Here is a 114,755-nt window from a genome sequence, read left to right on the forward strand (position 1 = left end):
CTGCTGCCAACATCTCGGCCGTACCGGAACCAGGCACCTACGCCATGCTGCTGGCCGGCCTGGGCGTCTTGTTCCTGCGCCGCCGCAAACCGGCAAGCACGATGCTGCAAGCCGCTTAAGTCTCCCTCCATAAAAAAACACCGGGCCAGCCTACGCTGCCCCGGTGTTTTTTTATGTTGAATCTTATTGCGCGGCTAGTCCCAGATCCGTGGCCACCTGTTTGCGCAGCAGGTATTTCTGGATCTTACCCGTCACCGTCATCGGGAATTCCTCGACGAAACGCACGTAGCGGGGAATCTTGTAATGGGCGATCTGGCCCTGGCAGAATTCCCGCACTTCTTCCTGCGTAGCCTGCGTACCGGGACGCAAGATAATGCAGGCGCACAGTTCCTCGCCATACTTGGCGTCCGGCACGCCCACGCACTGCACGTCCAGCACCTTAGGATGGCGGTATAAAAATTCCTCCACTTCGCGCGGATAAATGTTTTCGCCGCCGCGGATGACCATATCCTTAGAGCGACCCACGATGCTGCAAAAACCGTTGTCATCGATCACGGCCAGGTCGCCCGTGTGCATCCAGCGGGCTGCATCGATGGCTTCGGCCGTCTTTTCGGGATCGCCCCAATAGCCCTGCATCACGGAATAGCCGCGCGTCAGCAGTTCTCCCTTTTCACCGCGCGGCACGATACGCCCTTCCACATCGATGATCTTTACTTCCAGGTGCGGATGGACGCGGCCGATCGAAGCCACGCGCATTTCGCGCGGGTCATCGATGGAAGTCTGGAAACTGACGGGTGACGTTTCCGTCATGCCATAGGCGATCGTGATTTCCTCCATGTGCATCAATTCGATCACCCGCGTCATGACTTCCATCGGGCACGGCGAACCGGCCATGATGCCGGTGCGCAAGCTCGACAGATCGTAGTGCTGGAAATCGGGATGGTCGAGGATGGCGATGAACATGGTCGGCACGCCATGCAAGCCCGTGCAGCGCTCGGCCTGCACCGTTTCGAGCACGGCTTTGGGATCGAAGCCTTCGCCCGGATACACCATGGCCGCGCCATGCGTGACGCAAGCCAGGTTACCCAGCACCATGCCGAAGCAGTGGTATAGCGGTACGGGGATGCATAGCCGGTCTTGCTGCGTCAACCGCATGGCCTCGCCGATAAAAAAGCCGTTGTTCAGGATATTGTGGTGCGTCAAGGTAGCGCCCTTGGGCGCGCCGGTGGTGCCGGAAGTGAACTGAATGTTGACGGCGTCGTCAAACTGCACGCCGGCGCTGACCTCTTCCAGGTGAGCCAAGTCGGCGCTGGTAATGCCTTCTAGCAAATTATCAAAGTTGTGCATGCCCGGCGTGGCCGCCGCCCCCAGGCGGATAATATGGCGCAACTGCGGCAAACGCGTCGATTGCAGGGCGCCGGCGCGGCTGCTGGCGATTTCCGGCACGACATCTTGCACGATGACCAGGTAATCGCTGAACTTGAAGCTGGGCGACAAAATCAGGGCGCTACACTGCACCTTGTCGAGCACATATTCGAGTTCCGAGCGGCGGTAAGCGGGGTTGATATTGACCATGATCAAGCCGGCCTTGGCCGTGGCAAACTGGGTCAGCACCCATTCGGCACAATTTTGCGACCAGATGCCGACACGCTCACCAGGCTGCAAGCCCAGCTTCAGCAAGCCAGCCGCCAGGCGGTGTACGCGCTGCTGAAATTCGCTGTAAGTCCAGCGTATATTCTGATGCGCGACGACCAGGGCGTCATGCTGGCCGTGGCGGGCGGCGACGCCATCCAGATAAGCGCCGATGGTCTCGCCGATCAAGGGCGTCTCGTGGGCGCCGTGTACATAACTCAGTGCTTGCATGCTGTCTCCAGGTGATGGCGCTGTGCGCTCTTGTATGGCTGATCGACAATGGATCGATTACAAAAATTATAGCCGCATCCGCTCCCACACTGGGGCGCCTTGCTGTAATGTGCAGTCCGGCGCCACGATATCCATGGCTACTTACGGCACAACATCAACATGACAGGCAACGACAATACGCGGCATCGACCGGAACAGGGGTTTATCCTGACCCGCCACTGGCGCGACACCAGCGCCGGTACGGAAGTCGATTTCTGGCTAGCAACGGAGGCCGGCCCCCGCCATGTATGCCTGCCGCTGCAAACTTCGGTGGCGTTCATACCGATGGAACAGCGCGAACAGGCCGAACAACTGCTGCGCGGCGAACGCCATGCCGAACTGCGGCCCTTGTCGCTGTCCGACTTTCACCACCGGCCCGTACTGGGCCTGTATTGCAAGCAATACCGGCACTTGCTGAAGCTGGAAAAACAGTTGCGCGCGCAGGGCGTGGACGTGTACGAAGCCGATATCCGCCCGCCCGAGCGTTATCTGATGGAACGTTTTATCACGGCGCCCGTCAGCTTCAGCGATGGAGCATCAGAGGGGCAATTAAAACCCGCCCCCGGTTACCGGCCCACCTTGAAACTGGTGTCGCTCGATATCGAAACCACGGCCCATGGCGAGCTGTATTCGATTGCGCTGGAAGGCTGCGGCCAGCGCCAGGTGTATATGCTGGGGCCACAAAACGGCGGTGACGAAGTTCTCGACTTCGATCTGGAATACTGCGACAGTCGGCCCGCCATCCTGGAACGCCTGAATAGCTGGATGGTCGAGCACGATCCGGACGCCATCATCGGCTGGAACCTGGTGCAGTTCGACTTGCGCGTGCTGCGCGAACATGCCGAGCGCTATCAGGTGCCGCTCAAGCTGGGACGCGGCGGCGCCGTGATGGAATGGCGCGAGCATGGCGGCAAGCAGGAACATTACTTTGCCGCTGCGGCAGGGCGATTGATTATCGACGGCATCGAAGCCTTGCGCTCGGCCACCTGGAACTTTCCCTCGTTCAGCCTGGAAAACGTGGCGCAAACCCTGCTGGGCGAAGGCAAGTCGATCGACAACCCGTATCAGCGCATGGCCGAAATCGACCGCCGCTTCCGCGAAGACAAGCCGGCCCTGGCCCGCTACAACCTCAAGGATTGCGAGCTGGTCACGCGCATCTTCGCCAAGACGGAACTGCTGACCTTTTTGCTGGAACGGGCCAGCGTGACGGGGCTGGCGGCCGACCGCAGCGGCGGTTCGGTGGCCGCGTTCGAACACCTGTATTTGCCGCTGATGCACCGGCAAGGCTATGTGGCGCCCAACCTGGGCGATATCTCGGGCGAAAACAGCCCGGGCGGCTTTGTGATGGATTCGCAGTCGGGGCTGTACGACTCGGTGCTGGTGCTCGACTATAAAAGCCTGTACCCGTCCATCATCCGCACCTTTTTGATCGACCCGGTCGGCCTGGTGGTGGGCACCAGCGGCGATGAAGCCGACACGGTGCCCGGCTACCGGGGCGCGCAGTTTTCGCGCCTGAAACACTGTTTGCCGGCCATCGTGCAACAGGTCTGGCAAGGCCGAGAAGCAGCCAAGCGCGAACGCAACGCGCCCCTGTCGCAAGCATTAAAAATCATCATGAATGCGTTTTATGGCGTGCTCGGTTCCAGCGGCTGCCGCTTTTTCGACCCGCGCCTGGCCTCGTCGATCACCTTGCGCGGCCACGACATCATGCACCGCACGCGCGAGCTGATCACGCAGCAGGGTTACCAGGTGATTTATGGCGATACGGATTCCACCTTCGTGTGGCTGAAAACGGCGCATAGCGATGAGGAAGCGGGCAAGATCGGCCGCGCCCTGGTGGCTCACGTGAACCAGTGGTGGGACCGGCATCTGCGCGAAGAATTTGGTCTCGACAATGCGCTGGAGCTGGAATTCGAAACGCATTACCGGCGCTTCCTGATGCCGACTATCCGCGGCTCGGAAGAAGGCAGCAAGAAACGCTACGCGGGCCTGATAGGTAAAGCCGACGGCAGCGAAGAAATGGTCTACAAGGGCCTGGAAACGGTGCGCAGCGACTGGACGCCGCTGGCGCAGCAATTCCAGCAAGAGCTGTACCGGCGCATCTTCCAGCGCGCCGCCTACCAGGATTATCTGCGCGACTATGTGGCGCGTACCGTGCGCGGCGAGTTCGACGCGCTGCTGGTGTACCGCAAGCGCTTGCGCCGTCCGCTGGAAGATTACCAGCGCAATGTGCCGCCCCATGTGCGCGCGGCGCGCACGGCCGATGCCTACAACCTGGCGCAAGGGCGTCCGCTGCAATACCAGAATGGCGGCTGGATCAGCTATGTGATCACGGTGGCCGGGCCGGAACCGCTGGAAACCCAGCGCTCGCCCATCGATTACAACCATTACCTGACGCGCCAGCTGCAGCCGGTAGCCGACGCCATCCTGCCCTTCCTCGGTGATGATTTTTCGCGGCTGGTTTCAGGACAACTCGATCTGTTTTGACTCGATAATGCTTATCAGCGCAGCCAAGCTGAGGTAATATCGGCGCCTGCCCAAGCCTGTCTGCAAGCGGCCTGCGGCAGGTCCATGCGGCGGCAGCGTAAAATACGCCATGGCGAAAGAATAAGCGCAGTACCGAAGAAGATGCCACTCAAGACGAGAATCATTCTCAAGAAGATTTTACGTCCTGAAATGGCGCATACTATATCCATGTTGAACCAGCAATCAATGCGGCCCGCACCTGCCGCTTGCTTGTTAATTTTTGAATGAATTGAAACCATGACCGAGATCACGTCCTTAAGAGACATCCCGCAAAAAAATATCTTCCGCAAAGGCGATACCTTTGTCCTGTTTGGCGAGCTGTTCGGCCGGGGCTATGTCAATGGCTTGCTGGACGAAGCGCGCAAGGCGGGCATGAACATCATCGGCATGACGGTGGGCCGCCGCGATGAAAACCTGGCGCTGCGCCCATTGAACGCAGAAGAGCTGGCCGAAGCGGAAGCCAATCTGGGCGGCCGCATCATCAACGTGCCGCTGATGGCCGGTTTCGACCTGGACGCACCGGCCGGCGAACCGACGCCAACCGCCCTGCTGGGTGGCCTGACCCTGAAAAGCTGGCAGGAAGACAAACTGGACTGGGCTCAGATCGAACGCTGCCGCGAAGCCGGCATCGCCCGCTTCAGCGCTTCCGTGGCCAAAGCCATGGCTGAACTCGACAGCCTGATCCCTGACGGCAGCAATGTGTATTTCGCCCACACCATGGCCGGCGGCATTCCAAAAGTCAAAGTCTTCCTGGCGATTGCCAACCGCATCTACAAAGGCCGCGGCGAGCGTTTCATGTCTTCGCGCGCCCTGCTCGACAGCGACCTGGGCAAGCTGATCCTGATGAACTTCGACGAAGTCACGGCCAACACCCTGCAACACCTGATCGACGGCAGCGCCGCCATCCGCGCCCGCATCGAAAAAACAGGCGGCCAGGTGCGCTACAGCGCCTACGGCTACCATGGCACCGAGATCTTGATCGACGGCAAATACCAGTGGCAAACCTATAGCAACTACACCCAAGGCCTGGCCAAGAAGCGCCTGGAAGACGTGGCCAAGGCCGCGTGGGAAAAAGGCATCAAGGCGACCGTGTTCAACTGCCCGGAAATCCGCACCAATTCCTCGGACATCTTCGTCGGCGTAGAACTGTCGCTGTTCCCGCTGCTGGACGCGCTGAAAAAAGAAAGCGGCGCGACCTGGGCGCAAGCGCAATGGGATGCATGCCAGGCGCTACTGGAAGACGGCACCTCGCTGCAAGACTTGCTGGACCGCATCGCCGCCTACAACGGCGACAGCACCAGCGTGCACTTCCGCAACTTCGAAGCCTGGCCGATGGACAACACGCCAGAACTGGCGGAAGTCATGATCGGCACTTCCGACGACATCACCAAGCTGCACAAGGACCGCAAGGAACTGATCACCGACCACCTGAGCTCGCTGGTACTGGAAGGCACGGGCCCGCTGATGTTCCACGAAATGTCGGAACCGAAAGCGCCGGTGATCTGGCTGAACCACGACATCATCGCGCGCCAGCTGAACACCGTGCATAACGCTGCCTGAAGCTAGTTCATCCTTACCATCCACGGCCCGGCTCACCCCGGGCCGTGTGCGTTTACAGCGCACTTTTCCTCGCTGTCCGGCTCACGCCAGTAATGAAATAAACTATTCCGGCAAAAAACTTGCCGGATTGTGACAGATCAGTGATAATACGTCTCGCGTTGCCGGGATGGCGGAATAGGTAGACGCACGGGACTCAAAATCCCGCGCTGGAGACAGCGTGCCGGTTCGATTCCGGCTCCCGGCACCACCAAACATTGTAGTAGTAAAAGAAAGCCACTAAATTCAGAATTTAGTGGCTTTTTTTACGTCCATTAATTCTTTCACTCAACTTGTCGAAAGAAAGACACTGTCACTTTCATACCTAGTGACCAGCACGAAGAAATCTTATCGCCTAGCAAATAGGAAAAGAAAAGAATTATAAATTGTCAAATAAATTAATTTAACAATAATAATGTGTGGTTGTAAATTAAATTGTCTTCAAATCAATCTTTAATTTACATTTTTATGATGCATACTGATGTATATTAGTAATAATTTCATCTTCTTTCCTTTCCAGCAAGCATATAAGCGGCGCGATGTCACGCATGAGGCATGGCAGCAGCACACTTATTAATCAGTCTATATCACACCCGGTGTTTATGAATTCCATATCTGAACTGTCTTCTTCCACGAGCCAAGGCAATTTCGCCTATTTCCGCGAACTGAATGCGCGCTTGGGCACCCTCAAGGCGGCTAATTACGATATTGTTTCGAAATGCAATTTGCGCTGTGAAGGCTGTTTGTTCTTTGAGGGCGAGGAAAACGAAGGACATGAGGATTGCCGTTCGCTCGCGGAATGGGATGCGCTGTTCGCCGCCGATGCTGCACGCGGCGTTACGCTCGCCTATCTGGCCGGTGCAGAGCCTAGCCTGGTGCCGGAGCGGATACGCGCGGCCCAACGCAGCATCCCCCACGGGATAGTATTTACCAACGGTACGATACGCTTACCCGACGATATTTTTTACCGTATCCATATTTCCTCGTGGGGTGTCGATGAAATCGGCAGCTCCTTGCGCGCCGGCGATGTGCTGACCAAGGCATTGAATAATTATCGCGATGATCCACGCGCTGTGTGCGTCTTCACCATCACGTCCCTGAATATCGGTCAGATCATGATCATGGCTGAGCTTGCCAATAGTCATGGCCTACCGCTCACCTTCAGTTATTTCAGCCCCACTACCCGTTATCTCGACAAATTGGAAAACAAGGTAGATAACGATAAAGCCTATTTCCGCATCAGCAGTGCCACGCAAAGCCTGGCCTTGACGCAAACCGACTTCGCCAAGGCCCGCGCAGAAATTGTGTGCGCCATGCAAGCTTATCCAGAAACGGTGCAATACTCCCTCAGTTATGACGACTGGGTCACGGGGAAGGAACTTTACGATATCGACCCTGTCACCAAGATCGCGAAAAATTGCGGCTTTCGCATCACAAAGCAAGTGCACGTCCATGTCGACCATCAGCCTGGCAAGGGTAAATGCTGCAGTTCGAATATCGATTGCAGCAACTGCCGCGCTTACGCGATGGGGCAATCGACCTACTTGTCGCGCATTCGCGACGCCGTCAGAAAACCGGAAGAGCTGGCGAAATGGATCGAAGTAAGAGAAATCTGGGCCAAACTGTTCCTGAACACCGATAAATCGACTGCCGCCAGCCTGTAATGTAATGAGCTTTACCTCGTACTGGTTTACCCTGGCCTTCTTGCCATTATCGGTGTATGTCTTCCACCGCCTGATCTCAAAAAGCCAGCTCCATCTGCTGCTTCCGCTGCTCACTTCATTATTATTTTATTATTTAAATGATGCGCACAACCTGTTCTTGTTTTGCGCATCAATCGGCGTCAACTGGCTGATGGCCCGCGCCATTGCCAACAGCAATGAGAAAAAAATCTATCTGGCGCTGGCCATCGCTGGGAATTTATGTTTTCTCGCCTTCTACAAGTACGCCAAAGTCTTCATGGTATCCGGGACGGCGATTCCAGCATTGCCCCTTGGTATCTCGTATTTCACGTTTACCCAAATAGCCTTCCTGGTCGATACGGCACGGGGACAAGCCAGAAGCACCAATCCACTGGAATATGCCTTATTTGTCGCCTGGTTCCCCCATCTCCCGGCCGGCCCTCTGCTGTCGCACAAGGATATGCTGCCACAATTCATGGCAGCGCCGGAAAAACTATCCGCCCTGCGTCCGGCGCCGCGTGATTACGCCGTCGGTATCACCCTGTTTGCGATCGGTCTATTTAAAAAGGCTTGTATTTCCCCCATTTTCCAGAATGCGCAAGGCGATGTCTTCCTGCGCGCAGGCCAAGGTGATCCCATCGGACTGGTCGAGACCTGGATAGCATGCCTGGGATTTTTGTTTGAAACCTATTATGACTTTTGCGGCTATTCGGAAATGGCGATGGGCATTAGCAGGATGTTCGGCATCCATCTGCCGGTCAATTTCCATGCACCTTTCAAATCTTCCAGTCCGGTGGAATTCTGGACCCGCTGGCATATCACGCTGGGCGCCTTCATGCGCGACTACCTGTATCGTCCCCTGACCAGAAAACGCCAGGTATGGCGCCATTATGCGGCCCTGTTCATAGTGATGATGGCCGTCGCAATCTGGCATGGCGCTACCATTCCACTGCTGATCTTTGGCGTCTATCAAGGACTGCTGGTCACGGGTAACCACGCTCTGCGGCGCCTGAATATCATTTCGCGCCAGGGAGGTAACTTACAGCATTGGGCTGGCCGTGTCTTTACGCTGGCGGCCATCGCCTTTTCCGTCAGCCTATGGGCGACACCGAATTGGGACGAGGCCTGGCACGTCATCCTTGGTTTGCTGGGTGCGGGACAAGGTTCAGTATGGCCCTATAACCTCACCGGCATTATTGCCATTCCCGGTGCGATTGCCTTCAACTGGCTTGCTCCGTCGCTGATCGACTTAATGTCCAGGGAACTGCCTGCATGGAGCGTACAACTGAAAAAGGCAACTACCAGCAAGTGGATCTGGAAACCTAACCTGGCCTGGGCGGCAGCCGTTGCAGTCGCGCTCTGCCTGGCGCTCATTAATCTATCCGGCCTCAAAGAGTTCAAATATGCAGGTTTTTAAAAATAACTTGTCCATCGGCCGCTTTTTCGTCTCCATTTTTCTCATTGCCGCCGGATTGACATTCCTGATTGCCGGACTGATCTTTGTCGTAGACCCCTATGCCATCTGGCGCCATCAAGCAATCCAGCGGATCAATGAAATCAAGCTGGAAACCACTTCTGCAAGCCAGGTGGGCACGGCTGTCTTGCGCAGTGCGGTGCATCCCCCCGATGTCCTGATTCTCGGTTCTTCGCGAGTGCGGCGCGGTTTCAACGAAACGTTTGCATCCCAGCTTTACAGGAGCAGCGTCCAGGTGGCGGGAATCAATGCCCTGCAGCTATCGAATATCAAGGATCTATTTTCCACCTTCAGGCAACGTGCGCAGATCAAAAAACTGTATTTGGAAGTCAATTACTTCACTTCCAATGCCTGTACATTGAAAAATGAAGCTCTGGCAAATAAAAGTGATCTTGCTGATCCGCTGCATTATTTTTCACCGCAAGATGCTATCGTTCACAGTTTACGGACATTAAAAATAAATCTGTTCCCTCTGCGCTCTTTCGATAACTATTTCGATGTGCAAGGACGTTACCATGACGACCCAAGCGAAGGGATGTCCCGCACAGGCGGTATGGAAACATATGAATCGCGCTACAACCGACTTTTTCAGAGCATGACAAGCCGCTGCCAACGCCAGGCAAGTAATGCTGCCGATACCAAAGATTTATCGGACATCATCAGACTGGCGCAAGCCAGACAGACAGAGATCATCTTGCTGATTTTACCGGTCAGCGCAAGGTGGCAAACACGCATCCAACAGGGGGGGCTTTCACCACAAGTTACACAATGGAAGAAAAATATTATCTTGGTCGCATCACAATTTCACGTGCCGGTGCTCGATTATGAAGAGCATAGCGATGTGAATGCCCTCGCTGAAAATAGCAATCATGCAATGCCCATGTTTTGGGATGAAACTCATTTTTCCAACCGTTTGGGAGACTACATATTGCGCGACATGCAATACGCCAGCCATGTGGCCACGATACACAATAATCGCCAGGGCAGCCTAACGCCCCAGCCTTAGTTCCAGCCCCGCCTTCACCGCTTCCCACTCCGTATCGATCATGCTGAAACGCACCGAGTTGCGCTTGCGGCCATCGGGCATGATGCGCTCGTGGCGCACGATGCCTTCCTGGACGGCGCCCAGGCGCAGGATGGCGGCGCGCGATTTTTGGTTCAGTTCGTCGGTGGTGAATTGCACGCGCACGGCGTGCATGACTTCAAACGCATACGTCAGTAGCAATAACTTCGCTTCCGTGTTCACGCTGGAACGCTGCACCGAAGCGCTAAGCCAGGTGTGGCCGATTTCCATCTTGCGGTTAATCCTGTCGATCTTCCAGAAACGCGTACTGCCGACAATGGTTCCCGTGGCCAGTTGCACGATGACGAAAGGCATGACAGTGCCCGCGCGCTGGCCTTCCAGCGCGGTGGCGATGTAGCGGTCCATGGTGCCGGGACCGGGCACCACCGTCACGGTCATATTCCACAGTTCGCCATCGGCGGCCGCTTGCAATAGTTGCGGTCCATGTTCAAGCGACATGGGGATCAGGGCGACCGTGTTGCCGGTCAAGGTGGGTTGTTGGAGCATGGTTTTCCAGTCAACGATCAATCCAGATCAGCGTTCTTCGCGATAATACTCGCAGCCTTCGAAGGTGGTGCGCAGCGCCTGCTGCAACTGGGCAAACCGTTCTGGCGTGAAAATAAAACGCACGTCGATCTGGCCATCGTCATCCATTTGCATGGCCGCTTCCGCATCGAGCTGCACCGATAGCCGGTTAGGATGCAGTATCACCGCGTGCATATGGCCATACCAGGCAAATTCCTGGCCGCCGAATTCGATATACGGCTCGTCCATGCCCAGCTCGGCATCCTGCTCGTCGTCAGTTTCTGCGCGCTGGAACATCAGGTAGATCGGCTCGCTGCCAGCCGTGTTTGCTGCCAGGGTGGTGATCAGGGCCTCGTCTTCATTCAGGATGGATAGTTCGGTGGCGGTAAATCCTGCGGACATGGCGTGCTTTCATTTTGGGATCAATGACGCCACCATAACGCAACGGTAGCTGTCTTGCCAGCCTTCGCCGCTATAATCGGTCCAACCAACCATGGAGACCGTCTTGTCCAACGATTACACCACCTTGCTGGAAACACCGAACATCGCCACCTACCAGCACCTGCGCGTGGCTGCTGGCCTCAGCCCCAAATCGATGGAGGCGGCGGCCCGTGGCTTGCCCAATTCCCTGTTCGCCGTGCAAATCCTGCACGGCAAGGAGGTGGTCGGCATGGGACGCGTGATTGGCGATGATGGCTGTTTTTACCAGGTGGTCGATATCGCCGTGCTGCCCGCCCATCAGGGCAAGGGACTGGGCAAGCGCATCATGCAAGAGATCCACCGCTACATCGATACCAGCGTGCCGAAAAGCGCGTATATCAGCCTGATCGCCGATGGCCAGGCGCAAGACTTGTACGCGCAGTTCGGTTTTACGCACACGGCGCCCGCCTCGGTCGGCATGTCCCTGAAGCGTTAAGCCATGCCAGCCTGGCTGCCGTCACGCCGCCGCTGGGTGTGGCTCTCGGCCATGGCCGTCTGGCTTGTGCTGTCATTGGTGCTATTGCCTGCCCCGTCTGCGCAATGGAAACTGGGCTGGGCCGTGTTGACGGTGGGAATGCTGTTGACTTTGGCTCTGCGTAGCGTGCAGCTGATGCTGCACCGACGGCGCTGGCAAAAAAGCATGTTGCTGGGTACACCCGTGTACTTGAGCGCCTTTCTCGGTCCCTGCGTGGCGGGCTTGCTGCGGCACTGCATCGTGATGCCGGTTTGGCTGAGCATCATTCCAGCACAGGAACAAGCCTTGCTGCTGGCGCATGCACAGTGCCGGCTCGCCGCGCGCGACCCGCAATTGCTGGCCGCAGCCTATGCCTTGATCGTCTTGATGCCGTGGAATCTGCCGCTGTGGTGGATGCTGCACAAGCTGCGCTTTGCCATCGAGCTCGATGGCGATGCGCGCATGCTGGCGCAGGGCCATACGTTGAAAGAGTATGCTGCCGTGCTGCGGCGGCATGGCCAGTATTATTCCGGCTTGACGGGCACCTCCCCTTTTGCTCAGGACGATCCGCAGGCACTGCGCCGTCGCCGCCGCATCATGGCCAGGCATGTCCAATCCCGTACAGCAGCGGCTAACTTGCTATAGTAGCGGCGGCAACGCCAATTGCCGGTTCGCCATCGGCTCATTCCACCCAGAAATCAGAGAGATACCATGCTTTACCTGCTCGCCTTCGCGATCGTTTTCGGTCTGTTGTATTACGTTTTCAGCGGCCGCACGCCCGTCAAACCGCTGGAGCGGGCACTGATCTCGGTGCGCCAGTATGTGCCGGAAATTCCAGCTGGCACACCGGCCCATCACTGGAGCGATAACGGGCGCTATGCCTCGGAAGTGGAAAACGATTCGATCTACCAGAGCGCCATCGCCAGGCTGGCAGGCAACCATGGTCCGGGCAACGCCGATGAAAAGTGCCTGGCGCTGCTCGTTTGCGACGACGCCAACCCTTTCCAGGACAAGGCCATCGCCGTGTTTATCGACGGCCAGCTGGTGGGCTACCTCGCGCACAACGATGCGCTGCGCCTGCGCCGCAACCTGGGCCGCCAGGACCTGGTGGGCCAGCTGACCTCGTGCGACGCCGTGATCCGCGGCGGTGGCTTGTGGAATGGCAAGCGTCTGGCTTACGCCGTGTGGCTGGACTTGCAGCCTTACAATTAGCAACTGCTGCAAGGAAAATGGCATCATGAATATAATTTATGCAACTACACGCCGCACGATATAGTTACAATTAATATATTTATTTCTAAAATCTGCTAAGGTTGGCCTATCGCCAGCGCCTCATTGCGGCTGCTCCCGGCATGAGAGCAGCCCGCATTCCATCAGCATCCCGTATTCCTGACGATCCGGCCCGGCACCAGCTCGGCCAGCCTGGCCAGCACTATCTGCTGGCATTCTGCTGAGATCATTGATATGGAGTCCTCATGCGTTTGCATCGCTACCCACAAGTGAAAATCAAGCCAGTGATACTGGCCGTCGATGACGAACCGTCCAATCTGCAGCTGCTGCGGCAGATATTGCAGGACGATTACACCTTGCTATTCGCCAAGCATGGCGAAAGCGCGCTGGCACTGGCGCGCGAGGAACGTCCCGCGCTGATCCTGCTCGACGTGATGATGCCAGGCATGAATGGCCACGCCGTTTGCCGCCGCCTGAAGGCCGAACCGCTGACAGCGGCCATTCCCGTCATCTTCGTGACGGCGCAGGGAGAGTTGGACGACGAATTGAGCGGCTTTGAAGCGGGCGCGGTCGACTACATTACCAAACCGCTCAGCCCGGCCATCGTGCGCGCCCGCGTGTCCAACCACCTGTCGCTGGTGCGCATCGAGGAATTAAAGCAAACGCGGCTGCAAATCGTCCAGCGCCTGGGGCTGGCGGCCGAATACAAGGATAATGAAACAGGGCTGCACGTGATACGCATGAGCCACTATGCGCGCCTGCTGGGCGTAGCCGCCGGCATGCACGAGGACGAGGCGGACGACCTGCTGCACGCTGCCCCCATGCACGACGTGGGCAAGATCGGCATTCCCGATCGCATCCTGCAAAAACAGGGCAAGCTCGATGACGATGAATGGCACACCATGCGCGCCCACGCAGTGATCGGCGGCGACATCATCGGGATACACCCGGCCGGCGGCATGCTGGCGCTGGCCCGCGAAATCGCCCTGACCCACCATGAAAAATGGGATGGCAGCGGCTATCCGCGCGGCTTGGCCGGTGACAATATTCCGCTGGCGGGCCGCATCGTCGCCATCGCCGACGTCTTCGACGCACTGACCTCCAGGCGCCCGTACAAGCGGGCCTGGCCGATGGCGGATGCGCTTGCTTATTTGCAGGAACAGAAGGGCAGCCACTTCGATGCAGAACTGGTCGATCTGTTCATGAGTGAGCGGCATGCGATCGATGCGATCAGGACACGCTGGGCGGAAGGGGAAACGGCGTTGGAAGGGCCGCAATGAAGTGAACTCCCACCGCTGTCCATGTTGTTGCGTCACACAAAGGAGAGTCAACACTGGGGTTGACGCCGATGAAGACCACGGGCAGAGCAAGGAGTTCCCGACTAGCTTAGCGCCTAAGGGGGAGAATAAATTTGATCGATATCAAATTGTGCTCAATCAACCATCCACTCCATGTAAAAAAAGCCGCCCTCCTTCCGGATGGGGCGGCTTTTATCGTTCAGCGGCCGCAGCCGCTGCTCTACGATTACATTTTACACTTTACGTTGAGCAACAGCGTCCACCACGCACAGCGCGGTCATGTTGACGATACGGCGCACGGTAGCCGATGGGGTCAGGATGTGAACCGGCTTGGCGCAGCCCAGCAGGATCGGGCCCACGGCGATGCCGTTGCCAGCCGCCGTCTTCAACAGGTTGTAAGCGATGTTGGCGGACTCGATATTCGGCATGACCAGCAGGTTGGCATCGTTTTTCAATGACGAGTTCGGCATCATTTTTTGACGCAGCTTGCTGTCCAGGGCAGTATCGCCATGCATTTCGCCGTCGATTTCCAGCTCCGGTGCGCGTTCCTTGACGATAGCCAGGGTAGCGCGCATCTTTTGCGCCGAGGCGCTGTCGCTGGAACCGAAGTTCGAGTGCGACAGCAGGGCGGCGCGTGGCGACAGGCCGAAACGGGTCATTTCCTCGGCAGCCATGATGGTGATCTCGGCCAATTGATCGGCGTCCGGATTTTCATTGACGTGCGTGTCGACCATCACCAGTTGGCGCTCAGGCAAGACCAGCACGTTCATGGCGGCGTAGACATTGCTGCCGGCGCGCTTGCCCAGCACCTGGTCGATGTATTTCAGGTGCAGCTGGGTGGTGCCGAAGGTGCCGCAGATCATGCCGTCGGCGTCGCCCTTGTGGATCATCATCGAACCGATCAGGGTGTGGCGGCGGCGCATTTCCAGCTTCGCGTATTCTTCGGTGACGCCCTTGCGGCTGGTCATGTCGTAATACGTGTGCCAGTAATCGCGATAGCGCTCGTCGGAATCCGGATTGATGACGTCGAAATCGACGCCATGTTTCAGGCGCAGGCCGAATTTGGCGATGCGTGCTTCCAGCACGGCAGGACGGCCCACCAGGATAGGACGCGCCAGTTTCTCATCGACCACCACTTGCACGGCGCGCAGCACGCGCTCTTCTTCGCCTTCGGCGTAGACGATGCGCTTCAGGTCGGCCGGCGTGGATTTTGCCATCAGGAACAATGGCTTCATGAAGGTGCCGCTGCGGTAGACGAATTGCTGCAGGCTGTCTGCATAGGCTTGCAGATCCTTGATCGGACGCGTTGCCACGCCGGAATCTTCCGCTGCCTTGGCGACCGCTGGTGCGATCTTGATCAGCAAACGCGGATCGAACGGCATCGGGATCAGGTATTCAGGGCCGAACGACAGGTTGCTGATGCCGTAGGTGGTGGCTACGATGTCCGACTGCTCGGCGTGCGCCAGGTCGGCGATCGCGTGCACCACGGCGATTTCCATTTCGCGCGTGATCGTTGTCGCGCCGCAATCGAGGGCGCCGCGGAAGATGTAAGGGAAGCACAGCACGTTGTTGACCTGGTTCGGATAATCCGAACGACCGGTGGCGATGATGGCGTCGCTACGCACGGCCTTGACTTCTTCCGGCAGGATTTCCGGATTCGGATTGGCCAGCGCCAGGATCAATGGATTGGGCGCCATCTTGCGCACCATATCTTGCTTCAGCACGCCGCCGGCGGAGACGCCCAGGAAAATGTCGGCGTCCGGGATGATCTCGGCCAGGGTACGCAGTGGCGTATCTTGTGCGAAACGTTCCTTGTCCGGATCCATCAATTCCGTGCGGCCCTTGTAAACTACGCCAGCCAGGTCGGTGACGTAGATGTTTCTCAAAGGGAAGCCCAAGTCAACGATCAGGTCCAGGCAAGCCAGCGCTGCGGCGCCCGCGCCCGAGACCACCAGTTTGCAGTCCTCGATTTTCTTGCCGACAGCTTTCAAGCCGTTCAGGATGGCCGCGCCCACGATAATGGCGGTACCGTGCTGGTCGTCATGGAAGACAGGAATCTTCATGCGGTCGCGCAGCTGGCGTTCGATATAGAAGCACTCGGGGGCCTTGATGTCTTCCAGGTTCACGCCGCCGAAGGTCGGTTCCAGCGCGGCGATGATGTCGACCAGCTTGTCCGGATCCGATTCATTGATTTCGATGTCGAACACATCGATGCCGGCGAACTTCTTGAACAGTACGCCCTTGCCTTCCATGACCGGCTTGGCGGCCAGCGGGCCAATGTTGCCCAAACCCAACACTGCAGTACCGTTGGTGATCACCGCCACCAGGTTGCCGCGCGCCGTATATTTATAGGCATTGGCTGGATCGATAACGATTTCTTCGCATGGCGCAGCCACGCCTGGCGAGTACGCCAGCGCCAGATCGCGCTGGTTGGTCAGTTGCTTGGTGGGCGTCACGCTGATCTTGCCGGGGCGCGGGCACTCGTGATATTCGAGTGCGGCCTGGCGCAATTGTTGACGCAATTCTTCTTTTTGGTCAGATGACGAATCCATGCTGTGCTGCCTTCCTGTTTGGTCGATCGGGTAGTCTTCGATTTTATCAGACCGATTCTTTCAATTAGCTAGGTATTTTCCGCTAGCCACAGTCTGATATCACGAAAACGTATAACCCCACATTGTAAGCCTCCCTGTGGACGCCAACGAACAAGGCATTAAAAACTATCAAATTTAAATATTCGATTAATTTAAACAATCATCACTATGCCGCAAGACGGACGCCAGGCCGGAAGCGCAAGGCGATCAGCAACAGGATCAGCACGCCACCTGCCATCACCATCCACGCCTGCGCCAGGCTGGACGAATGCTGGCGGATCAAGCCGGCGATAAACGGCATGGCGCTGGCGATGATGTAACCACCGCCCTGCACGAAACCGAGCAGGGCGCCGGCGCTGGCCGGGTCAACCACATGGTCCATGCTGACGATCAGCGACAGCGGGAACAGCGCGCCGATGCCGATGCCAAGCAAGACCATCGCAGGGATCGCCAGCTGTGCGGGCGCCAGGATCAAACAAGCCAGCCCGCCCAGCACCGACAACAGCACCGTCAGCAGCAGGATGCGGCGGTCGGGAAAACGGTTGATGATGCTCGACACGACCAGGCCTGCCAGCACTTCCATCAGGGTCAGGCCGCCCAGCAGCAAGCCGCTTTCAGCCGCGCTCCAGCCCAGTTCCGTATAAAACGGTGGCAACCAGGCCAGCACCAGGGTGTAAGCGCCCGTGCCGATACCGAAAAACACCATCAGCAGCCAGGCGCGCGGCGCCTTCACGGGCAAGCTGGCGCCCGTGCCAGTCGACACATCGCGCCGCGAGGCGCTGGCACGGCGCCACAGCAGTGCAGCGGCTGCGGCCGGCAGCGCCCACAAGGCCAGCAGCACTTGCCAGCCCAGCGCTTGCGCCAGCGGCGAGGCGCTGGCGGCCGCAATCGCTGCGCCGCCCATGATGCCGGTAGTATAAAACCCCATCAGTTGGCCGGCCCGCCCGGGGAAATGGCGCTTGATAAAGGCAGGCAGCAAGGCTTGCACCAGGGCGATACCCAAGCCACCCAAAGCCGCCGTGGCGATCAGGCCGGCACTGCCATGCAGCGGCCAGCGCAGCACGCAAGCGACGGCGATGATGGTAACGCCCAGGCCGATGCCGCGCACCACGCCCAGGCGTTTTTGCAATTGGGCGCCCAGCAGCGCACAAATCCCCATGGCAAACACGGGCACGGTGGTCAGCAAGCCTGCGTCGGCGCTGCTGATGCCGGTCGCCGCTTGTATGCTGTCGAGCAAGGGGCCGATGGCGGCCAAAATGGGGCGCAGGTTCAGGCCCAGCAAGATGATGGCAGTCACCAGCAGCGCTGTCGACGTGGTATGTGTTGACGCAGCAACCGTTGTAGATGAGGAATTAGTGCTCATGGATAGTCCTTGCCTCGCCTGGAGGCGCATGGTTTAATGCTTTACGCGAAATTAACTCGATAGAAAGTATCTTAACACAGAGATTAAAATCTCTCTTGACGTGAAGATAAATGCAAAAATGACAGATACGCCTCTGCAGCACAACCGCGCCCGCTACGCCGCCGAACAATGGCAGCGCGAATTGCCGGACATGGATACGGGCGCCATGCAGCTGGTGGGCCAGCTGGGCACAGTGGCGCACCTGATGGCGCGCGACTGGCTCAATCCCCTGTTTGCGGAGCATGGCTTGCAGCCGGGAGAGTTCGATGTGCTGGCCACCCTTCGCCGCTCGGGCGCACCGTATGCCTTGATGCCGACGGCCCTGTACGAAGCGGCCATGCTGTCTTCGGGCGGCATGACCAACCGCATCGACCGCCTGGAAACGGCTGGCCTGATCGAGCGGCAAAAACATCCGAGCGACCGGCGCGGCGTGCTGGTGGCCTTGACGGCCAAGGGACTGGAACTGATAGAAAAACTGGTGCGCCTGCACGTGGACAACGAACGCACCATGCTGGCGTGCTTGAGCGCGGACGAGCAGCGCCAGCTCGACCAGTTGCTGGCCAAACTACTGCAGGGAATGGCGCAGGCGAAGCGTTAGGAAAGCAGGCGCGCCAGCTCACGCAGCGCCGCATGGCCGCGCCGCGCCCGCGTTGTCAAGGCATCCGGCGCATGACTGCCATACAGCGCCTGCACATGGCCGGCGCTGGCCGCGCGCAAATCGATGCCGCTCCCGGCAGGATCGGGCAGATGCCCCTCGACCAGTGTGAGGAAATAGTGGCGGGGCGCGCCGCGCAAGTTGGCGGCAAACTGCAGCACCAGGGCATTCTCGAACACCAGCGCGCCGCTGCGCGCGCCCGGCTCCAGCAGCAATCGATACGGCGGCAACGGGCGCCGCGCGGCGCGCAGGAACGATGCCAGGCGGAGTTGATAGCCCAGTTCCAGTCCATTCGCCAGCAGTCGTCCCTGTTGCAGATACACCTTGAACGACGCCTGCACGCTGTGGCGGCCATCATGGAACAGGCATGCATCCTCGTACAGGCACAGCTGCCCGCCGTCGCACAGCTCATCAAAGCCGCACGCCAGCAGTGCCGGCGCGCCGAACGAATCCAGGCCGACGGTCTGCGGGTCGCGCAGCCAGCCATCGTCAAGATACGCTTGCAGTACGGCATAGAGATCGCGGGTGGACATATTAAAATCAGCAACGGTGGCAAAGGCGCCCATTGTAGGCCAGCCTATAATAGCCGGGCCACACCCCACCCAACCAACACACTCGCCATGGCCCCTCAAGACGCGCTTTCCGAATTCGACCTGATCAAACAATATTTTGTGCGCCAGCGGCCTGGCCGCGCCACCCTCGGCATCGGCGACGATTGTGCGCTGCTCACGCCCACGACGGGCAGGCAGATCGCCATTTCGTCGGACATGCTGGTCGAAGACCGGCATTTTTTTGCCGGCGCCGATGCGCGCATGCTCGGACATAAAAGCCTGGCCGTCAATTTATCGGACCTGGCCGCCATGGGCGCGCGCCCGGTCGCTTTTACCCTGGCCTTGTCGCTACCGCAGGCCGACCGCCACTGGCTGGCCGGTTTTGCCGAAGGCTTGTTCGCACTGGCCGACGAACACGGCTGCGAATTGATCGGTGGCGACACCACCAAGGGACCGTTAAATATCTGCATCACCGTGTTTGGCGAACTGGCGCCTGGCCAGGCATTGCGCCGCAGCGCGGCCCGAGCGGGTGACGATATCTGGATCAGCGGCACCCTGGGCGATGCGCGCCTGGCGCTGGCCGGCTACCGCATGGAGCAGAACTTGCCGCCAGCCGACCTGCTGACAGCGGCGGCGCGTATGCATACGCCCACGCCGCGCGTGGCCCTGGGCTGCGCGCTGGCCGAAGCGGGCATCGTCCACGCCGCCATCGATATCTCCGATGGCCTGGTGGGAGATTTAGGCCACATCCTGAAAGCCTCGCAAGTGGGCGCCACGCTCGATGTCGACGCACTGCCGGCCGGCCCCGTGCTGGCCCGGCAAGACAAGGCGCTGCGCCGCCGCTACACGGCCGCCGGCGGCGACGATTACGAACTGTGCTTCACCGCCCCCGCTGCCTCGCGCGACGCCATCGCCGCGCTGGCGATCAGCTGCGGCACGACCGTCACGCGCGTGGGCCGCATCGACACAGAAGCAGGCTTGCGCCTGGTCGATGCAGCCGGCTTGCCGCTCGATTTGCAGCTCGCCTCTTTCGACCATTTCAGTGGATAGACTGGACTAGCGCACCCGCGCCAGCCCGGGCGGGTTGACCATCCAGTAATGCTGGAAGGCCAGGCGGATGTTGTCGCGCAGTTCGGTGTCGTCCCAGGGTTTGGTATAAAAACGGTAGATGGCGCCCCGGTTGATCGAATCGAGTACCGCTTCGAGGCCCGTATAGCCGGACAGGATGATGCGGATGGTTTCCGGGTACAGCTCCTTGACCTTGCTGAGAAACTCGGTGCCGCTCATGCTGGGCATGCGCTGGTCGCAGACGATCACGTGCACGCGGTGCAGCGCCAGCATTTCAAAACCTTCCGATGGCGTGCTCGCAGTCAGGATCTGGTAGCCGTCGGGTCGGAACAGCCGGTGCAAAGATGACAGCACGTTGACGTCGTCATCGACGATCAGCAAGGTTTGCGCCGCTTGTGCGGCCGGATCATGGCCGAGCGCCAGGCCAGCGCCGGCGGCGATCATCTGCCCCAGTTCCAGCGCGGGCAGGGCGCGGCTGAAATAAAAACCCTGGATTTCATCGCAGCGGTTGCGCCGCAGGTATTCCAGTTGCGGGCGTGACTCCACACCCTCGGCCACCACGCTCAGTTTCAGGCTGTGCGCCATGCTGATGATGGCCAGCGCGATGGCCGCATCGTTCGGATTATTGGTGATATTGCGCACGAAGGCGATGTCGATCTTCAGCTTGTCGATCGGGAAGCGCTGCAGATAGGCCAGACTGGAATAGCCGGTGCCGAAATCGTCGATGGTCACCTTCACGCCGATTTTTTTCAGTTTGCCCAGCACGACGATGGTGCGCTCGGCATTCGACATCAGCGCCGTTTCCGTCAATTCGAGTTCCAGCAGCTCGGCCGGCACCTGGTGCAGCGCCAGCGCGCGCGTCACCTCGCCTTCCAGGTCGCCTTCGGCAAACTGGCGGCTCGACACATTCACCGCCACGTGCACAGGGCCCACCTCGCTATCGCGCCATTGCGCTATCTGGCGGCAGGCCGCCTGGATCACCCAGGCGCCCACGCGCACGATCAGGCCGGTGTCTTCCAGCACCGGCACGAATTCAGCGGGCGCGACCAGGCCATAACCGGGGCGCCGCCAGCGCAGCAGCGCTTCCACACCGCTGATGCGGCCCGTGCGCAAGTCCACCTTGGGCTGGTAGTACAGGATGAATTGCTGGTGTTCCAGTGCATGGCGCAAAGCCAGTTCCAGGTCCAGCCGCGCCAGCACCTGCACATTCATGCCGGCCGTGAAGAAGCGGTAGCCATCGCGCCCCGCCTGCTTGGCGCCGCCCATCGCCGTATTGGCGTACTTGATCAGCGTTTCCGGGTCAGTGGCGTCGTCGGGATATATGGCGATGCCGATACTGGCCGTCAAAGTAGCCGGGTGGCCGTGCAAGTCAAATGGCGCGCGCAATGCTTCGCGCACCTGGTTGGCTACCATTACCGCTTCCTGCTGGTTGCGGCTCATCGTCAGGATCAGCGCAAACTCGTCATTACCCAGCCGCCCCACCGTATCGCGCAGGCGCACGCATCCGACCAGGCGGTTGCTGAACTGACGCAGCAATTCGTCGCCAAGCGCCGCGCCCAGGGTGTCGTTGATGCTCTTGAAGCGGTCAAGCGCGATGAACAGTACCACGATGCGCCAGGCTTTTTCCTGCGCCAGCTCGAGCGCCTGGCGCAAGGTCTGGTAAAACAGGCCCCGGTTCGGCAGCCCCGTCAGGCTGTCGTAGTGCGCCAGTTGCTTGAGCCGTTCCTGCGTTTGCCGCCGCTCGCTGATATCGCGCGCCACGGCGATCAGCAGCAGGCTGCGCGGACCGTCGAAACCCGCCTCCACCGGTGCCTGCGCATGCCAGTGCCAGCCCAGCTCCACGGGCACCATGCTCAGGTCACGCCGTAGCAATTCGCACTCGATCAGCTCGGGCGCCAGGTGCAACAGGCCATCAAGCGGCGCCGGCGGCGGTCTGGGCAGCAGCTCGCCTGGCGACAGCGACAACAGCTCGGCGCGCGTATGGCCCAGCAGGCGGCAAGCGCCATCGTTGACGTCGACCAGCGCCATGCCCATCACATCGATCAGGAAGATGGCGTCGCTGGTGGCGTCCATGGCGCCGCGGAAGCGCTGCAACTGCGCCGTACGCTGGGCCACGGTGCGTTCGAGCAGCCCGTTGTAATGGCGCGCGCTGCGGTGCAGCAGCCGCACTTCGAGCATATTGCGGATGCGCGTAAGCACTTCCACGGCATCAAAGGGCTTGCTGAGAAAATCGCGCGCACCGGCCTCCAGCGCGGCCAGCTTGGCGTCGGGATCGGCGGCGATCACCAGCACTGGCAGATAGCCTTCCCGCTCGAACGGGCGCAGCGCATCCATGACTTCGTAGCCGCTCATGCCCGGCATCACCAGGTCGAGGATGATCAAGTCATACTGATGGTGCTGGTGCAGCCCGGCCACGGCGCGCGGGTCCAGCGTGCTGGTGACCGAGGTATAGCCGCCGCTTTCGAGCAAGTGTTCGAGCAGGCGCAGGTTCACTTCCTGGTCGTCGACGACGAGGATTTTTGCGCCATAGAGGTCGGCCTGGCTGATCATGGCGCACGCCCGCCTTTCTGCTGGCGCTGGCGGGCCACATAAGCGAGCGCGCTATTGATCGTCTCGCTGAATTCCTCCAGATTGATCGGCTTGGTCAGGTAGCGGTAAAAGCCCAGCGCCATGCTGCGTTCCACTTCGCCGGGCATGGCGTTGGCCGTCAGCGCAATCACCGGAATATGCGCCGTACGGTCATCGTCGCGCAGCAGCTGCAGCGCCTCGGTGCCGCTCACATCGGGCAGGTTGATATCCATAAGTATCAGTTGCGGCATATGCGTGCGCGCCATTTCCACACCCTGGCGTCCGTCTCGCGCCGTCAGCAGCCGCAGGCGCGGACAATAGCCGATGATTTCCTCGATCAGTGCCAGGTTGGCGGGATTGTCTTCCACGTACAGCACCGTCACAGGACCGCTGTTGTCAAACAGCGCGCCAGCCAGGTCCGGCGGCACGCTCGATGACGACGGCCCGGGCAGGGCATCGACGGCGCGCAGTTCGATCCAGAAGGTGCTGCCCTCGCCCGGCTCGCTCGTCACGCCGATGCTGCCATCCATCAAATCCACCAGCCGCTTGGTCACTACCAGGCCGATGCCGCTACCCTCTTCCGTGCCGCCCTCCTGGCCCAGGCGGTTAAATGGCTGGAACAGCTGCGCCAATTGCTCGTCAGTGAGGCCGCTGCCCGTATCGTGCACGCTGATGCGCACCCGTCCACCGGCCTGCCCCTCGCCATCCCATTCACAATCGACGGACACGCGGCCATGCTCGCGGTTGTACTTGAGTGCATTCGACAGCAGGTTCAGCAATATCTGCTTGAGTCGCGTGCGGTCGGCCAGCACCGTCAGCGGACTCGCATCGGGAAACGTCATGGCGATGCCGCGCTGGCTAGCCAGCGGCGCGATCATGTCGCGGCATTCATCGAGGATGGCATGCAGGGCTACCGGTTCCAGCGACAGGGTGACGGTACCCGATTCCACCTTGGCCAGATCGAGGATTTCATTGATCAGGGTCAGCAGATGGCGGCCAGACTTGAGGATATGCCCGGCGAATTCCTTCTTTTGCGCCAGGGTCGAAGGCAGGCGGTCGGAACTGAGGATTTGCGCAAAGCCGAGGATAGCGTTGAGCGGCGTGCGCAATTCATGGCTCATCGATGAAAGGAAAGCCGACTTGGCATAATTGGCGCTGCGCGCCTCCTCCATCGCCATCGCCAGCTCGCCATTGGTCAGTTCGAGCTGCATCGTGCGCTCATGCACGCGCACTTCCAGCTGCTGGTTCAGGCGCATGATTTCCTGCTGCGCCTGGGCGCGTTGCCCAGCTTCGCGCGCCAGTTCCACGTTCGAACTTTCCAGCGCATGCGTGCGCAGTTCGATTTCGGCCAGCATTTTATTGAATGAATCGACCAATTGCGCCACCTCGTCCGAACTGAGCTTGCGCGCGCGGCGCGAATAGTCGCGCGTCTCGATCACTTCCCGGGCCACGTCGGCGATATCGAGGATGGGCTGGGTAATCATGTAATCGAGGCGGCGCAGCAGCAGCAAGGCCACCAGCAGCGCCAGCACCGTCACGCCCAGCGCGATGGCCAGGTAGTCGGCCGTGCGGCCGGCCAGTTCGTAATCGGCGCGCAGGTAAACAGTACCCAGCAATTCGCCATTGTCGACGATAGACCTGAACAGTTCGACCGAATTGGCATCGATCCGTTCCCCTTCGATGCCGGCCCGTGCCGGCAACGCTGCAGTGCGGTTATTGGCCTGGTAGCTGGCAAACAGGCTGCCGTCGGCACGGTACAGGGCGCCGGCTGTCACGCGTGGACGAATGCGCATCAGGTTCAGGTTCTCCAGCGCCAGGCGCTGGTCGTCGAAGGCCAGCGCGGCCGAACTCATATGCCCCAGCAGTTCGGCCTGGGTGCTGATGTCGGCCAGCAAGTTGCGGTGGTAGGCGCGCAAATCGAAGATGACGATGGTGCCCAGCGATATGACGAGCGCCACCAGGGTGGTCAGCAAGACCACCGACATCAGCTTGTGGCGGATGGAGCGCAGGCGCAGCATGCTCAGGCGCCCCCCGTCTGTACGCGGTAGGCGGTCAGCAGCATGCGCGCGCTGATGCGGATATGCGCCTGCCCCACCGGTTTCAGGGCCACGTCGAAGCGTACCCGGTCGTCCGTCACCACAAAATTGATCATGCTGCCCATCGCATGGACCTCATCCGAATCGGACACCGTCAACAGCGCCAGGCCGCGGCTGGCGGCCAGCATCTCTTGTGCCAGCGCCTTGTCCAGCCCTCCCAGGTACAGCACATGCAGACCCGTCAGCGGCTCGCCGCGGCGGACTTTTTTTACTTGTACTACACGCCCGTTCACGCTATGCCCGGCCACGCTGGTTTCCAGCTGCTCGGCCAGCGCGGTGTCGCCGGCCACGCCGATCAGCAGCGGACTGTCGGGCCGCGCGAAACTGCCATCGGGCCACTCGACAAAACTGGCAAACTTGTACAGATAGTCAGCCTTGACCTGGCGCTCCTGCAGCGACGGCGCCTGTGCCCGCGCCACGGCACACGCCATGACCAGCAGAAAAAATAAGCAGCACAGCCGCATGGGTATGCAGATGTGCAGGCGCACCCTGCCTTTCATATGATCAGACAATTGCCGGCAGGTGCAGTTCAGAAGTGCCATGACAAACGCATCAAATCCTACGTTAGAGGCCCAGGGCAAGCCAGCGAACGGCCAGATGGGGCGATGCCGGCCAGCTTGCGACACCACAGCCGGCCGGTCAGGGTTTACTGTCAAATGCATAAAAGAGTGTACGCATTTTCGCTGTTAGCGGGGAAAGTTTCTTGTACCGCGCGCAAGCAGGGTGGGAGAGCCGTGATACAGTCTTGCTCCATCTTTCCCCGCTTCAGGAGCAACGCATGCACAACGATATCTTCAGCCTGTCCAGCCAGGTGGGACTGGCCTTGCAGGCAAAAGGATGGCTGCTGGCAACAGCTGAATCGTGCACGGGCGGCGGCGTGGCGCAAGCCGTCACGGACATCGCCGGCTCGTCCGCCTGGTTCGAACGCGGCTTCGTTACCTATAGCAATGCCGCCAAGACAGACTTGCTGAATGTGCCGGCCGCCCTGATCGCCGAGGTGGGCGCCGTCAGCGAAGAGGTCGCCGCCGCCATGGCCGAAGGCGCGCTGGCCAATAGCGACACCCAGGTGGCCGTGTCCACCACCGGTATCGCCGGCCCCGGTGGCGCCGTACCGGGCAAGCCGGTCGGCACCGTATGTTTCGGCTGGGCCCATGGCGCCATCGTCCATACGGAGCGGCTGGTGTTTGCCGGCGACCGCCAGGCCGTGCGCGAACAGGCTATCGCCCATGCGCTGCAAGGTTTGCTACGGTTTATCAAGTAGGTTTATTGCGCGGCCAGTGCCCGGTCGCGGCCGGCCAGCTTGGCCGCATACAGGGCGCTGTCGGCGCGCGTCAGCAAGGCATGGCGGTCAAAGCCGTGGCGCGGATATTCGGCAATGCCCGCTGAAAAGGTACAGCCAGACAGACTGTGCGGCGCCTGCCGTATCTGCAGCCGGCGGTACAGCGCGGCGATCGCATCGACCTTGTGCGAGGCGATCACGCTGTCGGCGTCGCGCAGCAGCAAGCAGAACTCTTCACCGCCATAGCGGCACAGCATGTCGCTGCCGCGCAACTGGCTTTCCACCAGGCGCGCAAACTGGATCAGCACTTCATCGCCGAAGTTATGTCCATAGGTATCGTTGACGCGCTTGAAGAAATCGAGGTCGATCAGCACGATGGCCAGCGGCACCTGTGCCCCCGCCTCCTGCAGGATAGCGTTCAGGCTGTTTTCAAAGTAGCGGCGGTTGTACAAGCCCGTCAGGTGATCGCGCATGGCCTGTTCCTTCAGGCTGTCTTGCAGCGCACTGACATGCAGGATCTGGTGCGCCAGCTCGCGGTTCAGATGTTCCAGCTTGGCATTTTCCGATTCGCGCGCAGCCTGCAGTTCCAGCGCCGTGTCGCGCTCGGCCTTCAGGCTGGACATTTCCTTTTCCAGATTGCGCATCAATATGCGCGAAGCGCGCGCCGACTTGCTGCTGGCCTCGTACGCGGCCTGGTATTGCTGCAGAAAACCATATGCCAGCTGCCACTGCCCCAGGCGGGCATTGATATCGGCCAGTCCCCGCAAGATCTGCTGCTGGTGAAACGGGTTGCGCGTCCAGCTCAGCAAGTCGTGCGCCTGCGTCAGCGAAACGATCGCGCGCGCCGGCTCGCCGCCCTGCAGGTCGAGCTTGCCGCGCACCAGCCAGGCATGCATCTGCTCTTCCAGGTCCTGGCCCTGGCGCGCATAGTCTTCGGCGCGCAGCAGCAATTGCTGGGCCTGTTCTGGCCGCTGCAGCAGGATGGTGGCATGGGCCGCGATGCAAAATAGAAAAGCGCGGATGGCCAGGTCTTCTTCGGGCCACTCATAAAACGGTTCGACCAGCGCCAGCGCTTCGGCCGGCTTGCCGGTGGTGAGCAGGCACATGGCCAGGTTGGCCGAGACGATGGTTTGCTGGTATTTCAGCTTTTGCGTGCCGATGATGTCGAGCGCTTCAACCAGCAGGGGAATGGCGTCTTCATCATTGCCCAGGTCATGCTGCGACGAGGCCAGGTTCGACAGGCTGTTGACGCGGTGGGCGGATGTGCCAAAGCGTTCGGCAATATCGAGCGCCAGCAGGAAGTTGCGCGGCCCTTCCTGCGTATCGCCACGGTTCAGCGCATCGACACCAAGCCGGCCATACAGCATGAATTTATGCAGGGAATCGGGAATCTGCGCGGCCAGCTCGCGCGCCAGCAGGAAATGCTGTTCGGCGATGGCAAACTCGCCGCGCCGGCTGGCATACGCGCCTTGCAAGGTGGCCACACCCATGGCGCCTTCCAGGTCGCCGCACTGCAAAAAATGCGTTTGCGCCATATCGCACGGCGGCTCTGCTTCGCCTGCGTAGTACGCCAGCCAGCAGCGGTTGAGTTCGGCGTAAGCGCTGCCGCGCGCATACTGCCGCTGGCGCGCGGCAGCCAGCGCCATCTGCACCAGCCGCCGCGCCTGGCGGCGATTACCGACCAGGCAAGACAATCCCTGCAAATTCAAGCGGTCTATATCGGCTTTATCGAGACTGGATATCGGCACTGCATCCCCGTTCACATGCTGGTCACGCAAAAAATTGCCCTGCAACAATGGTATCCTCACTAACATCATAACCAGATTCACTGGCATCCATGGCAACTTTGCAAATCATTGTGGTAAAAATGCACGTCACAGCGAACACAAGTGGTAGTGCAGCCATCATCGCTGCGGTTGCCTAACAGATAAAAAAGACTTATTCTCAACAATCGCCAGCCGCCCGCCTGTCCCTATTCATGTCCCCTCGCTTTTTCTCTTCACCTTGCCTGCCAGCATTACGTCTGATGCGGCCAGCCGTGTGCGGACATGACAGGGACGGCACTGCTGGCACGTAAATTTGACGCAACAACTTGGAGTAGTCGCAATGCAAAACACGGTACATTTCATCCTGCAGGGCAAAGGCGGCATCGGCAAGACGCTGGTCTCGACGCTGCTGGCGCAATGGATAGGCGGCAAGGATGGCGCGCCCCTGCGCTGCTACGACACCGACCAGGAGAACGCCACCTTTTCGCGCTACAAGGCAATGAACGTCAAGCATGTGCCGGTGATGACCGATACGCGCAATATCGACCCGAAACGTTTTGACGCGCTGATGATCGATATCCTGGAAGAAGACGGCAACTGCGTGGTCGACAATGGCGCCAATACCTTTTCACCGCTGATGGGCTACCTGCTGGAAAACGATTGCTTTTCGCTGCTGGAAGAATCGGGCCGCAAGGTGTATATCCACACCATCGTGGGCGGCGGCGACACCCTGCACGACACGGCCACCGGCTTTGTCGCCACGGCCCGCTCCACCAATGTGCCGCTGGTGCTATGGCAAAACGAACACTTCGGCCTGCTGCAATCGGCGTCGGGCAAGCAATTCATGGAATCGCAGTCGTATGCCGACAACCGCGCGCGCGTCAAAGGCAGTATTACCTTGAGTCAGCGCAATCCCGACACCTTCGGCGCCGATGTGAAAAAAATGAATACGGCGCGCCTGACGATGCAGGAAGTGCTGTCGAATGAGAAATTCAACATCATGGAAAAACAGCGCATCAAGGTCGTTTACCGCGACATCTTTGAACAACTCGACAAGGTGCAATGGTAGTGGACCAGCATAAACTGCGCAGCCATGTGTTCGACAAGACGGGCATCAAGATCGACGTTGACGACCCGATATTTGCGCTGGTAGCGCTGAACGAAGCCGTGCTGGCCGAAACCGTCACACGCCAGCTGGCCCAGCTTGATGCGGCCACGCAAGCGCTGGCGGCGCAGGCGCGCGCGGCGGGCGGCTTGCCGCCGCTGATAGACGGACCAGCGCCAGCCGCCACGCCCACGTCAACGTCCACGGCCTGGTTCACGCCGCGCGAATGGCGCTTGCTGGGTGCAGCGGCCATCGTTGCCATCAGCTGCTCGCTGCTGGTGCTGTGCGGCGCAGCTATGCTGTACCAGCCTTCCCCCGCATCGCCGGCAACACAAGTAAAAAATACCTCCTCCTAACCCCACCTGGAAGCACGCATGAAATCGATGAAACTGCTGGCCATTCCCGCCCTGATCCTGTCGCTGTACGGCGCCCCGCTCTCGCTCAGCTACGCCGCCGACGCGGCAGCATCCGCCACCGTGGTGCCGAATATTGCTTACGAAAAATACAACCTGCCCAATGGCCTGGAAGTGATCCTGGTGCAAGACCACAAGTTGCCGGTGACCGCCGTCAATATCTGGTACCACGTGGGACCGGCCAATGAAGCGCCTGGCCTGACCGGTTTTGCCCATTTGTTCGAACACATGATGTTTGCCGCTACCAAGCACGTGCCGCGCGGCCTGGCCGACCAGTTGCTCGAAGGCGCGGGCGCCACCGATTCGAATGGCAGCACCGATTTCGACCGCACCAATTATTTCGACACGGTGCCGTCTAACCAGCTGGAACTGGCCCTGTGGGCCCATTCCGACCGCATGGGCTACCTGCTCGACGTGCTCGACCAGACGGCGCTGACCAACCAGCAAGACGTGGTGCGCAACGAACGCCGCCAGAGCGTGGAAAACCGCCCTTACGGCATCGTCGAAGAAGCCTTGTACCACCAGCTGTTTCCCAAGACCCACCCGTATTACGCCAGCGTGATCGGCTCGCACGCCGATATCCAGAACGCCAAACTGGCCGATATCCGCGAATTCTTCACCAAATACTATGGCCCCAACAATGCCAGCCTGGTGATCGCCGGCGACATCGACAAGGCGAAAACCAAGGAACTGGTCAACAAATACTTTGGCAGCTTCAAGAGCGGCCCGCCAGTGGCAAAACCGAATGTGGTGACGCCGCCCATCACGCAGGAACGCCGCATCGTGGTGCAAGACCATGTGGAATTGCCACGCGTCTTCATGGCCTGGCTGACGCCATCGGCCTACCAGCCTGACGATGCAGAGTTGACGATTGCCGCGCAAATCCTGGCCGGCGGCAAGTCCAGCCGCCTGTACAAATCGCTGGTGTACGACAAGCAGATCGCCCAGGACGTGAATGCCAACCAGAGTTCGAATGCCCTGACTTCCGTGTTTTCGGTCGACGTGACGGCCCGCCCCGGCCACAAGCCGGAAGAAATCGAACAAGCGATGAATGCCGAGCTGGAGCAATTGCGGACCAGCGGCCCTACCGAGAAAGAAATCGAGCGGGCCCGCAACGGCATCGAAACGGGCATGCTGGGCCAGGTAGAAAAAGTCGGCAGCAATGCCAATATGATGAACCAGTACAACCAATACACGGGCGACCCTGGCTACCTGGCGAAAGATATCGAGCGCTACCGCAAGGTGACGGCCGCCGGCGTACAGCGCGCCGTCGACACCTACCTGAAAAACCAGGCGCGCGTGGTGGTGTATGGCGTACCCGGCACGCCGGACCTGGGACCGGAAGTGCCAACGCCGGCGCCAGGCAAGGTCAAGTCTGCACCGGGCACGGCGATCAATGCCGATGAAGCCTGGCGCAACAAGGTGCCGGCAGCCGGCCCCGCACCGGCCATCCATTTGCCGCAAGGCAAGTCGTTCACCCTGGCCAATGGCTTGACCGTGATCTACAACAGCAATCCGGGCGTGCCGCTGGTATCGACCCAGTTGGTGATCAAGAGCGGCTCGGGCGCCAATCCGCTGGCCCAGCCGGGCTTGTCCAGCTTCACGGCGCAGTTGCTGCAGGAAGGCACGGCCACGCGCACTGCGCCGCAGATCGCCGATGAAGTGGCGCAACTGGGTGCCTTCCTGGGCACCGGTTCCGGCGTGGATGCCTCGTTCGCCCAGCTGACCTCCTTGAAAGCGACCTTCCCGCAAGCGCTGGACCTGCTGGCCGACGTGGTGCAGCACCCGCAATTCCCGCAAGCCGAAGTCGAACGCCAGCGCGCCAGCCGCATCGGCGAACTGGCGCAGCAGCGCGAAAACGCCGGCGCCGTGGCCGCCCGCGTGGAAGCGGCCGCCCTGTATGGTCCGAAACATCCGTACGGCAATATCCAGCTGGGCACGGAAGCGGCGCTGAAAGCCACCACCCGCGCCGACCTGCAAGCGTTCTGGCAACAGCACTATGTGCCGAACAATGCGGCGCTGATCGTCTCGGGCGATATCAGCGAGGCGGAACTGAAGGCGCTGGCGGAAGCGAAATTTGGCGCCTGGGAAGCCGGTACGGTGGCGCCCTCGGTGCACGCCACGCCGGAAACCACCAAGGCCAGGCTGATTCTGGTCGACAAGCCGGGCGCGCCGCAAACGGCCGTGCGCCTGTCGACGATTGCGGTCGACCGCAAGACGCCTGACTATGCTCCGCTGCAAGTGATGAACGCGGCGCTGGGCGGCTTGTTTACCAGCCGCCTGAGCAACAACTTGCGCGAAGAAAAGGGCTATACCTACGGCGTGCGCTCGCAATTCCAGTACCGCAGCCAGCCAGGTCCATTCTCGATCGCGGCCGGCGTGCGTACCGACGTGACGGGCCCGGCCGTATCGGAAACGTTCAAGGAAATCCGCGCCATGATCGCCAAACCGTTGACGGCCAAGGAGTTGTCGAATGCGCGCAATTCGCAAGTACTGTCCCTGCCGGGCCAGTTCGAAACGAATGCCAGCATCAGCGCCAGCATGGCCAACACCTATATCTACGGCCTGGGCCTGGACTACTACAGCAGCTTGCCGCAGCGCTTTTCCAGCGTGACGGGCAAGCAGGTGCAAGAGGTGGTCAAGAAATATCTGCAGCCTGAAAAGCTGATCGTCATCGGCGTGGGCGACAAGGCGAAAATCGAACCGCAACTGTCCAAGCTGAAACTGGCGCCGGTGGAAGTGCGCGATACGGAAGGTAACGTGAAGTAAATGCTGGGGTCAGACCCGGCGGGTCTGACCCCACTGCTAGCGGCGCGTGAATAAAAGCAGCTTATCAACCAGCGCCGCGATCGCTATACCTACGGTGTAGGCGATCAGGTCAAGCCAGCCGAAGAAAGAACCGAGTACCAGATGCCCCAGGGTGTGCGCGCGGATCGCATTGATCCACGGCGCCTGGTACAACTGGCTGAACTCGACGGCAAAGCAGATCAGCAGCGCCCAGGCTGCCAGCTTCCACGTCAGCAAGCGCGTGGCAACCATGCCCAGCGCAAAGAAGATCATCATGGCCCACAGGGCGTCGCCCGGATATTTGCCCAGCACCTCAGGCACGAAAGAGGGATAAGCACGCGAGGCCAGGCCCAGCGCAATCACGGCCACGGTCGCGCCCACCTGCAGCAGGCGGCGGCGTTCAGGTTTTACCAGGAACATAGTTTCACTTAAAGAGACGTGCCGAACGATTGCGGCGCGTTCCCCTATTGTACTGCGCCTGCCGGGCTTGCCTGGCCTGCCCCGGCTGACTCCCCGGGTGCGTCAAAAGCCACCTGCTCGGCCAGGAAATCAAGCAAGGCACGCACGCGCAGCGGCACTTGTCCGCCCGGCCCCACGAAGACGGCATGGACTTCTTCCTGGTCGCCGGGGTTGTACGCTTCCAGCACGGCTTGCAAGCGGCCCGCCGCGATATCGTCGCGGACCTGGAACTCGGCCAGCCGGGCCAGGCCCAGGCCAGCGAGCACCAGGCGCCGCAAGGCTTCACCATCGCTGGCCTGGACATTGCCCGTCACGGGCACGGTGATGTGCGTGCCGTCGGCCTGCCGCAGCGGCCAGCCCGTTTGGGCCCGCACATAGTTGGCGCCCAGCCGGTTGTGCCGTTCCAGCCCGGCCGGATCGAGCGGCGTGCCGTGGCGCGCCAGGTAGGACGGCGCGGCCACCAGCAGCATGCGCGTCTGGCCCAGCTTGCGCGCCACCAGGCTTGAGCTTTTCAAAGGCCCCGCCCGCACCGCCACATCGGTGCGCTGCTCGAGGATATCGACCACCTCATCGGTCAGCACGATGTCCAGTGTCATTTCGGGATAGCGTTCGAGGAAAGCCGGCACCAGCGGCAACAAAAAATGGTGGCCGAACGGCACGTTGGCATTCACCCTCAAGCGCCCGCGCGGGATACCCTGGATGCCGGCGCAACGCTCCGCCTCGTCGAGGGCGGCCAGCACGCGCACGCCCCGCTCATACAACTCGCAGCCTTCCGGCGTCAGTTTCAGCTGGCGCGTGGAACGGTTCAGCAAACGCGCTCCCAGGCGCTGCTCGAGCCGCGCCACCAGCTTGCTGACAGCCGATGGCGTCATGCCGCAGGCGCGCGCAGCGGCTGAAAATCCACCCAGTTCGATCACCCGCACGAAGATTTCCAGCTCGCCGGAACGGTTCACTTCCAGTCTGGCCATTGTGAATTCAGCTCATAAATGTTCTTAGATGAGACAGTCTAGTACATAAACGGTTTTAAATTCATCATGCGGCATTCTCCACGATGAAGTTGATGCCATGAAACGATTACCCACCCTCGCTGCCAGCGCCCTGCTGGCCTTTACCCTGAGCGGCGCAGCCCACGCCGATCCGGCATCAGGCTGGATTTCCAGCTGGACAGCGAGCCCGCAAGCTGTCTGGGGACAGGATTTCCTGTTTCCCAGCAATGTGCCGGCCACGCTGGATGAACAAACCGTGCGCCAGGTGGCGCGTATCAGCCTGGGCGGCAAGCGCGTGCGCATCGTGCTGTCGAATGCCTATGGCCGCACGCCGTTGACCATCAAGAGCGCAACCGTGGCACTGGCCGGCGAGGCGTCGGCGATAGACCAGGACAGCCTGCGCGCCATCACCTTTGGCGGGCAGGCATCGGCCACCATCGCAGCGGGCGCGCCGCTGGTCAGCGACCCCATCGCCTTGAGCGTGCCCGACCTGGCGCGGCTGACGGTCAGCCTGCACCTGCCGCGACACAGCGAGGTGAGCACCTTTCACTGGGATGGCCGCGCCACGGCCTGGATCGCGCCAGGCGATCAGACCCGCGCTACCCACATCGACGCAGAACAAGCTGGCGTGCATACCACCACCGCACGCCTGGTCCTGAGCGCTATCGAAGTGGAATCCCCGGTAGCGGCACCGGCGGCGGCGCCCGTGGTGGCAGTGATCGGCGATTCGATCACCGATGGCGCCAGCGCCAGCCTGGATACGGATACCCGCTGGCCCGACGTGCTGGCCGCCCGCCTGGCGCCGCATGGGGTGGCCGTCATCAACGCCGGCATTTCCGGCGGCCGGCTGCTGGCTAATGGCATGGGAGACAATGCGCTGGCGCGCTTCGAGCGCGACGTGCTGGCGCAGCCGGGCGTGCGCACCGTCGTCGTATTGATAGGCATCAACGATATCAGCTGGCCCGGCACGGCATTCGAAGCGCACGCCTTGCGCCCCACGCTGGCGGAGTTAATCGCGGGCTACACGCAACTGATTGCGCGGGCGCATAGCCGTGGAGTGCGCGTGATCGGCGCCACCCTGACGCCGTTCGAAGGAGCGCTGCCCGGCACGCCGCTGAGCGACTATTACCAGCCGGGCAAGGATGCGCTGCGCCAGCAACTCAATGCCTGGATACGCGGCAGCGGCAGCTACGATGCGGTGCTGGACTTCGACGCCTGGGCGCGCGATCCGGCGCACCCGCTGCGCCTGCAGGCGACCTATGATTCGGGCGACCATCTGCATCCGGGCGATGCCGGCAACCGGGCGCTGGCCGAGAAAATCGACCTGTCGCTGCTGTTGCCGGCGCTGGCGCTGGCGAAACCTTAATCGCCCAGGCCGGCGTACAGGGCCGTGCTCAGGTAGCGCTCGCCGAACGAAGGGATGATGGTGACGATGGTCTTGCCGGCGTTTTCAGGACGGCGCGCCACTTGCACGGCGGCCCACAGGGCGGCACCCGAGGAAATGCCGACCAGCAAGCCTTCGCTGCTGGCGGCCAGGCGCGCCGTGGCAAACGCGTCGTCATTCTTGACGCAGATCACTTCATCGTAGACCGCCGTGTTCAGAATTTGCGGCACGAAACCGGCGCCGATGCCCTGGATCGGGTGCGGCCCCTTGGTCCCTTTCGACAGCATGGGCGAAGCGTCCGGCTCCACGGCAATCACTTGCAGTCCGGGCTTGCGTTCCTTCAACACTTCGCCCACACCGGTGATGGTGCCGCCCGTGCCCACGCCGGCCACGATGATGTCTACTTGCCCATCCGTGTCGCGCCAGATTTCCTCGGCCGTCGTCTGGCGGTGGATGGCAGGATTGGCGGGGTTGTTGAATTGCTGCAGCATCAAATAGCGCGGGTCGGTGGCCGCCAGTTCCTCCGCCTTGCGGATGGCGCCCAGCATGCCTTCGCTGCCTGGCGTCAATATCAGCTCGGCGCCATAGGCGCGCAGCAAGATGCGCCGTTCGCGGCTCATGGTGTCGGGCATGACCAGGGTGCAGCGGTAGCCGCGCGCCGCGCAGACCATCGCCAGCGCAATGCCGGTGTTGCCGCTGGTCGGTTCCACGATGATGGTGTCGGGATGAATCTTGCCTGCGCTTTCGGCGGCCGCAATCATGGACAGGCCGATGCGGTCTTTGACGCTGTGGGCGGGATTATGGAATTCGAGCTTGGCCAGGATGGTGGCCACACTGCCGTCGGCGATGCGGTTGATGCGCACCAGGGGGGTGTTACCGATCAGTTCAGTAACGTTGTTCGCGATTTTCATGAGGGGTCTCCACTGCAATGCCAGAAGACCCCAGTCTACCCTTTTTGGCGGCTGCGCAACAATACGCCTCCGCCCAATGGTCAATTACTTCACATCAAGCAATTCGACATCGAAAATCAATGCCGAGTTTGGCGGAATATCGCCATTGCCAGCGCCGCGTGGACCGTAAGCGAGTTCGCCAGGAATGATCAGGGTGCGCTTGCCACCCACTTTCATGCCAGCCACGCCTTGATCCCAGCCCTTGATGACCATGCCCTTGCCCAGCGGGAAATCAAACGGGCCACGGCCGACAGAGCTGTCGAACTGCTTGCCGCGCGAGTTTTTCGCCAGCGGACGGTACAGCCAGCCCGTGTAGTGCACGGTCACGTTATTACCGGCAGCGGCTTCCTTGCCCGTACCGACCTTGTTGTCGATGATGATCAACTTATCGGCAGCAGGGCCAGGGCTCAGCGAGACTGCCGAAGCAGGTACGGGAGCCGGTACAGCGACCTGCGCCTGCGCCAGCGACGCGGCGACGGAGCAGATCAGGGCAAACAAAACGGAGCTACGCGTCATGATGTATTCTTTCTATGAGTTTCGATAAGTGCCTGCCATGCCAAGCGGGCAGGCAATCCACGAATAATAGCAAACCGCCGCGACGATAGGCTTAAGAACGCCTATCAAAACCTACTGCGCTGCAGGCTGGCGTAAGGTTTTCAGCACGTGGGATGCGGCCACCATGCCGAAGCTGGCCGTGACCACCACACTGGAACCAAAACCGGCGCAGTTCAGGCCCGTCACGCCGGCGCCCGCACTATTGATGCTGCCATCGATGTCGCAGGCGTCAAGGTTCTCTGGTGTCGTCAGTGGTTCCATGGAAAACACGGCGTCGACATTGAACTTGTTTTTCACGCCGCGAGGGAAACCATATTCCGTGCGCAACAGCTTGCGCACACGCTTGAGCAAGGGTTCCTGTTCCGTCTTCGACAGGTCGCGCACGGCGATCAGGGTCGGGTCCGTCTGCCCGCCAGCACTGCCGATGCTCAGCATGGGCAGATTGCGTGCACGGCAATACGCGATCAGTGCCGCCTTGGCCTTGGCATTATCGATGGCGTCGACCACGTAATCGAAGTCGCGGCCACCCAGCAGTTGCTCCAGGTTATCAGGTGCGATGAAATCCTCGACCTCGGTCACCTGACAAAACGGATTGATCAGCGCGATGCGTTCGGCCAGCGCCGTGATCTTGGCCTGGCCGATGGTGTCGCTCATGGCCTGGATCTGGCGGTTGATATTCGATTCGGCAACATTATCCAGGTCGATCAGGGTCAGCCGGCCCACGGCGCTGCGCGCCAGCGCTTCGACGATCCACGAGCCGACGCCACCGACGCCGATCACGCACACATGCGCCGCGCGGAAACGGGCCAGCGCCGGTGGACCATACAGGCGCGCGATGCCGCCAAAACGGCGGTCAAAATCGATCTCGGTCAAGTCCGGGGAAATAAGTTCATTGGTAGAAGTATGCATACCGCCATTTTAACGGACACGGCGATGGCAAGTATTCTAAAATAGGCCCAGCATCTGGCGACTTGCCTGCATTGTCGCCGCGCCCCAACACTGCCCACCAAGAGAACCTACGCCATGACCGCGCCCCTGTTCGACACCGTTCCCGGCTTTGACCAGCCAATTGCCGTCCTCAAGCATTGCCACGACAAGATCCGAAAGCAGCTGAGCACCTTGCAAAACCTGCTCGTCCATTTATTGCAACAAGGCAATACGACCGAAGCGCAGCAGGCAGCCAAGGCCGTGTTGCAATATTTCGATAAAGCCGCCCATTTGCATCACGATGATGAAGAACAAGACTTGATGCCGATGCTGCAAGCGACGGCGATTGGCGACGACGCCGCCTTGCTGCAAACCCTGGTGCCGGAAATCCTGGCCGACCACCAGCGCATGGATGCTGCCTGGGCCACCTTGCGCCCGGAACTGGACACCATTGCCGCAGGTACCGGCAAGCAATTATCGGCCCATGGCGTGCGCGACTACGTAGCCGCTTACCAGGCCCATATGGCCAAGGAAGAAAGCCAGCTGGCGCCGATGGCCAAGCGTTTGTTCAGCGCGCAGCAGATGGCGCAATTGGGCACGGCCATGCAGCGCCGCCGCGGCATCGCGCCCGAGGTAGCCGAAGCACCCGACGCCGCCGCCTTGCTCGCTGCCATGCGCACCGATTACGCGCATTCCAGCCTCAGCGAGTCCGATGTGCTGGCCGATCCCATCGCCCAGTTCCAGAAGTGGTTCGGCGAAGCCGTCAATGCGCAAGTGGGCGAACCAAACGCCATGAGCCTGGCCACCGTCACGCCTGACGGCAAGCCCAGCTCGCGCATCGTGCTAATCAAGCAATTCGATGAGCGCGGTTTCACCTGGTACACGAATTACGATAGTGACAAGGGCCAGCAACTGGCGCATAACCCGCATGCGGCCCTGCTGTTCTTTTGGCGCGAACTGGAGCGCCAGGTACGCATCGAAGGCACGGTGGTAAAAACCACGGCCGCCGAGAGCGACGAGTATTTCAATGTGCGCCCCCTGCTCAGCCGCCTGTCAGCAATTGCCTCGCAGCAAAGCGCGCCGATCAGCGACCGCGCCACGCTGGAAGCCAATTACGCAGCAGTGGCGGCTGCCGTCGGCGAGGAAGCCCACCCGCCACGCCCTGAGCACTGGGGCGGCTACCGTTTGCAGCCAGAACGCATTGAATTCTGGCAAGGCCGGCGCTCGCGCTTCCACGACCGTATCGTGTTTACACGTGATGCCGAGGGGCAATGGAATATGCAACGTTTGCAACCTTAGCAGAAACGATACACGGGGCGCGCAGCAAGCAAGGCAATATAGGTGTAGGCTATCACGGTAGAGTGTTAATAACATGTTGCTCAATTTGCGGCCGTTACGACGGCCGCGGCATTGGAGGCCATTTTGTTTGTACAAAACCAACTCAAGTCCTGGATTGCCGGCATGCGCAGCAAGACTGCCTTGCCACTGCGTATAGAACTGTGGAACGGTCAGCACATCGACCTGTCCAGCGAAGCGCCCCGCGTCACCATCCGCCTGCCGACGGTGGCATCGGCCCGCTACCTGCTCAATCCCTCGCTGGCCAACCTGGGCTCGGCTTATGTGGAGGGCAATATCGAAGTCAAGGGCTCGGCCAGCGACATGATTTCGATCGGCAATGCGCTGGCCCGCAATACCCTCAAGCAGGAAGGCAAGCTGGCGCGCATCGTGCGCAGCTTTACCCACGACAAGCGCAAGGATGCCGAGGCCATCCGCTATCACTACGATGTGTCCAACGCGTTCTACCAGCAATTCCTCGATCCCGCCCTCGTGTATTCCTGCGCCTACTTTGAAAACGGCGATGAAACCCTGGAACAGGCGCAAGTCAAGAAGATCGACCATATCCTGCGCAAGATCCAGTTGCAGCAGGGCCAGACCTTGCTCGATATCGGCTGCGGCTGGGGCGCGCTGGTGATCCGGGCAGCGCAGCAATATGGCGCCCGCTGCGTGGGTGTGACCCTGTCGGAAAACCAGTTTGCACTGGCACGCGAAAGAGTCGCGGCAGCCGGCCTGGAACACCTGATTGAAATCCGCCTGCAAGACTACCGCGACGTGACGGGCCAGTTCGACCGCATCACCAGCGTAGGCATGTTTGAACACGTGGGCCTGAAACATTTACCTGACTATTTCGGCATCATCAACAAACTGCTGGCGCCGGACGGCATGGCGATGAACCACGGCATCACCTCGACTGATCCCGACAATGGCGAAACGCCATACGGCGGCGGTGAATTCATCGAAAAATATGTGTTTCCGCACGGTGAACTGGCGCATATCGGCAATGTGCTGAAAACCATGCAGCAAGGGGGGCTGGAGGTGCTGGACGTGGAAAACCTGCGCCGCCACTACGCGCGCACCTGCCAATTGTGGACGGAGAACTTCGAAGCCAACGCCGAGCAGATCCGTCCGCTGGCCGGCGAACGGCGCTTCCGTATCTGGCATGTGTACCTGGCCGGTTGCAGCTACGCGTTTGAACAGGATCTGATCAGCCTGTATCAAATCGTCTGCGTGAAGGCCGGGCGGCGCTCTTCCAGCCTGCCATGGTCGCGCAACTATATGTACCCGGACAAGCCGGCACAGGCAATGCCGGCGCTGGCTAATTGAAGCGTATGGATGCCTGATGCACGCGTCGGGTATCCAATTTATTTCAGCCGGTTCGCATGCATGGCGTAAAACTTTTCCAGCTTGGCCGCCACCACGCAGGCGCAATAGCTCTGCAAGGGATGGCGCTCGAAATAACGCTGATGCTCCTCCTCGGCCTTGAAGTAAGGCTGGGCGGGCGATAACTCGGTAACGATGGGGGCATCCCACACATTGGCCATCTCGGCGATCACCTTGTGCGCCACTTTTTCCTGCTCGGCTGACTGGAAATAAATCACGGAACGGTATTGTGTCCCCACATCGTTGCCCTGGCGGTTCAGGGTGGTGGGATCGTGGATGGTAAAAAACATTTCCAGCAAGTCGTGGTAGCTGATGATAGCTGGATCGAATTCCAGGCGCACTACTTCCGCGTGCCCCGTGTCGCCGGCGCGCACTTGCGCATAGGTGGGAGCGGCCACCGTGCCGCCCGTGTAACCGGACTCGACATGCGTGACGCCGCGTACTTCCAGGAACACCGCTTCCAGGCACCAGAAGCAGCCACCGCCCAGTAGCGCGACTTCCGTCCGTGCATTCATGATGCTCTCCCGCAAATTTACGTCGAAGCAAAACAATGAGGGCAATGTAGTGCAATCACCCTGGCTGTTACACCACTGTAACGCAAAGCGGCATACGCTGCATTGCCGCTTGAAACGGAGCGCCTGAGGCACCATTTACAGGGCCTGCCAGCCATGATTGCGCTGGCCGTGCCGATTTTTGGCATAATGTCAGCAAACAGACAGGTCACCCATGAACACACGCTCTCCCCGCGCACCAGCGCAAACATTCGATACGACGCATTTCCGCCAAGCATTGTCGCAGTTTGCCACCGGCGTCACGGTGATCACCACGCGCCTGGCCGATGGCAGTTTCCGCGGCCTCACGGCCAGCTCCTTCAATTCCGTCTCGCTATCGCCGCCGCTGGTGCTGTGGAGCCTGGGTTCGGTCGCCAACAGCATGCCCATCTTCAGCGGCAATTCCCATTATGTGATCAATGTACTGGGCGCCGACCAGGCAGAGCTGGCGCAGCGTTTCGCCCGCCGCACGCCGAACCCGTTCGACGGTGTCGAGTACGAGCTGTCGCGCACGGGCCAGCCCATCCTGAAAGGCGCATCGGCCTGGTTCGAATGCCACAACCGCAGCCGCTACCCGGAAGGCGACCATGTGATTTTCGTGGGCGAAGTGGAAGAATGTGCCTCTAACCCGCAAGCGCCGCTGATCTTCCACAACGGCCAGTTCAATACGCCGCCAGCCTGATCCTGCCGGGACAAAAAAAAATCCGCCAAGGCGGATTTTTTTATGGCTAGGCCAATTAGAACTTGTAACCGATACCGACGCTGACTGCCAGCGGATTGAGCTTGATCTCCTGCGTCTGGCCCGTGGTGAAATGGGCGGTGGTTTTCAGCGGCGTCTTGACTACGGCAACGTCGGCAAACCAGCGCTCATTGAAGGCCCAGGTTGCGCCCACCTGGAAGCTGACCGTCAATTTATTGTCCAGCTTGTAAGTCTCACCCGAGCCACCCGTATTGAGCAAGGCGGTCATCTGGCCGGAACCGGTTTCCTTTTGGAAATAGGCATACGTGAGGCCGACGCCAGCGTACGGACGTATCATCGCATTAGGCTGGAAGAAACGGTATTGGATGAACGCGGTCGGTGGCAAGACTTCGGCAGAACCCAGCTTGCCGGTACCGGAGATCGCGCCAGCGCCGATCAGGTCATGCTTATACGGTACGCCCAGGTCCAGTTCAGCCGAAACATTATCGGTCAGCATGTAGGCAAAGGTGAAGATAGGCTTGGTATCGGATTTGACATCCGCCTTGGTGCCTGGCAATGCCGGCGCCGACAGATCGCCACTGTCGACTTTCGGTGTAATCTTGTTCAGTCCGATCTTGGCCGTCCAGGTACCTGCGCTTTGCGCCGATGCGCCCGACGCCGCCGCCATCGCGGCAGCCAGCGCCACCACTTTTAATGCACTGTTCAAACGAATTTTCATTATGTCTCCTGATTCATTATGTCCGGGATTACCCGTGAGTACTCTTTAGCGTGGGACCGGCATGCCGGTCCCAGGCGCAATGTCTTACAGCCAGCCCTTCACCACCATGGCTTTGGACACATAACGCGCCAACAGCAGGTTGTTGAACGGGGTAGGATGCACATCATCGGCATACGAGTAATGACTCACGTCACCGGCTTTCAGGTTGCTGCCATTACAAACGAGCGAGCTGCCCAGGGGATTCTTGGCCGGGGTCAGGTCGCAGGCGGTGTCGGTCACATTGGTCAAGCCATACGGGGCTGGATTGGTGGCCTGGTCGTGACTGACGGCAAACACATCGACCACCAGCACTTTCGGCTCGCTAGACAGGGTATTCAATGCACCGTTGTAAGCGCTGACCATGGCATTGATCAAAGCCTTGGTCGAGGCGTCCTTGCTCAGGCCGGAAGGCGTGTTGGCGATATCGGGCAGGTTATTGACCACCACGCGCGTCGCGCCATTCGCAATGATCTGGTTTTTCACCAGCGCCACCAGATCGTTGCCAGCCGTTGCCATGGCGGCCACCAGTGCCGGGCCTTGGGCAGCAGCATAAGCAGCGCCGGCAGCAGCGCCAGCGGCGTTGCCGGTGGCGGTAGCGTCCGCTTGCGCCTTGGCGACCAGCGGGCCGTAACCGGCCGGCGTGCCGACGGCCGTATTGCCGGCGAGGACGGCAGCTTGCACGGCAGCACCCACAATCGATGCAGAGGTTGCACCTGGCGCCGCGGCGGCCGCTGCCACTGCTGCACCGATGGATTGCGCAGCAGTCGCAGGATTAGGGGCACCGGCAGCGAAGGCCGCGACCAGATTGGCGGCAAAAGCTTGCGCGCCTGCCTGTGCGCCGGCAGCGGTACCGGCAGCGGTGGCACCAGACTGCAGGGCACCCAGCTGGAACAAGGCGTCATTACCGCCTGCCATCACGAAAACGATTTCATCGCCCTTGAACTTGCCGCCGACGGCTGCCAGGTGATTGCTGATCTGGGTGACGACCGGCACGGTCAACGCGCCCAGCGCGCTACCCGTCAATTTATTATTAGGGCCAACCGGATTGGTCACGCGCGAACCGCCCATGGCGTAGCCGTAGCAGCCGGTATTGAATTTGATGGGTACCGAGAAACCCTGGCTGGCGTCGCCATCGAGGCCAGTTTCCGCTGCGCACGGTGCTGGCAGGCTGAATTGCGCCGCCATCAGTTCGGTCCAGTTCTTGCCCGTCAGTTCAGGATTGATGGATCTGTTATCGCCATTGATGGTGAATTTGCCACCTTTCAATGCAGCAACCGTGCCGACGGCATAGGAACCCACATCGGACAGGCTGTCGCCAAACGATACCTGGGCGCTGTATTTCACTTTCAGTGTCTGATCTCCGGCGGTCGAGCCACCGCAACCGGCCAGAACAGCCGCAGCCAATACGGCCAGCGCGAATTTTGTTTGATGCATTTTGTCTCCTTGGGTCTTTTTCTGGTTTCTAAACGAACGGGCGTGCTATTCGCTACCCACCTAATATGCCATCGTTCTGTAGACTTGTATAGAAATTATGTTTCAAAAATCAGCCAAATTACAACAATGTTGCCACCCATCGACGCGGGAGTTTGGGGCAGATTATGGCTTATTAACTATGTTTCGTGGCAAGCACTTCTATTGCGCTGCATCAAGAAAAAGCCCCGTGAGGGGCTTTTTTTATGCGTCGAGGAATTGCTGCAAGATACCACTTGAGCCGAAAGCGGCACGCCGCAGACGGTCATTGATGCCCAGCCAATCCGGGCCGGTGGGCGGTGCTTCCACCAGTATCAGCTCGGCGCCGACCTGGTCCATCGTGCGCAGCGAGGCATACAGCGCATGTGCGTAACCTTGCGGATCGGCAGTCAGGCGCACGCTGGCGCTGGCCGGCGGCAAATCCGAGTAATGGATCAGGGCCACGCGACGGCCATCGTTCAGTAACCGGTTGAGCGTTTCGCCCAGATCATCCTTGTGTTGCATCGCAACAGGCGTATGCGGTGCGTAATGCGATTCCAACGTACCGGATGCGCGCGGCGCGGCCGCATCGGCCAGGGCGGGCGCGCGGCCAATCACGGCAGCAATCTGTTCGCTGCTGATATGGCCAGGGCGCAACAGCACGGGACCATGCGTTGCCAGGCGTGACAAATCGACGATGGTCGACTCGATACCGACTTCGCTTTGGCCGCCATCGAGCACCGCGCCCAGCAAGCCGCTGGCGAGCTCATCGCTGAACTCATCGCGCACATGCTGCGCCGTAGTGGGGCTGACATTGCCGAATTTATTCGCCGACGGCGCCGCCAGGCCGCCCTTGCCGCCCTTGAATTCTTGCAGCAAGGCGATGGCCACCGGATGCGACGGGCAGCGCAAGCCCACCGTATCTTGTCCACCGGAAACAGCGTCGGGGATATGCGCGGCGCGCTTGACGATCAGGGTCAGCGGGCCAGGCCAGAAGGCCGCCACCAGTTGCTGCGCTTCCTGCGGTAAATCATCGGACCAGTGTGTCAAATCTGCGCCCGGCGCCACGTGCACAATTACCGGGTGATCGGACGGACGGCCCTTCGCTTGATAAATGCGCGCCACGGCAGCCGGGTTTTCCGCGTCGGCGCCCAGGCCGTACACGGTTTCCGTGGGAAAAGCCGCCAGTGCGCCCTTTTCCAGCAGACGCGCGGCGGCCGCGATCGCGGCCAGGTCCAGTGTTTGTTCAGCCACACTCACGGCGCAATTCCCAGGATCAGGCAGGCGGCGTGCAACTGGGCTTGCGCCTCCTGCAGGCTGGCAGCGACAAACGTCAGATGGCCCATCTTGCGGCCCCGGCGCGGATCATTCTTGCCATACAGATGCAAATTTGCGCCTGGCAAGGCCAGGATGCGGTCCCAGGCCGGTTCGCGCGCCGTGTCGCTGTCGCCGTCAAACCAGACATCGCCGAGGATGTTGAGCATCACGGCTGGCGAGTGCTGGCGCACATCGCCCAGCGGCAGGCGCGCCATGGCCCGCACCTGCTGCGCAAACTGGCTGGTGACGCAGGCATCCATCGTGTAGTGGCCACTGTTATGCGGACGGGGCGCCATTTCATTGACTACCAGGCTGCCATCGGTCAGCACGAAAAATTCGATGCACAGCACGCCCACATAGCCAAGCTCGGCCACAATGACTTGCGCCGCCTGCTGCGCGCGGGCGGCACTCTCGCCGGACACATTCGGCCCCGGCACGGTGGTGCTAAACAAGATGCCATCGCGGTGCACGTTCTCGGCAATCGGATACACCACCGACTGGCCATCCACACCGCGCGCCGTCAGCACCGAGACTTCATAGGCCAGCGGCAACATCTTTTCCAGCAGACAGACGACCTGACCCATTTCTTCAAACGCGGTCCGTACATCGTCGCGCGTAGACACGCGGTACTGGCCCTTGCCGTCATAGCCCATGCGCACGGTTTTCAAGATACCGGGCAACAAATCGTCGCCGATATCGTCGATATCCTGCACCGTGGCAATCACCTTGTGCGGCGCCGGCAACACGCCCGACTTGGCGGAACAATCGACAAAGAAACGTTTTTCGGCGATACGGTCTTGCGCCACCGATACGCCATGGGCGTTAGGCGCCACAAAGACGCTTTGCGCCAGGCGGAACAGGCTGTCGGCAGGAACGTTTTCAAATTCGGTGGTAACGGCAAGACACTGTGCGGCCAGCGCATCAAGGCCGGCCACATCGCTGTAAGCGGCCTCGACTACGCGCTGGGCAAGCTGTCCTGCAGGGCAGTCGCTGGCAGGTTCCAGCACCGCCACCTGATAACCCATGGCTTGCGCCGCCTGGGCAAACATGCGGCCCAGCTGGCCGCCGCCCATTACGCCCAGCCAGGCTGGCGGCGTGGCGGCTGGCAAAATAGGACTGAACTTCGGATTACTCATTCGTGACTCATTATGCAAGCGGCAGTGCCATGGCCTTGGCGGCCTCGGTTTGCGTGACGCGGAATGCTTCCAGTTTGCCGGCCAGCGCGTCATCGGTGGAAGCGATCATGGCGACCGCCGTTAATGCCGCATTGGCAGCGCCTGCTTCACCGATGGCGAAGGTGGCCACCGGCACACCCTTGGGCATTTGCACGATGGACAGCAGCGAATCTTCACCGCGCAAATACTTCGACGGCACGGGCACGCCCAGCACCGGCACGATGGTCATCGCAGCCACCATGCCAGGCAGATGCGCTGCACCGCCAGCGCCGGCGATGATGGCGCGCAAGCCGCGCGCGCGGGCGCTCTTGGCGTAGGCATACATCTCGTCGGGCATGCGGTGCGCGGAAATGACTTGCGCTTCAAACGGCACGCCAAACTGTTTCAGGATGGCCACCGCGTTTTGCATCACGTCCCAGTCCGAAGACGAGCCCATGATGATGCCGACCAGCGGCTGTTGTTGCAGATCACTCATCTTATGCCTTCAGCTTTTCGCCCGTCAGGCGCTCGATGGCTTCGAAATACTTGGCCTGGGTTTTGTCGATCACGTCCGCCGGCAGCGCAGGCGCCGGTGCAGTTTTGCCCCAGGTCAACGTTTCCAGGTAATCGCGCACGAATTGCTTGTCGAACGATGGCGGCGACATGCCAGGCTGATACGAGTCAGCAGGCCAGAAGCGCGACGAGTCGGCCGTCAGCACTTCATCCATCAAATGCATCACGCCATTGTCATCGAGGCCAAATTCAAACTTGGTGTCGGCGATGATGATGCCGCGCGTAGCCGCATAATCGGCAGCCGCTTTATACAGTGCAATGCTGACGTCGCGCATCTTGGCAGCCAGTTCGGCACCGATGCGGTTTTCCATTTCGGCAAAGCTGATGTTTTCATCATGCTCGCCCAGATCAGCCTTGGCCGCCGGGGTGAACAGGGGCTCAGGCAGCTTTTCAGCCTGCTGCAAGCCGGCTGGCAGTTGAATGCCGCAAATGCTGCCCGTATCCTGGTAATCTTTCCAGCCCGAACCGATGATGTAACCGCGCACCACCGCCTCGACCATGATGGGTTTCAGGCGCTTGGCGACCACGGCACGGCCTTGCACTTGTTCCACTTCCTCAGGCGCCACCACCGATTCCGGCGCCACGCCCGTCAAATGATTCGGCACGATATGGCCCAGTTTCTCGAACCAGAAGTCGCTCATCTGATTGAGGACCTTGCCCTTGCCTGGAATCGGCTCGTTCATGACGACATCGAAAGCCGACAGACGGTCGGTGGTGACGATCAGGATCTTGTCGTCGCCGACGGCATAGTTGTCGCGAACCTTGCCGTGGCCCAGCAATGGCAGGGAATGGATGGAAGTCTGATAGAGGCTGTTCATAGCGGAGGAGGAATGATTTGATGAAACAAAACCGGCAGGCAGGGGCTTGCCTGCCGGTCAAGAATATCGGGCACGGACTGCGTTTGCAGCCCGCTCCAGACAGAATTTTACTTCACAATCTGCGACAGCTCGCCGGCCTTGTAGCGCTCAGCCATTTTTTCCATCGGGATGACCTTGATTTTCGACGCCTGGCCTTCGCAGCCGAACGCCTGGAAGCGGGCGCGCACGATCTGCTCGGCGGCGGCGCGGGCAGGCTTGAGGAAGTCGCGCGGGTCGAACTTCGATGGGTTTTCAAACAGGAATTTACGCGTCGCTGCCGTCATCGCCAGGCGGATGTCGGTATCGATATTGATCTTGCGCACGCCGTGACGGATGCCTTCCTGGATTTCTTCTACCGGCACGCCGTAGGTTTCCTTCATGTCACCGCCGAATTCACGGATGATGGCCAGCAATTCCTGCGGCACCGACGAAGAACCGTGCATCACCAGATGGGTGTTCGGGATGCGCGCGTGGATTTCCTTGATGCGGTCGATGGCCAGGATGTCGCCGGTCGGCTTGCGGGTAAACTTGTAGGCGCCGTGCGAAGTGCCGATGGCGATCGCCAGCGCGTCGCACTGGGTGCGCTGCACGAAGTCGGCAGCTTGGGCCACATCGGTCAGCAATTGTTCGCGCGTCATGGTGCCGTCGGCGCCATGACCGTCTTCCTTGTCGCCCTTCATGGTTTCCAGCGAACCGAGCACGCCCAGTTCCGCTTCCACCGTCACGCCGATGGCGTGCGAGAATTTCACCACTTCACGCGACACGTCCACATTGTATTCGTAGGAAGCGACCGACTTGCCATCGGCTTCCAGCGAACCGTCCATCATCACGGACGTGAAGCCCGAGCGGATGGCGGCCATGCAGACGGCTGGCGACTGGCCATGGTCTTGATGCATGACAACAGGAATGTGTGGATAGGCTTCGACAGCGGCGTCGATCAGGTGGCGCAAAAACGCTTCGCCAGCGTACTTGCGCGCGCCAGCCGACGCTTGCATGATCACCGGGCTGTTGAGCGCATCGGCGGCAGCCATGATGGCTTGCACTTGCTCCAGGTTATTGACGTTGAAAGCAGGGATGCCATAACCGTTTTCGGCGGCATGGTCCAGCAATTGACGCATGGATACGAGAGACATGGTAATACTCCAGAGAACAATAGAAACTGTTGCAGCGCTTCGCGGCTGATGGCCGCGCCGGCGCCTGATTTAATAGAACGTCCAACAAACTGTTCAGGGCTAGGCGCGTTGCCGAAGGCAGTACGACTAGTACGACAAGGCAATGCAACAACACCCTGGACTGTTTGTTCGGCGTTCTTTAATGGAATTCGCCTACTTTTACTATCTTCAAGGCATTCGTGCCACCGGCCTGCCCCATCGGCTCACCCCAGGTGACGACGATCAGGTCGCCCTTTTTCACGGTACCGTTGCCAACAAGCAAATCTTCCGCCTGCCTCAGCACTTGTTCGCTCGGTGCGTCCTGCAGCAGATGATACGCCCGCACATTGCGGTACAGCGCCGCCTTGCGCAAGGTTGTGACGCTAGGCGTCAGCGCAAAGATGGGTGTGTCGATGCTGTGGCGGCTCATCCACAGGGCGGTGGAACCCGATTCCGTCAGCGCCACGATGGCTTTCACGCGCAAATGGTGGGCGGTAAACAGCGCGCCATAGGCAATCGACTGGTCGATGCGGGTAAACGTGACGTTGAGAAAATCAGCGTCGAGCTTGTTGTATTCGGACTGCTCCGCTTCCACGCAGATGGCGGCCATCATTTCCACCGTCTCGATCGGGTATTTGCCGGAAGCCGTTTCCGCCGAGGTCATCACGGCGTCCGTGCCATCGAGCACGGCATTGGCCACGTCGGACACTTCGGCGCGGGTCGGCACGGCGTTGACGATCATCGATTCCATCATTTGCGTGGCCGTGATCGCCAGCTTGTTCGAGGCGCGCGCCATCTTGATCATGCGCTTTTGCAAGGCCGGCACAGCCGCATTGCCCACTTCCACCGCCAGGTCGCCACGCGCCACCATGATGCCATCCGAGGCATCGAGGATTTCCTGCAGCGCAGGAATCGCTTCGGCGCGCTCGATCTTGGCGATCATCATCGGCTTGTGGTGGAACGGTTCGCCGGCGATATTGGCCAGCTGGCGCGCCATTTCCATATCGGTCGCGCTTTTCGGGAAGGAAATGGCCAGATAGTCAGCCTGGAAACTCATGGCCGTCTTGATGTCTTCCATATCCTTGGCCGTCAGCGCCGACGCCGTCAAGCCACCGCCCTGGCGGTTGATGCCCTTGTTGTTCGACAACTCACCGCCGATTTTGACCGTCGTGTGGATTTCGCTGCCGTGGATGCGCTCGACGATCAGCACGATCAAGCCGTCATTGAGCAGCAGCACATCATGCTTGTGCAAGTCGCGCGGCAAGGCCTTGTAGTCGAGGCCGACGCGCTCCTGGTTGCCCAGTTCGCCATTCTCGCCCCACTTGGCGTCGAGTATGAACTTGTCACCTGCTTCGAGTTGGATGCGGCTGTTTTCAAACTTGCCGACACGAATCTTCGGACCTTGCATATCGGCCATGATAGCCACTTCGCGGCCGCATTCGGCAGCCGCCTGGCGCACCAGCGCCGCGCGGTCGATATGGTCTTGCGCCTTGCCGTGGGAAAAATTGAGCCGCACCACATCGACGCCCGCTCGTATCATCTTGACCAGGATATCGAAGTTGGTCGAGGCGGGGCCGATGGTTGCTACGATTTTTGTACCGCGTGGCATAGGATTCCTTATGCGCCAAACAAGACGCTAAACAAGACGCTAACTAAGCAAGGCCAGGCGGCGACACCGCCCGGCAAGGTAAAAGCGCAGCGGTCAGGCTGCGCTTGGTACTGTTCTGTTACGTCGTGCGCCTTAAGCGGCGCGCTGCATCAGGATTTCCACGGCCGGTAAAGTCTTGCCTTCCAGGAACTCCAGGAAAGCGCCGCCGCCCGTCGAGATATAGCTGATCTTGTCGGTGATATCGTATTTGGCAATCGCCGCCAGGGTGTCGCCGCCGCCAGCGATCGAGAAAGCGCTCGATTCGGCAATCGCCAGCGCCAAGGTCTTGGTGCCGTTGCCGAACTGGTCGAATTCGAACACGCCGACCGGGCCATTCCAGACGATGGTGCCGGCAGCCTTGATCTGCTGCGCCAGCAGGGCCGCTGTTTTCGGGCCGATATCGAGGATCATGTCGTCGTCCGCCACGTCGGCCACATCTTTCACCGTTGCAACTGCCGTCGGCGAGAATTCCTTGGCGCACACGACATCGACTGGAATCGGCACTTGCGCGCCGCGCTTGGCCATGATGTCGATGATGGCCTTGGCTTCGTCGACCAGTTCCGCTTCCACCAGCGACTTGCCGATATTCAAGCCAACGGCTTTCATGAAGGTATTGGCGATGCCGCCGCCGACGATCAGGTTATCGACCTTGTCGGACAGCGCTTTCAGGATGGTCAGCTTGCTCGATACTTTCGAGCCAGCAACGATGGCCAGCAGCGGACGGGCCGGAGCGTGCAGCGCTTTCCCCAGGGCGTCGAGTTCGGCAGCCAGCAATGGGCCGGCGCAAGCGATTGGGGCGAACTTGGCGATGCCGTGCGTCGAAGCTTCGGCGCGGTGGGCCGTGCCAAACGCGTCATTGACGTAGATATCGCACAGCTTGGCCATTTTTTGCGCCAGTTCATCGCTGTTTTTCTTTTCGCCCTTGTTGACGCGCACGTTTTCCAGCAATACCACTTGGCCGGCCGCGAGGTTTTCCAGGCCCGCGCCATCGACCCAGTTTTGTTTCAATTCCACTGGCTGACCCAGCAGTTCGGACAAGCGGGCGGCCACTGGCGCCAGGCTGTCTTCGGACTTGAATTCGCCTTCCGTCGGACGGCCCATATGCGAGGTCACCATCACGGCAGCGCCAGCAGCGGCGGCCGCACGAATGGCGGGCACCGAAGCGCGGATGCGCGTATCTTCGGTAATCTTGCCACTGTCATCTTGCGGAACGTTCAGGTCGGCGCGGATAAAGACGCGCTTGCCTTGCAGTGCATTTTGGGCGATCAAATCTTGCAGACGGACGAAGTTGAGAACAGCTGACATGGCGATCCAGATGACGAGTGGAAGGAAGTGCGCTATTTTACCGCAAGCACCAGACCAAATCGCCGATTTGTCCGGGATTACTGAAAAACATACAACAAAGACAATTTCATAAAAAAATGCCTGGGTACGCGCTATCGTTTGCAACATGTCATCAGGCGCGATGATGCGCTTGATACGCATGGACAGGGCCACGCGGCTACTGTGGTACGGGCACAACAATACTTCGCAGAGCACAGGCAGACAGGAAAGTGGCCCCATCCTCGGACAATCGGGTATCCCGGCGCCGCCGATGGCGTATAGTCAGGCCCAGCCGCCTGCCAGTGGAAGCTTATCAAAGCTGCCATTTCAGCCATGATTTTTGCTGCCTGCCCGAATCCGTTAAAATCTAGCCTTGGCAGTAGCCGATTCTCCCTAACGATATCCCCAACACAGCCTCACGGAGCATGACAAGATGACACACACCACCCAGCCAGCGGTCGAACTCGACGGTAAAGACCTGCCTGCCCACTGCCCTAACCCGGCCATGCCGCTGTGGTCGTCGCATCCGCGCGTGTTTCTGGAGTTCAATAAAGATGGCGTGGCCAAATGCCCATACTGCGGCACGGCCTACACGCTGAAGGAAGGCGCCAGCGCCGGCCATCATTAATCGCCAGACGGCGCGCCCACTAAACAGCGCGCCGTTTTTATTTGCAGCCCAGCACTGAAGCTCGCAAGAGCGGAGTCCCCATGAAAAGTCTGAAGGAATTAAATGGCAGCGCCGCCGAAGTGGAAGCGGCCTTCTACGATGCGCTCAACCGCGCCGATCTCGAAGCGCTGATGGCGCTGTGGGCCGATGATGAAGAGATCGTCTGCATCCACCCAGGCGGCGTGCGCCTGATCGGGCATGCGGCCATCCGCGCCTCGTGGGCCAGCATCCTGACCGGCGGCGGCCTGCATATCGTGCCGGTGCAACTGCATGAAACGCATAATCTGATGAGTTCGATACACACGGTGATCGAAGGCGTCACCACCGGCGATAACGGTCCAGAACATTTGCTGGCGAGCAATGTGTACATCAAGACCCCACGCGGCTGGCGCATCGTGCTGCATCACGCCTCGATCGCACCGGGCGGCGCGCCGGCCGATAACGCAGGAGCGCAGATACTCCATTAAGCTTCACCCATGAATTACATTTCCCCGCTCTGGTTGCCCAACGGCCATTTGCAAACGATTTATCCGGCCATGTGCATCAGCAAGCCCAAGGTAGCCTTCCGGCGCGAGCGCTGGACGGCGCCCGATGGCGACTTTGTCGATGTGGACCTGGTCGATGGCCAGCCGGGTCTGCCCTTCGTGGTGCTGTTCCACGGTCTGGAAGGCTCGTCGAACAGCCATTACGCACGGGCATTGATGGCCGAAGTGGCGGCGCGCGGCTGGTCGGGCGCGGTACCGCATTTTCGCGGCTGCTCGGGCGAGGCCAATCTGGCTCCCCGCTTCTACCATTCCGGCGATGCGCAGGAAGTGGACTGGGTGCTGCGCAAGCTGCATCCGCGCGCCACCGGGAAATTTTACGCAGCCGGCGTCTCGCTGGGCGGCAACGCCCTGCTGTGCTGGCTGGGCCAGTCGCAGCATGCGGCCGACATCGTCGATGCGGCTGGCGCCGTTTCCGCCCCGCTGGACCTGGCGCAAGGCGGCAAGGCCCTGTCCACGGGTGCCAACCGGCTATATACGCGCATGTTCTTGCGTACCCTGAAACCAAAATGCCTGGCCAAGCTGGAACAGTTTCCCGGCTTGTTTGCGCGCGAGACCATGCTGGCTGCGCGCAATTTGCATGATTTCGACAATGTCGTCACGGCGCCGCTGCATGGCTACCGCGACGCCGACGATTACTGGGACCGCGCCAGCGCCAAACACGTGTTGCACGACATCACCGTACCCACCCTGGTGCTGAACGCCCGCAATGACCCATTCTTGCCGGGACGCTATCTGCCCGAGAGCGCCTCATCCAGGGTACAGCTTGACTATCCGCACCACGGCGGCCACGTCGGCTTTGCCGCCGGCAAGCTGCCTGGACGCCTCGATTGGCTGCCACAGCGGCTGATCCACTTTTTTGAAGAGGCCAGCGGCGCGCCATCAGCCAAACAAAGCTGTCACGCTGACGCAAAACACCCCCACACGGAACACAGTTTACATGGATGAACTCGTCAAACAGGCGCTGACCAAATGGCCGAATGTACCCCACTGCTACGGCTGGCTGGGCCTGGACGCGCGCGGCCACTGGCGCATGCGCGACCAGCGCGCGCAGCAATTGCAGCTGCCCGGCGACAAGATCGTCCATGCCGCCTTGCTGGGCTTTATCAACCGCAATTATGGACACGATGAACGGGGCTGCTGGTTTTTCCAGAATGGCCCGCAGCGCGTCTATCTGAACCTGGAAGCGACTCCCTATATCGCCCGCAGCGACCCGCAGCACGGATTCTTGCTGCAAACGGGTACGGCGCTGGAGCATATCGACGCAGCATATCTGTGCGACAACGGCGCCCTGATCCTGCATGGTGGCGAGATCGTTGCCCAGCTCGATGACCGCGACCTGGCCCACGTACTGCCAGCGCTGCGCCTGGCTGGCCAGAGCGTCACCGATGATGGCTTGCTGGCCTGGCTGGCAGATGGCAAGCCAGCGTTGACCTTATTGCATGCGGAAAAAGAGATCAGCGTGCAGCCGCTGGCCCATGCCACGATGGCCCAGTATTTCGGTTTCCAGCAAGCGCCGCAACCTGGCCTGCCATCATCATGATTTCTGATCCTTAATTTGCTCGCGGCGTTTTTCCTGCAGCTCCCGTTCGCGCGCATCGATCACCGCCTGGTCATAAAACGTGGCGTCGGTGGACTTGCGGGCAATCGTCAACTGGTCCAGCGCGGCCATGGTGGCGCCCTGCAACACATACGATTCGGCCAGGGCCATATGCTGCAAGGTCATCTTGCCCTGGCCCGCATAGGCTTTCGCCAGCAAGTCATACAGTGCCGGCTCTTCCCGGTATAGCTGCACCTGGTCGCGCAGATACAGGGTCGCCTGCTCCAGCTTGCCAGCGGCAATCTGTGCTTCCGCATACTGGTAAGCAATACCGCGCGACAGGGGAAACTTCTGGCGCGCCGCATCGGCCTCTTTCATCGCCTGTTCCGCCACTTCCGGCTTTTGCCCCGGTATCAACAACACTTCCAGCGCCATCGCCGCCAGCAGCGAATTGGGCGGCTGCGTGCCGACCGAAGTAAACACATTGGACGCGGCCGGCCGGTACAGGGCCGCATTGGCCGCGTCGAGTTCGGCCTGGGCTTCGGCTACCTTGCCCTGCTTGATGGCGACAAACGCCAGTCCATAGTGGGCCGCCGTCAGCTGGAAGCGGCTTTGCAGCTCCAGCTGTGTCTTGAAATAAGCTTGTGCATTAAGCAAGCCCTGCATGCTTTCATCCTGCAGCACACGTGCCCGCGCACGGGCCAGGTGGAAATTGAGGCTATCGGGGCGCTGCTTGTAGGGCTGCTCGCGGATGCGCGCCTGGATGTCGGCAATCCGCTCCGTCGTCAGCGGGTGGGTTTGCAAATAAGCGGGTACCAGGTCGCTATAGGAACGGCTGGCCGCCTGCATGCGGCCAAAGAAAGCCACCATGCCGGTAGTGTCAAAACCGGCTTCGCCCATGATCTGGAAACCGATGCGGTCGGCCTCGCGTTCGGCATCGCGGCCAAAGTTGAGCTGGCGCTGGATGGCCAGGCCCTGCCCTGCGGCAAACACGCCGATGGCCGCATCGCCGCCCGCGCGCGACGCCAGCGCCGCCAGCAAAATGGCGACCAGCGGCAGCAAGGCATCCTGGCGCTGCTGGCCCAGCATGCGCGCGATATGCCGCTGGGCCACGTGGCCGATTTCATGCGACAACACGGACGCCAGTTCCGCCTCGCTTTGCGCGGCCAGCAACAGAGCCGAGTGGACGCCGATAAAGCCGCCCGGCAAGGCGAAGGCATTCAATTGCGGATCGCGGACGACGAAAAAATAATAGTCATAACTGGTCTCGCCCCGCACGCTGGGACGCGCCGCCACCAGCGCATTGCCGAAGGTGTTCATATATTCGAGCAAGGGCGCATCGTCGAGATAATCGCGGTCGCCGCGCAATTCGCGCATGATCTCTTCGCCAACCTTGCGTTCCATCGCCGGCGACAAGTCTTCACGCGAGGTATCGCCCAGATTGGGCAAATTCGGCGCTGGCGGCACGGCCAATGGCGTCCAGCTGCCGGCCGGTTTCACAGGCACCGTGGTCGGCGCATCTGCATGGACCAGCGGCGCTGCCAGCAGCGCAGCCAGCAGCGGCGCCAGCACGCGCGCGCGCAGGCGGAAATGACAGGGATGAGAGGTGGGTTTTGATTTCACGGGTGATATGATACCTCGTAAGCATCGGCGTTTCTCACATGCAAATGCCTGATCTGTTTGCCATATGCCCTATGACCACCTCTTTCCATCCTGACCCGACGCCATGACAATATCCGACAAGCAAGCCCCCGCCAGGGAACTGAGCCACTTCGACGCCGCTGGCCAAGCCCATATGGTCGATGTCGGCGGCAAGCAAGACACGCGCCGCAGCGCCGTGGCCGCCGGCACCATCCGCATGCAGCCAGCCACCCTGGCCCTGATCGTTTCCGGCAATGCCAGGAAAGGCGACGTGCTGGGCATCGCCCGCATCGCCGCCATCATGGCTGCCAAGCGCACCAGCGATTTAATCCCCCTGTGCCACCCGCTGGCATTGACGCGCGTCACGGTCGACTTCGAAGTGGACCAAGCCGCCAGCAGCGTCCATTGCCGCGCCCAGGTCGACACGACAGGCAAGACCGGGGTGGAAATGGAAGCGCTGACGTCCGTGCAGATCGGGCTGCTGACCATCTATGACATGTGCAAGGCCGTGGACCGGGGCATGGTCATGACCAATGTGCGGGTGCTGGAAAAGCATGGCGGGAAAAGTGGGGATTGGACGGCGGCGGTGTAAGAGCGAGCCTGATCGCGGCAATTCTTATTTTATTGAAGGAATGTCTTCAGTTCCAAGCTGAGCAAAGAAGTCGTCATGATCAGTCAGCTTGCCATCACTCACCTGTTTTCTGCCCTGCGCAAGAATACGCAGCATGGCAAGTTGCTCTTGTCTCTGTTGATAGCTTAAAACATCTTCGACTATCGCTTGCACCTTGCCGTTGACCGTAATGACCACTGGATCACGCTTCTCCTGCAGCCGCTTCAACACATGGCTGGTGTTCGCTCTCAGGTAACTGATGGTTTGAATGCCGAAAATGTTCATGCATTCCTCCTTCATTTGACAGAGACACGATAGCACGGCATGCGCAAATCTACTAGCCAGCCCTGGCTGCTGTTCACTATTCAGCGAGGCCAGGCCGCAGCTTGCTGGCGCCGCAGATCCCATAACAACCACCCGCCACCCACCAGGCACAGCGCGATAATCGCCATCGACAGGGGCAAGTGGAATTGCTCCCGTCCCGCCAGCGCGAAGCCGGCGTGGATTAAAAAGGTGGCGGTGCCGAGAGTCGCGCAGCAGGCGGCATAAAACGGTGCGCGCGCGGTAGCCAGCACCACGTGGCGGTAGCCGCTCAGCACCAGGGCGATCGCCGCCAGGTTGAAGACGAGGAAACCCTGCACTCCGCCCGGCAGATAAAACATCTCCCACTCTTGCCAATAGGCTGCATCGATCTGATGCAGGATCAGGCACAGCATGGTGAAAAAGTAGCTACGCGTCATGTGTCGTTTTAATCTTCGTCAATATTAACGCAATTGTAAGACGCAAATCGTGTCTACGGCGGAATTGCAATATTTTTACACGTCAATCATGATTTCCTTGACACAAATGCTTTTTGACTAAGAATCATGCATACTCCCATTCAATCCCATTGATATGAGTCACCCGCATGACAAGTAACAAACCCGCCACGGAAACCAAGCTCCAGGAGTTCGAATTTGAAGCAATGAATCTGCAGGTAGGCGGGCGCATCCAGTTTATTACGCACCGCGCCATCAAGCCCATCCAGCATTTTTCGACCCTGATCGGCTATATCAAAGATGAGTATTTGATCGTCAAGATTCCCATGGACAACGGCGGCCCCATCGTGCTTAACGAAGGCGACAAGCTGACCATCCGCGTGTTTTCCGGCGTTACTGTCTGTTCTTTTGCCTGCAGCGTGCTGCGCATCTTCGGCCGCCCGCTCAATTATGCGCACCTGAGTTTTCCCGACGCGATACAGGGCACCAGCCTGCGCACAGCCATGCGCGTAAAGGTCGAGATACCGGCGCAACTGAGCTATGCGGAAGAAGCCGCCATGCCCGTGCAAATCGTCAATCTCAGCGTGTCAGGCGCGCTGATCGAGTCGCCAGCCATGCTCACGCCCGGCGACAAAGGCGTGACCTTGAGCTTTACCTTGCTGGCGCCACCGAACCGGCACCAGATGCGCCTCGACACGCGCGCCCGCATCCAGAATGTCAGCGTGGGCAAGCCGCCGAATGGCCATGCCGATGCACAGGCCGCCATCCATACCTACGGTTTGCAATTCATCGACCTGGAACCCACGCACTACACCCTGCTGCAAAACCTGACTTACGAAGCGCTGATCGTGGATAGGCAAAAAATCGTCTGAGACCAAGGCAGCAAGCCGTCACAGCGAGGCAGACCTCTCTGGAATATTGTTTTTGGTAATCGCCGCCAGCGCCGCCGGATTCGTCACGGTGGTTCTGTTGAACCAGGTCAGGCTGCTGGATCCGGACTTCATTTCCATCGTCACCGTCTTGCCGCCTATATCCGTGCCCAGGTCACTGGCTAGTGTCAGTTCGATATTGCCCGTGGTCACCTTGGCGCTGGCCACTTCTCGGGTAGGGGTAAAGGCCGGTATGCTGCTCGGTGCGCTATCAGTGGGCGTGCTGCAGGCAGCCGCCTCGCCGCCATTTTCCTGCACGCACAGCGCGACGGCTGTTTTCAAGGGCGCGGCCGCAGCCAGTACATTGCTGACCTTGGCGCGCATGGTGTAATCGCTATATTGGGGAATCGCCACGGCCGCCAGTATGCCGGCGATAGCGACGACGATCATCAGTTCGATCAGGGTAAAACCGGCCTGCAGACGGGTACTCATTATCTCCTCCAATAGGTGGTGTGCGATAAGAGTGGTGATGCAAGTGCTGTGCCAGTCTAGTCCCTGCCGCCACGCCCAGGGCGGCGGCAGGAATTGAGCGCTTCAGGCAACGGAAGCGACGTTTTTTGTCAGATCGTGCCCGGCGGCGTCCTAGCGGGTCAGGCAGCGTCCGGGGCCTTCTTTTCCGCAAAGTATGGGTAAGCAAGCGGCAACAGCAGCAAGGTAAAGAAGGTGGCTGACACGATGCCACCCACGATCACCACGGCGAACGGACGCTGGGTTTCCGAGCCGATGCCATGCGACAGGGCCGCAGGCAGCAAGCCCAGGCCAGCCATCAGCGCCGTCATCAGGATAGGACGCAGACGCGCCACGGCGCCGGCGATGGCGCTTTCCACCGCACTGCTATTGCTCTTGGCAATTTCCACAATCTGTTCGACCATGATCACGCCATTCTGCACCGAGATACCGGCCACGGCGATAAAGCCGACGGCCGCCGAGACGGAGAAATGCAGGCCGACCAGGCCCAGGCCCAGGATGCCGCCGATCAGGGTAAATGGCACGATGGACAGAATCAGCATCGCCTTGCGCACCGAGCGGAAAGCCCAGAACAGCAGCGAGAAAATCAGCAGCGCGGTGATCGGCACGATCACTTCCAGGCGTTTCACGGCCCGTTGCTGGTTTTCAAACTGGCCGCCCCAGGTGATGTTATAGCCGGCCGGCAAGTGCACCAGGCGCGCCACTTTCTCTTGTGCTTCAGCAACGAAACTACCCTGGTCTCGGCCCAGCAAGTTGGCCTTGACGGAGGCATTGCGGCCACCGGCTTCGCGGCTGATGCGGGCCGCACCCTGGCGTACTTCAATGCGCGCCAGTTCAGACAAAGCCACGGTGCCTGCGCCACCCGGCAAATTGATTTGCAGGGCGCCAATCGCGTCGACGGAATCGCGCGCCTCTTCTTTCAGGCGCACGGTGATGTCGTAACGCTGGTCGCCCACGAAATAGGCGTTGACGGCATTGCCGGCCAGCGCCGTTTGCACAGCCGTGTTGACGTCAGCCACATTCACGCCCAGGCGGGCGATGCGCTCGCGGTCGATCACGATGTCAAGTTCGCTCTGGCCACCGATTTTCACCGCTTCCACGTCAGCTGCGCCAGCGATGCTGTTCAGGATGCCGGCAATCTGTTCGCTTTTCTGCGTCAGCACGTCCAGGTCGGGGCCATAGATTTTCACGGCGATCTCGCCTTTCACACCGGACAAGGCTTCTTCCACATTGTCTTCGATGACTTGTGAAAAATTGGTCGGCACCCCAGGCAGGCTGCGTATCTTGGCGGACATATCGGCCACCAGCGCGTCCTTGCCATCAAAACGCCAGGTATCGCGCGGCTTCAGGTCGGCCAGGATTTCCATATTGTTGCTGCCCTTGGGATCGGTGCCATCGTCGGGCCGGCCCACGTGGGAAATCACATTGCCCACTTCGGGGTAAGACATGATGATGGAACGCACTTTCTGTTCCACTTCACGCGTCTTTTCCAGCGAACTGGAAGTCGGCAAACTGATCGTCAGCCACAGATTGCCTTCGTCCAGCTTGGGTAAAAACTCGCTGCCCAGCAAGGGCGCCAGCGCCAGCGTGACCACCAGCACCAGCGCCGAGGCCAGCATCACGGGAATGCGGCGGCGCTGTGCCGACGCAAGCAAGCGGCCATAGCTATCCTGGATGCGCTGCAGCCAGGTACTGTGTTTTTCCGCCATCGGATAACGGCGCATGGTCCAGGCCAGCAAGGTCGGAATCAGGGTCATCGTCAGAATAATGGCGCCCAGCATGGCAAAGCTCAGCGTAAAAGCCACTGGCGAGAAAATCTTGCCTTCCACCCGCTGGAAAGTATAGATGGGAATAAAGGCGACGATGATGATGGCCTTGGCGAACAAAATCGGATGGCCCAGTTCCACCACCGTCTGTTTCAAGGTGCGTTCGCGCAGGGAAAAGTCGAGCCGGCCCGGTTCGCCCAGCAGCGCCAGACGCACCAGCAAGGCTTCCACCAGCACCACCGCGCTATCGATAATGATGCCAAAGTCGACCGCGCCCAAGGAAATCAGGTTGGCGGGGATGCCGCGCGCGTCCAGCATGATGAAGGCAAACAACAGCGACAAGGGAATCACGGCGGCCACGATCAGGGCGGCGCGCCAGTTACCCAGGAAAATGATCAGGATGGCGATCACCAGCGCGGCGCCCACCAGCAGATTTTCCGCCACCGTGTGCACGGTATGGCCGATCAGTTCCGTGCGGTCATAAATCGTGCGCAAATGCACGCCTTTCGGCAAGCGCGTATCGAGGCCGGTTATCGCCAGCTTGACGTCAGCCACTACCTTGGCGGCATTGCTGCCCTTGCTCATCTGCACGATGCCTTCGACCACGCTATCCTGGTGGTTGAACGCCACCACGCCGGAACGGGGGCGATAACCGATTTTCACGTCGGCCAGGTCCGATACCAGCACCGTGCGTCCGCCCTTGGCGCTGACGATGACACGGCCGATATCATCGATGCTGTTGAAGATGCCGATGCCGCGCACCACCAGCGCTTCGTCGCCGCGGCGCACCAGGCCGCCACCGACGTTGGCGCTGTTATTCGTCAAGGCGGTGCTCACTTGATCGATGGTCACGCCATAACGCTGCAAGGCGGCCGGGTCGACTTGCACCTGGTATTCCTTGACGGTACCGCCAAAGCTGACCACATCGGCCACGCCAGGCACGATGCGCAGCGCCGGGCGGATCACCCAATCTTGCAGGGCGCGGATTTCATTGGCATCCATGCCCGGTGGCGCTTCGATCACATAGCGGAAGATTTCACCGACAGCCGTCGACAGCGGCGCCAGGCTCGCTTGCACGCCCGGTGGCAAAGTGACGTTTTGCAACTTTTCCAGCACTTGCTGGCGCGCAAAATAGTCGTCCGTGCCATCGGCAAAGGTCAGGGTCACGACCGACAAACCGGTGATGGTCACTGAACGCAACTGCGTCTGCTGCGGCACGCCGCTCATTTCGCGCTCGATCGGCAAGGTCACATTGCGTTCCACCTCTTCCGGCGCCTGGCCCGGGAATTGGGTGACGATCTGCACCTGCACGTCTTGCACGTCGGGAAACGCTTCGATGGGCAGGTTGCTGAGCGCCCGATAACCAAAGACGCCCAGCGCCACCGTCAAAATCAAGACGAAGACGCGTTGCGCCAGGACAAAATCGATCAGCTTAGTGAGCATTGCTGTCTACCTCGGCGTTCAGCAAAAAGGCGCCTTCCGTCACCACCCGTTCACCGGCAGCCACGCCCGCATCGACAAAACTGCTGTCGCGGCCCTTGATGCGCACATTCACGCGGCGCTTTTCAAACGTACCAGGCTGCTTTTCCACGAAGGCATAGCTGTACATGCCTTCGGCAAACAAACTGGTGTTCGGCAACTCCACCGCCAGGCTGGCGCCATCGCCGGCCAGGAAGGAAGCGCGGGCAAACATTTCCGGTTTTAACTGGCCATCGGCATTGTCCAGGGTGCAGCGCACCTGGATGCGGCGCGTCAAGGGATCGAGCACGGGCGCGATATGCGCCACTTTGGCGCTGAAGCGGCGGCCCGGATAAGCATCCGTCTCGATGCTGACCAGCTGGCCTTCATGCACGCTGGCAACAGCACTTTCCGGCACATCGACCAGCACCCACAAGTGGCGCAAATCGCTGATGACAAACAGCGGGGCCGGCGCATCGGGACGCACTTCCTGGCCCGGATTGATCTGGCGGTCGGCAATGATGCCAGCCAACGGCGCGCGCAAGGCGTAACGTCCATTGTCGCTGCCGGCCGCGTTCAGGTTTTGCATATGCAGGGCAGCACGCCGCGTTTCTGCGTGGGCTTGCTGGAAGTCGGCATCGGCCGATTCATAATCCTTGCGTGCCAGCACTTCACCCTTGAACAGGGTTTCGGCACGCTGGAAGGCCAGGTGCTTGCGCAGCTCATCGGCCTGGGCCTTGCGCCAGTCCGCTTCGGCACTGGCCAGGTCAGGCGAATCGAGCTCGGCCAGCAAGGCGCCACGCGCGACCTTGTCGCCGCTATCGGCATGCAGAGCCAGCACGCGGCCCAGCACGGGCGAGCTGACGCGCGTGGTGACGTTTTCATCGTAGGCGATGCGGCCATTCAGGGCCGCACTGGCGGGCAGCGGCACGGCGTTCACGGCGGCAATTTTCAAGGTCGACAGCTGCGGCGCATTGGCAGCGAAATGCAATACGCCGGGCGTGCGTGGAGCGGTGGATGTGGAGGGGGCAGCTTGTGTTGCCGCATGGGCACGCTGCAGATACTGGACGCCAGCGACGGCGCCTCCGCACAGCAAGACAAACAAGGAACCATAGGTCAAGGTGCTGCGCGATATCATGGTGTCGTACTTTCTAAGGAATCGGTGCGGAGGGAGGCTTGCCAGGCGGCCAGGGCCTTGGCGTAATCGGCGCGGGCGGCCAGTGCGTCGAGCTGCACGGCGCGGTAGTTGCGCCGCACGTCGAGCACATCGGCAATCGCCATGGCGCCATGCTGGTAAGCAAATTCAGCGGACTGGGCCGATTTTTTCGCGGCCGGCAGCAAGCTGTCGTCGATACGCTGCAGGCGTTCACTATCGCTGCGCACATCTAGTTCTGTACGGCTCAGCTCGGCGCGCGCCTGGATGCGCGTCTGTTCCAGGTTTTCCTGCGCGGCATCGAGCGCCACTTGGGCACTGCGGATTTCACCGTCGTATTGATAACGCACAAACAGCGGCACTTGCAGCGAGATACCGAAGCTGTTGCCGCTGCCCTGCGGGTTGCTCGGGCTGACCGGGTAATGTTCCGCCTGCACGCCGACGGAGACATCACGCGTGCGCGCCGCCAGAGCCAGCTTGTGCGCCGATAAAGCGGCAGCAACGCGTGCCTGCGCCGCCATTACGTCAGGGCGCTTGGCGATAGCCTCATCGCTGGACAGGCTCTCGCCATCGTCTTTCGAAAAAGTACCAACGGCAACCGGTGTTGGCCAGCCATCTGCCAGCGGCAATTGCGCCTGGCGCGCAGTCAAACCCGTCAGCAAGGCCAGCGCCTGACGCGCGTGGGCCAGATCGCTGCGGGCTTGCACTTCATCGTTGCTGGCACGCAATGCTTCGACATCCAGCCGCGCCACATCGGCCGGCGAGATATCGCCTGCCTGGCGCTGTTTCTGCGCTGCCTCGACGCTGTGCTGGTACAACTGCGCCGTCTCGGCCAGGATGATCTGGCGCTGAGTCGCTGCCAGCACATCGTAATAGGCCTGGCTGACGGCAATGCGCAACTGGCGGCGCGCTTCGCGCACGTCGGCCCGCGCGCCCTCTTCCTGAAACAAGGCGCCTTCGCGGCGCAGCTCACGCTTGCCGCCCCGTTCCAGCAACTGGTCGATGCGCACGGTACTGTCGACCGTCTTGCTGCGCAAACTGCCGGCACCCACGCCCGCAGCAGGATTGATATTAGCCGTCTGTATCGTCAGCATGGGATTCGGTGCGGCGCTGGCGGAAATCACATTGGCACCAGCGCCGTCCAGCGCCAGGTTGGAGATACGCACATCGTGATTGCGGGCCAGCGCCAGGCGCTGCAAGGCGTCCAGCGGCAAGCTGTCCGTCAAGCCCGCGTCGGCATGGGCCAGGGAAGTCCAGCATAGCGGCATCAGCACAGCCAGCAGGCGTAGGGGTTTTATGGAGATAGGCATGCGCTCAAGAATGATAGAAAGAGGCAACAGGGTTGAGAGACGAAGCGGCTGGCAGAGCGCCATCGCCCGGCATGTCGGGGCAAGCACTCTGATCGAAACAGTGAGGGCCCACTAACGGCCCAGGATAGGGATTACGGGTGAAATGATAGGTCGCGGCGCTGGTAAACGGTGTTACAAGTTGGCAATGTCATACGTCTGTCATCAAACGTGAGGGGAAGGGAAAAAGAACAAATACGACAGGCGTAAAAAAAGGAGCCGAAGCTCCTTTTTTGGGTACTGCAAGCGTGGCTAAATTACAGCATGGCTTTCAGCAGACGCGCCATTTCCGACGGGTTTTTGGTCACGGTGATGCCGCAAGCTTCCATGATTTCCAGTTTGGCTTGTGCCGTGTCAGCACCGCCAGAGATCAGCGCGCCGGCGTGGCCCATGCGCTTGCCTGGAGGAGCGGTCACGCCAGCGATGAAGCCAACGACCGGTTTTTTCATGTTGTCTTTGATCCAATAAGCCGCGTTGGCTTCGTCCGGACCACCGATTTCGCCGATCATGATGACCGCGTCGGTATCTGGATCATCATTGAACATCTTCATGACGTCGATGTGTTTCAGACCATTGATCGGGTCGCCGCCGATACCAACTGCCGACGATTGGCCCAGGCCCAGTGCGGTCAACTGACCCACTGCTTCATAGGTCAACGTGCCCGAACGCGATACCACGCCGATGCGGCCTTTTTTATGGATGTGGCCTGGCATGATGCCGATCTTGATTTCGTCCGGGGTGATCAGACCTGGGCAGTTAGGGCCCAGCAGCAAGGTTTTGCTGCCGGCTTTCGCCATGCGGTCTTTCAAAGCCATCATGTCACGGACAGGAATGCCTTCGGTGATGCAAATAGCCAGATCCATTTCAGCTTCAACAGCTTCCCATATCGCAGCGGCCGCGCCTGCTGGCGGTACGTAGATCACGGAAACATTGGCGCCGGTTTCTTTTTTCGCTTCGGTAACGTTAGCGAAAATAGGAATGCCTTCGAAATCTTCGCCGGCTTTCTTAGGGTTCACGCCAGCTACGAAAGCGGCTTTGCCGTTTGCGTAGTCGCGGCAACCGCGGGTGTGGAATTGACCGGTCTTGCCGGTAATACCTTGGGTAACGACTTTGGTATCTTTATTGATCAGAATGGACATGTTGATTCCTTAATTAAGCTTGACCGGCAGCAGCGGCAACGACGCTCTTGGCTGCATCTTCCATGGTGTCGGCTGCGATGATAGGCAGACCGGAATCGGCCAGCATCTTTTTGCCCAGGTCTTCGTTGGTGCCCTTCATGCGCACCACCAGCGGTACGTTCAGCGAAACGGCTTTCACCGCAGCGATGACGCCTTCGGCGATCACGTCGCAACGCATGATGCCGCCGAAAATGTTCACCAGGATGGCTTTCAGGCCTGGGTTTTTCAGCATGATCTTGAACGCTTCGGTTACTTTTTCTGCCGTGGCGCCGCCGCCTACGTCCAGGAAGTTGGCTGGCTCACCGCCGAACAGTTTGATGGTGTCCATGGTTGCCATGGCCAGGCCAGCGCCGTTTACCAGGCAGCCGATGTTGCCGTCGAGCGAAATGTAAGCCAGGTCGAATTTCGAGGCTTCGATTTCAGCTGGATCTTCTTCGTCCAGGTCGCGCAGGGCGATGATTTCTGGATGACGGAACAGCGCGTTCGGGTCAAAGTTGAACTTGGCGTCGAGGGCGATGACCTTGCCGCTGCCGGTGACGATCAGCGGGTTGATCTCGGCCAGCGAGCAATCGGTTTCCCAGTAGGCTTTGTACAGGCCTTGCAGGTTGACGCGCGCGTCAGCGATCGAACCGGCAGGCACGCCGATTTTGGTCGCGATGTCGTCTGCCTGGGCATCGGTCAGGCCTACGCTAGGCTCGATGGTGACATGGTGGATTTTTTCAGGGTGGCTCTCGGCCACTTCTTCGATGTCCATGCCGCCTTCGGACGACGCCATCAGGACGATTTTCTGGGTAACGCGGTCGGTGACCAGCGAAACGTACAGTTCCTGTTTGATGTCGGCGCCTTCTTCCACCAGCAGGCGGTTGACTTTCTGGCCTTCGGCGCTGGTCTGGTGCGTGATCAGCTGCATGCCCATGATCTCGTTAGCGTATTGCTTGACCTGTTCGATCGATTTCGCCACTTTCACGCCGCCGCCCTTGCCGCGGCCACCTGCGTGGATCTGTGCCTTGACGACCCACACCGGGCCGCCCAGGGTTTCGGCAGCCTTGACTGCCTCTTCGACGGACATGCTCGGAATGCCGCGTGGCACCGTCACTCCGAATTGCCGGAGGATTTCTTTGGCTTGATACTCATGGATTTTCATGCTGGCTTCCCTTCTGATACTGATTTGTAAAAATACGGTTAGTGGTGCAAAAAAACAGGAAAAACAGCGCCGGGGTCACGCTTTGGCTACCCAGCGCGGGTAATACTGTGCAACCGCCCCGCCATCGGTGCGCAGGGCGTGGCACTTGTCGAGTTGAAACGGCTTTTCATGCGGCAAATCAGCATTCGCACCGTCACGGGTCGACCAGACATCGCCGGCAAATGCCTGAACCGTCGCAGTCGGCAAGACTTGCGCCAGTTCGGTCAGATGGGTACAGCCGGCGATTCCCGCCAGACGCTCTTTCAAGTCGCGGCGGAAATTCTTCAATAGATTCAGACCGATCAGCGCCTGGTAAGCGGGGCCGATGGTATCGCAAAAGCCGGGATAGGGTACGGAATCGGAGGCGGCTTCAGCCTCGACGATGGTCAGTTCGCGATCAACGGTAATGCGCAAATGGAGGTCATGCAAGGGGGTACCGGCGGGCCGGGGGCCGGAGGCCAGGGTGGCGTCAAAACTCTTGATATCGCTGATATGCGCGTCAATATCCCATAGGCCATCCTCGCGCGCGTACGCTTGGACGTCGATAACGCGGGTGTGCCGTAGGGCGCGCCGGGAAACGGGAGTTGACAGGGGCATAAGACCGATGCCGCTTGCGCGGCCAAAATTTAGTAAGCAGCCATGTGCATAAAGCACGCCGTTCGCAGCTTCTACGAACAGCAACCGCACCTGCGGCGCCGCAAAAACCCTAAAAGTGTAGCACAGAGCACGCTAGTTGCGCCGCAACATAATTTTTTATTGCCAGCAATATAAGCCCGCTAACCATCGTTGAAAACGACTAAATGAATGTCATTCATTCGTAATCAATATAACTTAAAACGGCGTGTGCCCGTGTCAAGCGAACCTGGGCCAAGGTGACCCAGGTTCGCTCCAGCGTCAGTCGAGAATACCGAATGCCTGCAAAATAGGCAGCTCACACTCGGTAAAATAGTGCGCGTGCCGATAGAGCTCGGCCAGGTTTTCTTGTTCCGTCTGCAAGACTTGTCCATCCTTCGATAGCAGACGGTTCATGCGCAGTAATACAGGCCAGGTAGCACTGACCAATTCTTCCGGCAGATGCCGTCCCTGCAATGTCGCGCGCAGCAATAGCTGTTGTAAATGTGGTACAAATACGCCGCCGCCCGTCACCGGACTGGCCAGGGTGGTGAGGTCTGTCCTTTCCAGCGCCAGTTCGAGCAGATGGCGGTTCAGGCGATCCGTCTGCGGCCGCGCTGCAACAATTTCGGCCTCATCCTGCACGGCGTTGACACTCCCCTTGCTGATCAACACCAAGATGATTTGCAACAGGGCAGCCAGGCTGACCTCGCGTCCGGCCAACTCCTGCTCCAGCTCGCCGATGGTGCAGATGCGGTGGTCAAACAGCAGGTCAAGCACGGGGCCGTAGACAAGTTCATCCATATCGGCATCGCCCAGCACGCCGTGCACGCTCATCACCACTTCATCGCGGGGCGTCACCAGCAGCACGCGTACGGCGCGGATAGCCTTCGCCTGGGCAAAGGGCGTCAGCTTGCGGGCGCCCTTGACCCAGTAATCCTTGCGAAATTGCTGGTTGACCAGGAACGCCCGCGTCGTCTCGCGGAAGATGGGGTCGGGTATCCCGGCCAGGAATTGCTGATGCTCAGCCGTCAGGTTGAGCATGTCGACATGGTCGGTATAGGTGGCGGACGCGGCAAAATCGAGCTTGGCTTCGGCCAGCAGGGCCGCCGCTTTGGAAAACGCCATTGGCTGCCAATCCATATTGAAGTACTCGTGCGCCAGATAGTTGCGGTCCAGCGCCTTGAGCTTGTCGAAACGGTCGGCCAGCAAGGGGTTGGCCAGCATATAGCGCGGTTGCGTGGCGATCATGCGGTCGACGAAATCGATAGCGCCCTCAATGCGCGACAGCACCCCGACACCGGGCGCGGCCATCACACGGCTGTGCTCCGATAGCAATTCGCGCAGCGGCATCATGGCGGCCCAGCCGGGCTGGGTGTTATAGCTGATGTAGGCAACGCCGCCCACCTTCAGCTTGCGGTGCAGGAAGTCCACGATCAGCGCGCGGTTTTCGTCCGAGACCCAGCTCCAGATGCCATGCAGAGCGATAAAGTCAAAATCGGGCAAATCATCGCGGCGGCAAAACTGTTCGAACGATTCGTCGGTCAAATGAGCGCCGGCACCAGCGGCGCCGGCCAGTTCCTGGGCAAACGCGGCCTGGGCCGGATTGAAGTCGTTGCCAAACCAGCGCGTGGTCGAGCCGGCCGCATGGATATTGACGCTCACGCCCTGGCCAAAGCCCAGCTCGCAAGCGGTACCGCGCGCCGGCAGGGCCAGGCCAGCGGCCAGCAGCGGCAATTGCAAACGTAGCGGGTTCAGTTCTTCGTAATAGCCATAGGTATAGGCGACCTCGGCCACATAGCCGGCATTCCAGTTGCTCATCTCGGTATCCTGTCATCCTGTTGTGCGCACGGCACATGATCAATGGCACAAGGATAACGTATTGCGAGGGTAGCGCAAGCAGAGAAAAGGAGGCATTTTCAGGGGAGGAATGCAAGCGCAGGTGGCAGGCTTGCAGGGACAAAATCCTACTCCTCGTCCGGGTCCAGCCCCTTCAAGGCCACTTGCACGGCCTTTTGCGAAAAGCCGCGCTGCATCAGGAAGCGCATCTGCTTGTTGCGCTGTTCGGCATCCTGCGCCACTTGCCCGAACTTGCGGCGCCATACCTCGCAGGCGCGCGCTGTTTCACCTTCGGCCAGGCCTGCCTTCAATTCCTGCAGCGCCTCGCCGCCGATGCCATGGCTTTGCAGCTCGGCCATGATACGGCTATTGCCAAAGCGGGCCGAACGGCGATGGATCAGCGATTCGGAAAAGCGTTCCTGCGACAGCCAGTTGGCCTTTTCCAGGCTGTCGAGCAAGGCTTCCACATCGTCGCCCTCTTGCGCATGCCGCTGCAGCTTGCGCCGCAATTCCATGCGGCTATGTTCACGCATCGACAAAAAGCGTAGCGCCCTGCCCTTCAGGCTTAGTTGTACCGCTGCCATACATACACCCTTATCCCTACCCAAAAATACAATTGCCGCCAGGCGCACGGGCGCAAGGCGGCAATCATTGTAAAACTTTTATGCGGCCAGCGGCAGCGCAGCTGGCCACTGCTTAGCGCTTGACAGCTTACTCGGCAACCTTGGCTTCAACCGCCTTGGCAGCCTTGTCGGCCTTATCCGCCTTTTCAGGTTTTTCAGCAGCCAGCGGCGGCAGTTCGCGCACGCCCAGCGAAGCGCGTACCTTGTTTTCAATTTCACGCGCCAGCGCCGGACGCTCTTGCAGGAAGGCACGGGCGTTGTCCTTGCCCTGGCCGATGCGTTCGCCGTTGTAGCTATACCAGGAACCCGATTTTTCCACGATCTTGGCGTCCGAACCCAGATCCAGGATTTCGCCTTCACGCGAAGTGCCTGCGCCGTACAGGATATCGAAATGCGCTTCCTTGAATGGTGGCGCGATCTTGTTCTTGACGACCTTGACCTTGGTTTCGTTGCCGATCACTTCATCGCCCGATTTGATCGAACCGGTGCGGCGGATGTCGAGGCGCACGGAGGCATAGAATTTCAGCGCATTGCCGCCGGTGGTGGTTTCCGGGCTGCCAAACATCACGCCGATCTTCATGCGGATCTGGTTAATGAAGATGACCAGGGTATTGGTGCGGTTGATGGAGCCGGTCAGCTTGCGCAGGGCTTGCGACATCAGACGTGCTTGCAGACCCGGCAAGGAATCACCCATGTCGCCTTCGATCTCGGCGCGTGGCGTCAGGGCAGCCACGGAGTCGATGACGACCAGGTCGACGCTGCCCGAACGCACCAGTGCATCGCAGATTTCCAGCGCTTGCTCGCCCGTGTCCGGTTGCGAGATCAGCAATTCGTGCAGGTTGACGCCCAGTTTTTGCGCGTAACCGACGTCCAGCGCGTGCTCCGCATCGATAAAGGCGCAAGTGCCGCCCAGTTTTTGCATTTCAGCAATGGTTTGCAGGGTCAAGGTGGTTTTACCCGACGATTCAGGACCGTAGATTTCCACCACGCGGCCACGCGGCAAGCCGCCTACGCCCAGTGCGATATCGAGGCCGAGCGAACCGGTCGACACGACTTGCACTTCTTCGATCGGTGCGCTGGCATCCATGCGCATGACCGAACCTTTGCCAAACTGCTTCTCGATCTGTGCCAGTGCGGCGGCGAGCGCCTTGGCTTTTTCCGATGCGGGTACTACAGCTTTTTTATCGTCCATATGTTCTTTCAGCGTTCTTTCAGCCTGGGCGCGGAATAAAGTCTCGCGGGGTTGGTTAAATTCTCTAAACAGTCACTACTGTATAAAAAAACAGTGATCAATGCAAGCGGAACGTGGATTTGTTTTGAAACAGGTCAATACAGTCCCTGTTTCACACAAATACTCGCCACCTTGCGGAAAATGAAACACAATACAGTCGAACTTCTTTTTTCTATTGCTGCAAGCTCAGGAAGTGTGACCATGCGTATTTTACTTGCCGAAGATGACAGCGTGCTGGCCGATGGCTTGACCCGTTCGCTGCGCCAGTCCGGTTATGCCATCGATTACGTCAAAAACGGCCAGGAAGCCGACACCGCCCTGTCCACCCAGGAATTCGACTTGCTGATACTCGACCTGGGCTTGCCCAAGATGTCGGGCCTGGAAGTGCTGCGCCGCCTGCGCGCCCGCGCCTCGCTATTGCCCGTGCTGATACTCACGGCGGCCGACTCCATCGAGCAACGCGTCAATGGCCTCGATCTGGGCGCCGATGATTATATGGCCAAGCCCTTCGCCCTGTCGGAACTGGAGGCAAGAGTGCGCGCCCTGACGCGCCGCGGCGCCGGCGGCGGCGCCACCGTCATCAAGCACGGCCCGCTCAGCTACGACCAGGTAGGGCGCAGCGCCTACATCAATGAGCAGATGCTGGACTTGTCGGCGCGCGAACTGGGCTTGCTGGAGGTCTTGCTCAGCCGCACAGGGCGCTTGGTGTCCAAGGAGCAATTGGTCGATCATCTGTGCCAGTGGGGCGAAGAAGTGTCGAACAATGCCATCGAAGTCTATGTGCACCGGCTGCGCAAGAAGATCGAGGTGGGTGGCGTGCGCATCGCCACCGTGCGCGGCCTCGGCTACTGCCTGGAAAAATATTCGGAAGCGGCACGCCTGAGCGCTGAAGCGAGCCAGGCCACTGGCGCCGCCGGCAAGTGAAGCCGCGCGAGGCACCAAACGACGAGGCGGCGCAAGACGACTGGTTCGAGCCGCCAGCCAGCGAGCAGGACGATACCATCCAGCACTCGCTGTTTGGCGAAATTCTCGACTGGATGCTGGCGCCCTTGCTGCTGCTGTGGCCGATGAGCATCGCCATCACGTATCTGGTGGCCAAGGGCATCGCCAACCAGCCATTCGACCATGCGCTGGAAGACAGCGTCACCATGCTGACGCAGCAAGTCAAGCAGCCGGGCGGCCAATATGCGGCGCAGCAGCCCGAACGCACGGGGCGCACGGCGCGCGACTTTCTGCGCGGCGACGATATCGACTCCGTGTATTACCTAATCGTCGGCCAGGATGGCAGCTACGTTGCGGGCGACCGCGACTTGCCGCCGCCGCTGGACCCGGAACGCTACCGCAGCGGCGTGGTGCTGTTCCGCAACGACACCATCCATGGCACGCCCGTGCGCGTGGCGTTTTCCTACCTCGACATGCCGGCCTCCCTGAACGGCGAAGAGCCGCGCCGCGCGCTGGTGCAGGTGGCCGAAACGCTGGAAAAACGTGCCCAGCTGGCCAATGAAATCATCAAGGGCGTAATTTTGCCGCAGTTCATCATCCTGCCCATCGTGCTGGCCCTGGTCTGGTTTGCCCTGGCGCGCGGCCTGTCGCCGCTGGCGCAATTGCAGGAACGCATACGGGCGCGGCCGCCCGATGACCTCAGTCCTATCGAAACAGGCCAGGTACCCGAGGAAATCACGCCGCTGGTCGGTTCGCTCAATGACATGCTGGCGCGCCTGTCGCTATCGATCGACATGCAGAAACGCTTTATTGCCGACGCGGCCCATCAGATGAAAACGCCGCTGGCCGGCATGCGCATGCAGTCCGAACTGGCCTTGCGCCAGACCGACCACGATGAAATACACCGCTCGCTGATGCAGCTGGCCAAGAGTTCGGAATCGGCCACGCGGCTGGTCAACCAGTTGCTGGCCCTGGCGCGCGCAGAAAACCAGCCTCAGGCAGGTACGGCGTTCGAGCCTATCGAGCTCAGTGAACTGGCGCGCGGCGTGGTGCACGACTGGGTGCAAACTTCATTCGCCCAGCAGATCGACCTGGGCTTCGAACAACCCTCGTATCCCATCATGATTTCAGGCAATGCGATGATGTTGCGCGAACTGCTGGGCAACCTGATCGATAACGCCTTGCGCTATACGCCGTCGGGCGGCAGCGTCACGGTGCGCGTGCGCGGCACAGCCGAACTGGCCATCCTGGAAGTGGAAGACACGGGGCCCGGCATCCCGCAAGCGGAGCGCCCGCATGTGTTTGAACGCTTTTACCGCATTCTTGGCAGCAATGCCGACGGTAGCGGACTGGGCCTGGCCATCGTGCGCGAAATTGCCCAGCAACACGGTGCCGAAGTCGATATTTTCAATAACCCGCGCGCGCAATCGCCCAAGCTGCCCGGCACTTTATTTCGCCTGAGTATAGCCCTGCTATTGCCGGATGCGCCCGAACCGGATGACGACATCAACTATGGATAAACCGGCCGACCACGCTGCCCTGCAGGCGCGGCGCGCCGCGCACTGGCGCAAGACGCAGCGCCTGACGGCCATCCTGCTGCTGGTCTGGCTGCTGACGGGCTTTTTGACGGTGTTTTATGCACGCGAACTGTTGCACCTGAATGTCTTTGGCTGGCCCTTGCCGTTTTATATGGCGGCCCAGGGCGCCTCGCTGGTGTACCTGGCCATCATCGGCGTGTATGCCTGGTCCATGCGCCGCCTCGACCGTGAATTTCACCAGGCGCAACACGCTGCGGAGAAACAGCCATGAGCGCACCACGCAGCTTCTTTGCCCGTTTGTCGCGCTATTATCTGCTGTTTTCCGCTGGCTTCGCCCTCTTCCTGCTGGCCCTGACCGTGCTGGAGCAAGAGGGCATGCCGCGCTCGTGGATAGGCTATCTGTTCATGATCGCCACCATCACCCTGTACGCCACCATCGGCGTCATCAGCCGCACCTCGAACGTGACGGAATATTATGTGGCGGGACGCAGGGTGCCAGCCATGTTCAATGGCATGGCCACCGCTGCCGACTGGATTTCGGCGGCCAGTTTCATCAGCCTGGCGGGTGGCTTATACCTGAACGGTTTCGACGGCCTGGCCTTCATCATGGGCTGGACTGGCGGCTATTGCCTGGTGGCATTGCTGATTGCGCCCTACCTGCGCAAGTTCGGCCAGTACACGATTCCCGATTTCCTGGCGGCCCGCTACGTCAGCGGCGCCGAAGGACGCGGTGCGCCCGTGCGCGTGGTGGCCGTGGCCGCCACCATCATCGTTTCATTCACCTATGTGGTGGCGCAGATTTACGCCGTGGGCCTGATCGCCTCGCGTTTCACGGGCGTGGATTTTTCGGTCGGTATTTTCCTGGGACTGGCCAGCATCCTGGTCTGCTCTTTCCTCGGTGGCATGCGCGCCATCACCTGGACGCAGGTGGCGCAATACATCATCATCCTGGTGGCCTTTCTGATCCCCGCCATGTGGCTGTCGGTCAAGCATGGCGACAATCCCGTGCCGCAACTGGCGTATGGCAAGGTGCTGCCACAGCTGAGCGCGCGCGAACATGTGCTGGAGAACGATCCCAAGGAACAGGAAGTGCGCGATATTTTCCGGCAGCGGGCCAGCAACTACCAGGCTAGGCTGGAACGCTTGCCCGAATCGTGGGAACAGGGACGGCTGGCGGCCCAGCGCCAGCTCGATAATTTGCGCCTGAAAAATGCCCCACTACTCGACATCCGCAATGCCGAACGCTACCTGCTCGCCTACCCGAAGAATGCGGACGAGGCCCGCGTGCTGTGGCAGACGGCGCAAGCCATGAACCAGAAACGCTCCGAGCCCATCACGCCGCACGCCCAGCCCTTCCCTGCGCCGGACCGAGAACAGTCCGACATCAAGCGCAATAATTTTTTGGCCCTGGTGTTTTGCATGATGCTGGGCACGGCCGCCCTGCCACATATATTGATGCGCTCCTACACCACGCCCTCCGTGCATGCAACGCGGGTCTCCGTATTCTGGACGCTATTCTTTATTCTGCTGATTTATCTGACCATTCCCGCGCTGGCCGTACTCGTGAAATATGATATTTATTCGGCGCTGGTGGGCACGCAATACGCCAACCTGCCCACGTGGGTTTCATACTGGGCCAATGTCGATAAACTCAATCCATTGATCAGCATTGTCGACGTGAACCGCGACGGCATCGTGCAACTGGCAGAAATTGCCATCGACGCCGACGTGCTGGTGCTGGCCACGCCGGAAATCGCTGGCTTGCCGTATGTGATATCCGGGCTGGTGGCGGCCGGCGGCCTGGCAGCGGCTTTGTCGACGGCGGACGGCTTGCTGCTGGCCATTTCCAATGCGCTATCGCACGACATTTATTACAAGGTGGTCGACCCGACCGCCTCGACGCGCAAGCGCGTGACGATTTCCAAGTTGCTGCTGCTGGCCGTGGCCTTTATTGCCGCCTACGCCGCCTCGCAAAAACCGGCCGACATCCTGTCATTGGTGGGCGTGGCCTTTTCGCTGGCCGCCTCGACCCTGTTCCCGGTGCTGGTGCTGGGGGTATTCTGGAAACGCGCCAACCATTACGGCGCACTGGCCGGCATGCTGACGGGCTTTGGCGTCTGCCTGTATTACATGATGCACACCAGCAGCATGCTGGGCGGCAGTGCAGCGGAACAGTGGTTCCATATCGCACCGATTTCCGCTGGCATCTTCGGCGTGCCGGCCGGCCTGGCAGCTACCATCCTGATCAGCTGGCTGACGCCAAAGCCGGGCCGGCGCAGCACGGGGCTGGTGGAGCATATACGGGCGCCGGAATAAGGATGGAAAACACTGTTTGAAATAAAAACGATTTTCTTAAGAAAGCAATATTACCTGCCCAAGAACCGCATTGATTTCTGGGGCCGCGTGGAAAAATTCCTCGACGCAAATATTGGAAACGGCCGCGCGGCGACGAAAAAGGAGTAGGCTGGAGGGCCGTGCCACTTACAAGGAAACCTCATGCCGTCTGGAAAAATTCTTGTCGCCCAAGGGGGCGGTCCCACCGCCGTCATCAACCAGTCGCTGGTCGGCGTGGTGCTCGAATCGCGGCGCTTCCAGCACGTCACGCGCGTGTATGGCGCGCTGCACGGGGTGCGCGGCATCATCAACGAGGAATTCGTCGATCTGACGCAGGAAACCAGCCACAATCTGGAACTGGTGGCCGCCACGCCCTCGTCGGCCCTGGGCTCCACGCGCGACAAGCCCGATATCGCGTATTGCCAGCAAATCTTTGAAGTGCTGCGCGCGCATGAGATCGAACACTTCTTTTACATCGGCGGCAATGACTCGTCCGACACGGTGCGCATCGTCAGCGAAGAAGCGCACAAAGCCGGCTATCCGCTGCGCTGCATCCATATCCCGAAAACCATCGACAATGACCTGGTCGGCAGCGACCACACACCCGGTTTCCCGTCGGCCGCCCGTTTCGTGGCGCAGGCGTTTGCCGGCGCCAACCTGGACAACGCCGCCCTGCCTGGCGTCTACGTGGGCGTGGTGATGGGCCGCCACGCGGGCTTCCTGACGGCCGCCGCCGCATTGGGCAAGAAGTTTCCTGACGATGGGCCACATTTGATTTACCTGCCAGAACGCGTGTTTGTGCTCGATCAATTCCTGGCCGACGTCAAGGCCACCTATGAAAAATATGGCCGCTGTGTGATCGCCGTCTCCGAAGGCATCCATGACGCTTCCGGGGAAGCGATTGCCAGCCTGCTGGCGCAAAAGGCCGGCAATACAGTCGAACGCGATGCGCATGGCAATGTGCAATTGTCGGGTACCGGCGCGCTGGCCGACCTGCTGTGCGACGAGATCAAGGATAAGCTGGGCATCAAGCGCGTGCGCGGCGATACCTTTGGCTATCTGCAGCGCTCGTTTATCGGCTGCGTGTCGGACGTGGACCAGCGCGAAGCGCGCGAGGTGGGTGAAAAAGCCGTGCAGTTCGCCATGTGGGGCGACCGCGATGGCTCGGTGGCCATCAAGCGCACGGGCTTTTATTCGGTCGATTACGCCTTGCTGCCACTGACGGACGTGGCGGGCAAGACGCGCATCATGGAAGACGAATTCATCAGCGACAGCGGCACCGATGTGACGGACGCCTTCCGCATGTATCTGCGCCCGCTCTTGGGCTCAAGCATGCCGGACGCCTTCCGCCTGCGGGCAGCGAAAGTGGCCAAGGTGCTCAAGCCCTGAGTCATCAGCCCTGCGGCTGCCCGGCCGCAGCGGCGCTCTCTTGCAAGGCCGGCAGCAGCGGGGCAATGTTGCCGTCCGATGGCAAGGGCGCCAGGTCCAGCAAGCGCATCAGCAGTGGATAAACATCCACGTTATCAAACGCCGGCAACACCACGCCCAGCTTGAAGGCGGGGCCGGTGGCGATAAAGGTGGCGCGCATCTCGGGCGCCTGGTTGTCGTAACCGTGCGTGCCGCCTTTCAGGCGCGCAACGGCCTTGTCGTTGAAGAGCAGCGACCAGCCCGGCTCTCCCAGGCACAGATAAGCTGGCACGCGTGCATTGTGGCCAAATTCCAGCCGCGCAGGAATCTCGGCCTTGCGCCAGCACTGCATGTGCTCGTGCGGCTGCAGCAGGGCCGCCTCGACCACGGTTTCCTGTCCCGGTGCCGCATCCACGCTGGCGTAAGGGCCGCTGGAAGTGATGCGATAGCTGCTCTCTGGCGCCAGCTTGTCCATGCGTACCACCCTATCCTTGCTGACACCAGCCATGCCGTGATCGGAAACGATGACGATATTGGCAGCCAGATGGCGGCTGCTAAGGCCTTCCATCAAACGCCCCACGGCCTGGTCGACGTGCGCTACCGCTTGCGTGACCTGTTCGCTGTCCGGGCCAAAATCATGGCCGGCATGGTCGACATCGTCCAGGTACAAGGTCATGAAGCCCGGCTGCGACTCGGCTGGGCCATCTAGCCAGGACAGCAGCTTGTCTACCCTTTTTTCAGCCGGCAGCTTGCCATCAAAGGCCGGTGCCTCGGTGGGACGCACGCCGTGGATGGCTGCTTCGGAGCCGGGCCAGAACATGGTCTTGCTGCGGATGCCGTGCAGTTCTGCCGTCACCCATACCGGCTCGGCCTGGTCCCACCAGCGGCGGTCGAGCACGGCGGCGGTATTGCTCATGCTGAAACGCACACCGGGAATATCCACATCGTTCATGGTATTGCCGACGATGCCGTGATGGTCGGGACGCAAGCCCGTCACCAGCGTGTAGTGGTTAGGGAAAGTAATCGACGGAAACGATGGCAACATGGCCTCGGCGCGCACGCCGCCCGCGGCCACCTGGTTCAGATTCGGCGTGACGCCACGCTCAAGATAGTCAGGACGGAATCCATCCATCGACACCAGGATGACAGGCGTGCGGGCCGAAGCATAGCCAGCCGCAGCCAGCATGAATAAACAGGCTATTTTTTTAAACAACATAGGGAAAACCTTGATGATCGGAATACGCGCATTGTAAGCGCGGGGCATGACACGGGCATGAAAAAAGCGGACGGCGCCAGGGGCGCGGTCCGCTTTTTTTAAGTATTAAAACTTAAAGGACAATAGTTTGATGCTCGTCGCCGACGCGCGCACGGATGGTGCCGATACGCGATACGGTTTCGCCAGCCGCTTGCAATTGCGCGATGGCGGCGTCGGCGTTTTCTGCCGACACGATGACGGTCATGCCGATACCGCAGTTGAACACGCGGTGCATTTCAGCGTCCGCCACGCCACCGTGCTGTTGCAGCCAGGTGAACAGCGGCGGCATGGTCCACGATTTCGAGTCCAGCTCGGCAACCAGGCCAGGCTGCAGCACGCGTGGAATATTTTCCACCAGACCGCCGCCGGTGATGTGCACCATGCCCTTGACTTCCAGCGAGGCCATCAGCGCCAGCAATGGCTTGACGTAGATGCGCGTCGGCTGCATCAGCACGTCGGCCAGCGTGCGGCCGTGGAAGTCGCCTTCCAGGTCCGGTTTTGCCACTTCGATGATCTTGCGCACCAGCGAGTAACCGTTCGAGTGCACGCCCGACGAAGCCAGGCCCAGTACCACGTCGCCCGGAGCGATCTTGGTGCCGTCAATGATCTGCGATTTTTCCACGGCGCCGACGGCAAAGCCTGCCAAGTCGTATTCGCCAGCCGGGTACATGCTCGGCATTTCCGCCGTTTCGCCGCCGATCAGTGCGCAGCCCGCTTGTTCGCAACCCTGGGCGATGCCCTTGATCACGTCGGTGGCGATCGCCACGTCCAGCTTGCCGCAAGCGAAATAATCGAGGAAGAACAAAGGCTCGGCGCCTTGCACCAGGATATCGTTGACGCTCATGGCCACCAGGTCGATGCCGACCGTGTCGTGGCGATTCAACTCAAATGCCAGCTTCAGCTTGGTGCCGACGCCATCAGTGCCGGAAACCAGCACCGGCTCCTTGTACTTCTTGCTGATTTCAAACATGGCGCCAAAACCGCCCAGGCCGCCCAGCACGCCTTCGCGCAGGGTACGCTTGGCAAACGGCTTGATTGCTTCGACTAAAGCGTCGCCTGCGTCGATGTCGACGCCGGCGTCACGGTAGGAAAGGGAAACATTAGAAGTCTGGTTCATGGTGTGGTGGCTGCGGAGGCGGTAAAATAGAAGGCGGATAGAAGGCGGATGGCCGCTGACGCACGCACGCACCGATGTTTTCGACATCGAGGCGGCAGATCGCCAGCCGGTCAATTCGGTCGTTCAAGACGCTATTTTATCAAACTGCCCCCCACTTTCGTAATTAACTGCCTTTTTTTAACGCAAAAGCCCAAACTTCATGTCATTGCCCATCACCGCCGAACAGAAGCAAACAGCATTTTGGATCGCGGTCTGGCTGGCATTCCTGCTCTTGCTGGTCAGCCTGGGGCCGATATTGACGCCTTTCCTGGCCGCCGCCATCCTTGCCTATGTGCTCAATCCCGGCGTGGACCGTTTGCAACGCCTGCACTACAAACGCTTTTATCTGCCCCGTCCGCTGGCCGTGCTGGCCGTGGTGCTGCTGTTTTTCCTGGCCATTGCCGCCTTGATCCTGATCGTAGTGCCCGTGCTGCAAAAGGAAATCCCGCTGCTGCAGGCACAGATCCCCCAGTTTCTGACCAAGGCGAATGAGCTGATTGCGCCGAAACTGCGCGACCTGGGCATCCGCGTGCGCCTGGACGGCACCGGCATCAAGCGCATACTGAGCCAGCAAATGGCGGCCAGCGGCGATGAAATCTGGAGCACCGTGCTCGCTTCAGCGCGCACGGGCGGCACGGCGGTGCTGGGCTGGCTGGCCACCGGCGTGCTGATTCCCGTGGTGCTGTTTTACCTGCTGCTGGACTGGCACCCGATGCTGGCGCGCGTGGCCGGCGCCGTGCCGCGCCGCTGGGTGGGCCGCACGGTCAGCATGGCGCAGGAAGTCGACACCCTGCTGGCGCAATACCTGCGTGGCCAGTTGCTGGTGATGCTGGTGCTGGCTGCCTATTATTCGATTGCTTTGAGCATCGCCGGTTTCGAAGTCGCGTTGCCTGTCGGCATCATCACGGGCTTGCTGGTGTTTATTCCCTACCTGGGCTTCGGACTGGGACTGGTGCTGGCGCTGATCGCCGCCCTGCTGCAGTTTGCCGACTGGAGCGGCGTCGTCGCCGTGGCCGTGATCTATGGCTGCGGCCAGGTATTCGAAGGCTTTTTCCTCACGCCACGGCTGGTAGGCGAGCGCATTGGCTTGAATCCGCTGGCCGTGATCTTCGCCTTGCTGGCCTTTGGACAACTGTTCGGATTCGTCGGCGTACTGCTGGCTTTACCCGCTTCTGCCATCCTGATGGTCGTTTTTAGGCATCTAAGACGCCACTACCTGTCCAGCAGCTTCTATAATACATAATAAAAGCGGATATCATATCAACCTGGCAATGCCAATGATGCACAAGCAGTAATGAAAAACAGGACAAGGCGTACGCCATGAAACAACTGGTGCTCGATTTAGGCACAGATCCGGCGCACAGCCTCGATACCTTCGAGGTGGGACAGAATGCCGAAGTGGCACAGCTGATGCGTCAGTTCGCCGCGCGCACCTCGCGCGAGCATTTTGCCTATCTATGGGGCGAACTGGCTGCCGGCAAGAGCCATCTGCTCAAGGCCCTGGCCAGCACCGAGCGCGCGCGCTATATTTCGCCATTCTCGATCGAATCCGAATTCGTCTACTCGCCCGAGGTCGACCTGTACCTGCTCGATGATTGCGAAAAACTGTCGCCGCTGGCACAGATCGACGCCTTTGCGCTATTCAATGAAATCCGCGCCAACCAGGCTTTCATGGTGTGCAGCGGCGCCGTGCCGCCTGCCGTGCTGCCGGTGCGCGAAGACTTGCGCACGCGCATGGGCTGGGGCTTGATCTACCAGATCCACGGCTTGACGGACGAAGAAAAAATCGCCGCTCTGACCCAGGCGGCTGCTACCCGTGGCTTGACCTTGTCGCCGGGCGTGTTACCCTATCTGCTGTCCCATTTCCGGCGCGACATGCGTTCGCTGTCGACGATGCTGGACTCTCTCGACCTCTATTCCCTGGAAACCCAACGCCCTATCACCTTGCCATTGTTGCGCGAGTTGCTGCAGGCGGAAGCGAAAGAATGATGAATCTGGCCCTGTTTGACCTCGACCACACCCTGCTGCCCATCGACTCCGACAATGAGTGGGGCAATTTCCTGGTACGCACCGGCCTGATCGACGGCGCGCAATATGCCAGCCGCAACGCTGCCTTTTATGAACAATACAAGGCTGGCACGCTCGATGCGGTGGAATACCTGGAATTCGCACTGGGCACGCTGTCGAAATTTCCCCGCTCCCAGCTCGACCAGTTGCATCTGCAATTCATGGAAGAAGTGATCAAGCCGGCGATCTTGCCATCGGTGCTGACGCTGCTGCAACAGCACCGTGACGCCGGTGACCTGGTGGCCATCGTCACCGCCACCAATTACTTTATCGCCAAGCCGATCGCCGATGCGCTGGGGGTGGAACACCTGATCGCCGCCATGCCGGAGCTGGACGCCGAAGGCAACGTCACGGGCAAGCTGGACGGCACGCCGACCCTGGGCGCCGGCAAGCTGACCCACACTCACGCCTGGCTGGAAAAGCTGGGCAAGCAGCTGGGCCAGTTCGAGCGCAGTTATTTTTACAGCGATTCGCATAATGACATTCCGCTGATGTCGGTTGTTACCCACCCCGTCGCAACCAATCCCAACGCCGCTTTGAGCGCACATGCATCGATCCACGGCTGGCCATCACTCCACTTATTCAATGATTAAAAAATTCATCCGCAAGATCCTCGGCGTTAAAAAAGAGGCAGCGCGCGACACCACGGTAGCCACCGTACTCGGTCCCGCGCAACACGGAATCGATCCGAAACTGGTGACCTCGAACGCCATCCGCGTGACCAGCAGCCTGCAAGAAGCTGGCTACGAAGCGTTCGTGGTCGGCGGCGCCGTGCGCGATTTGCTGCTGGGCGTGAAGCCGAAAGACTTCGACATCGCCACCAACGCCACGCCGGAACAGGTGAAAAAGCTGTTCCGCCGCGCATTCATCATCGGCAAGCGTTTCCAGATCGTCCACGTGATGTTTGGCCAGGACTTGCTGGAAGTGACCACCTTCCGCGGCGCCGGTTCCGATTCCGCGCCCAAGGATGAGCATGGCCGCGTATTGCGCGACAATACCTTCGGCTTGCAGCATGAAGATGCGCTGCGCCGCGATTTCACCATCAACGCCATGTACTACAACCCGGCCACGCAGGAAGTGCTGGACTACCATGGCGGCGTGGAAGATATCCGCGCCCAGACCTTGCGCATGATAGGCAAGCCGGAAGAGCGCTACCGCGAAGACCCGGTGCGCATGCTGCGCGTGGTGCGTTTCGCCGCCAAGCTGAAATTCACGATTGAACCGGCCACCGCCGCGCCGATCCCCGTGATGGCTACCCTGATCAATAATGTGCCGGCGCCGCGCGTCTTCGATGAAATGCTCAAGCTCCTCATGAGCGGCCATGCGCTGGCCTGTTTGCAGCAGCTGCGCAAGGAAGGCTTGCATCACGGCCTGCTGCCATTGCTCGACGTGGTGCTGGAACAGCCGCTGGGCGCGAAATTCGTCACCCTGGCGCTGGACGCCACCGACGCGCGCATCGCCGCCGGCAAGACCGTGTCGCCGGGCTTCTTGTTTGCCTCGCTGCTGTGGCACCAGGTACTGGAAAAATGGACGGCCTACCGCGCCGCCGGCGAATCGACGATCCCCGCGCTGCACCTGGCGGCCGACGACGTGCTCGACTCGCAAACGGAAAAGCTGGCCTTGCAGCGCAAGATCGGTTCCGACATGCGCGATATCTGGTCGATGCAGCCCCGTTTCGAACGCCGGGTTGGCAAGGCGCCGTACAAATTGCTGGAACACTTGCGCTTCCGCGCCGGCTACGACTTCCTGCTGCTGCGCTGCGCTTCCGGCGAGATCGACATGGAACTGGGCGAATGGTGGACAGCCTTTTACGAAGGCGATGAAGAGACGCGCGAAGCGTTGCTGGCCAGCGCCAATGCCGCCCCCGGCGCAGCCAAGAAAAAACGCCCGCCACGCCGCAGCAGCCGTAGTAAAACCAGCACCGGTGGCTCCACCACCGGCAGCACCAGCGGCGAATAATGTTAGTGCAAGCCTACATCGGCATCGGCGCCAACCTGGGCGATGCGCGCGCTAATGTGCAGGACGCCATCGCGCGCCTGGCGCGCCTGCCTGGCGCCACCTTGCTGGCGGCGTCGAGCAGCTACCGCACGGCGCCGATCGATTCCAGCGGCGACGACTATATCAACGCCGTCGCCCATATCACTACCAGCCTGCCGGCAGTAGCCTTGCTGCAGGCGCTGCACGCCATCGAAGCGGCGCACGGGCGCGAGCGGCCCTACCGCAACGCTCCGCGCACGCTGGACCTGGACTTGCTGCTGTATGGCGATGAACAGATCGGCAGCGCCACCTTGACGGTACCCCATCCGCGATTGACCGAGCGCGCCTTCGTGCTGGTGCCGCTGCTGGAACTGGCGCCCGCCATCGCCGTGCCTGGCCTCGGCCCCGCACTCGCCTTTTTGCCCAGGGTGGCGGACCAGGCCATCAGGAAGCTCTGAGCATTATCACCATCCATGCAATAAAATGCCGCCGCTGCACGCTGGTGAATAAAGGTCTACACTAGCGGCGTTGCACACGCGTCACCCCCCTTTTACTCTAGAGAATACCTATGTCCGCTTATTTGCAAGGAACAGATTTGGCCGCGAAAGACAAGACTGCCGCCCCGGCGCCTGCGCCAGCCAAGCCTGTCGCCAACAAGGCAGTGACCATCCACACGCTGGCCACGCTGCGCGCCGCCGGTGAAAAAATTTCCATGCTGACGTGCTATGACGCCAGCTTCGCTTCACTGATGGACCGCTGCGGCGTAGAGATCCTGCTGATCGGCGATTCGCTGGGCATGGTCTGCAACGGCCACAACTCCACGCTGCCCGTCACCGTGGCCGAACTGGCTTACCACACGGCGTCGGTAGCGCGTGGCGCAAAATCGGCCATGATCATGGCCGACCTGCCATTCGGCGCGTATGGCACGCCTGAAAAGGCGTACGCCAATGCCGTCCTGCTGATGCAGGCTGGCGCGCACATGATCAAGATCGAAGGCGGCGCCTGGCTGGCCGACACCGTGAAATTCCTCTCCGAACGCGGCATCCCCATCTGTGCCCACATTGGCCTGACACCGCAATCGGTGCATCAACTGGGCGGCTACAAGGTGCAGGGCAAGAGCACGGAAAGCGCCACGCAGCTGAAAAACGATGCACTGGCCCTGCAAAATGCGGGCGCCGCCATCGTGCTGATGGAAGCGATGCCTAGCCAGCTGGGCAAGGAAGTCACCGAAATGCTGAGCATTCCCACCATCGGCATCGGCGCCGGTCCCGACTGCTCGGGCCAGGTACTGGTCATGCACGACATGCTGGGCGTGTTCCCAGGCCGCAAGGCGCGCTTCGTGCGCAACTTCATGGAAGGCGCGGCCAGCATCGACGACGCCGTCACCGGCTATGTCAAAGCCGTCAAGGATGGCAGCTTCCCGGCGCTGGAACACTGCTTCTGATCGTATTGATCGTATTCCAGGTGTGGCCGCCAGGCGGCCACATTTCCAGCAACTCAGTGGCAGCAGGTATTTGACGCCCACACCGGCTGGTTGTTACTGTAGATCACCAGATTCCCGTCATTTTGCAAAAAGGTCACGGCGCCCGCATGGCTGCTGCTATCGCTTTGCCACAGCACATTGCCTTTCACATCGTATTGAACCAGCCGGCCATCGTCTTGCAGCACGACTTCGGCTGCGCTGCTGCCAGCCGTACCGCTGGTCCATAATTGCGTGTCGCCATCGGCGAGTGTCAAGTTGCCATCCTGGCCCAGGCTGAACGTGAAACGTCCATCGCATGAAGTCAGCGTTTCGCCGCGCAACAAGCCTTCGCCCGCCTGCAACTGGCCACAAACCAGCGGTTTCGTCACTGCTGGCAACAAGCGTAGTTTATTCAGCGGTACGGCGTCGGCAATCGCCTGCAAGCCCTCTTCATTCGGATGCAGGCTGTCGCCGGCATTGAAGGCCGGCAAATAGCGCGTGCGGTCGGCTGGATCGCTGGTCGCCAGTGCCTGGTCGACGATGCCGTCGCAGCCGCTATCCGGACTTTTCATGAATGCTTCGAGCTGGGCGCGGACGTTTTCGGCGGCCGGCGTCCATTGCGGCGTGCCGTGGAATGGCGTCAGGGTCGAGCACAGGAACTTGACATTGGCCTGGTGTGCCTGGGCGATCAATTCCTTGTAGACGGCGATAAACTCGGCTGCCGGTGGCGGATTGCCATTGTTCAGGCTATTGACCGCGTCATCCGAGACGATCACCCATTTCACGCCCGCTTGCTGCAAGGCATCGCGATTGAAGCGGGTGCGGCCAGCCTGGCCCGCGCCATCATAGAAAAAATTATTGCCGCTGATGCCCTGGTTCAGCACGCCGACCGTCATATTGGCTTGTTGCAAGCGGCGCGCCAGGTCATTCGGCCAGCGGCGGTTCACATTGCCGCGCGAGGCGATGCCATCGGTGATCGACGCACCGAACGCCACCACGGCGCCGGTTGCCGCCGGGTTTTGCACGTCCAGGCCAGTCAGGAAGTAATACGCCTGGCCGCTGACCGAATTGGCGCTGCCGCCCGGCAAATCGACGCTGCCGCCCACGTCACCGGGTGCGATATACACGTCTTGCAGCGAACCGGCGTGGCCGGTTGAATTATTCGCCGTGCGGCCGGGCAGATAGATGCTGACCGCCACATTGCCCAGCGCCGGCACATCCAGGGCCACCGCATCGCTGAGCACTTCCGCGCCGCGCGGGATGGTGATCGCCGTCTGGCCGCCGAAGGTTGCCAAACGGTCGCTGCCGGGGATGATGCGGGCGTCCCTGTCGCGCAGTGCGATATGCACGTTACCGATTTGCAATGGCTCGCTACCGAACAGGTTAGACAGCCGCACCCTCGCCGCCGAACCGCCGATACTTGTATAGACGATCTGACGGATAGTCTGGTTGTTGAAGCCGGCGTCGCCGGTAGTCCACGGCGTGACCGCCCACGTACCCGTCCAGGGCACATCCGCAGCGCTGGACTGGGCCAGCGCGGGTATGCTACCCGCCAACAATAACGCCAATGCCATATTTTTTAGCTGACTCACTCTGACTTTCATGCGATTTCTCCCAATTAAAGATTGCATTAAATAGAATAGTTGCACATGGAAAAGGTATCTGTAAAGCAAAATATTGAAAATACAAAGAAACTGCGGAACATGCGTGAAGCAGCGCACATCGGGCAAGCCATCAACGGCGTAGCGTGATGCTCCTGGCAATTCATTCAGACAGGGAGCACGACATGAGCACACTGGAACCCGCCACCACGCTGGCAGCAAAGGTCAGTAAACCTTATCCGAACGACAGCGACGAATACCGTAGCGCGCGGGTGGCCTTGCTGGCGGAAGAGATTGAATTGCGGCGCCATATCGAGCGCGTCGCACAGCAGCGGCGCGCCTTGCCGCTGGGCGGCGAGCCGCCCGACTATGCCTTCAAGGATGAAAATGGCAAGACCGTACACCTGGCCGACCTGTTCGGCGCTCATGACACCTTGCTGACTTACTTCTGGATGTATGGCCCGCAGCGGCAGCGGCCGTGTCCCATGTGCACCGCTTTCCTGGGGGCACTCGATACGCCGGTGGCCGACCTGCGGCAGCGTATCGCCGTGGCCGTCATCGGCCGCTCGCCGGTCGAGCGGCAACTGGCCTTCGCCCGCGAGCGCGGGTGGAAAAACCTGCCGTTTTATGCGACGGCCGATGACAGCTATGCGCGCGATTACCGGGGGCTGGCGCCGGACGGCAGCGAATGGCCGGCGCTCGATATCTGGGTCAAGCGCAAGGGCAAGGTCTACCACTTCTGGGGCGCGGAACTGGGTGGCACCCAAGGATCCGGGCCAAGATCCGCGCGGCGCCCCCGATCCGACGCCCTTGTGGAATTTGCTGGACTTGACGCCGGCAGGCCGTGGAAAAGACTGGTATCCGCAGCTGGCCTATTAGCCTGCCAGCACACGGCAGTATTGACGGGGAGAACAGCCCATCTCCCGCTTGAAGGCGAAGCTGAATGCACTTTCGGAGCGGTAGCCCAGCTCCAGTGCGATGGTGGAGACCGCATCTTGCGACTGCAACAACCGGTCGCTTGCCAGCAGCATCCGCCATTGCACCAGGTAAGCCATGGCGGGCATGCCCACCTTTTTCTTGAAGTGTAGCGAGAAAGCCGAGCGCGACATGCAAGCAAGTTGGGCAAGTTCCTGCACCGTCCAGCCGTGGCCGGGGCGCTCATGCATGGCCGTGATGACTGCCCTCAACTGCCGATCGGACAGAGCAAACAGCCAGCCGACTCTTTCCGTGTCTTGCTGCGCCACATGCAGGCGCAGCATTTCGATCAGCATCATTTGCGCAAGGTGCTCACCAAGCAGCGTATCGCCTGGTTGCGGGTCTTGCAATACGGCCATCATGCGTTCCAAATACCATTGCATGACAGCACGATCCGCAGGGCTGCGCAGATGCACAAGCGCGGGCAGCAATCCCAGCAGTATGTTCGCGTGCTCCGCAGCAAAGGTGAAGAAGGCTGTCAGCCCCAGACATGCCCCGCCGCCTTGCCAGGAAATAATGTCCCCATGCATGGGCCCGGTAACGACCGAGCGCACGTCCACCGGGGGCAGCGCCAAGTCGCTGGCAAGACGGAACGCCGGTCCGTGGGGCAGGGCCACAAAATCGCCCGCTTGCAGCCGTACCGCTTCATCTTCCCCATCGATAGCAAGCCAGCACTGGCCGGTGACGAGCGCAAAACACAGGAAGCAGTTGCTGGGGGCGAACTGGAACGACCACGCGCCGCCCGCGTCGATGCCGCCGGACATATAGCTGCGCGGCTTGAGCAGGGAAAGCACTTCCGAGAGCGGATCGGCTTCATTTCTGGACGATCTCGACATAATTGAATACTTCATCGCATAGATTATATCTGACGGCCCTTTTATCATGCTGCAATGACAGGCTATCTCAAGGAAAATGCATGAACACCAGAACAGTCACCGTGGTGGGCGCTTCAGGAACGCTGGGCTCGGAAATCGTGCGTGCCCTGCTCAAAAAAGGCGCCCATGTCAGGGCCATGGTGAGGGCCACCAGCGACCGCAGCAAACTCATCGCGCTGGGCGTGACGGACTTTGTAGTGGCCGACCTGATGGACCCCGCCGCGCTGCAAAGGGCGCTGGCAAGCGAACCCAGGGCTGCGGCGGTGATTGCCAGCGCGGCAGGCTTCAGCGCCCACTCGGCCCGCACGCAAGGCGATAACTCGCGTACGGATACCGAGGGATACCGCCATCTGGTGGACGCGGCCAAACAGGCTGGCATTCCCCGCTTCGTGCTGGTTTCTATCCTGGCATGCGACCAGGCGCCCGATGTGCCCCACTTTGCACAAAAGTTGCTAGCTGAGAAATACCTGGCCGAGAAACACCAGCCCTATATTGCCCTGCGCGCCGGCGCGTTCCTCGACCGGGCCCAGGACGTGGTCGCCGGCAAGGTACGGAAAGGTATCTTTCCAGACATCGTACCTGGCGTGCCCATGAGCATGATCTACTCCCCGGACCTGGCCCGCTATGCGGCCCATGCCGCCCTCGACTTGCCAGCCTCGGAGCTGAACCAGAGCGTGGATATCTGCTGCGATGTGCCTGCCACGGGCACCCTCGTGGCGGCGGCATTCACGCGGGTGCTGGGCCGGCCGGTCGTTGCCAGGCCCGTTTTCCCCTCCTTCGTTGTCGCGCTCTTGCCGCTGGTGGCCAGGTTTTTCTCGCCGCGCCTGCGGGACCAGGCCAGGGTACTGGCGTGGATACGCAAGGGAGGCTATGTCAGCCACGACAGTCAACGGCAAAAAGATCTGTTCGGCACACTGCCGACCATAGCAGACTCGGTACGCCGTTACTGCCGCGACAAAGGGCTGTGTTAGCCAACCTGTATCCAGGTCGTCTTCAGCTCCGTGTATTTGTCCAGCGCATGCAGGGATTTATCGCGGCCGTTGCCTGACTGTTTATAGCCGCCGAACGGCACCGTGATATCGTCGCCGTCATACTGGTTGACGTGGACAGTGCCGGCGCGCAGGGCGCGGGCCGTCTGGATGGCCTTGCTGATATCGGAAGTCCACACGGCTGCCTGCAAGCCATAGGGCGTGGCGTTGGCCTGTTTCACCGCGTCGGCGATATCGGTAAAACCCAGCACCGACAGGACGGGGCCGAAGATCTCTTCGCGCGCAATCGTCATCGTGCCATCGACGCCATCGAAGATGGTCGGCTGCACGTAGTGGCCGCCGGTTTCCGTGCGCGCCTGTGCGCCGCCGCCCAGCAGTTGCGCGCCTTCGCGCTGGCCGGCCGCGATATAGCCCATCACGGTGCTCATTTGCGTAGCGTCGACAATCGCGCCCATCACGGTGGACTCGTCCAGCGGATCACCGGGCTGGAAACGGGGCAGCATGGCCACGGCTTTTTGCAAAAACTCTGCCTTGATCGACTCTTCCACGAACAGGCGCGACGGCGCGTTGCAGCTTTCACCCTGGTTGAAAAAGATGGAACCGACGGCGGCCGCCACGGCTTGATCGAGGTCAGGGCAATCGGCGCAGACGATATTGGCCGACTTGCCGCCCAGTTCAGTCCAGGCCCGTTTCAGATTCGACTGGCCCGCCATTTGCACGATCAATTTGCCCGTGCGCGTGGAACCCGTAAAGGCGATGCAGTCGATATCCATATGCAGGGCCAGCGCGGCGCCCGCCTCGTGGCCGTAACCGGGCAGCACGTTGAAGACGCCGGCTGGCAAGCCTGCTTCCAGGCCCAATTCGGCCAGGCGCAAGGCCGTCAATGGCGATTTTTCAGACGGTTTCAGGATTACGCTATTACCGGCCGCCAGCGCCGGGGCGATCTTCCAGGCGGCCATGATCATCGGATAATTCCATGGCACGATGGCGGCGACCACGCCGACCGCTTCGCGCGTGATCAGAGCCAGGCTGTTGGTGGGTGTGGGGGCGATTTCATCGTAGATTTTGTCGATCGCTTCGCCATACCAGCGCAGGCAGTTGGCCGTGGCGCCCACGTCCACGCTCTGGCTGTATTTGATCGGCTTGCCCATGTCCAGCGTTTCAAGCAGCGCCAGCTCGGGGCCGTGCTTTTGCACCAGGTCGGAAAACTTGAGCAGCACCCGCTTGCGCTGCGCGGGCGACTTGCCGGCCCAGCGCCGGTCGTCAAACGCGGCACGCGCCGCCAGCACGGCAGCATCCACGTCAAGGCTATCGCAGCGCGCCACCTGCCCCAGCAAGCGGCCATCGATGGGCGACAGATTGTCGAATACCTGCCCCGACAAGGCCGCCACGCGCTGGCCGTTGATGAAGGCACGGCCATCGATTTTCAGTTCGTTTGCCCGTGCGTGCCAATCTGTTGCTGCTGTCTCTGCCATGGCTGTCTCCTGTATGGTGGAGACAACAGTCTACTCTTCCTGCTAGTCTTCTTGTGTATAAGCGGCGGACATCTGCTTGCGGCGGCGACGGTCGGCGCGCGCCAGCATCACGCTGAAAATGATTACGGCGATCGTCACCACCAGAATCGTCAGGGCGGCCACGGCGTTGACGCGCGGGTCCAGGCCCAGGCGCGCACGCGAAAAGATCACCAGCGGCATCGTCGTCGAGCCGGGGCCAGACAAGAAGGCCGACAGCACCACGTCGTCCAGCGAGAGCGTAAACGTCAGCAGCCAGGCCGATGCCAGCGCCTGCGTGATATTGGGCAGGGTCACCAGGAAAAATACCTGATGCGCGCGGCAGCCCAGGTCCATCGCCGCTTCGGCCAGCGATTTGCTCATTTCCTGCAAGCGCGATTGCACCACCACCGCCGCATACGCCATGCCCAACAGGGTATGCCCCAGCCAGATCGTCAGCACGCCACGCTCGGGAAAACCAAACACCTTTTGCATGGACACCAGCATCAGCAGCAAAGACAGGCCGATGATCACTTCCGGCATCACCAGCGGCGCGCTGACCATCGACGAAAACAGGGTGCGGCCACGGAAGCGCTGGTAGCTGTTCAAGGCAAACGCAGCGAAGGTACCCAGGATCACGGAAGACGTGGCCGAGAAAAAGGCAATCTTCAGCGACAGGCCAAAACCGGAAATGATTTCGCTATCGTTCATCAATTCGCTATACCAGCGCAGCGAAAAGCCGCTCCACACCATGTCCTGGCGCGAGCTGTTGAACGAGAAAACGATCAGCACGATGATGGGCAGGTACAGGAACAGATAGCCGAGCGACAACCAGCCGCGGCCAAACCAGCGCTGCAAAAAGGTAGCTCCACTCACATTTGCGCTCATGCCCGCTCCTCCCCATCCTGGTCCGTCTTGTACTTGTTAAAAATCGCCATCGGCACCAGGATCAGCAAGATCACCAGCACCGTCACCGACGACGCCATGGCCCAGTCATTATTGGTGAAGTATTCATCCCACAGCACGCGGCCTATCATCAGCGTTTCCGGGCCGCCCAGCAGCTCGGGAATCACATATTCACCCACCGATGGAATGAAGACCAGCATGGCGCCAGCGATGATGCCCGACTTCGACAGCGGCACGGTGATGCGCCAGAACGCCTGCAGTGGCGTGGCGCCCAGGTCGGCCGCCGCCTCCAGGTAGCGCATGTCCATCTTCACCAGGTTGGCGTACAGCGGCAAGATCATGAACGGCAGATAGGCGTAGACCATGCCGACCACCAGCGAGAACGAGGTGTTCATCATGTGCAGCGGTGCGCTGATCACACCCAGCGACAGCAGCAAGTCATTCAGCAAACCCTGGTTAGCCAGGATGCCCTTCCACGCATACACGCGCAGCAAAAAGGAAGTCCAGAACGGCAGCATCACCAGCATCATCAGCACCGGGCGAATGGACGGCTTGGCGCGCGCCATGAAGTAGGCAAACGGGTAGCCGATCACCAGGCAAATAGCGGTGGTCATCGCCGCATACTTGATGGAACTGAGGTAGGTGAGCAGATACAGTTCATCGGCGGCTATGAACAGATAATTGGCGATCTTGACCTTCAGCACGACGATGCCATCGACATACGACAGCAAGCCGCCGAACGGGCTGCCCGCCGTATCCATATCGGATAGGCTGATACGCAGCACGATCAGGAAGGGGATCAAAAAGGCGACCGTCAGGAACAGCGCCGGCACGGCGATCACGGCGTTCTTCCCCGTGATCCAGCGCAGGGTGACGAGATTGCGCAGCATTTTCAGCATGGACGTCATGATGGCCTCAGCTGGTCAGCACGACGATGTCGGCGCCATCCCACCACACCCACACACGCTGGTCGCGCTCCAGGCGCGCCACGTCATGGCGGGCCGCGTTGGTGCGCGACACCTTCACCACCGTGCCGCTGTCGAGCCGCACATGGTAGCTGGTTTCATTGCCAAAATACGCCATGGCGACGATCAGACCCTGGGCGCAGTTATAGCCATGTTCCGCTGGCGAAGCGCGCTCTTCCAGCGTGGGAGCGTCGATCTGGATGGCGATCTTTTCAGGCCGCACGGCCACCGAGACATCCATGCCCAGGTTGCCCGTGATGCCGTGGGCCACATACTGGCGGCCGTCTGGTGTATCGACCACCACGTGATCGGGTTCGTCTTCCGTGATGCGGCCGTCGAACAAATTCACGCTGCCGATAAAGTCGGCGACGAAGCGGCAATTTGGCGTTTCATAGATTTCACCAGGCGCGCCCACCTGCAAGATGCGCCCTTCGCTCATGACGGCGATGCGCGTGGCCATGCTCATCGCTTCATCCTGGTCGTGCGTGACCATCACGCAAGTGACGCCCACCTGTTCGATGATATTCACCAGTTCCATCTGCGTGCGCTCGCGCAGCTTCTTGTCGAGCGCGCCCAGCGGCTCGTCCAGCAGCAGCAATTGCGGACGCTTGGCCAGACTGCGCGCCAGCGCCACGCGCTGCTGCTGACCGCCCGACAACTGATGCGGTTTGCGCTTCGCGTATTGCGTCAGCTGTACCAGCGCCAGCATCTGCTCCACGCGCGCGCTAATCTCCGCTTTCGGCAAGCCATCGCGGCGCAGGCCAAAAGCGATGTTGTCCCATACCGACAAATGCGGAAACAGCGCATACGACTGGAACATCATATTGATCGGCCGCTGATGCGGCGGCACGTCGACGATGCTGTTACCCGCCAGCGCGATCGTGCCCGAGGTCGGCGTCTCGAAACCGGCCAGCATGCGCAGCAGGGTCGACTTGCCGCAGCCTGAACTGCCCAGCAAGGCGAAAATCTCGCCCTTGTTGATCGTCACGGAAATGGCATCGACGGCGCGCACGCCATCGAATTCCTTGACCAGCTGGTCAATCAGCAAAAATGGCGCTTGGGCGTCGCTGGCCGACGCGGCAGGTGTTGCTATCGTCATGTATGGGTGCTTTGGTAAAAGGGTGTCAAAATGAAAAACTGGCCGCTCTGTGAGCGGCCAAGATGGAAGTTTAGCGGAACTGCCGCGATTGCGGTCCAAAAAATGCGCAGATGACGGCAAAAGTGCGGAAAAACCTACACTCAGCCCTTTTCCTGCACTTCCGCGTAGGTCTTGTCCAAGCATAGCCTGATCAGAGCCACCATCTCGTCGATCTGCGCCCGCGTCATGACCAGCGGCGGGGCCACGATCATGCGTTCGCCCACGGCCCGCATGATCACGCCATTGTCGAACATATGGCGGCGGCAGATCATGCCCACGCCCTGATCCTCGTCAAACAACACATTGTCATGCACGCTCTGCCCCTTGCTGCGCACCAGGTTCAGGCCCGCCACCAGGCCGCAACTATCGGCGTAACCGACCAGTGGATGCGTCGCCAGGCTGGCGAAACGCTGTTTCAGGTAGGGCCCCGTATCCTCAGCTACCCTACGCACCAGGTTTTCGTCTTCGAGGATGCGAATATTTTCCAGCGCCGCCGCGCACGCCACCGGGTGGCCCGAATAGGTGAAACCGTGCGTAAATTCGCCGCCCTTGTCGATCAGGACTTTGGCCACCCTGTCGCCCACCAGCACGCCGCCCAGCGGCACATAACCGGACGTGACGCCTTTGGCAAACGTGATCAGGTCGGGCCGGATGCCAAACAGTTCGGAGCCGAACCAGCGCCCCATACGGCCGAAGCCGCAGATAACTTCATCGGCGATCAGCAAGATGCCGTACTTGTCGCAGATGCGCTGGATCTCGGGCCAGTAAGTGGCTGGCGGAATGATCACGCCACCGGCGCCCTGCACCGGCTCGCCGATAAAGGCGGCCACCTTGTCGGCGCCCACTTCGAGGATTTTTTCTTCCAGCCAGCCAGCCGCTTTCAAACCAAATGCTTCCGGTGTCAAACCGTGGCCCGCTTCCAGGTAATTGGGCTGGCCGATATGGACGATGCCCGGAATCGGCAAGCCGCCCTGAGCATGCATGCCATCCATGCCGCCCAGCGACGCGCCCGCCACCGTGCTGCCGTGGTAAGCATTGTGGCGGCTGATAATGGTATGGCGCTCCTTGTAGCCCAGCAAATCCCAGTAGCGGCGCACCATGCGCACATTGGTGTCGTTCGCTTCCGAGCCGGAACTGGTAAAGAACACGTGCTGGAACTGCGGTGGCGATATCTGCGCCAGCTTGGCTGCCAGCTGCGCGGCCGGCACATTGGTGGTGCCGAAAAAGCTGTTATAAAACGGCAGGGTTTCCATCTGCCGGTACACGGCTTGCGAAATCGAGGTGCGGCCATACCCTACGTTCACGCACCACAAGCCCGACATGCCATCGACGATTTTTTTGCCCTGGCTATCCCACAGGTAGACGCCATCGCCACGCACGATCACGCGCGCGCCCTTGGTTGCGAGGTCCTGGAAATCGGTGAAAGGATGCAGGTAGTGCGCCGAGTCCAGCTGCTGGATGGCGGCCGTATCGAATACTGGCGGCGTGGCGTTTTTCTGCGCCACGGAAGCAATGAGGGCGGCGCCGGGCGCCAGCGGATTGTTTGTTATGCTCATGCGTGCTCCTTTTTAAACATGCAGTAACAGGTGCTCACGCTCCCAAGGACTGATGACGGTCATGAATTCCTGGTGTTCCAGATCCTTGATGGCCGCGTACACGTCGATGAAGCGTTCGCCCAGCACCGTGCGCAATTTGTCTTCCGCGCGCAGCAGCTGCAGCGCTTCCGGCAAGCCTTGCGGCAATTCGAATTTCAAGTCATAAGCACTGCCCACCATCATCGGCGTCGGTTCGATCTGTTCCACCATGCCCAGGTAGCCGCAAGCCAGGGTAACGGCCAGGGCCAGATAGGGATTGGCGTCGGCGCCGATGATGCGGTTTTCGATGCGGCGGTCCTGCACCCCGGATTCGGGTACGCGGAAACCCACCGTGCGGTTGTCCAGGCCCCACTGGATATTGATGGGTGCAGCCGTATGGCGCACGATGCGGCGGTAGGAATTCACATACGGCGCGACGATGGCCATGGCCGACGGCATATAGCGCTGCAAGCCGCCGATGTAATGCTTGAAGATGGTGGCGGCCGAACCGTCTTCGTTGCTGAAGATATTCAAGCCCGTCTTCGCATCGGTCACGCTCTGATGCACATGCATGGCGGACCCCGGCTCGCCGGCCATCGGCTTGGCCATGAAGGTGGCGTACATATCGTGCTTGAGCGCCGCTTCGCGCAGGGTGCGCTTGAAGAAAAATACCTTGTCTGCCAGGCCCAGCGGATCGCCATGCAGGAAGTTGATTTCCATCTGGCCCGCGCCAATTTCATGGATCAGGGTATCGACGTCGAGGTTCATCAATTCGCAGTAATCGTAGATATCCTCGAACAGCGGATCGAACTCGTTGACGGCGTCGATGCTGTACACCTGGCGGCTGGTTTCGGCGCGGCCGCTGCGGCCGATGGGCGGCTTCAATGGCAAGTCCGGATCCATGTTCTTTGCCGTCAGGTAGAACTCCAGTTCAGGCGCCACCACCGGCTTCCATCCCTTGTCCGCATACAGTTTCAGCACGCGGCGCAGCACAGATCTTGGAGCAAAATCGACCAGCATGCCATCGGAAAAATAACAGTCGTGGATCACTTGTGCGGTGGGATCGGTGGCCCACGGCACCATGGTGATGGTGGTGGGATCGGCCTTTAAAATCATGTCGCGGTCAGTGCTGGAAATGGCACGGTCATAGCCGCCATCGTCGACCGGATAATTGCCCGTCACCGTCATGCCCAGCACCGCTTCGGGGATGCGCATGCCGCGCTCCTGGGTGAATTTACCGCGCGGCAGGATCTTTCCCCGCGCCACCCCGGTCAGGTCAGGCACCAGGCATTCTATCTCCGTGACCCGCTTTTCATTGAGCCACAAATCCATATCGGTATAAGTGAAATTTTCGCGTATTGCCATACTTCCCTCTCGCTGGTCTTGATCAAGCGCCGCGTGCTAAGAACTTATTTCAATGCGGCGCGCCGGTTCAATCTGCTGCTGTCAGGCGATGCTGCTGTTCTTGAAAATCGCGGCAAGCCTGGCCGAAAGCGCCGAATAAGCGCATCGCTAACGGATTGCTTTCAACTTGCCACTCTGGGTGCCACTGTACCGCCATCGCGAAACCTTCAGCGCCAGCTACCGCAAAAGCTTCGACCAGGCCATCGTCGGCCAGCGCTTCGACGATCAAGCCATCGGCCAAGCGGGCCACGCCCTGGCCATGCAGGGAGTTGACCATCATCTCGCTCTCGCCACCGAGTATGCGCGACAACATGCCGCCCGGCGTCAGACGCACGCGGTGCGCAGGGCCGTACTGGCGCTCGATAGGTTGACGTACATCTTCGCGGTGATCCTGCATATTGGCCACCGCATGCACGGCCTGGTGCAGGCTGCCGCCCAGCGCCACATTGATTTCCTGGAAGCCGCGGCAGATGGCCATCAAGGGCAGCTTGCGTGCCAGGGCCGCGCGTATCAGGGGCAAGGTGGTGGCGTCGCGGGCGGCGTCTTGCGGCAGCTCGGGAAAGCGGATCGCTTCGCCATACAGGCGCGCATCGACATTCGATGCGGCGCCCGTCAGCAAGACGCCGTCGGCGATACGCAGCGCAGCATCGAGATCAGTGCCGGAGCCGAACGCGGGCAAGACCAGCGGCATGCAATCGGCCCCCAGCAGCACTGCTTGCAGGTATTTGTCCTGCGCTATATGCCAGACATGATTACCAAGCTGGCGCTGGCAGGCAGGAACGAGAACGATGGGACGGCGCATAGTCAGACACCTCGCTAACGTGATGATCGAATGGCGGGCGCCCGTGCCGGGGCACACTCAAGGCAGCGGCTCGGGCTACACTAGCGGCTTTGCCGTAGTTGGTATTAAATTCATCATATGCCCGTCTGGTCTCAAACACCAGCACCGCCAGCAAAATCTGTCCATTTCTCCATGAGCGAACGCCTTTTTTCCAGACCATCTTCCCCTCTTTATCCGCAGGGACAGCCATGAAGCAAATGCCATGGCGCGACTTCTTTGCCCTGGTGGTCAGCATCGGCGTGGTGGGCCTGGGGCTGGGCGCCACCATGCCGCTCACGGCGCTGACGCTCGATCAGCGCGGCGTGGGCACCGACATCATCGGCATGATCACGGCCGTCAGCGCCATCGGCATCCTGGCCGCCTCGCCATTCGTGGCTCGCTGGGTAGCGCGTTTCGGTCCGCGCGCCACCATGCTGGGCGCCGTGTGGATCGCCTCCCTTGCCACCATGTCCATGCAGTTCAGCGACAGCCTGCTGGCCTGGAGTCTGCTGCGCTTTGTGTTCGGCGGCGCCATGGGCGTGCTGTTTACCATCGGCGAAGCGTGGATCAACCGCCTGGCGCCCGACAATTCGCGGGGACGGGTGGTGGCCATGTACACCACCAGCTTTACCTTTTTCCAGCTGATCGGCCCCGCGCTGGTAGCACTCTTCAACGACAAGATCAGCTGGAGCTTCGCCGCCTGCGGCTTGCTGTTTTTACTGGCCTTGCCGGGACTGATGCTGATCTCGAACAGCGGCCCGCAGCAAGAAGCAGAAGAGCAAGGCGTGCGCTGGACACTGATCCTGCCGCGCATGCCGATGATCGTGCTGGGCGCCGCCTTCTTTGCCCTGTTCGATACGCTGGCGCTCAGCCTCCTGCCCCTGTACGCGATGCGGCACGGTATCGCCACCGACCTGGCCCTGCTGTCGGCCACGGTGGTGCTGGTGGGCGACACGGGCTTGCAGTTCGCGCTGGGATGGATGGCCGATCATTTTGGCCGCGCCAAAGTGCATGCCGGTTGCGGCGTAGCCGTCTGCCTGCTGCTGCCGCTACTGCCGTTTGCCGTCAATACGCCCTGGTTGTGGTGGACCTTGCTGCTGCTCCTGGGCGCTGCCGCCGGCGGCATCTATATGCTGGCGCTGGTCGCCTGTGGCGAACGGTTTACCGGCTTGTCGCTGACCAGCGCCAGCGCCATCGTCAACGCCACCTGGGGCGTCACCAGCGGCGGCGGCCCCCTGCTGACGGGCGTGTTGATGCAATCCGTGGGCGTCAACGCCCTGCCTGCCGTGATGTGGGTGTGCGCCGCCATCTTTGTCGGCAGCGCCGTGTGGGAGCGCAAAAAGGGTATCGTCTAAGCGCTATTTTTTCAGCTGCGCCAGCCGCCGCTGCAATTCCTCGGCCACCGGATAATTCGGATTGGCCTGCTTGAAAGCGCTCCACTCCGCCTGCGCCGTCCGGGCATCGCCCGCCTTCAGCAAGGCGTCGATCTTGACCAGCCAGGTAGCAGGGTCCAGCTTTGCCGACGCTGGCGAGGGTGCAGCCACCGCCGCTTGCTGCGATGCCGGCGCCGATTCCGCAGCCGGCCGGACTGGCGCCTGCTTCTTGCGGAACCAGTCCACGCCGGTCAGGTTCAAGGTCAGCAGCACGGCAACGGCCAGCCCCAGAGGTATGCGCCAGCGCGTCAGGTAATCGGGGGCTTTTTTGGGCGCTTGATTAGCCGGTGGCGGCGCGTCCTTGTCATCGTTGTTATTCATGCCAGGTCTCCTTCATTGGTGACAGGGCCAGTGTAGCCGAACTATGCGGCGGACACAGTGAAATCCAGGTAAAAGCAGCTATCGTCTAAGCTTTAGCGTGCGCTGCCCAACAGAACCGCAATCGTGCGGCACGCAAAAAGGTCTACCATGGAAAGCCACGCCAACCTGGAGTTCCGGACATGCTCAAGCTCAAAGACCCGGCGCTGCTGCGCCAGCAATGCTATATCAACGGCCAGTGGCTGGACGCCGCTGGCGGCAAGCACGCGGACGTGGCCAATCCCGCCACCGGCGAGGCCATCGGCCATGTACCGGCCATGGGCACGCAGGAAACCGCGCAGGCGATTGCCGCAGCCAATGCGGCCTGGCCCGCCTGGCGCAAGAAAAGCGCCAGCGAACGCGCCAGCTATATGCGCCGCTGGAACGACTTGATGCTGGAGCACGCCGATGATCTGGCGCTGATCATGACGGCAGAACAGGGCAAGCCGCTGGCGGAAGCCAAGGGCGAAGTACAGTACGCGGCCTCGTTCATCGAATGGTTCGCTGAAGAAGGCAAGCGCGTGGCGGGCGACACCGTGGCATCGCCGTGGCCGGACCGCCGCATCGTGGTGACGAAAGAGCCGATCGGCGTCTGCGCCGCCATCACGCCATGGAATTTTCCAGCCGCGATGATCACGCGCAAAGTGGGCCCGGCCCTGGCGGCCGGCTGCCCCATCATCGTCAAGCCGGCCGGCCTGACGCCATTTTCCGCGCTGGCGCTGGCCGTGCTGGCCGAACGGGCCGGCATACCGCCTGGCGTGTTCAATGTCATTACGGGTTCCTCGCAAGAGATAGGCGACGAGATGACATCGAACCCGCTGGTGCGCAAACTCAGTTTCACGGGATCGACGGAAGTGGGCCGCATGCTGATGCGCCAGTGCGCGCCCACGATTAAAAAGCTCTCTTTGGAACTGGGCGGCAATGCACCATTCATCGTGTTCGACGACGCCGACCTGGACGCGGCCGTGGAAGGCGCCATCGCATCGAAATACCGCAACGCGGGCCAAACCTGCGTGTGCGCCAACCGCCTGTATGTGCAGGATGGCGTGTACGACGCGTTCGCCGAAAAACTGGTGGCCGCCGTGGAAAAACTCAAGGTGGGCAATGGTGTCGATGAAGGCGTCACGCAGGGCCCGCTGATCGAAGAAAAAGCCGTCAGGAAGGTGGAACAGCATGTGGCCGATGCGCTGGCCAAGGGCGGCCGACTACTGACGGGTGGCAAGCGCCACGCACTGGGTCACAGCTTCTTCCAGCCCACGGTCATCGCCAACGTCACCAGCGAGATGCTGGTGGCGCACGAAGAAACCTTCGGCCCACTGGCGCCCCTGTTCCGCTTCCACAAGGATGAAGAAGCGGTGGCGCTGGCCAACGATACGGAATTTGGCCTGGCCGCGTATTTTTACTCACGCGATATCGGCCGTATCTGGCGAGTGGCCGAAGGCCTGGAGGCCGGCATGGTGGGCGTGAACACGGGCCTGATCTCGACCGAAGTGGCGCCCTTTGGCGGCGTCAAGCAATCAGGCCTGGGCCGCGAAGGATCGCATTACGGCATCGACGATTATCTGGTGATCAAATATATCTGCATGGGCGGGATTTAAAGCAGGCGCTTATTCAAATCCCCGTATGCGGTCACCGTTGAAATTGGGCAGGCGCCACGCAAAATGCAGGGCCAGGAAACGGAACAGGAAGCCGGCGCCGATCGATGCCAGCTGCGCCACCGAACTGTCGACCTTGAAGTACAGCAGGCCCACGTACAGGCTGCCTGTAAACAAGGCCACGGTGGCATACACTTCGCGCTGCAGCACCAGCGGGATCTGGTTGCACAAAATATCGCGCAGCAAGCCGCCGAAAACGCCCGTGATCATCCCTGCCAGCACCACGATGGCCGGGTGCATGCCCGCGCCCATGGCGATGTCGCAGCCAATCACGCAAAAGGCTACCAGGCCCAGGCCATCGACCAGCAAAAAGATGGTGCGCAAATGGTGCAGATAGCGCGCCACGAAGGCCGTGACGACAGCCGCGCCGACGGTAAACAGCAGATACTCTGGATGCGCGATCCAGCCCAGCGGATAGTGCCCCAGCAGCATGTCGCGGATGGTGCCGCCACCCAGCGCGGTGACGGTGCCTATCATGCAGATGCCGAACAGGTCCATGCCGCGCCGCATGCCCATGATGGCGCCCGACATCGCTTCGGCGACAATCGCCACCAGATAAATCGTATGTAACAGCATGGTCTTACTCTTCCGAAAATGATTTGAGAATTTGTTCGCGTTCGCGCGCTTCGCTCAGGCTGCGCGCCTCGTTGGCCTTGCTGCTACCGCAACTGACGCTGCTGTGGATAAAATCGTAATTATCCTTGACGCAGTCGCCATCGAGGTATTCGGCATACACATAATCGCCATCGAGCATGGCCAGGCCTTCCGGCTCGCTGTGCGCCTGTTCGCGCCGGCCCTGCACGGCCACCTGCATGTAGTCGCGCCAGACGGGCAGCGCCAGCGTGCCGCCGGTGGCGTTGCCCAGGCTCTTGGGCTGGTCGTAGCCGAGCCAGACGACGGAAACCAGGCCCGAGGAATAGCCGGCAAACCAGGCGTCATAGGCATTGTTCGAGGTGCCCGTCTTGCCGGCGGCGTCGCTGCGGCCCAGCGCCAGCGCGCCGCGCCCGGTGCCGCTCCTGACCACGTCGCGCAGTATGCTGTCCATCACGTAGGCGTTGCGGGCGGAGATGATACGCGTACCGGTAATTTCCTCGCCCTTGGCGCGTGGCGCCGTATCGCTGAACAGCACCGCACCACCGCGGCTGCGCACTTCCTTGATCAGCTTGGGCGGCATTTGCAGTCCATCGTTGGCGAACACCGAATACGCTTGCGCCAGTTGCAGCGGCGTGACGGCGCCCGCACCCAGCGCCAGCGGCAGCGAGACGGGATTGCGTGCGCCCTCAAAGCCGAAGCCGGTGGCGAACTGCTGTACATAAGCGGGACCGGCAGCTTGCATCAGGCTGACGGCTACCAGGTTTTTCGAACGTATCAGCCCGCGCCGCACGCTGATGAAGCCTTCGTAATTGTCGCCATAATTGCGCGGACGCCAGGGCTGTGCGCCCGTTTCCTGCGGCAGCAGCAAGCGCTGCGTGTCATCCACTTCGCTGCCAGGGAAGTAGCCTTTTTCCAGCGCCGCCGAATACACGAACGGTTTGAAGCTGGAACCGGGCTGGCGGTAAGCCTGCGTGGCGTGGTTATAGTGGTTGCGGTAAAAATCGAAGCCGCCCGCCATGGCGACGATTTCGCCACTCTGGGCATCGATGGAAATCACGGCGCCTTCCATCTCCGGTAACTGGCTTAACAGCCAGCGCTTCTTCAGCGCATCGTGCACCACGCGGATCACGCTGCCCTCGGCCACGGCTTGCTTGCCTTCCAGAGGCAGCTTGCCGCCCAGGCGCGTTTCCGAGGCGGCAACGCTGATCTCTTCGCCATTGCGCAGCTGCGCCGTCAGCAGGCGCTTGCCGCCAGTGTCCACCTTGCGCACCAGCGCCGCCTGCAGCTCGCCGCTATCCGGATAGGGCGATAACTGGCGCGCCACGCTGTCAGTGGATGCGGGCAGGCGCGCTTCCGGGCCGCGATAACCGCGCCGCGCCTGAGCATTGAGCAATCCGTTCCGCAGCGCCTGGTCGGCAGCCCGCTGAGGCGCCATGCGGATAGTCGTCGTCACATCCAGGCCCATGCTGTACGCGCCTTCGGGATAACTTTGCAATATCAGCTGGCGCGCTTCCTCGACCGCATACGCGGCAGCCTGCACCGAGCTGTTGCGGCTCTGGTTCAGCACCAGTGGCTCGGCCACGGCCGCATCGTATTCCGCCTGGGTGATGTCACCCAGTTCGCGCATGCGCTGCAAGATGTAGCGCTGGCGCAGCTTGGCCCGCGTCGGATTGGCGACCGGGTTGTAGGCTGACGGCGCCTTGGGCAAGCCGGCCAGCATGGCCGCTTCCGCGACAGTCAGATCGGCCAGCGGCTTGTCGAAATAAATGTTCGATGCAGCGGAAAAACCGTAGGAACGCTCGCCCAGATAAATCTGGTTCATATACAGTTCCAGCAGCTTGTCCTTGCCGTAATGCTGTTCCAGCTTGTAGGCCAGCAGCATTTCAGTCAGCTTGCGCTGCACGGTTTTGTCGCGCGACAGGAAAAAGCCGCGCGCCACCTGCATGGTGATGGTACTGGCGCCCTGCGCATGGCGGCCCGTGACGACGTTGGCCAGGGTCGCCCGCGCCAAGCCCATAAAGTCGACGGCGCCGTGTTCATAGAAACGCGCATCTTCGATGGCCAGCAAGGCTTGCCGCATGCGCAGCGGGATTTGCTTCAGAGGCAGGAATTCGCGGCGCTCTTCGCCGTATTCAGCCAGCAGTTCACCCTCGCTGGAAAAAATCCGCAGCGGCAGGGCCGGCTTGTATTGCGCGAGGTGTTCGACGTTCGGCAAGTCCAGCCACGCCTGGCGCAGCCACCAGCCGCCCGCCAGCGCGGTCGCCAGGGCCAAGCCCAAAGTCACACCCAGGCCGAATTTCACATTCCGGGCCAGCCGGGATTGTGGTTTGCGCACTGATTTTTGTTGCGTTTGCTGTTCCATATGACGACCTCCCTGCTGCGCCATATACCGCGCAAAGAGGCATTGTGCATCGCAACACGGTTATCCTTATGAAAATTAAGTATTATTTAGTATTGATAAATTTTTCTAATCTTAGGCGAAGTCCCATGAACCTCAATCCCAAACACACGGACGCCTTTCGCGCCGTCGTCGAGACGGGCAGTTTCGAGCAGGCAGCGTTGCAGCTGCACCTGACGTCGCCCGCCATTTCGCAGCGCGTGCGGGCGCTGGAAAGCCAGCTGGGCAATGCACTGATCGTACGCAGCCGCCCTGCCCGCGCCACGCGCACGGGCCAGCGCCTGATGCAGTATCTGAAGCGCGCCGCGCTGCTGGAAGCGGACCTGGAAGCGGAACTGGCGGTGCAGCAAGATGCGCCGCTGACCCTGGTGCTGGCGCTGAACGCGGATTCCATGGGCACCTGGTTTTTCCCGGCCCTGTCGGAAGTGCTGATACGCGAGCGGGTGCTGCTGGACCTGACCGTGGAAGACCAGGACCATACTTATACCTTGCTGGAAACAGGCATGGCGATCGGCTGCATCAGCACGGAAGCCAAGCCCATGCGTGGTTGCACGGCCGAGCCGCTGGGCGTGATGCGCTATTGGCTGGTAGCCACACCAGCGTTTCGCCAGCAGTGGTTTGCGCACGGCCTGACGCGCAAGGCGGCCCGCACGGCGCCCGTGGTGGCGTACACGCGCAAGGACACCCTGCAATCGTCGTTCCTGCAAGAAACGCTGGGCTTGCCTGAAGGAGCCTATCCCTGCCATTACGTGCCGGGCGCCACCTCGCATTTCAACGCCATCCGCTATGGCCTCGGTTACGGCATGGTGCCCGAGCTGCTGCTGAAGGCCAATACCGATGGGGATCTGGTGGAAATGCTGGCGCCCAAGGCGCCCGCCGATGTGGCCCTGTACTGGCACACGTGGAAGGTGCAATCGCCGCGCATGGAGCAGCTGTCGCGGCAAATCATTGCAGCGGCACGCACAGTGTTGAAGTGATCAGCGCTGCATACCCCAGCGCTTCAGGGTGACCCGCTCCAAGGTGCGGAAACCGATGTTTTCCACCAGCAAGCCGATCACGATCACGGCCGCCAGGCCCGCGAAGACCTTGTCCGTGTAAAGTTCATTGCGGTTCTGGAAGATGTACCAGCCCAGGCCGCCTTGCCCCGAAGACGTGGTGCCAAACACCAGTTCGGCTGCGATCAGGGTACGCCAGGCAAAGGCCCAGCCTATCTTCAAACCCGAGACGATCGATGGCAAGGCGCCCGGCACGAGGATATGCAGCACCAGGCGCAAGCCGCTCAAGCCATAGTTGCGGCCCGCCATGCGCAAGGTTTCAGGCACACTTTGAAACCCTGCATAGGTGTTCAAGGCCAGCGGCCACATCACGGAATGCACGATGACGAAGATCAAGCTGCCCCGGCCCAGGCCGAACCAAAGCAGGGCCAACGGCAGCAAGGCGATGGCAGGCAAGGGATTAAACATGGCGGTCAAGGTTTCCAGCACGTCGCGTCCAATGCGGGTGGAGACGGCGAGCAAGGTCAGCAGGAATGCGGCCAGCAGACCCAGCACATAACCTTGCAGCAAGACATTCAAGGACGCGCCCGTGCGCGTGAGCAATTCTCCGCTGGCGATGCCGCCCACAAACGCCTGCGCCGTCTGCCAAAAACTGGGCAATAATAAATCGTTATTGGTCCAGCGCGCCGTGCCTTCCCACAGCAGAGCCAGGACGATCAGGATCAAGCCCTTGCGCCAGCCCGCCTGTTGCCATAAGTGCTGCCAGCGCGGCAATGGCAGTTCGACGGCGATGCCTGCGGGTGGCGGCGCGGCGTAGACGAATTCCTGGCGGATCGGTGGTTCCAGCAGCAAACTCATACGACGCTCCTGTGCAAATCATGTTCGGCCGTTTCGGCGACGGTGGTCTCCTCATCGAACAGCAAGCCGTGGATGCGGCTGCTGGCCGCCTGGAATTCGGCGCTGCCCGCGCTGTGCAAACCGAATTGATGGCTGTTCAATTCCGCCCTGACCCGGCCCGGATGGGGCGACAGCAGCAAGATGCGGTTGCCCACCACCAGCGCTTCCTCGATCGAGTGCGTGACGAACACCAGCGTAAAACGCAGTTCTTCCCACAAACGCCCCAGTTCTTCCTGCATCTTGCGCCGCGTCAAAGCATCGAGCGCGGCGAACGGTTCATCCATCAGCAGCACTTCCGGCTGCATGGCCAGCGCGCGGGCAATCGCCACCCGCTGTTTCATGCCACCCGACAAGGTATGCGGATGGGCTTGCTCAAAACCGGCCAGGCCCACTTTAGCTATCCAGTGATGGGCACGCTCGCGGGCCGCCACCTTGTCCAGGCGCTTGCTGGCCAGCAAGGGGAACATCACGTTTTCCAGCACCGTTTTCCACGGTGGCAACTGGTCGAATTCCTGGAACACCACCACCCGGTCCGGCCCCGGCTTTTTGATCGGCAAACCTTCCATGGTGATGCTGCCCGAGCGAGGGGCAATAAAACCCGCCACCGCTTTCAAGAGCGACGACTTGCCGCAGCCGGATGGTCCCAGCAAGACAAAACGGTCGCCCCGGAATACGTCAAAACTGACTTCATGCGTGGCGCGCACGGTGCGCTGCTCGCTGCGGTATTCCAGGCTGACCTTGTCGACGGACAGCAGCGGCGCCACGCCGGCAGGCGGGCGTACCAGTTGAAAAGCAGGTGTGTGCATCTCAGCTTCCTTGTCCGATGGCCGGGTCATCAAAGAAATAATCGCGCCAGCTGTCGGGCCGGTTGCGGATGGCGTTCACCCGGTGCAGGAATTGCCCCAGGCCCAGGGTGTTTTGCGGTGCGATCTTGAATTGCACTTGCGGGTTGGCAAAGATTTTCAACAGCAGATTGCGGTCCACCTTGCTCTTGTTGAGCTTGATATAAATGTCGGCCGCTCCCTGCGGATTGCTGCTCGCATACTGGGCCGCTTCAGCCAGGGCCGCGACAAAGGCATGGTAAGTTTTCGGATTGTCTTTACGGAATTTCTCGGTCGCATACAGCAGGGTTGATGAGCTGGGGCCACCCTGCACTTCATAGGAATTCAAGATAATGTGGGCATTCGGGTTTTGCGCCAGCTCCTGTTCCTGAAATGGCGAATTGCCGAAATGCCCAGTCAATTCCGTGCCGCCCGCAATGATGGCGGCGGCCGCATCCGGGTGAGGTAAAGTCTGCGTGATCTTGTCGAGGCGCGCGAATTCCTTGTCGCCCCATTGTTTCGCCACCGCCATTTGCAGGATGCGCGCCTGCACGGAGACGGACACGGCCGGCAAGGCGATGCGGTCCTTGTCCGTCAAGTCAGCCAGGGTTTTCACCTTGGGATTATTGCTGACCAGGTAGTAGGGGAAATTGCCCAGGGAAGCCACGCCACGCACATTTTGCCGCCCGCGCGTGCGGTCCCAGATGGTCAGCAATGGCCCCAGGCCTGCACCGGCGATATCGATATTGCCCGACAACAAAGCGTCATTGATGGCTGGCCCACCCGACAAGGTGACCCAGTCCACCTTGATATCGACGCCAAGCTGCTTGCCATGCTTTTCGATCAGCTTTTGCTCCTGCGCGATATTGAGCAGCAGAAAGGTGATGCCATACTGGCCGGCGATGCGCAATTGTCCTTCGGCGCGGGCCATGGAAGCCCCCATCGTCAGCAAACACAGCATCGCCAGGGCGGCGGTCAGACGGCGGCGGACGAGAGCAAACGACTTCAACATGGACACTCCTGGTGAAAGAAATCAGTACGGCGCATCGCCTTCGATGGTGGTGCGGAACAGCTTGCGGCGCTGTTCCGGTGGGCAACCGGTGGCCAGATGCATCAGGGAACGGTTATCCCAGAACACCAGGTCGCGCGCCTGCCATCGGTGCACATATAAATGTTCGGGGCGCACACTGTGGGCAAACAGTTCGTCGAGTACGGCGCGGCTTTCATCGTCGGGCAAGCCGACGATGCGCGTGGTGAAATGTTCGCTGACAAACAGGGCGCGCCGTCCCGTTTCCGGATGCACGCGCACGATGGGATGCGTGACGGGCTGCACTGCATCGATCTGCGCCTGCGTCAGTGCGGGCCGCCAGGGATTGCGGCGGCGCAATTCCTCGTACTGGCATAAATAACTGTGTTCGGCATGCGCGCCGCGCACGACGTGGCGCAGCGCAGCCGGCAAGCTTTCCCAGGCCAGGTGCATATTGGCAAACACGGTATCGCCGCCTTCCTCGGGCAACTCTTGCGCGTGCAACATGGAACCGAGGCTGGGAATTTCTTTATAAGACAAGTCCGAATGCCAGAAATGGCCCGCATCGCCCAGGCCGATAGGTTGGCCGTTTTCGACGATATTCGAAATGATCAGGATTTCCGGGTGCTGCGGCAGCTGGAACTGGTGCAGCACGTGGATTTGCAAGGCGCCAAAGCGGCGGCTGAAATCGATTTGCTGCTGCGGCGTGATGTGCTGGTCACGGAACACCAGCACGTGATGGTCGAGATGGGCGTGGTGTACGCGCTGGAAATCGCTGAGCGACAAGGGCTGCGCCAGGTCCAGGCCCACGACTTGCGCGCCCAGGGGTGCATCGAAGGCTTCGATATGGAAGTTGCTGCGCAACTGGCTAGCCAAGTTGCTGGTAGAAACGGGGGATTCGAGGACGGCCGACATGATGGATTCATCAGTGAACGAGGGATGTTCACTGTATGCCGGTCGGCCATCCTTGCAAACGAAGCTTATCCTATATGGATATGCAGATTGTGCTGATACAACTGGCTTATACCGCTTCGTAGCGGGCCAGGCGGGCCGCCATGCGCGGGGCCAGTTCATGGCCGGCCGTGACGGTCATGTCCAGGTCATTCAACAGACCATCTTTCAAGCCATACACCCAGCCGTGTACGCTGAGTTCCTGGCCGCGTTCCCAGGCATCTTGCACGATGGTGGTCTGGCAGACGTTCAAGACTTGTTCGACGACGTTCAATTCACACAGGCGGTCGCTGCGCTCGCGGCTGCCCAGCACTTCACCGAGGTAGCGCTCATGTTTCTGCCCTACATCCTGCACATGGCGCAGCCAGTTGTCGACCAGGCCGATGCGCGTGCCCGTCAGGGCCGCATGCACGCCCTTGCAGCCATAATGGCCGACGATGATGACGTGTTTGACTTTCAGCACGTCCACTGCAAATTGCAATACGGAAAGACAGTTGAGGTCGGAATGCACGACCACGTTGGCGATATTCCGGTGCACAAATACGTCGCCAGGCGCCATGCCCAGCAATTCGTTGGCGGGAACACGGCTGTCGGAACAGCCGATCCACAGATATTCGGGCGAAGTCTGGGCTTCCAGATTCTTGAAGAAGTTCGGATCCTTCTCCACCATTGAGTCGGCCCAACGGCGGTTGCGTAACAGCAACTCTGCCAGGGCCTGGCCGCTTTTAACTTCGGTCATATCGCTCCCATTTGATAAAACGGACATTGCGCGCAAGGCGCCGCAATATCCGCTTCCGGTTAAAAAAACGCCGGGATGGTTGAGCATCCCGGCGCTTCGTATTACTGCTGCTTATTCAAAAAAATCCTTGACCTTATCTTTCCAGGTCTTGCTTTGAGGACTGTGCTTGGCACCGCCCTCGGTAGTGGATTTTTCAAAGTCACGCAGCAATTCTTTTTGCTTTTCCGTCAGTTTCACCGGCGTTTCGATGGCCACGTGGCAGAACAGATCGCCCGCGTAACCGGAACGCACGCCCTTGATGCCCTTGCCTTTCAAGCGGAAAGTCTTGCCCGACTGGGTGCCTTCAGGAATCGTGAACGATACCTTGCCGTTCAGGGTAGGTACTTCGATTTCACCGCCCAGGGCTGCCTTGGTGAATGAGATCGGCATTTCGCAATGCAGGTCATCACCTTCGCGCTGGAATACGGCGTGCGGCTTGATGTGGATTTCCACATACAGGTCGCCGGACGGGCCGCCATTCGTACCTGGTTCGCCGTTGCCGGACGAGCGGATACGCATGCCATTGTCGATGCCAACAGGAATCTTGACTTCCAGCGTCTTGTTGCGCTTGATGCGGCCTGCGCCGCCGCAAGGCGTACAAGGATCGGTGATGACCTTGCCGCTACCATGGCATTTCGGGCAAGTTTGCTGGATGCTGAAGAAACCTTGCTGCATGCGCACCTGGCCGTGGCCGCCGCACGTACCGCAAGTGGTCGGCGAAGTGCCTGGCTTGGCGCCGCTGCCGTGGCAAGTATCGCACTTGTCCCAACTCGGCACGCGGATAGTCGTGTCGAAGCCGTGAGCAGCTTGCTCCAGCGTAATTTCCAGGTTATAGCGCAAGTCGGCGCCACGGTACACTTGTGGACCCGCATTGCGGCTGCGTCCACCGCCACCGCCAAAGATGTCGCCAAAGATATCGCCAAAGCTGTCGGCAAAACCGCCGCCACCAAAGCCGCCACCGCCGCCACCCATGTTCGGGTCCACGCCAGCATGACCGTAACGGTCGTATGCATCGCGCTTTTCCGGATTGGTCAGCATTTCGTAGGCTTCTTTGACTTCCTTGAACTTTTCTTCCGATTCCTTACTGTCCGGATTGCGGTCCGGATGGTATTTCATCGCCAGTTTGCGGTAAGCCTTTTTGATCTCTTCTTCCGAAGCATTTTTTGCGACACCGAGTGTCTCGTAAAAATCACGCTTTGCCATGTTGTCGGCACCTTGCAGTCTATCTACTGATGTAAAAGTTACACGAAAAAGCCGAGTCGAGTGCCGCGGGGCGGCGACTCGGCTCGGCCGGTCTTCGCAGAGAAATTCCGCGACGTAGCATACAGCCCGGTTGCTCCCGTGTTAGGGGAGCGTAAGACAATTACTTGCTGTCTTTGACTTCTTTGAAGTCAGCGTCAACCACGTCATCGTGCTTTGCGCCAGCGTCGGATGCACCAGCAGCTTGCTGTTGTGCACCTTCTGCGCCGCCGGCAGCTTGTTGCGCTTGCATGTCGGCGTACATTTTTTCGCCCAGTTTCTGCGATGCGGTCGACAGTGCTTCCACTTTGGCGTCGATCTCGGCCTTGTCGCCAGCCTTGATGCTTGCTTCCAGGTCGGTAATCGCTGCTTCGATCTTTTCTTTCTCGCCAGCGTCGAGCTTGTCGCCGTATTCGGTCAGCGATTTGCGGGTCGAGTGTACCAGAGCATCAGCCTGGTTGCGCGACTCGGCCAATTCCTTGACCTTTTTGTCTTCTTCCGCGTTCAGCTCGGCGTCTTTGACCATTTTCTGGATTTCATCTTCGGTCAAGCCGGAGTTGGCCTTGATCGTGATCTTGTTTTCCTTGCCGGTCGCCTTGTCTTTTGCGCCTACATGCAAGATGCCGTTGGCGTCGATGTCGAAGGTTACTTCGATCTGTGGCGTGCCGCGTGCTGCTGGCGGGATGCCTTCCAGATTGAATTCGCCCAGGCCTTTGTTGCCGGCAGCGATTTCACGCTCACCTTGGTAAACCTTGATGGTCACCGCAGGCTGGTTGTCATCGGCGGTCGAGAACACCTGGCTGAACTTGGTCGGGATCGTGGTGTTTTTGTGGATCATCTTGGTCATCACGCCGCCCAGGGTTTCGATACCCAGAGACAATGGCGTTACGTCCAGCAACAGCAAGTCTTTGCGTTCGCCCGACAGGACCGAACCTTGGATCGCTGCGCCCACGGCGACGGCTTCGTCCGGATTCACGTCTTTGCGTGGATCTTTGCCGAAGAATTCTTTGACTTTCTCTTGCACCTTAGGCATGCGGGTCATACCGCCGACCAGGATGATGTCATCGATGTCCGACACTTTCACGCCAGCATCTTTGATAGCGGTGCGGCATGGCTCGATGGTGGCGATGATCAGCTCTTCCACCAGCGACTCCAGCTTGGCGCGGGTCATTTTCAGGTTCAAGTGGACCGGTGCGCCATTGGCCATCGCGATGTACGGCTCGTTGATTTCGGTTTGCTGCGACGACGACAGTTCGATCTTCGCGCGCTCGGCCGAAGCCTTGATGCGCTGCAGGGCGATCGGATCTTTTTTCAGGTCCAGGCCGTTGATTTTCTTGAATTCTTCGATGATGTAATCGATGATGCGCTGGTCGAAGTCTTCGCCGCCCAGGAAGGTGTCGCCGTTGGTCGACAGCACTTCAAATTGTTTTTCGCCATCAACGTCAGCGATTTCAATGATGGAAACGTCGAACGTGCCGCCGCCCAGGTCATATACGGCGATCTTGCGGTCGCCCTTTTCGGTCTTGTCCAGGCCGAATGCCAGCGCTGCTGCGGTAGGCTCGTTGATGATGCGCTTGACGTCCAGACCAGCGATACGGCCAGCGTCTTTGGTGGCTTGACGTTGCGAATCGTTGAAATACGCAGGCACGGTGATGACGGCTTCGGTGACTTCTTCACCGAGGTAGTCTTCTGCGGTTTTTTTCATCTTGCGCAGGACTTCAGCCGAAATTTGTGGCGGCGCCAGTTTTTTGTCGCGTACGCCGATCCATGCATCGCCGTTGTCGGCTTTCATGATCTTGTAAGGCATCAAGGCGATGTCTTTTTGCACTTCTTTTTCGTCGAACTTGCGACCGATCAGACGCTTCACTGCGAACAGCGTGTTCTGTGGATTGGTCACAGCCTGGCGTTTTGCCGGTGCGCCAACGAGAATTTCGCCATCTTCTTGATAAGCAATAATCGACGGCGTCGTGCGTGCGCCTTCAGCGTTTTCGATTACCTTTGGTTGACCGTTTTCCATGATGGAAACGCAGGAATTTGTGGTTCCCAGATCGATACCGATAATTCTACCCATGATTTTTTCCTTTTATTTGCTAGATTTCAGATGGTTCTTATATGTGGCAAAGCGGCATGGTTTCAAGGCTTGCTTGATGCCGCACTCTGATTATTTTGCTTGCGCGGTGGTCACGATAGCGGGACGCAACAAACGGTCCGCAATCATATAGCCCTTTTGCAATACCGACACAACTGTGTTGGCTTCCTGCTCCGCTGGCACCACGGCAACTGCCTGATGTTTCATCGGATCGAGCTTTTCGCCCTGTACCGGCAGGATTTCAAGCAGGCGGTTGCGTTCAAACGCGGCGGTCAACTGTTTCAGGGTCATTTCGACGCCTTCTTTCAGCGATTCCAAGGTTGGCGCTTCGACCGTCAGGGCCGTTTCCAGGCTGTCCTTGACGGGCACCAGGGCTTCGGCAAAGCTTTCTACTGCGAATTTATGTGCTTTAGCAACATCTTCCTGGGCACGGCGGCGAATGTTTTCGCCATCGGCCTTGGCACGCATGAAGGCATCGTGCATTTCTGCAAGACGCGCTTCGGTACTCGCCAGCTGCTCTTCCAAAGTAGGCTCGGCGGCAGTCGCGGCGTCCGCTTGCGGATTAGGTACAGCTTGGTTTTCCTGATCTTGCATCTGAAAGCTCCTACATTCAATGACTAATATTAGTTAGGCTACATATCTTTACAACACTTACCGGCAGATGGGGCTAAGTCTGACTGTTTCAAGGGGTGTTGCAACGCAACCGCTGGTCACGCGTGCCGATGTTACAGCTTATTACAAATCTATCCGATTTTCCGGGTATTCGATTCGTGCGCCGCGATCTATCATGAAGCATGCGGGTTACAGCTCCGCGCGAACCCATCCCCTGTCAAGGAGAGAATGATGAAACTGCCTATCATTAGCGTTTCCATCGTGGCTTACGCCCTCCTTGCCACCGCCTTGATCTGTCTTGCGCAGTTGCAGCCATATTTGCAGCCTTAAGCTGGCAAACCCGGCATTCTACCAGCCTCGCAAGCGCCACCGCCACTGTCGCTGTTGCTTGTTGGAAAATGTGATCGCGCCAGACAGCACAAAGCCGCGCAAGCGCGGCCTTGTTTTATTTAGCTGAAGCAGCAACTCCTCAGTTCGTCGCACCCAATGCCAGGGCGGCGGCGCGGGCTTGTTCCCCGTC

103 protein-coding genes, 1 tRNA gene and 1 pseudogene (2 of these 105 only partly in view) are annotated in these 114,755 nt (G+C 60.3%); 43 read left to right on the forward strand and 62 right to left on the reverse strand.

All coding sequences use genetic code 11. The annotated features are described in order from the left end of the window. Nucleotides 1-119, forward strand: partial view of a choice-of-anchor A family protein gene (locus tag HDE75_RS09515; RefSeq protein ID WP_183674527.1) — the final stretch only. Its footprint begins 880 nt before the window's first position; only the last 119 of its 999 coding nucleotides appear in the window; its start codon lies off the left edge, out of view; its stop codon occupies nt 117-119. A 64-nt stretch (nt 120-183) separates the two neighbouring features. On the opposite strand, the gene HDE75_RS09520 is transcribed toward HDE75_RS09515, so the two are convergent. Beyond that, nucleotides 184-1,863, reverse strand: a complete 1,680-nt coding sequence (locus tag HDE75_RS09520; RefSeq protein WP_183674524.1) for an AMP-binding protein — start codon at nt 1,861-1,863, stop codon at nt 184-186. Nucleotides 1,864-2,022: 159 nt separating this feature from the next. On the opposite strand from HDE75_RS09520, the gene HDE75_RS09525 reads away from it, so the two are divergent. After that, nucleotides 2,023-4,389, forward strand: coding sequence for a DNA polymerase II (locus HDE75_RS09525; RefSeq protein WP_183674520.1), 2,367 nt, complete (start codon nt 2,023-2,025; stop codon nt 4,387-4,389). A 14-nt stretch (nt 4,390-4,403) separates the two neighbouring features. Here HDE75_RS09525 and HDE75_RS09530 read toward each other — a convergent pair whose 3' ends face one another. Further along, the gene (locus tag HDE75_RS09530) at nt 4,404-4,667 is read right to left on the reverse strand and encodes a hypothetical protein (protein WP_183674517.1); all 264 of its coding nucleotides are present in this window, start codon (nt 4,665-4,667) and stop codon (nt 4,404-4,406) included. On the opposite strand from HDE75_RS09530, the gene HDE75_RS09535 reads away from it, so the two are divergent. The 5 genes from HDE75_RS09535 to HDE75_RS09555 all read left to right on the forward strand — a co-directional run bounded on the left by HDE75_RS09535 (nt 4,666) and on the right by HDE75_RS09555 (nt 10,186). Beyond that, nucleotides 4,666-5,988 carry an enoyl ACP reductase FabMG family protein gene (locus tag HDE75_RS09535; RefSeq protein ID WP_183674514.1) on the forward strand — a complete coding sequence of 441 codons (1,323 nt, stop codon included), beginning with the start codon at nt 4,666-4,668 and terminating at the stop codon, nt 5,986-5,988. The two genes, HDE75_RS09530 and HDE75_RS09535, sit on opposite strands and share 2 nt — an antisense overlap. Before the next feature lie 160 nt (nt 5,989-6,148). Next, a tRNA-Leu gene (locus HDE75_RS09540) sits at nt 6,149-6,235 on the forward strand. 391 nt (nt 6,236-6,626) lie between these two features. Next, complete coding sequence (locus HDE75_RS09545) at nt 6,627-7,688, forward strand: hypothetical protein (RefSeq protein ID WP_183674511.1); 1,062 nt, start codon at nt 6,627-6,629, stop codon at nt 7,686-7,688. 4 nt (nt 7,689-7,692) lie between these two features. Further along, the gene (locus tag HDE75_RS09550; protein ID WP_183674508.1) at nt 7,693-9,123 is read left to right on the forward strand and encodes an MBOAT family O-acyltransferase; all 1,431 of its coding nucleotides are present in this window, start codon (nt 7,693-7,695) and stop codon (nt 9,121-9,123) included. Next, nucleotides 9,110-10,186 (forward strand): hypothetical protein, encoded by a 1,077-nt coding sequence (locus HDE75_RS09555; RefSeq protein WP_183674505.1) that lies wholly within the window; start codon nt 9,110-9,112, stop codon nt 10,184-10,186. The genes HDE75_RS09550 and HDE75_RS09555 overlap by 14 nt, the downstream gene beginning before the upstream one ends. On the opposite strand, the gene HDE75_RS09560 is transcribed toward HDE75_RS09555, so the two are convergent. Together HDE75_RS09560 and HDE75_RS09565 are read right to left on the reverse strand one after the other, a co-directional pair. Then, the gene (locus tag HDE75_RS09560) at nt 10,169-10,768 is read right to left on the reverse strand and encodes a GNAT family N-acetyltransferase (RefSeq protein WP_311735096.1); all 600 of its coding nucleotides are present in this window, start codon (nt 10,766-10,768) and stop codon (nt 10,169-10,171) included. The two genes, HDE75_RS09555 and HDE75_RS09560, sit on opposite strands and share 18 nt — an antisense overlap. A gap of 9 nt (nt 10,769-10,777) precedes the next feature. Further along, nucleotides 10,778-11,170 carry an Imm10 family immunity protein gene (locus HDE75_RS09565; RefSeq protein WP_183674499.1) on the reverse strand — a complete coding sequence of 131 codons (393 nt, stop codon included), beginning with the start codon at nt 11,168-11,170 and terminating at the stop codon, nt 10,778-10,780. 103 nt (nt 11,171-11,273) lie between these two features. Between HDE75_RS09565 and HDE75_RS09570 the strand changes: the two genes are divergently transcribed. The 4 genes from HDE75_RS09570 (at nt 11,274) to HDE75_RS09585 (ending at nt 14,212) form a co-directional block, all read left to right on the forward strand. Then, nucleotides 11,274-11,684 (forward strand): GNAT family N-acetyltransferase, encoded by a 411-nt coding sequence (locus tag HDE75_RS09570; protein ID WP_260173856.1) that lies wholly within the window; start codon nt 11,274-11,276, stop codon nt 11,682-11,684. 3 nt (nt 11,685-11,687) lie between these two features. After that, entirely contained in the window at nt 11,688-12,347 is a 660-nt protein-coding gene (locus HDE75_RS09575; protein WP_183674494.1) for a M48 family metalloprotease, read from the forward strand. 66 nt (nt 12,348-12,413) lie between these two features. Further along, complete coding sequence (locus HDE75_RS09580) at nt 12,414-12,914, forward strand: hypothetical protein (RefSeq protein WP_183674491.1); 501 nt, start codon at nt 12,414-12,416, stop codon at nt 12,912-12,914. 263 nt (nt 12,915-13,177) lie between these two features. After that, entirely contained in the window at nt 13,178-14,212 is a 1,035-nt protein-coding gene (locus HDE75_RS09585; protein ID WP_183674488.1) for a response regulator, read from the forward strand. Nucleotides 14,213-14,463: 251 nt separating this feature from the next. Here HDE75_RS09585 and HDE75_RS09590 read toward each other — a convergent pair whose 3' ends face one another. Beyond that, a complete protein-coding gene (locus HDE75_RS09590; RefSeq protein ID WP_260322671.1) occupies nt 14,464-16,782 on the reverse strand; it encodes an NADP-dependent malic enzyme in 2,319 nt (772 codons plus the stop codon). Between the two features lie 205 nt (nt 16,783-16,987). Then, entirely contained in the window at nt 16,988-18,184 is a 1,197-nt protein-coding gene (locus tag HDE75_RS09595) for an MFS transporter (RefSeq protein WP_183674485.1), read from the reverse strand. Between the two features lie 118 nt (nt 18,185-18,302). Here HDE75_RS09595 and HDE75_RS09600 point away from each other — a divergent pair, with 118 nt between their 5' ends. Continuing rightward, on the forward strand, nt 18,303-18,821 hold the full coding sequence (locus HDE75_RS09600) for a MarR family winged helix-turn-helix transcriptional regulator (RefSeq protein WP_183674482.1): 519 nt from the start codon (nt 18,303-18,305) through the stop codon (nt 18,819-18,821). Here HDE75_RS09600 and HDE75_RS09605 read toward each other — a convergent pair. After that, nucleotides 18,818-19,411: a hypothetical protein gene (locus HDE75_RS09605; RefSeq protein ID WP_183674480.1), complete on the reverse strand. Its 594-nt coding sequence runs from the start codon at nt 19,409-19,411 to the stop codon at nt 18,818-18,820. The genes HDE75_RS09600 and HDE75_RS09605 overlap by 4 nt on opposite strands. Nucleotides 19,412-19,498: 87 nt before the next feature. On the opposite strand from HDE75_RS09605, the gene thiL reads away from it, so the two are divergent. Continuing rightward, nucleotides 19,499-20,479, forward strand: a complete 981-nt coding sequence (gene thiL, locus HDE75_RS09610; protein WP_183674476.1) for a thiamine-phosphate kinase — start codon at nt 19,499-19,501, stop codon at nt 20,477-20,479. 6 nt (nt 20,480-20,485) lie between these two features. Here thiL and HDE75_RS09615 read toward each other — a convergent pair whose 3' ends face one another. Genes HDE75_RS09615 through HDE75_RS09625 form a run of 3 tightly spaced genes read right to left on the reverse strand, consistent with a single transcriptional unit; the run spans nt 20,486 to nt 25,703 of the window. Further along, nucleotides 20,486-23,047 (reverse strand): EAL domain-containing protein, encoded by a 2,562-nt coding sequence (locus tag HDE75_RS09615; RefSeq protein ID WP_183674473.1) that lies wholly within the window; start codon nt 23,045-23,047, stop codon nt 20,486-20,488. Beyond that, nucleotides 23,044-25,083: a sensor histidine kinase, YfiR-like protein-associated gene (locus HDE75_RS09620; RefSeq protein ID WP_183674470.1), complete on the reverse strand. Its 2,040-nt coding sequence runs from the start codon at nt 25,081-25,083 to the stop codon at nt 23,044-23,046. Before HDE75_RS09620 ends, HDE75_RS09615 begins: the two co-directional genes overlap by 4 nt. Before the next feature lie 2 nt (nt 25,084-25,085). Further along, the gene (locus HDE75_RS09625; protein WP_183674467.1) at nt 25,086-25,703 is read right to left on the reverse strand and encodes a TOL_0243 family YfiR-like periplasmic protein; all 618 of its coding nucleotides are present in this window, start codon (nt 25,701-25,703) and stop codon (nt 25,086-25,088) included. 236 nt (nt 25,704-25,939) lie between these two features. Between HDE75_RS09625 and HDE75_RS09630 the strand changes: the two genes are divergently transcribed. Beyond that, the gene (locus HDE75_RS09630; protein ID WP_183674464.1) at nt 25,940-26,422 is read left to right on the forward strand and encodes a CinA family protein; all 483 of its coding nucleotides are present in this window, start codon (nt 25,940-25,942) and stop codon (nt 26,420-26,422) included. A 2-nt stretch (nt 26,423-26,424) separates the two neighbouring features. On the opposite strand, the gene HDE75_RS09635 is transcribed toward HDE75_RS09630, so the two are convergent. Further along, the gene (locus HDE75_RS09635; protein WP_311735088.1) at nt 26,425-28,188 is read right to left on the reverse strand and encodes a GGDEF domain-containing protein; all 1,764 of its coding nucleotides are present in this window, start codon (nt 28,186-28,188) and stop codon (nt 26,425-26,427) included. A 358-nt stretch (nt 28,189-28,546) separates the two neighbouring features. Between HDE75_RS09635 and HDE75_RS09640 the strand changes: the two genes are divergently transcribed. Genes HDE75_RS09640 through HDE75_RS09650 form a run of 3 tightly spaced genes read left to right on the forward strand, consistent with a single transcriptional unit; the run spans nt 28,547 to nt 32,493 of the window. Continuing rightward, the gene (locus HDE75_RS09640; protein ID WP_183674461.1) at nt 28,547-29,275 is read left to right on the forward strand and encodes a P-loop NTPase family protein; all 729 of its coding nucleotides are present in this window, start codon (nt 28,547-28,549) and stop codon (nt 29,273-29,275) included. Further along, nucleotides 29,275-29,667, forward strand: coding sequence for a hypothetical protein (locus HDE75_RS09645; RefSeq protein ID WP_183674458.1), 393 nt, complete (start codon nt 29,275-29,277; stop codon nt 29,665-29,667). The genes HDE75_RS09640 and HDE75_RS09645 overlap by 1 nt, the downstream gene beginning before the upstream one ends. An 18-nt stretch (nt 29,668-29,685) precedes the next feature. Beyond that, nucleotides 29,686-32,493, forward strand: a complete 2,808-nt coding sequence (locus tag HDE75_RS09650) for a M16 family metallopeptidase (protein WP_183674456.1) — start codon at nt 29,686-29,688, stop codon at nt 32,491-32,493. 36 nt (nt 32,494-32,529) lie between these two features. Here HDE75_RS09650 and HDE75_RS09655 read toward each other — a convergent pair whose 3' ends face one another. Further along, nucleotides 32,530-32,931: a ribosomal maturation YjgA family protein gene (locus HDE75_RS09655; RefSeq protein WP_183674453.1), complete on the reverse strand. Its 402-nt coding sequence runs from the start codon at nt 32,929-32,931 to the stop codon at nt 32,530-32,532. 44 nt (nt 32,932-32,975) lie between these two features. Continuing rightward, nucleotides 32,976-33,938, reverse strand: a complete 963-nt coding sequence (locus HDE75_RS09660) for a LysR family transcriptional regulator (RefSeq protein WP_183674450.1) — start codon at nt 33,936-33,938, stop codon at nt 32,976-32,978. A 97-nt stretch (nt 33,939-34,035) separates the two neighbouring features. Between HDE75_RS09660 and HDE75_RS09665 the strand changes: the two genes are divergently transcribed. After that, entirely contained in the window at nt 34,036-35,322 is a 1,287-nt protein-coding gene (locus tag HDE75_RS09665) for an SGNH/GDSL hydrolase family protein (RefSeq protein ID WP_183674447.1), read from the forward strand. Here the strand turns inward: HDE75_RS09665 and cysK are convergent. The 3 genes from cysK to HDE75_RS09680 form a co-directional block, all read right to left on the reverse strand. Then, on the reverse strand, nt 35,319-36,251 hold the full coding sequence (gene cysK / locus HDE75_RS09670) for a cysteine synthase A (protein WP_183674444.1): 933 nt from the start codon (nt 36,249-36,251) through the stop codon (nt 35,319-35,321). The genes HDE75_RS09665 and cysK overlap by 4 nt on opposite strands. 84 nt (nt 36,252-36,335) lie before the next feature. Then, entirely contained in the window at nt 36,336-36,806 is a 471-nt protein-coding gene (locus tag HDE75_RS09675; RefSeq protein WP_183674441.1) for an FKBP-type peptidyl-prolyl cis-trans isomerase, read from the reverse strand. Nucleotides 36,807-36,917: 111 nt separating this feature from the next. Then, on the reverse strand, nt 36,918-37,754 hold the full coding sequence (locus HDE75_RS09680) for a tRNA threonylcarbamoyladenosine dehydratase (protein ID WP_183674438.1): 837 nt from the start codon (nt 37,752-37,754) through the stop codon (nt 36,918-36,920). A 114-nt stretch (nt 37,755-37,868) separates the two neighbouring features. Between HDE75_RS09680 and pdxH the strand changes: the two genes are divergently transcribed. Both pdxH and HDE75_RS09690 read left to right on the forward strand, forming a co-directional pair. Continuing rightward, nucleotides 37,869-39,071 (forward strand): pyridoxamine 5'-phosphate oxidase, encoded by a 1,203-nt coding sequence (pdxH, locus tag HDE75_RS09685; protein WP_183674435.1) that lies wholly within the window; start codon nt 37,869-37,871, stop codon nt 39,069-39,071. Nucleotides 39,072-39,233: 162 nt separating this feature from the next. Then, entirely contained in the window at nt 39,234-40,433 is a 1,200-nt protein-coding gene (locus tag HDE75_RS09690) for a class I SAM-dependent methyltransferase (RefSeq protein ID WP_409254904.1), read from the forward strand. A gap of 38 nt (nt 40,434-40,471) precedes the next feature. On the opposite strand, the gene msrA is transcribed toward HDE75_RS09690, so the two are convergent. Continuing rightward, entirely contained in the window at nt 40,472-41,005 is a 534-nt protein-coding gene (gene msrA, locus HDE75_RS09695; protein WP_183674429.1) for a peptide-methionine (S)-S-oxide reductase MsrA, read from the reverse strand. Nucleotides 41,006-41,216: 211 nt separating this feature from the next. Between msrA and HDE75_RS09700 the strand changes: the two genes are divergently transcribed. Next, nucleotides 41,217-41,723, forward strand: coding sequence for a flavin reductase family protein (locus tag HDE75_RS09700; protein ID WP_183674426.1), 507 nt, complete (start codon nt 41,217-41,219; stop codon nt 41,721-41,723). A gap of 55 nt (nt 41,724-41,778) precedes the next feature. Here HDE75_RS09700 and HDE75_RS09705 read toward each other — a convergent pair whose 3' ends face one another. The 9 genes from HDE75_RS09705 to HDE75_RS09745 form a co-directional block, all read right to left on the reverse strand. Further along, on the reverse strand, nt 41,779-42,459 hold the full coding sequence (locus HDE75_RS09705) for an OmpW/AlkL family protein (RefSeq protein WP_183674423.1): 681 nt from the start codon (nt 42,457-42,459) through the stop codon (nt 41,779-41,781). A gap of 84 nt (nt 42,460-42,543) precedes the next feature. After that, entirely contained in the window at nt 42,544-43,932 is a 1,389-nt protein-coding gene (locus HDE75_RS09710; protein WP_183674420.1) for an SGNH/GDSL hydrolase family protein, read from the reverse strand. A gap of 240 nt (nt 43,933-44,172) precedes the next feature. After that, on the reverse strand, nt 44,173-45,201 hold the full coding sequence (locus HDE75_RS09715) for an L-threonylcarbamoyladenylate synthase (protein ID WP_183676555.1): 1,029 nt from the start codon (nt 45,199-45,201) through the stop codon (nt 44,173-44,175). Between the two features lie 2 nt (nt 45,202-45,203). Then, nucleotides 45,204-46,400: a 5-(carboxyamino)imidazole ribonucleotide synthase gene (locus HDE75_RS09720; RefSeq protein ID WP_183674417.1), complete on the reverse strand. Its 1,197-nt coding sequence runs from the start codon at nt 46,398-46,400 to the stop codon at nt 45,204-45,206. A gap of 10 nt (nt 46,401-46,410) precedes the next feature. Next, complete coding sequence (gene purE / locus HDE75_RS09725; protein ID WP_183674414.1) at nt 46,411-46,914, reverse strand: 5-(carboxyamino)imidazole ribonucleotide mutase; 504 nt, start codon at nt 46,912-46,914, stop codon at nt 46,411-46,413. 1 nt (nt 46,915) lies between these two features. Next, nucleotides 46,916-47,809 (reverse strand): phosphoribosylaminoimidazolesuccinocarboxamide synthase, encoded by an 894-nt coding sequence (locus tag HDE75_RS09730; RefSeq protein WP_183674411.1) that lies wholly within the window; start codon nt 47,807-47,809, stop codon nt 46,916-46,918. Nucleotides 47,810-47,916: 107 nt separating this feature from the next. Then, on the reverse strand, nt 47,917-48,981 hold the full coding sequence (gene fba / locus HDE75_RS09735) for a class II fructose-bisphosphate aldolase (protein WP_183674408.1): 1,065 nt from the start codon (nt 48,979-48,981) through the stop codon (nt 47,917-47,919). Between the two features lie 178 nt (nt 48,982-49,159). Continuing rightward, nucleotides 49,160-50,608: a pyruvate kinase gene (pyk, locus tag HDE75_RS09740; protein WP_183674405.1), complete on the reverse strand. Its 1,449-nt coding sequence runs from the start codon at nt 50,606-50,608 to the stop codon at nt 49,160-49,162. Nucleotides 50,609-50,740: 132 nt separating this feature from the next. Continuing rightward, entirely contained in the window at nt 50,741-51,952 is a 1,212-nt protein-coding gene (locus tag HDE75_RS09745) for a phosphoglycerate kinase (RefSeq protein ID WP_183674402.1), read from the reverse strand. A 451-nt stretch (nt 51,953-52,403) separates the two neighbouring features. On the opposite strand from HDE75_RS09745, the gene HDE75_RS09750 reads away from it, so the two are divergent. The 4 genes from HDE75_RS09750 (at nt 52,404) to HDE75_RS09765 (ending at nt 54,722) form a co-directional block, all read left to right on the forward strand. Continuing rightward, nucleotides 52,404-52,598, forward strand: a complete 195-nt coding sequence (locus tag HDE75_RS09750) for a zinc-finger domain-containing protein (RefSeq protein WP_183674399.1) — start codon at nt 52,404-52,406, stop codon at nt 52,596-52,598. Nucleotides 52,599-52,678: 80 nt separating this feature from the next. Continuing rightward, nucleotides 52,679-53,104 (forward strand): YybH family protein, encoded by a 426-nt coding sequence (locus HDE75_RS09755; RefSeq protein ID WP_183674396.1) that lies wholly within the window; start codon nt 52,679-52,681, stop codon nt 53,102-53,104. Nucleotides 53,105-53,113: 9 nt separating this feature from the next. Continuing rightward, nucleotides 53,114-54,127, forward strand: a complete 1,014-nt coding sequence (locus HDE75_RS09760; protein WP_183674393.1) for a YheT family hydrolase — start codon at nt 53,114-53,116, stop codon at nt 54,125-54,127. Further along, nucleotides 54,120-54,722 (forward strand): DUF2946 family protein, encoded by a 603-nt coding sequence (locus HDE75_RS09765; RefSeq protein WP_183674390.1) that lies wholly within the window; start codon nt 54,120-54,122, stop codon nt 54,720-54,722. The genes HDE75_RS09760 and HDE75_RS09765 overlap by 8 nt, the downstream gene beginning before the upstream one ends. On the opposite strand, the gene HDE75_RS09770 is transcribed toward HDE75_RS09765, so the two are convergent. After that, entirely contained in the window at nt 54,717-56,225 is a 1,509-nt protein-coding gene (locus tag HDE75_RS09770) for a beta-barrel assembly-enhancing protease (protein WP_311735097.1), read from the reverse strand. The genes HDE75_RS09765 and HDE75_RS09770 overlap by 6 nt on opposite strands. Before the next feature lie 220 nt (nt 56,226-56,445). Here HDE75_RS09770 and moaC point away from each other — a divergent pair, with 220 nt between their 5' ends. Next, nucleotides 56,446-56,952 (forward strand): cyclic pyranopterin monophosphate synthase MoaC, encoded by a 507-nt coding sequence (moaC, locus tag HDE75_RS09775; RefSeq protein ID WP_183674386.1) that lies wholly within the window; start codon nt 56,446-56,448, stop codon nt 56,950-56,952. A 24-nt stretch (nt 56,953-56,976) separates the two neighbouring features. Here moaC and HDE75_RS09780 read toward each other — a convergent pair whose 3' ends face one another. Together HDE75_RS09780 and HDE75_RS09785 are read right to left on the reverse strand one after the other, a co-directional pair. Beyond that, on the reverse strand, nt 56,977-57,255 hold the full coding sequence (locus HDE75_RS09780) for a type II toxin-antitoxin system Phd/YefM family antitoxin (RefSeq protein ID WP_183674383.1): 279 nt from the start codon (nt 57,253-57,255) through the stop codon (nt 56,977-56,979). 80 nt (nt 57,256-57,335) lie between these two features. Continuing rightward, nucleotides 57,336-57,710: a DUF6713 family protein gene (locus tag HDE75_RS09785; RefSeq protein ID WP_183674380.1), complete on the reverse strand. Its 375-nt coding sequence runs from the start codon at nt 57,708-57,710 to the stop codon at nt 57,336-57,338. Nucleotides 57,711-57,877: 167 nt separating this feature from the next. Here HDE75_RS09785 and HDE75_RS09790 point away from each other — a divergent pair, with 167 nt between their 5' ends. Continuing rightward, nucleotides 57,878-58,600 (forward strand): flagellar brake protein, encoded by a 723-nt coding sequence (locus HDE75_RS09790; protein ID WP_183674377.1) that lies wholly within the window; start codon nt 57,878-57,880, stop codon nt 58,598-58,600. An 18-nt stretch (nt 58,601-58,618) separates the two neighbouring features. Here HDE75_RS09790 and HDE75_RS09795 read toward each other — a convergent pair whose 3' ends face one another. From HDE75_RS09795 to recA, 10 genes are all read right to left on the reverse strand, one after another. After that, a complete protein-coding gene (locus HDE75_RS09795; protein ID WP_183674374.1) occupies nt 58,619-59,089 on the reverse strand; it encodes a pilin in 471 nt (156 codons plus the stop codon). A 158-nt stretch (nt 59,090-59,247) separates the two neighbouring features. Further along, on the reverse strand, nt 59,248-62,334 hold the full coding sequence (locus HDE75_RS09800) for an efflux RND transporter permease subunit (RefSeq protein ID WP_183674371.1): 3,087 nt from the start codon (nt 62,332-62,334) through the stop codon (nt 59,248-59,250). After that, nucleotides 62,324-63,487, reverse strand: coding sequence for an efflux RND transporter periplasmic adaptor subunit (locus tag HDE75_RS09805; RefSeq protein WP_183674368.1), 1,164 nt, complete (start codon nt 63,485-63,487; stop codon nt 62,324-62,326). Before HDE75_RS09805 ends, HDE75_RS09800 begins: the two co-directional genes overlap by 11 nt. Further along, nucleotides 63,484-64,812, reverse strand: a complete 1,329-nt coding sequence (locus tag HDE75_RS09810; RefSeq protein ID WP_183674365.1) for a TolC family protein — start codon at nt 64,810-64,812, stop codon at nt 63,484-63,486. Before HDE75_RS09810 ends, HDE75_RS09805 begins: the two co-directional genes overlap by 4 nt. Nucleotides 64,813-65,105: 293 nt before the next feature. Next, the gene (gene sucD / locus HDE75_RS09815) at nt 65,106-65,987 is read right to left on the reverse strand and encodes a succinate--CoA ligase subunit alpha (RefSeq protein ID WP_008452531.1); all 882 of its coding nucleotides are present in this window, start codon (nt 65,985-65,987) and stop codon (nt 65,106-65,108) included. Nucleotides 65,988-66,000: 13 nt separating this feature from the next. After that, nucleotides 66,001-67,170 carry an ADP-forming succinate--CoA ligase subunit beta gene (gene sucC / locus HDE75_RS09820; protein ID WP_183674362.1) on the reverse strand — a complete coding sequence of 390 codons (1,170 nt, stop codon included), beginning with the start codon at nt 67,168-67,170 and terminating at the stop codon, nt 66,001-66,003. 75 nt (nt 67,171-67,245) lie between these two features. Further along, on the reverse strand, nt 67,246-67,806 hold the full coding sequence (locus HDE75_RS09825; RefSeq protein ID WP_183674359.1) for a DUF2889 domain-containing protein: 561 nt from the start codon (nt 67,804-67,806) through the stop codon (nt 67,246-67,248). 297 nt (nt 67,807-68,103) lie between these two features. After that, nucleotides 68,104-69,642 (reverse strand): class I SAM-dependent methyltransferase, encoded by a 1,539-nt coding sequence (locus HDE75_RS09830; RefSeq protein ID WP_183674356.1) that lies wholly within the window; start codon nt 69,640-69,642, stop codon nt 68,104-68,106. A gap of 146 nt (nt 69,643-69,788) precedes the next feature. Beyond that, nucleotides 69,789-70,244 (reverse strand): recombination regulator RecX, encoded by a 456-nt coding sequence (gene recX, locus HDE75_RS09835; protein ID WP_183674354.1) that lies wholly within the window; start codon nt 70,242-70,244, stop codon nt 69,789-69,791. Nucleotides 70,245-70,371: 127 nt separating this feature from the next. After that, entirely contained in the window at nt 70,372-71,475 is a 1,104-nt protein-coding gene (gene recA, locus HDE75_RS09840) for a recombinase RecA (protein ID WP_183674351.1), read from the reverse strand. Nucleotides 71,476-71,715: 240 nt separating this feature from the next. Here recA and HDE75_RS09845 point away from each other — a divergent pair, with 240 nt between their 5' ends. The 5 genes from HDE75_RS09845 (at nt 71,716) to HDE75_RS09865 (ending at nt 77,717) form a co-directional block, all read left to right on the forward strand. After that, nucleotides 71,716-72,438: a response regulator gene (locus HDE75_RS09845; protein ID WP_183674348.1), complete on the forward strand. Its 723-nt coding sequence runs from the start codon at nt 71,716-71,718 to the stop codon at nt 72,436-72,438. Continuing rightward, nucleotides 72,435-73,976 carry a sensor histidine kinase N-terminal domain-containing protein gene (locus tag HDE75_RS09850; protein WP_311735090.1) on the forward strand — a complete coding sequence of 514 codons (1,542 nt, stop codon included), beginning with the start codon at nt 72,435-72,437 and terminating at the stop codon, nt 73,974-73,976. Before HDE75_RS09845 ends, HDE75_RS09850 begins: the two co-directional genes overlap by 4 nt. Next, nucleotides 73,969-74,265 carry a DUF4212 domain-containing protein gene (locus HDE75_RS09855; protein WP_183674345.1) on the forward strand — a complete coding sequence of 99 codons (297 nt, stop codon included), beginning with the start codon at nt 73,969-73,971 and terminating at the stop codon, nt 74,263-74,265. The genes HDE75_RS09850 and HDE75_RS09855 overlap by 8 nt, the downstream gene beginning before the upstream one ends. Then, nucleotides 74,262-76,310 (forward strand): sodium:solute symporter family protein, encoded by a 2,049-nt coding sequence (locus tag HDE75_RS09860; protein ID WP_183674342.1) that lies wholly within the window; start codon nt 74,262-74,264, stop codon nt 76,308-76,310. The genes HDE75_RS09855 and HDE75_RS09860 overlap by 4 nt, the downstream gene beginning before the upstream one ends. Nucleotides 76,311-76,490: 180 nt before the next feature. Beyond that, nucleotides 76,491-77,717 (forward strand): 6-phosphofructokinase, encoded by a 1,227-nt coding sequence (locus tag HDE75_RS09865; RefSeq protein ID WP_183674340.1) that lies wholly within the window; start codon nt 76,491-76,493, stop codon nt 77,715-77,717. A 4-nt stretch (nt 77,718-77,721) separates the two neighbouring features. Here the strand turns inward: HDE75_RS09865 and HDE75_RS09870 are convergent, their stop codons facing one another. Continuing rightward, nucleotides 77,722-78,951 carry an alkaline phosphatase family protein gene (locus tag HDE75_RS09870; protein ID WP_183674338.1) on the reverse strand — a complete coding sequence of 410 codons (1,230 nt, stop codon included), beginning with the start codon at nt 78,949-78,951 and terminating at the stop codon, nt 77,722-77,724. A 112-nt stretch (nt 78,952-79,063) separates the two neighbouring features. Further along, complete coding sequence (purM, locus tag HDE75_RS09875; protein WP_183674335.1) at nt 79,064-80,107, reverse strand: phosphoribosylformylglycinamidine cyclo-ligase; 1,044 nt, start codon at nt 80,105-80,107, stop codon at nt 79,064-79,066. Nucleotides 80,108-80,306: 199 nt separating this feature from the next. Between purM and HDE75_RS09880 the strand changes: the two genes are divergently transcribed. The 6 genes from HDE75_RS09880 to panB all read left to right on the forward strand — a co-directional run bounded on the left by HDE75_RS09880 (nt 80,307) and on the right by panB (nt 85,634). Beyond that, nucleotides 80,307-81,389, forward strand: coding sequence for an AI-2E family transporter (locus tag HDE75_RS09880; RefSeq protein WP_183674332.1), 1,083 nt, complete (start codon nt 80,307-80,309; stop codon nt 81,387-81,389). A 77-nt stretch (nt 81,390-81,466) separates the two neighbouring features. Further along, nucleotides 81,467-82,135 carry a DnaA regulatory inactivator Hda gene (hda, locus tag HDE75_RS09885; protein WP_183674329.1) on the forward strand — a complete coding sequence of 223 codons (669 nt, stop codon included), beginning with the start codon at nt 81,467-81,469 and terminating at the stop codon, nt 82,133-82,135. Beyond that, complete coding sequence (locus HDE75_RS09890) at nt 82,135-82,806, forward strand: histidinol-phosphatase (protein WP_183676552.1); 672 nt, start codon at nt 82,135-82,137, stop codon at nt 82,804-82,806. Before hda ends, HDE75_RS09890 begins: the two co-directional genes overlap by 1 nt. Beyond that, a complete protein-coding gene (gene pcnB, locus HDE75_RS09895; protein WP_183674328.1) occupies nt 82,799-84,172 on the forward strand; it encodes a polynucleotide adenylyltransferase PcnB in 1,374 nt (457 codons plus the stop codon). Before HDE75_RS09890 ends, pcnB begins: the two co-directional genes overlap by 8 nt. Further along, nucleotides 84,172-84,648 (forward strand): 2-amino-4-hydroxy-6-hydroxymethyldihydropteridine diphosphokinase, encoded by a 477-nt coding sequence (gene folK, locus HDE75_RS09900; RefSeq protein WP_183674325.1) that lies wholly within the window; start codon nt 84,172-84,174, stop codon nt 84,646-84,648. The genes pcnB and folK overlap by 1 nt, the downstream gene beginning before the upstream one ends. Nucleotides 84,649-84,758: 110 nt before the next feature. Next, nucleotides 84,759-85,634, forward strand: coding sequence for a 3-methyl-2-oxobutanoate hydroxymethyltransferase (gene panB / locus HDE75_RS09905; RefSeq protein ID WP_260173859.1), 876 nt, complete (start codon nt 84,759-84,761; stop codon nt 85,632-85,634). A 53-nt stretch (nt 85,635-85,687) separates the two neighbouring features. On the opposite strand, the gene HDE75_RS09910 is transcribed toward panB, so the two are convergent. Further along, the gene (locus HDE75_RS09910; protein ID WP_183674318.1) at nt 85,688-87,226 is read right to left on the reverse strand and encodes a GDSL-type esterase/lipase family protein; all 1,539 of its coding nucleotides are present in this window, start codon (nt 87,224-87,226) and stop codon (nt 85,688-85,690) included. 212 nt (nt 87,227-87,438) lie between these two features. Between HDE75_RS09910 and HDE75_RS09915 the strand changes: the two are divergent. Next, a pseudogene (locus HDE75_RS09915) lies at nt 87,439-88,132 on the forward strand (DUF899 family protein). Here the strand turns inward: HDE75_RS09915 and HDE75_RS09920 are convergent. Further along, nucleotides 88,129-89,079: an AraC family transcriptional regulator gene (locus HDE75_RS09920; protein WP_183674315.1), complete on the reverse strand. Its 951-nt coding sequence runs from the start codon at nt 89,077-89,079 to the stop codon at nt 88,129-88,131. The pseudogene HDE75_RS09915 and the gene HDE75_RS09920 sit on opposite strands and share 4 nt — an antisense overlap. Nucleotides 89,080-89,144: 65 nt before the next feature. Between HDE75_RS09920 and HDE75_RS09925 the strand changes: the two genes are divergently transcribed. Then, nucleotides 89,145-90,074: an SDR family oxidoreductase gene (locus HDE75_RS09925; protein WP_183674313.1), complete on the forward strand. Its 930-nt coding sequence runs from the start codon at nt 89,145-89,147 to the stop codon at nt 90,072-90,074. Here the strand turns inward: HDE75_RS09925 and HDE75_RS09930 are convergent. The 7 genes from HDE75_RS09930 to HDE75_RS09960 form a co-directional block, all read right to left on the reverse strand. Further along, nucleotides 90,071-91,567: an aldehyde dehydrogenase gene (locus HDE75_RS09930; protein WP_183674310.1), complete on the reverse strand. Its 1,497-nt coding sequence runs from the start codon at nt 91,565-91,567 to the stop codon at nt 90,071-90,073. The genes HDE75_RS09925 and HDE75_RS09930 overlap by 4 nt on opposite strands. A gap of 42 nt (nt 91,568-91,609) precedes the next feature. Continuing rightward, nucleotides 91,610-92,470, reverse strand: coding sequence for an ABC transporter permease (locus HDE75_RS09935; RefSeq protein WP_221291781.1), 861 nt, complete (start codon nt 92,468-92,470; stop codon nt 91,610-91,612). Next, complete coding sequence (locus HDE75_RS09940) at nt 92,467-93,396, reverse strand: ABC transporter permease subunit (protein WP_183674307.1); 930 nt, start codon at nt 93,394-93,396, stop codon at nt 92,467-92,469. The genes HDE75_RS09935 and HDE75_RS09940 overlap by 4 nt, the downstream gene beginning before the upstream one ends. Nucleotides 93,397-93,403: 7 nt before the next feature. Continuing rightward, nucleotides 93,404-94,552 (reverse strand): ABC transporter ATP-binding protein, encoded by a 1,149-nt coding sequence (locus HDE75_RS09945; RefSeq protein WP_183674304.1) that lies wholly within the window; start codon nt 94,550-94,552, stop codon nt 93,404-93,406. Nucleotides 94,553-94,692: 140 nt separating this feature from the next. After that, nucleotides 94,693-96,147 carry an aspartate aminotransferase family protein gene (locus tag HDE75_RS09950; RefSeq protein WP_183674301.1) on the reverse strand — a complete coding sequence of 485 codons (1,455 nt, stop codon included), beginning with the start codon at nt 96,145-96,147 and terminating at the stop codon, nt 94,693-94,695. 12 nt (nt 96,148-96,159) lie between these two features. Further along, nucleotides 96,160-97,530: a glutamine synthetase family protein gene (locus HDE75_RS09955; RefSeq protein ID WP_183674299.1), complete on the reverse strand. Its 1,371-nt coding sequence runs from the start codon at nt 97,528-97,530 to the stop codon at nt 96,160-96,162. 67 nt (nt 97,531-97,597) lie between these two features. Continuing rightward, nucleotides 97,598-98,371 carry a gamma-glutamyl-gamma-aminobutyrate hydrolase family protein gene (locus HDE75_RS09960; RefSeq protein WP_183674296.1) on the reverse strand — a complete coding sequence of 258 codons (774 nt, stop codon included), beginning with the start codon at nt 98,369-98,371 and terminating at the stop codon, nt 97,598-97,600. A 227-nt stretch (nt 98,372-98,598) separates the two neighbouring features. Here HDE75_RS09960 and HDE75_RS09965 point away from each other — a divergent pair, with 227 nt between their 5' ends. Continuing rightward, nucleotides 98,599-99,744, forward strand: coding sequence for an MFS transporter (locus HDE75_RS09965; RefSeq protein ID WP_183674294.1), 1,146 nt, complete (start codon nt 98,599-98,601; stop codon nt 99,742-99,744). 3 nt (nt 99,745-99,747) lie between these two features. On the opposite strand, the gene HDE75_RS09970 is transcribed toward HDE75_RS09965, so the two are convergent. Beyond that, on the reverse strand, nt 99,748-100,143 hold the full coding sequence (locus HDE75_RS09970; RefSeq protein WP_183674291.1) for a hypothetical protein: 396 nt from the start codon (nt 100,141-100,143) through the stop codon (nt 99,748-99,750). Between the two features lie 179 nt (nt 100,144-100,322). Here HDE75_RS09970 and gabD point away from each other — a divergent pair, with 179 nt between their 5' ends. Next, a complete protein-coding gene (gabD, locus tag HDE75_RS09975) occupies nt 100,323-101,777 on the forward strand; it encodes an NADP-dependent succinate-semialdehyde dehydrogenase (RefSeq protein ID WP_183674288.1) in 1,455 nt (484 codons plus the stop codon). 9 nt (nt 101,778-101,786) lie between these two features. Here gabD and HDE75_RS09980 read toward each other — a convergent pair whose 3' ends face one another. Together HDE75_RS09980 and HDE75_RS09985 are read right to left on the reverse strand one after the other, a co-directional pair. Further along, nucleotides 101,787-102,410, reverse strand: coding sequence for a trimeric intracellular cation channel family protein (locus HDE75_RS09980; protein WP_183674285.1), 624 nt, complete (start codon nt 102,408-102,410; stop codon nt 101,787-101,789). Between the two features lie 4 nt (nt 102,411-102,414). Then, entirely contained in the window at nt 102,415-104,763 is a 2,349-nt protein-coding gene (locus HDE75_RS09985; RefSeq protein ID WP_311735169.1) for a penicillin-binding protein 1A, read from the reverse strand. A gap of 152 nt (nt 104,764-104,915) precedes the next feature. On the opposite strand from HDE75_RS09985, the gene HDE75_RS09990 reads away from it, so the two are divergent. Beyond that, nucleotides 104,916-105,803, forward strand: coding sequence for an HTH-type transcriptional regulator ArgP (locus HDE75_RS09990; protein ID WP_183674278.1), 888 nt, complete (start codon nt 104,916-104,918; stop codon nt 105,801-105,803). Here HDE75_RS09990 and HDE75_RS09995 read toward each other — a convergent pair whose 3' ends face one another. The 9 genes from HDE75_RS09995 to hemH all read right to left on the reverse strand — a co-directional run. After that, complete coding sequence (locus HDE75_RS09995; RefSeq protein WP_183674275.1) at nt 105,804-106,679, reverse strand: ABC transporter permease; 876 nt, start codon at nt 106,677-106,679, stop codon at nt 105,804-105,806. Continuing rightward, nucleotides 106,676-107,524 carry an ABC transporter ATP-binding protein gene (locus HDE75_RS10000; RefSeq protein ID WP_183674272.1) on the reverse strand — a complete coding sequence of 283 codons (849 nt, stop codon included), beginning with the start codon at nt 107,522-107,524 and terminating at the stop codon, nt 106,676-106,678. The genes HDE75_RS09995 and HDE75_RS10000 overlap by 4 nt, the downstream gene beginning before the upstream one ends. A gap of 1 nt (nt 107,525) precedes the next feature. Further along, nucleotides 107,526-108,500, reverse strand: coding sequence for an ABC transporter substrate-binding protein (locus HDE75_RS10005; protein WP_409254909.1), 975 nt, complete (start codon nt 108,498-108,500; stop codon nt 107,526-107,528). A 72-nt stretch (nt 108,501-108,572) separates the two neighbouring features. After that, the gene (locus HDE75_RS10010; RefSeq protein WP_183674266.1) at nt 108,573-109,481 is read right to left on the reverse strand and encodes a TauD/TfdA dioxygenase family protein; all 909 of its coding nucleotides are present in this window, start codon (nt 109,479-109,481) and stop codon (nt 108,573-108,575) included. 106 nt (nt 109,482-109,587) lie between these two features. After that, on the reverse strand, nt 109,588-110,256 hold the full coding sequence (gene can / locus HDE75_RS10015) for a carbonate dehydratase (protein WP_183674262.1): 669 nt from the start codon (nt 110,254-110,256) through the stop codon (nt 109,588-109,590). A 111-nt stretch (nt 110,257-110,367) separates the two neighbouring features. Next, on the reverse strand, nt 110,368-111,498 hold the full coding sequence (gene dnaJ / locus HDE75_RS10020; protein ID WP_183674258.1) for a molecular chaperone DnaJ: 1,131 nt from the start codon (nt 111,496-111,498) through the stop codon (nt 110,368-110,370). A gap of 160 nt (nt 111,499-111,658) precedes the next feature. Then, on the reverse strand, nt 111,659-113,605 hold the full coding sequence (gene dnaK, locus HDE75_RS10025) for a molecular chaperone DnaK (protein WP_183674256.1): 1,947 nt from the start codon (nt 113,603-113,605) through the stop codon (nt 111,659-111,661). 90 nt (nt 113,606-113,695) lie between these two features. After that, complete coding sequence (gene grpE / locus HDE75_RS10030) at nt 113,696-114,217, reverse strand: nucleotide exchange factor GrpE (protein ID WP_183674254.1); 522 nt, start codon at nt 114,215-114,217, stop codon at nt 113,696-113,698. A gap of 487 nt (nt 114,218-114,704) precedes the next feature. Then, nucleotides 114,705-114,755: the end of a ferrochelatase gene (gene hemH / locus HDE75_RS10035; protein WP_183674249.1), read on the reverse strand. The gene runs 1,059 nt beyond the window's last position; 51 of the gene's 1,110 nt are visible here — the last part of the coding sequence; its start codon lies off the right edge, out of view; it ends in the stop codon at nt 114,705-114,707.

The organism is Janthinobacterium silvisoli (assembly GCF_014200725.1).
Classification (GTDB): Bacteria; Pseudomonadota; Gammaproteobacteria; order Burkholderiales; family Burkholderiaceae_D; genus Janthinobacterium.

Excerpts from the sequence above, each read along its gene's own strand:
- HDE75_RS09520 (WP_183674524.1), bottom strand. The coding sequence starts at position 1,863 with ATGCAAGCACTGAGTTATGTACACGGCGCCCACGAGACGCCCTTGATC.
- HDE75_RS09525 (WP_183674520.1), top strand. The coding sequence starts at position 2,023 with ATGACAGGCAACGACAATACGCGGCATCGACCGGAACAGGGGTTTATC.
- HDE75_RS09535 (WP_183674514.1), top strand. The coding sequence starts at position 4,666 with ATGACCGAGATCACGTCCTTAAGAGACATCCCGCAAAAAAATATCTTC.
- HDE75_RS09530 (WP_183674517.1), bottom strand. The coding sequence starts at position 4,667 with ATGGTTTCAATTCATTCAAAAATTAACAAGCAAGCGGCAGGTGCGGGC.
- HDE75_RS09545 (WP_183674511.1), top strand. The coding sequence starts at position 6,627 with ATGAATTCCATATCTGAACTGTCTTCTTCCACGAGCCAAGGCAATTTC.
- HDE75_RS09550 (WP_183674508.1), top strand. The coding sequence starts at position 7,693 with ATGAGCTTTACCTCGTACTGGTTTACCCTGGCCTTCTTGCCATTATCG.
- HDE75_RS09555 (WP_183674505.1), top strand. The coding sequence starts at position 9,110 with ATGCAGGTTTTTAAAAATAACTTGTCCATCGGCCGCTTTTTCGTCTCC.
- HDE75_RS09565 (WP_183674499.1), bottom strand. The coding sequence starts at position 11,170 with ATGTCCGCAGGATTTACCGCCACCGAACTATCCATCCTGAATGAAGAC.
- HDE75_RS09575 (WP_183674494.1), top strand. The coding sequence starts at position 11,688 with ATGCCAGCCTGGCTGCCGTCACGCCGCCGCTGGGTGTGGCTCTCGGCC.
- HDE75_RS09580 (WP_183674491.1), top strand. The coding sequence starts at position 12,414 with ATGCTTTACCTGCTCGCCTTCGCGATCGTTTTCGGTCTGTTGTATTAC.
- HDE75_RS09585 (WP_183674488.1), top strand. The coding sequence starts at position 13,178 with ATGCGTTTGCATCGCTACCCACAAGTGAAAATCAAGCCAGTGATACTG.
- HDE75_RS09590 (WP_260322671.1), bottom strand. The coding sequence starts at position 16,782 with ATGGATTCGTCATCTGACCAAAAAGAAGAATTGCGTCAACAATTGCGC.
- HDE75_RS09595 (WP_183674485.1), bottom strand. The coding sequence starts at position 18,184 with ATGAGCACTAATTCCTCATCTACAACGGTTGCTGCGTCAACACATACC.
- HDE75_RS09600 (WP_183674482.1), top strand. The coding sequence starts at position 18,303 with ATGACAGATACGCCTCTGCAGCACAACCGCGCCCGCTACGCCGCCGAA.
- HDE75_RS09605 (WP_183674480.1), bottom strand. The coding sequence starts at position 19,411 with ATGTCCACCCGCGATCTCTATGCCGTACTGCAAGCGTATCTTGACGAT.
- thiL (WP_183674476.1), top strand. The coding sequence starts at position 19,499 with ATGGCCCCTCAAGACGCGCTTTCCGAATTCGACCTGATCAAACAATAT.
- HDE75_RS09615 (WP_183674473.1), bottom strand. The coding sequence starts at position 23,047 with ATGATCAGCCAGGCCGACCTCTATGGCGCAAAAATCCTCGTCGTCGAC.
- HDE75_RS09620 (WP_183674470.1), bottom strand. The coding sequence starts at position 25,083 with ATGCTGCGCCTGCGCTCCATCCGCCACAAGCTGATGTCGGTGGTCTTG.
- HDE75_RS09625 (WP_183674467.1), bottom strand. The coding sequence starts at position 25,703 with ATGGCACTTCTGAACTGCACCTGCCGGCAATTGTCTGATCATATGAAA.
- HDE75_RS09630 (WP_183674464.1), top strand. The coding sequence starts at position 25,940 with ATGCACAACGATATCTTCAGCCTGTCCAGCCAGGTGGGACTGGCCTTG.
- HDE75_RS09640 (WP_183674461.1), top strand. The coding sequence starts at position 28,547 with ATGCAAAACACGGTACATTTCATCCTGCAGGGCAAAGGCGGCATCGGC.
- HDE75_RS09650 (WP_183674456.1), top strand. The coding sequence starts at position 29,686 with ATGAAATCGATGAAACTGCTGGCCATTCCCGCCCTGATCCTGTCGCTG.
- HDE75_RS09655 (WP_183674453.1), bottom strand. The coding sequence starts at position 32,931 with ATGTTCCTGGTAAAACCTGAACGCCGCCGCCTGCTGCAGGTGGGCGCG.
- HDE75_RS09660 (WP_183674450.1), bottom strand. The coding sequence starts at position 33,938 with ATGGCCAGACTGGAAGTGAACCGTTCCGGCGAGCTGGAAATCTTCGTG.
- HDE75_RS09665 (WP_183674447.1), top strand. The coding sequence starts at position 34,036 with ATGAAACGATTACCCACCCTCGCTGCCAGCGCCCTGCTGGCCTTTACC.
- cysK (WP_183674444.1), bottom strand. The coding sequence starts at position 36,251 with ATGAAAATCGCGAACAACGTTACTGAACTGATCGGTAACACCCCCCTG.
- HDE75_RS09675 (WP_183674441.1), bottom strand. The coding sequence starts at position 36,806 with ATGACGCGTAGCTCCGTTTTGTTTGCCCTGATCTGCTCCGTCGCCGCG.
- HDE75_RS09680 (WP_183674438.1), bottom strand. The coding sequence starts at position 37,754 with ATGCATACTTCTACCAATGAACTTATTTCCCCGGACTTGACCGAGATC.
- pdxH (WP_183674435.1), top strand. The coding sequence starts at position 37,869 with ATGACCGCGCCCCTGTTCGACACCGTTCCCGGCTTTGACCAGCCAATT.
- HDE75_RS09690 (WP_409254904.1), top strand. The coding sequence starts at position 39,234 with ATGCGCAGCAAGACTGCCTTGCCACTGCGTATAGAACTGTGGAACGGT.
- msrA (WP_183674429.1), bottom strand. The coding sequence starts at position 41,005 with ATGAATGCACGGACGGAAGTCGCGCTACTGGGCGGTGGCTGCTTCTGG.
- HDE75_RS09700 (WP_183674426.1), top strand. The coding sequence starts at position 41,217 with ATGAACACACGCTCTCCCCGCGCACCAGCGCAAACATTCGATACGACG.
- HDE75_RS09705 (WP_183674423.1), bottom strand. The coding sequence starts at position 42,459 with ATGAAAATTCGTTTGAACAGTGCATTAAAAGTGGTGGCGCTGGCTGCC.
- HDE75_RS09710 (WP_183674420.1), bottom strand. The coding sequence starts at position 43,932 with ATGCATCAAACAAAATTCGCGCTGGCCGTATTGGCTGCGGCTGTTCTG.
- HDE75_RS09720 (WP_183674417.1), bottom strand. The coding sequence starts at position 46,400 with ATGAGTAATCCGAAGTTCAGTCCTATTTTGCCAGCCGCCACGCCGCCA.
- purE (WP_183674414.1), bottom strand. The coding sequence starts at position 46,914 with ATGAGTGATCTGCAACAACAGCCGCTGGTCGGCATCATCATGGGCTCG.
- HDE75_RS09730 (WP_183674411.1), bottom strand. The coding sequence starts at position 47,809 with ATGAACAGCCTCTATCAGACTTCCATCCATTCCCTGCCATTGCTGGGC.
- fba (WP_183674408.1), bottom strand. The coding sequence starts at position 48,981 with ATGTCTCTCGTATCCATGCGTCAATTGCTGGACCATGCCGCCGAAAAC.
- pyk (WP_183674405.1), bottom strand. The coding sequence starts at position 50,608 with ATGCCACGCGGTACAAAAATCGTAGCAACCATCGGCCCCGCCTCGACC.
- HDE75_RS09745 (WP_183674402.1), bottom strand. The coding sequence starts at position 51,952 with ATGTCAGCTGTTCTCAACTTCGTCCGTCTGCAAGATTTGATCGCCCAA.
- HDE75_RS09750 (WP_183674399.1), top strand. The coding sequence starts at position 52,404 with ATGACACACACCACCCAGCCAGCGGTCGAACTCGACGGTAAAGACCTG.
- HDE75_RS09755 (WP_183674396.1), top strand. The coding sequence starts at position 52,679 with ATGAAAAGTCTGAAGGAATTAAATGGCAGCGCCGCCGAAGTGGAAGCG.
- HDE75_RS09760 (WP_183674393.1), top strand. The coding sequence starts at position 53,114 with ATGAATTACATTTCCCCGCTCTGGTTGCCCAACGGCCATTTGCAAACG.
- HDE75_RS09765 (WP_183674390.1), top strand. The coding sequence starts at position 54,120 with ATGGATGAACTCGTCAAACAGGCGCTGACCAAATGGCCGAATGTACCC.
- moaC (WP_183674386.1), top strand. The coding sequence starts at position 56,446 with ATGACAATATCCGACAAGCAAGCCCCCGCCAGGGAACTGAGCCACTTC.
- HDE75_RS09780 (WP_183674383.1), bottom strand. The coding sequence starts at position 57,255 with ATGAACATTTTCGGCATTCAAACCATCAGTTACCTGAGAGCGAACACC.
- HDE75_RS09785 (WP_183674380.1), bottom strand. The coding sequence starts at position 57,710 with ATGACGCGTAGCTACTTTTTCACCATGCTGTGCCTGATCCTGCATCAG.
- HDE75_RS09790 (WP_183674377.1), top strand. The coding sequence starts at position 57,878 with ATGACAAGTAACAAACCCGCCACGGAAACCAAGCTCCAGGAGTTCGAA.
- HDE75_RS09795 (WP_183674374.1), bottom strand. The coding sequence starts at position 59,089 with ATGAGTACCCGTCTGCAGGCCGGTTTTACCCTGATCGAACTGATGATC.
- HDE75_RS09800 (WP_183674371.1), bottom strand. The coding sequence starts at position 62,334 with ATGCTCACTAAGCTGATCGATTTTGTCCTGGCGCAACGCGTCTTCGTC.
- HDE75_RS09805 (WP_183674368.1), bottom strand. The coding sequence starts at position 63,487 with ATGATATCGCGCAGCACCTTGACCTATGGTTCCTTGTTTGTCTTGCTG.
- HDE75_RS09810 (WP_183674365.1), bottom strand. The coding sequence starts at position 64,812 with ATGCCTATCTCCATAAAACCCCTACGCCTGCTGGCTGTGCTGATGCCG.
- sucD (WP_008452531.1), bottom strand. The coding sequence starts at position 65,987 with ATGTCCATTCTGATCAATAAAGATACCAAAGTCGTTACCCAAGGTATT.
- sucC (WP_183674362.1), bottom strand. The coding sequence starts at position 67,170 with ATGAAAATCCATGAGTATCAAGCCAAAGAAATCCTCCGGCAATTCGGA.
- HDE75_RS09825 (WP_183674359.1), bottom strand. The coding sequence starts at position 67,806 with ATGCCCCTGTCAACTCCCGTTTCCCGGCGCGCCCTACGGCACACCCGC.
- HDE75_RS09830 (WP_183674356.1), bottom strand. The coding sequence starts at position 69,642 with ATGAGCAACTGGAATGCCGGCTATGTGGCCGAGGTCGCCTATACCTAT.
- recX (WP_183674354.1), bottom strand. The coding sequence starts at position 70,244 with ATGGCAGCGGTACAACTAAGCCTGAAGGGCAGGGCGCTACGCTTTTTG.
- recA (WP_183674351.1), bottom strand. The coding sequence starts at position 71,475 with ATGGACGATAAAAAAGCTGTAGTACCCGCATCGGAAAAAGCCAAGGCG.
- HDE75_RS09845 (WP_183674348.1), top strand. The coding sequence starts at position 71,716 with ATGCGTATTTTACTTGCCGAAGATGACAGCGTGCTGGCCGATGGCTTG.
- HDE75_RS09855 (WP_183674345.1), top strand. The coding sequence starts at position 73,969 with ATGGATAAACCGGCCGACCACGCTGCCCTGCAGGCGCGGCGCGCCGCG.
- HDE75_RS09860 (WP_183674342.1), top strand. The coding sequence starts at position 74,262 with ATGAGCGCACCACGCAGCTTCTTTGCCCGTTTGTCGCGCTATTATCTG.
- HDE75_RS09865 (WP_183674340.1), top strand. The coding sequence starts at position 76,491 with ATGCCGTCTGGAAAAATTCTTGTCGCCCAAGGGGGCGGTCCCACCGCC.
- HDE75_RS09870 (WP_183674338.1), bottom strand. The coding sequence starts at position 78,951 with ATGTTGTTTAAAAAAATAGCCTGTTTATTCATGCTGGCTGCGGCTGGC.
- purM (WP_183674335.1), bottom strand. The coding sequence starts at position 80,107 with ATGAACCAGACTTCTAATGTTTCCCTTTCCTACCGTGACGCCGGCGTC.
- HDE75_RS09880 (WP_183674332.1), top strand. The coding sequence starts at position 80,307 with ATGTCATTGCCCATCACCGCCGAACAGAAGCAAACAGCATTTTGGATC.
- hda (WP_183674329.1), top strand. The coding sequence starts at position 81,467 with ATGAAACAACTGGTGCTCGATTTAGGCACAGATCCGGCGCACAGCCTC.
- HDE75_RS09890 (WP_183676552.1), top strand. The coding sequence starts at position 82,135 with ATGAATCTGGCCCTGTTTGACCTCGACCACACCCTGCTGCCCATCGAC.
- pcnB (WP_183674328.1), top strand. The coding sequence starts at position 82,799 with ATGATTAAAAAATTCATCCGCAAGATCCTCGGCGTTAAAAAAGAGGCA.
- folK (WP_183674325.1), top strand. The coding sequence starts at position 84,172 with ATGTTAGTGCAAGCCTACATCGGCATCGGCGCCAACCTGGGCGATGCG.
- panB (WP_260173859.1), top strand. The coding sequence starts at position 84,759 with ATGTCCGCTTATTTGCAAGGAACAGATTTGGCCGCGAAAGACAAGACT.
- HDE75_RS09910 (WP_183674318.1), bottom strand. The coding sequence starts at position 87,226 with ATGGCATTGGCGTTATTGTTGGCGGGTAGCATACCCGCGCTGGCCCAG.
- HDE75_RS09920 (WP_183674315.1), bottom strand. The coding sequence starts at position 89,079 with ATGAAGTATTCAATTATGTCGAGATCGTCCAGAAATGAAGCCGATCCG.
- HDE75_RS09925 (WP_183674313.1), top strand. The coding sequence starts at position 89,145 with ATGAACACCAGAACAGTCACCGTGGTGGGCGCTTCAGGAACGCTGGGC.
- HDE75_RS09930 (WP_183674310.1), bottom strand. The coding sequence starts at position 91,567 with ATGGCAGAGACAGCAGCAACAGATTGGCACGCACGGGCAAACGAACTG.
- HDE75_RS09935 (WP_221291781.1), bottom strand. The coding sequence starts at position 92,470 with ATGAGCGCAAATGTGAGTGGAGCTACCTTTTTGCAGCGCTGGTTTGGC.
- HDE75_RS09940 (WP_183674307.1), bottom strand. The coding sequence starts at position 93,396 with ATGACGTCCATGCTGAAAATGCTGCGCAATCTCGTCACCCTGCGCTGG.
- HDE75_RS09945 (WP_183674304.1), bottom strand. The coding sequence starts at position 94,552 with ATGACGATAGCAACACCTGCCGCGTCGGCCAGCGACGCCCAAGCGCCA.
- HDE75_RS09950 (WP_183674301.1), bottom strand. The coding sequence starts at position 96,147 with ATGAGCATAACAAACAATCCGCTGGCGCCCGGCGCCGCCCTCATTGCT.
- HDE75_RS09955 (WP_183674299.1), bottom strand. The coding sequence starts at position 97,530 with ATGGCAATACGCGAAAATTTCACTTATACCGATATGGATTTGTGGCTC.
- HDE75_RS09960 (WP_183674296.1), bottom strand. The coding sequence starts at position 98,371 with ATGCGCCGTCCCATCGTTCTCGTTCCTGCCTGCCAGCGCCAGCTTGGT.
- HDE75_RS09965 (WP_183674294.1), top strand. The coding sequence starts at position 98,599 with ATGAAGCAAATGCCATGGCGCGACTTCTTTGCCCTGGTGGTCAGCATC.
- HDE75_RS09970 (WP_183674291.1), bottom strand. The coding sequence starts at position 100,143 with ATGAATAACAACGATGACAAGGACGCGCCGCCACCGGCTAATCAAGCG.
- gabD (WP_183674288.1), top strand. The coding sequence starts at position 100,323 with ATGCTCAAGCTCAAAGACCCGGCGCTGCTGCGCCAGCAATGCTATATC.
- HDE75_RS09980 (WP_183674285.1), bottom strand. The coding sequence starts at position 102,410 with ATGCTGTTACATACGATTTATCTGGTGGCGATTGTCGCCGAAGCGATG.
- HDE75_RS09990 (WP_183674278.1), top strand. The coding sequence starts at position 104,916 with ATGAACCTCAATCCCAAACACACGGACGCCTTTCGCGCCGTCGTCGAG.
- HDE75_RS09995 (WP_183674275.1), bottom strand. The coding sequence starts at position 106,679 with ATGAGTTTGCTGCTGGAACCACCGATCCGCCAGGAATTCGTCTACGCC.
- HDE75_RS10000 (WP_183674272.1), bottom strand. The coding sequence starts at position 107,524 with ATGCACACACCTGCTTTTCAACTGGTACGCCCGCCTGCCGGCGTGGCG.
- HDE75_RS10005 (WP_409254909.1), bottom strand. The coding sequence starts at position 108,500 with ATGCTGTGTTTGCTGACGATGGGGGCTTCCATGGCCCGCGCCGAAGGA.
- HDE75_RS10010 (WP_183674266.1), bottom strand. The coding sequence starts at position 109,481 with ATGTCGGCCGTCCTCGAATCCCCCGTTTCTACCAGCAACTTGGCTAGC.
- can (WP_183674262.1), bottom strand. The coding sequence starts at position 110,256 with ATGACCGAAGTTAAAAGCGGCCAGGCCCTGGCAGAGTTGCTGTTACGC.
- dnaJ (WP_183674258.1), bottom strand. The coding sequence starts at position 111,498 with ATGGCAAAGCGTGATTTTTACGAGACACTCGGTGTCGCAAAAAATGCT.
- dnaK (WP_183674256.1), bottom strand. The coding sequence starts at position 113,605 with ATGGGTAGAATTATCGGTATCGATCTGGGAACCACAAATTCCTGCGTT.
- grpE (WP_183674254.1), bottom strand. The coding sequence starts at position 114,217 with ATGCAAGATCAGGAAAACCAAGCTGTACCTAATCCGCAAGCGGACGCC.